The sequence below is a fragment of the Streptococcus infantis genome (assembly GCF_047460405.1).
Taxonomy (GTDB): domain Bacteria; phylum Bacillota; class Bacilli; order Lactobacillales; family Streptococcaceae; genus Streptococcus; species Streptococcus infantis_Q.
In genome coordinates this window covers 57,672-161,432 of sequence record NZ_JASHGH010000002.1, presented here as the reverse complement: position 1 = coordinate 161,432, position 103,761 = coordinate 57,672, and the positions used below count along the sequence as shown (strand labels likewise).

Here is a 103,761-nt window from a genome sequence, read left to right as displayed (position 1 = left end):
GATAGGGAATATCCCTTTTTATTTTTCTCAAATACAGATTTTTGAATGGAATATCAGATGATGAGACAAACCATTTTTGAAAAGAGAAAAAGACAAACGCCAAAAATGACGTTTGTCTTCGTTCTGAGACTTGAGAGATATTCTCAAGTCCTTTTTTGTATTTACATAAATTGGGCGATAAAGACCACGATAATGATAATTGGAATGATGAAACGAAGAAGGAAAAGCCAGACTTGGAAAAGTCCTTGTTTCCAAGGTGTTTCATCAAGATGAAGTTCCTCCATTGCCAGTGTTTTCTTAAAAATATAGCCTGTAAAAAGGGACAAGCAGAGAGCACCGAAAGGCATGAGGAGGTTGGAAACCAAGAAATCCATAGCATCAAAGAAGGTTTTCCCCAAGATTTGAACATCCGCCATGACACCGTAAGATAGGGCTGAAGGGATACCAAAGATAAAGGTCAAGATACCTAAAATAAGACTCCATTTATTACGTTTTTCGTTATCTTGGTCAGTGATATTTCCAACATTAATTTCCAGCATAACGACAGAAGAAGTGACCGTCGCAAAGAGGAAAAGCAAGAGAAAGAGAATATAGAAAATAGTACCAAAAGGCATATTATCAAAGAGTTGCGGCAAGACAATAAAGAGGAGACTTGGTCCACCTTCAGATTGGATATTAAAGGCTGACATCGCAGGGAAAATCGCAAGTCCCGCCATGATAGAAACTGAGATGTTCAAGGCTACAATGGACATTCCTGATTGGACCAGCTTGGTCTTCTTGTCTAGGTAGGAAGCGTAGGTCAGCATGGCTGTAACTCCAAGGGATAGGGCAAAGAAAGATTGACCCAGTGCATAGAGAAGTCCAGCACTTGTTAGTTTTGAAAACTCAGGTTTGAGGAAGTAAACGACGCCTTCCATGGCATTTGGCAAACTGAGAGAACGCCCGATAATAACAATAAAGATGATAAAAAGTAGGGGCATCATAACCTTAGATGCTCTTTCAATCCCTTTTTGAACGCCGTGTGAAACAATGAAAATGTTCAAGAAGATAAAGGCTGCTTGAGCTCCTAAAGCAATAACTGGATTAGAAATGATGGAAGAGAATTGCTGGGCATAATCTCCATTTCCGATTAGGTGGAATAATCTTCCAATCTCGATACCAAGGTATACCAGAATCCAACCCCCAATGACACTATAAAAGGAGAGAAGGATGAAAAGAGCAAAGGCACCAATCCAACCAATAAAGTTGTACTTTTGATTGTTTCCAAGCTTGCCAAAGGTTTTGATTGCTGACACGCCAGCGCTTCGACCAAGGGCAAACTCAGCCAGTAGAAGAGGGAAACCAATTAAAATTGTCGAGATAAGAAAGACCAGTAAGAAACCTCCCCCACCATTGGCAGCGGTCATATAAGGGAACTTCCAAACGGCCCCAAGACCAATAGCAGAACCTGCAGATGCAAGGATAAAGCCCAGTTTTGAGCCCCATTGCGATTTTTCAGACATTGTTAAACTCCAATCTATTTCTAAATAATAAAAGGCTACTTGAGTTGTCAAATAGCCTTCTCTCAATTGCTCTTTTGAGCTTATTCTTTGATTGATAGACTTGATTATCCTATCATGATTTTTCAAGTCTGTCAAGAAAGCGATTTTCATGTTTTTATAAAAAATATGATAAAATACTTGACTCTCCTCAAAGGGGAGGGTATATACTATTTATGTGAGGAGGAAATCATGTACCATATCAAAGAAGCTGCGCAACTTTCAGGTGTCTCCGTCAAGACCCTCTACCATTATGACAAGATTGGACTTTTGGTTCCATTAAAGTCAGAAAACGGCTATCGAACCTACAGTCAAGAAGATTTAGAACGACTTCAGGTTATCCTTTATTACAAGTATCTAGGCTTTTCTTTAGAAAAAATAGCAGAGCTATTGAAGGAAGAAAAGACGGACTTGTTACCACATTTGACGAGACAGTTGGATTACCTGACTCGAGAAAGACAACATCTGGATACCTTAATTTCAACCTTACAAAAAACCATTCAAGAACAAAAAGGAGAAATAAAAATGACCATTCAAGAAAAATTCACTGGATTTAGCTATCAAGACAATCAAAAATACCACCAAGAGGCAGTAGAGAAATATGGCCAGGAAGTCATGGACCAGGCTCTAGAGCGTCAAAAAGGACGAGAGGATGAGGCTACAACAGCCTTTAATCAAATCTTTCAAGCCTTGGCACAAAATCTACAATCTGGTCTGCTGATAACAGCATCTGAAAACCAAGAGGAAGCAGCCAAGCTCTTGCAAGCTATTCGTACTTATGGATTTGACTGTTCTATGGAAGTCTTCGGTCATATCGGAAAAGGCTATGTCTATAATCCAGAGTTTAAGGAAAATATTGACAAATTTGGCCCAGGGACAGCTCAGTACACATCAGATGTCATTGCTCACTATGTTAGAGCTCAGACAAAATAAAAATCGGCGGAGTGACCTCTGCCGATTTACTGTTATTTGAGTTGGTAAGACCAGTCTTCTCCATCCTTATAGTAAAAGAATTCACTGAGGTCCTCTTCTAGAAAAACACGAAGCATGTCAGACATATCCTCAGTAGCTAATTTTAGATGAGGTAGATTTTCAAAATCCTCCCACCAGACATTTCCTTCGTCTGAAGATTGGAGCTCACCAGTAAAGTGTTCTGTTTTGTAAAAGTGGACAACATAACGATAGTCCTCGTCATCATACCAATCTTTGATACCACAGAGTTGAGGCTTAGAAATGGTCAGACCAGTTTCTTCCTTCACTTCGCGAATGACAGCATCGACAAAGGATTCGCCACGTTCAACATGGCCACCAGGAAAAGTAATGCCAGGCCAGTTAGGACTAACTCGGTCTTGAACTAGGACCTTGTCCCCATTTTTAATCAAGCACATGTTGACAAATTCGACTGATTCTCTTCTGCTCATATTATTTTTCCTATTTTGTTAGTAATTTTTCTACCACGTTTAACTTTCGCATGGTCAGATCAACGCCGAACAGCTTTTCAAGATAGTTGGTATTAAGTTTTTTTCGTTTTGCAGTTCTAGGGAGATAGAGGTAAAGACAATGGTTGCCGATACAAATCTCTTCTTCACCATAGTCACTATCCAATTTTTCTAATGGTAGACTTTGGATATCATTTTGAAAAAGGATCACATGTATTCGGTCAAAAAGATAGTGTTTTCCAAATGGGTTTTCTTGGACAATTTTTGCAAAATCATTTTTGTTCTTGATTACCATTTTTAAATCAGCACCAATTTTTTCCTTTATTAGAGTGTGAACCTGTTCTCGTATTTCTTCCAGAGATAAGTTACTTTCAAGAATGATATTCCCACTTTGAATATAGGTTCGAACTTGTTGAAAATCAGCCTCTATCAAGATATCTACTAGATAAGACATTTTAGGGATAGCATTTTTTCCATTAGGAGTAACTCCCCTTAGTAAGATAATATGTTCCAAAGTAGTTCCTTTCTTATCTAACATCCTTAGATACTAAATCATTTATAGATTAAGTTTGAGCCTGCCACCCAGCCAGTGCAGAGGGCAGAAGTGATGTTAAAGCCACCCGTATGGGCGTTGATATCTAGGACCTCTCCTGCAAAGTGAAGGCCAGGAACCAGTTTGCTTTCCAGCGTTTTAGGATTGATTTCCTTGAGACTAACACCTCCTTTGGTAACAAAGGATTTAGCCAAGGACATTTTTCCTGTCACAGGGATTTTGAGTGCCTTGATAGACTGGAGAAGTTGATCGCGTTCTCTTTCAGTTAGTTGTTTGACTTTTTCAGGATATCCTTGGACAAAAAATTCTGCCAAGCGTTCAGGGAGTAAAGCTTTTAAGGCATTTTTCAAGGATTTTTCACGGTTCTCTTCTAAAAAGTCAACTAAGTCACCTTCTGAAAGTTGTGGCAAGACATCTAGAGAGAGAATTTCCCCACCCTTGACAAAGCTAGACATGCGTAGCGCAGCAGGACCTGATAAACCAAAGTGGGTAAAGAGCAGGTCATGAGTGATGACATGCTTGCCATAGCTTAGGGTCACATCGTCTAGGGAAATTCCCTGCAAGGCCTTATGCGGGAAATCAGTCAACAATGGACTTTCAGCAGCCTCAAGCTCGGTAATGGTGTGTTTGAAATGGCGAGCAATCTCATGACCAAAACCAGTAGAGCCAGTAGAAGGATAGGATTTTCCACCAGTTGTGACGATGAGTTTATCACAAGTAAAGGTCTGGTCTGGTGATTTCAGGATAAACTGGTCGTCTATCTTTTTAACTGAAACAATTTCTGTTTGAGTAGCAATTTGCCCACCAAGTTCAATAATTTTCTTTTCCAAAGCTTCAATTATGGTCCGAGATTTGTCACTGGCTGGAAAGACGCGGCCATGGTCTTCGACCTTGAGTTTTACGCCATTTTCAGTAAAAAAGTTGATGATATCATGGTTGTCAAACTGGGAAAAGACACTGTATAGAAAGCGGCCATTTCCAGGGATGCCAGCTAATAGGTCATCTAGAGATCCATTGTTGGTCACGTTGCAGCGCCCACCACCAGTACCAGCTAATTTTTTTCCGAGTTTTCGATTTTTTTCGATGAGAAGGGTTTTCTGCCCATAAAAGCTACTTGAAATCGTAGCCATCATACCAGCCGGGCCTCCCCCGATTACAATAGTATCAAAATGTTTCATAAGAGTATTGTACCATAAAAAAGACGGAGGGACAGAAATCGGTAGATCAAGTTTTGCATGATAGTACCTAGTCCCGTGAATCTTTATCAAACCGGTGGCTTCTTCAAACTTATGTATTGACAAGATGAAATTGTCAGTACAAAAGTCTACTCAGCTACAGTAGAAAAGATAATTGCTGATAAAAATTGAGGTCGGGACATTGAATCCCGACCTCTGTCTTATATAAATTAGTCAATTTCATATCCCATGAGGAGTCCACCCTCTTCTGCATAAAAACTGCAGAGTCCAGAGGTTGGGATAATCTTGATTTCAGCTTGTGGAAATTTTTCACGTAAGAGCTCTGAGAGCTGTTGGCAGAATTTATCATTACTGCGGTGAGCCATGACGATACGTCCACCAGCATAGCCAGCTTTGATTAACTCTTCATAGGCAGCTTGAAGAGATTTTTTAGCACCACGAGCCTTTTGGAGGAGTTCCAAGGTTCCAGTTTCACTTGCTTCCCCAACCATACGAATATTGAGGAGCCCAACAACTGTACCGATCAGTTTACTCAAGCGACCATTCTTAACCAAATTATCCACCTTAGCAAGAACAAAAAGAAGTTTGGTTTTTACTTGATAAGCAGTGATAGCTTCCACAACTTCCTCGAATGATAGACCTTGATCGATCAGTTCGTTGATTTTTTCAACAAAAAGGTCAACTTGACCACCAGCAGATAGGCTATCAATGATATGGATGTTGGTGTCAGGATGTTCTTCTAGGTAAATATTTTTTGCCAGACGTGCACTATTATAACTACCAGAAAGAGTCCCCGTAATGGTTACTACAAAAATATTTTTAGCACCTTCGAAAGAACGAATATAGTCGTCCGGACTAGGACAAGCTGATTTAGAAGCGTGTGGACAAGCGTACATCGCTTCCATCATCTGGTCAATATCAAGGCTAGCATCATCGATAAAGACTTGATCTTCAATCTGGATAGTTAAAGGAACACTTACAAATTCAGTGTCAATCGCAGGAGTAGGTAATTGACGATAATCACAACCAGAGTCAGCTACAATCTTCCAAGTCATAGAAATTCTCCATCTTTATCACTTATACATTGACAAAGGTTCTGTCTTTTTCTACAATTATATCATGAAAGTGCTTAAAACAAAAGTCTCATTGCTCTGTCGTCACAAGTAGAAAGGAAGTGTTATGGCCGAACGAAGAATTTCTGAAAATTCACTTGAAAATCTCAGAAAATCCAATCAAGAATCCAATTTACTGACCAGAGAAGCTATCGAAACAGCTCTCTTGCAACTCTTGGAGAAAAAGGAATTGACAAAGATTAGCATTTCTGAGTTGGTCAAACGTGCTGGTGTTTCCCGTGCAGCCTTTTATCGAAACTATGACTCCAAAGAAGAGATCTTAGAAAGTGTCTTTAAACGAAGCGTCCATAACATTATGGAGCAATTGAGCCATTACGATGTTAAAACGGACCTCTATCTGGTTTGGGTTCGCCTCTTTAGAGAAGCCAAGAAAGAGGCTAAGGTTATTCAGCTTGCCTTGGACTACCACTTGGAAAAAATCTTTGTGCAAGCCATGCAAGAGTTTTTAGAAAAATACTATGGAAAATCAAAAGGAGTCAGCTCTTACCTGCATTCTTTTTGGAGTTCTGCCATCGTATCAGTTTTGCTTAAATGGATCAAGGATGGAATGAAGGTTCCTGCTGAAAAAATCGCAGATTTACGCCTACCATTTTTCAAAAAATAGATCAGGAGGAGAGAAGTTATGACAGAAAAAAGACTGGCTTGGGATGAGTATTTTGCTGCTCAAGCCCTATTGATTGCCAATCGTTCAACCTGTAAACGCGCCAAGGTAGGAGCTGTTTTAGTCAAGGATAATAAGGTTATTTCAACAGGTTATAATGGCTCTGTATCAGGAACGGAGCACTGTATTGACCATGACTGTTTGGTGATTGAGGGCCACTGTGTCCGCACTCTTCATGCTGAGGTTAATGCTATTTTACAAGGGGCAGAGCGTGGCGTTCCAAAAGGATTTACAGCTTACGTTACTCATTTTCCTTGTCTCAACTGCACCAAGCAATTGCTTCAGGTAGGATGTGAGCGTGTCGTTTATATTAACCAGTACCGTATGGACGACTACGCCCAGTATCTCTATCGTGAAAAAGGGACTGAGTTGACCCACTTACCGCTTGAGACAGTACAAGCAGCTCTTCAAGAAGCTAACTTGATTTAAAAATTAAAAAAAAAGATGGTTTAGAAGGATTTTTAAACCATTTTTTGATATAATAAGAAGAATAAATTGAAAGAAGGAATTCAGAAAATGGGAAAACTTGAAGTCATTAATCATCCACTCATTCAACACAAATTGTCAATCTTGCGTCGTACAGACACTTCTACAAAAGCTTTTCGTGAGTTAGTAGATGAAATTGCTATGTTGATGGGATATGAAGTACTTCGTGATCTTCCGCTTGAAGACGTTGAAATCGAAACACCTATCACAAAAACAGTCCAAAAACAATTGGCTGGTAAAAAATTGGCAATTGTTCCAATCTTGCGTGCAGGTATCGGGATGGTCGATGGGCTATTGAGCTTGGTTCCAGCAGCCAAAGTTGGACATATTGGTATGTACCGTGACGAAGAAACTCTTCAACCAGTAGAATACTTGGTAAAATTACCTGAAGATATCGACCAACGTCAAATTTTTGTGGTTGACCCTATGCTTGCAACAGGTGGTTCTGCAATCTTGGCTGTTGATTCCCTCAAAAAACGTGGAGCATCAAACATCAAATTTGTCTGCCTTGTATCTGCTCCAGAAGGTGTAAAAGCTCTTCAAGAAGCTCACCCAGATGTAGAAATCTTTACAGCAGCTTTGGATGAACGTTTGAACGAACATGGCTATATCGTTCCAGGTCTTGGTGACGCAGGAGACCGCTTGTTCGGTACTAAATAAGAATAAAGAATAGAGAAATTTGACATGGGAATCGATTGGGAAGAGATTTTAGGTGTAGAAGAGAATATCGCCGAGTCTTACGATGATTTAGTTAATGAAGCCATGGATGATTATCTAGATGAATCAGATGAATGGCAACGTAGTAATAATGGCCATTATGTCGTTGGTGTTTGGAATGGGAAGAAAGTTCGTTTTAAACATAAATGGTGTAATCATGAATTTTCTGAACAAGAAATAGATGATTTATTAAGTGGCAAAGAAATCCGCTTTCGATGTACTGTGACTAAAAATGAGCAGGATGTTATTGGGAAATTGGAGCATTTAGAATACAAGGGAACTAAGTATGTAGGTTTTTCTCCTTCTAATTGGAAAAAGTAATTTTCATCACTTAATTTAAAAGTATATATGAAAATATATCAAAAATTTGACCTTTTTTGACCAAGGTATTATAATAGTCATAACTTCAGTCATGTGACTAACAAAAATAAAAGTTAAAAGGAGAAATCAATGATTCCTGTAGTAATTGAACAAACAAGTCGTGGGGAACGTTCCTACGATATCTACTCTCGTCTTTTGAAAGACCGCATCATCATGCTGACAGGTCCAGTTGAAGACAATATGGCAAACTCAGTTATTGCTCAGTTGCTCTTCTTGGATGCTCAAGACAGCACTAAAGATATCTACCTCTATGTTAATACACCAGGTGGATCAGTTTCAGCTGGTTTGGCAATTGTAGATACTATGAATTTCATCAAAGCAGACGTACAAACGATTGTTATGGGTATGGCTGCCTCAATGGGAACTATTATCGCATCAAGTGGTGCTAAGGGCAAACGCTTCATGCTTCCAAATGCAGAGTACATGATTCACCAACCGATGGGTGGTACTGGTGGTGGTACGCAACAGACAGATATGGCTATTGCGGCTGAGCACTTGCTTAAAACTCGTAAGTCTTTGGAGCAAATTCTTGCAGATAATTCTGGTAAATCAGTTGAGCAAATCCATGCAGATGCTGAACGTGATTACTGGATGAGCGCTCAAGAAACACTTGAATATGGTTTCATTGATGAAATCATGGCTAATAATTCTTTGAATTAATCTTTTGAAGCAAACTCGACTGAGTTTGCTTTTTTTGATATAATAGTAAGAAGATTGTTAGAAGGAAGTTGTAATATGTTTCAAAAAGAGAATCGGTCTGGTCTGATTATCTACCTATACTATAATCGTGATGCAAAAAAACTCGATAATTATGGTGATATTTGTTACCACTCTAAAAAACACCGTTATCTGCAACTTTATGTTCCAACAGAAGAAGTGGAAGAACTGGTTAGCCGTTTAGGAAAAGAGAAATTTGTCAAAAAAGTGAGACAATGTCATATCCAAGAATTGGAAACTCCCTTTGTTGGTAGTCTCTACAGAAATAACGAAAACGTTATCATGTAAAATTTTAGATAAATGTGTTGACAATTTTCTGATAATTCGGTATATTCTTAACATGCTATTTATTTAAGAAATAAGGAGACAAAAAGATGAAGAAAAAATTTGCCCTATCGTTTGTGGCGCTTGCAAGTGTAGCACTTCTTGCAGCCTGCGGAGAAGTGAAGTCTGGAGCGTCAAACGCTGCTGGTAACGAAATCGACAAAGAACTAAAAATCGGTTTTAATTTTGAAAAAACTGGTGAAGTAGCAGCCTACGGTAGCGCTGAACAAAAAGGTGCTCAATTGGCCGTTGATGAAATCAACGCAGCTGGTGGTATCGATGGAAAACAAATCGAAGTTGTAGACAAAGATAACAAATCTGAGACAGCTGAAGCGGCTACCGTTACAACAAACCTTGTTACCCAATCAAAAGTGAACGCTCTTGTAGGACCTGCAACTTCAGGTGCCACTGCCGCAGCGGTTGCCAATGCTGGTAAAGCAGGTGTACCATTGGTAACCCCATCAGCAACTCAAGATGATTTGACAAAAGGTCAAGATTACCTTTTCCGTGCAACCTTCATCGATAGCTTCCAAGGACAAATCATTGCTAAATACACAACTGATAACTTGAAAGCGAAGAAAGTCGTTCTATACTACGATAACTCATCTGACTATGCTAAAGGGATTGCTGAAGCCTTCAAGAAATCTTATAAAGGTGAAATTGTAGCGACAGAAACGTTCCAATCTAAGGATACAGATTTCCAAGCCGCACTTACAAAAATCAAAGATAAAGACTTCGATGCCATTGTCCTTCCAGGGTACTACACTGAAACTGGTAAAATTGTAAACCAAGCACGTGGTATGGGAATCAAACAACCAATCATCGGTGGTGATGGATTTAGTGATGCTAAATTCGTTGAACAAGCAACACCTGCTGCAGCTACAGACATCTACTACGTAACTGGATTCTCTACTGAAGGTGAAATGACTGATAAAGCCAAGAAATTCGTAGAAGCTTATAAAGCGAAATACAACGAAGAACCTTCAATGTTTGCAGCCTTGGCATATGATTCAGTTTACATGATTTCGGAAGCATCTAAAGGTGCTAAGAACTCTGTCGAATTGAAAGACAACCTTGCGAAGTTGAAAGACTTGGAAGGTGTTACTGGTACAATGTCTATTGACAAAGACCATAATCCGGTTAAATCTGCACTTATGATTGGCTTAAAAGATGGTAAAGTTGAGTCAGTTGAGTCGGTTAAACCTTAATCTAGTAGATATCGTAAATGGGGAATGAGCTTCTACTCACTCCCTGTTTCGGTGTTTATGAAAGGATTATTTTTTTATAAAATTCTAAAAATATAAATTAGAAAGAGTGAACCATATGCTTCAACAACTTGTAAATGGTTTAATCTTGGGTAGTGTCTATGCGCTGCTAGCCCTAGGTTATACTATGGTTTATGGAATTATCAAGCTGATTAACTTTGCCCACGGTGATATCTATATGATAGGTGCTTTCATGGGTTATTTTTTGATTAATTCCTTGCAATTAAATTTCTTTGTTGCCTTGATTTTATCAATGGCAGGCACAGCAATTCTTGGTGTTATCATTGAGTTTCTAGCTTACCGCCCATTACGTCATTCAACTCGTATCTCCGTATTGATTACAGCGATTGGGGTTTCCTTCTTACTTGAGTATGGGATGGTTTATCTAGTCGGAGCCAACACACGTGCCTTTCCTCAAGCAATCCAAACAGTGCGTTATGACTTAGGTCCAATCAGTCTGACCAATATTCAATTGTTGATTTTGACTGTCTCACTTGTTTTGATGGTTCTTCTACAACTTATTGTACAAAAAACAAAAATGGGGAAAGCCATGCGTGCTGTATCTGTAGATAGTGATGCTGCTCAGTTGATGGGAATCAATGTAAACCGTACTATCAGCTTTACATTCGCTTTGGGTTCAGCCCTAGCTGGTGCAGCGGGTGTCTTGATTGCACTTTACTATAACTCTCTTGAACCATTGATGGGGATGACTCCAGGTATTAAATCATTCGTGGCTGCCGTTCTAGGTGGCATCGGAATCATCCCTGGTGCGGCTCTGGGTGGCTTTGTTATTGGTCTTTTAGAAACATTTGCTACCGCCTTCGGAATGTCAGATTTCCGTGATGCTATCGTGTATGGAATCTTGCTCTTAATCTTGATTGTACGTCCAGCTGGTATCCTCGGTAAGAATGTGAAAGAGAAGGTGTAAACAATGAAAGAAAATTTAAAAGTTAATATTTTATGGTTGCTCCTTTTATTAGCAGGCTATGGCTTAATCAGCGTACTTGTTTCAGCTGGAGTGCTCAATCTCTTTTATATTCAAATTTTAGAGCAAATTGGGATTAACATCATACTTGCAGTTGGTCTTAACCTTATCGTAGGTTTTTCTGGACAATTTTCTCTAGGGCACGCAGGATTTATGGCTATTGGTGCCTATGCGGCTGCAATTATTGGTTCTAAATCTCCAACCTATGGAGCCTTCTTTGGAGCTATGCTTCTTGGAGCACTTATCTCAGGATTAGTGGCTTTAGTCGTTGGGATTCCAACTCTTCGTTTGAAAGGGGACTATCTTGCAGTAGCAACCCTCGGTGTTGCTGAAATTATTCGTATCTTTATTGTCAACGGTGGAGATATTACTAATGGTGCAGCAGGTATTCTAGGTATTCCGAGCTTTACTAACTGGCAAATGGTATACTTCTTTGCCGTGATTACAACGATTGCTACTCTCAATTTCCTTCGTAGTCCTATCGGGCGATTAACTTTATCTGTTCGTGAAGATGAGATTGCTGCTGAGTCAGTAGGGGTAAATACTACAAAAATTAAAATCATCGCTTTTGTTTTTGGTGCTGTTACTGCAAGTATCGCTGGTACTCTTCAGTCAGGATTTATCGGATCAGTCGTACCAAAAGATTATACGTTTATCAACTCTATCAATGTCTTGATTATCGTTGTATTTGGTGGTTTAGGTTCCATTACAGGGGCAATTGTTGCTGCCATCGTGCTTGGAATCTTGAACATGCTCCTTCAAGACGTGGCTAGCGTTCGTATGATTATCTATGCTTTGGCCTTAGTACTCGTTATGATCTTCAGACCAGGTGGTCTTCTTGGGACATGGGAATTGAGCCTATCACGTCTCTTTAAAAAAGGTAAGAAGGAGGGACAAAACTAATGGCATTACTTGAAGTAAAAAATTTAACCAAACATTTTGGTGGTCTGACAGCTGTTGGGGACGTCACTCTCGAATTGAACGAAGGTGAACTTGTTGGTTTGATTGGACCGAATGGTGCTGGGAAAACAACTCTCTTCAACTTGTTGACAGGTGTTTATGAACCAAGCGAAGGGACAGTAACCTTGGATGGTCACTTGTTAAATGGCAAGCAACCCTATAAAATCGCATCTCTTGGTTTAGGGCGTACTTTCCAAAATATCCGCCTTTTTAAAGACTTGACAGTTTTGGATAACGTTCTGATTGCATTTAGTAATCATCATAAACAACATGTTTTTGCAAGTTTCTTGCGCTTACCAGCTTTTTATAAGAATGAAAAAGAATTGAAAGCTAAAGCCTTAGAATTACTAAAAATCTTTGATTTGGATGGAGATGCTGAAACTCTCGCTAAAAATTTAGCCTATGGTCAACAACGTCGCTTAGAGATTGTGCGTGCCCTTGCTACAGAACCTAAAATCCTTTTCTTGGATGAGCCTGCAGCGGGTATGAATCCACAAGAAACTGCAGAATTGACTGAGTTGATTCGTCGCATCAAGGATGAATTCAAGATTACTATTATGCTGATTGAACATGATATGAACTTGGTTATGGAAGTTACGGAGCGTATCTATGTTCTTGAGTACGGTCGTTTGATTGCTCACGGGACACCAGATGAAATCAAGAGTAATAAACGTGTTATCGAAGCTTATCTTGGAGGTGAAGCCTAATGTCTATGTTAAAAGTTGAAAACCTCTCAGTACACTATGGTATGATTCAAGCTGTACGTGATGTGAGCTTTGAAGTAAATGAAGGAGAAGTTGTTTCCCTTATCGGTGCAAACGGTGCTGGTAAAACAACCATCCTTCGTACCTTATCAGGCCTTGTTCGTCCAAGTTCTGGTCGGATTGAATTTTTAGGACAAGAAATCCAAAAGATGCCCGCACAAAAAATTGTGGCATCAGGACTTTCTCAAGTACCAGAAGGACGTCACGTCTTCCCTGGTTTGACAGTTATGGAAAACTTGGAAATGGGAGCCTTCCTTAAGAAAAATCGTGAAGAAAATCAAGCAAATCTGAAAAAAGTATTTTCACGTTTCCCGCGTTTGGAAGAACGTAAAAACCAAGATGCAGCTACCCTTTCTGGTGGTGAGCAACAGATGCTTGCTATGGGACGTGCGCTTATGTCAACGCCTAAACTTCTTCTCTTAGATGAACCATCAATGGGGCTTGCACCAATTTTCATCCAAGAAATTTTTGATATCATCCAAGATATTCAAAAACAAGGTACAACTGTTCTTTTGATCGAGCAAAATGCCAATAAAGCACTAGCCATCGCAGATCGAGGCTATGTTCTTGAAACAGGTAAAATCGTTCTTTCAGGAACAGGTAAAGAACTCGCAGCATCAGACGAAGTCAGAAAAGCATATCTAGGTGGCTAAAAAGGTCTGGGGGACCTTTTTAGTCGGCGGATAAGGATTACGTAGTAATCTTCGCATAGTCTGGGAGACTAGTTTAGGTTGCGAATAAGGATTGCGCCAGCAATCCACATTAGTCCGTGGGACCTTTTTAGTCGGCGGATAGAGATTGCTTGGCAATCATCAGAACCAGTGGATTGTGTTAGTGCGCGGGAAAGATTACCAAACAAATTACATAATCATAAGATTGAGGGCTCTAATCTAGGGCTCTTTTTATAGTATTTCAGAGTTTTCAGAATCTTGAAAAAGAGATGAAAGCGTTTGATTGATTTTCGTAAAAAGTGTATAATAAAGCTATAAACATAAAGGAGAGTTCCTATGGCAGTTAAAGATTTTATGACACGAAAGGTCGTATATATTAGCCCAGATACGACTGTAGCACATGCAGCAGATTTGATGCGCGAACAAGGTTTGCATCGTCTTCCTGTTATTGAAAATGATAAATTAGTTGGTCTAGTAACAGAAGGAACAATTGCTGAAGCCAGTCCATCAAAAGCAACGAGTCTTTCAATCTTCGAGATGAATTACTTGCTCAATAAAACAAAAGTCAAAGACGTCATGATTCGTGATGTTGTAACTGTCTCAGGTTATGCAAGTTTGGAAGATGCAACCTACCTTATGCTGAAAAATAAGATTGGCATCTTGCCAGTTATTGATAATGGGCAAGTCTATGGTGTCATTACTGACCGTGATGTATTCAGAGCATTTCTTGAAATTTCTGGTTATGGCGAAGAGGGAATCCGTGTTCGTTTTATCACAGAAAATGAAGTTGGGGTACTTGGTAAGATTGTTTCTTTAATCGTTGAGGAAAATCTAAATATTTCTCATACTGTTAATATTCCACGTAAAGATGGTAAGATTGTTATCGAAGTTCAAATTGAGGGAACGGTTGATCTAGCTACCTTTAAACAGAAATTTGAATCTGAGAATATTCAGGTTGAAGAAATTACACAAACTTTAGCAAAAAAACTGTAAAAAATAAAATAGAAGCAGTTTTTACTTGCTAAAAAAATTTTTTTCTAGTATAATAATTTACTGTGAGCAAACCTCACTTACCCCTTGCAATGTCTTGGGGTCATTAGACCAAAAGGAGGAACATATCAATGGCTAAATACGAAATTCTTTATATCATTCGTCCAAACATTGAAGAAGAAGCGAAAAACGCTTTGGTAGCACGTTTTGACTCTATCTTGACTGACAACGGTGCAACTGTTGTTGAATCAAAAACATGGGAAAAACGTCGTCTTGCATACGAAATCCAAGATTTCCGCGAAGGACTTTACCACATCGTTAACGTTGAAGCAAACGATGATGCAGCTCTTAAAGAGTTTGACCGTCTTTCAAAAATCAACGCTGACATTCTTCGTCACATGATCGTCAAAACTGACGCGTAAGAAGGTAGATTATGATTAACAATGTTGTACTTGTAGGGCGTATGACTCGTGACGCTGAGTTGCGTTATACCCCATCAAATGTAGCAGTTGCGACTTTTACTCTTGCAGTAAACCGTACATTTAAGAGTCAAAATGGCGAACGTGAGGCTGATTTTATCAATGTCGTTATGTGGCGCCAACAGGCTGAGAATCTTGCTAATTGGGCTAAAAAAGGCTCACTTATCGGGGTGACAGGTCGTATTCAGACTCGTAGTTACGATAACCAGCAAGGACAACGTGTCTACGTGACGGAAGTCGTGGCTGAGAATTTCCAAATGTTGGAAAGCCGTAGTGTGCGTGAAGGACATACTGGTGGAGCTTATTCAGCACCAAGTTCAAATTATTCAGCACCTACTCAATCAGTACCTGACTTTTCACGTGATGAAAATCCATTCGGAACAACGAATCCTTTGGATATTTCAGATGATGATTTACCATTCTAATGGACAATTAATACTATAAAGGAGAAAAAAACATGGCTCAACAACGTCGTGGCGGATTCAAACGCCGTAAAAAAGTTGATTACATCGCAGCAAACAAAATTGAATATGTTGATTACAAAGATACTGAGCTTCTTAGCCGTTTCGTTTCAGAACGTGGGAAAATCCTTCCTCGTCGTGTAACAGGAACTTCAGCTAAAAACCAACGTAAAGTAACAACAGCTATCAAACGCGCTCGCGTAATGGCTTTGATGCCTTTCGTAAACGAAGATTAAAAAAGAGGTCCGGGTGGACCTCTTTTTCAGACCCCGAGTGGTCCTCTTTTTCACGAGTTTTGAAATGAAAGAACGAGTTTGGGTCCAGTGGATCTCTTTTTCACGAGATAGTTTTTTTCTGATCTTGGCGTGCTATAATGGTAATAGAAAGAGTAAAGGTGGGTAAGTCAAAGATGAATTGTACGATTAGAAATATGATTAAGTCTGATATTGAATCCTTATCTCATGGATTTATGAATCAAGGTTGGCCTGGAAGAGAGGAAATTTTGGCTAGATATTTTCTGGAACAGGAAAGTGGGGAGAGAGAAGTCTTAGTTGCAGAGATTGATGGTGCTGTAGCGGGCTACATTGCCATTTTGCCCTCTGCTAAACATGGTCCTTTTGCAGAAGTCTATCCAGAATTATCAGATTTTAATGTGTTTGAGCCTTTTCGAAATCAAGGGATTGGGAATCAACTGCTAGAAGAAGCAGAAAAACGAGTCAAGTTTGTTTCGAATAAGGTCACTCTTGGTGTAGGTTTGCACTTAGGCTATGGCCCTGACCAGAGATTGTATATCAGACGGGGCTACATTCCAGATGGGACAGGTGTCTGGTATCGAAATCAACCCTTGGAAATGAATGCAACTAGCCAAAATAATGATGATTTGGTTTTGTATCTAGTAAAGGAATTCGGATAAGAGACAAGGATTTTATTGGGGATGTGGGATTTCTCTACTTTATGGTATAATGGAAAGAGTGAATTGAAGGAGGTAATGAGATGGATGCGAAATTAAGATATAAGGCAAAAAAGATAAAGATTATTTTTTTTGATATTGATGATACTTTGCGAAACTCAAAGACTGGTTTTATCCCAACCTCAATTCCAACAGTATTTCAACAATTACGTGAAAAAGGTATTTTGACTGGGATTGCGACTGGTCGTGGGATTTTCGGTGTCGTGCCAGAAATTCGCGAACTTAAACCTGACTTTTTTGTTACTCTGAATGGTGCCTATATTGAGGATAAAAAAGGCAATGTGATTGATAGTAACAAAATCTCTAAAGATAAGGTTGAAACCTATATTGCTTGGACCAAGGAAGTTGGGATTGACTATGGTTTAGTTGCTAGTCATACTGCTAAACTCTCTACTAGAACTGAGTTGATTAGTGAGGCCATTGATCCAATTTATCCTGACTTGGATGTTGATCCTGATTTTTATGAAAAAGAAGACATCTATCAGATGTGGACTTTTGAGGATCAGGGAGATGACCTGACTTTGCCTGAAAGTTTAGCATCGACTTTGCGTATGGTACGTTGGCATGAACATTCGTCAGATATTGTGCCGATTTCAGGTTCAAAAGCAGCTGGTGTAGCAAAAGTTGTAGAACATTTAGGTCTTAAACCTGAGAACGTAATGGTCTTTGGAGATGGTCTTAACGATTTAGAACTCTTTGATTATGCAGGTATTAGCATTGCTATGGGCATTTCTCATGACAAAATCAAAGAAAAAGCAGATTATATTACAAAAACATTAGAAGAAGATGGCATTTTCGATGCCTTAGAAGGATTTGGTATGGTAGAAAAAGAATTACATTTTCCGCAAGTAGACATTGAAGCAGTAGAAGGTCCGATTGCGACTATTAAAACAAATCATGGAGATATGCGTATTAAGCTTTTTCCTGAACATGCACCAAAAACAGTAGCCAACTTTATCGCTCTGTCAAAAGATGGTTACTATGATGGGGTCATTTTCCACCGTATTATCAAAGACTTTATGATTCAAGGTGGAGATCCAACTGGTACTGGTATGGGTGGCGAATCTATCTATGGTGAGTCATTTGAAGACGAATTTTCAGAGGAACTTTACAATATCCGCGGAGCCCTTTCTATGGCTAATGCTGGACCAAATACAAACGGTAGCCAGTTCTTTATCGTGCAAAACCAACACTTGCCATACTCTAAGAAAGAAATTGCTCGTGGTGGTTGGCCAGAACCAATTGCGGAAATTTATGCGGAACAAGGTGGAACTCCTCACCTTGATCGTCGTCACACAGTTTTTGGACAGATTGCAGATGAAGCTTCTTATGAAGTTCTGGATGCAATTGCAGGTGTAGAAACAGGTGCGATGGACAAGCCAGTTGAAGATGTCGTCATCGAAACGATTGAAATCGAGGACTAAGATGAAAATAGGTGATAAGCTAACAGGGCGAATTACAGGGATTCAGTCTTATGGAGTCTTTGTGGAGCTAGAGACTGGTATCACAGGTTTGATTCATATTTCTGAAATTCGTACAGGATTTATTGAGAATATCTATGATGTACTGAAAATCGGTGAAGAAGTTCAAGTTCAGGTTGTCGATTTGGACGAATATACAGGTAAAGCAAGTCTTTCTATTCGGACTTTGGAAGAAGAGAAACATCAGTTACCGAGACGGAGACGTTTTTCAAGTGACCGTATCAAATACGGCTTTGCTCCTTTGGCGCGCATGATGCCTATCTGGACCAAGGAAGCTATTTCTAATCTAAGTAAGAAAAAGTCTTAATTGATTTTTTCTCTCTTGAAATGTTAATATAGTTTGTTATAATAGAAGTATGGTAGAAGAATTATTAAAATCAGGAGAGAGAATCAATCAGCTCTTTTCTACAGATATCAAGATTATTCAAAATAGAGAGGTTTTCAGCTATTCGGTGGATAGTGTACTTTTGTCACGCTTTCCTCGTTTTCCAAAAAATGGTTTAATTGTGGATTTTTGTGCTGGGAATGGAGCTGTTGGACTTTTTGCCAGTAGCAGGACTAAGGCGAAAATTCTATCTGTTGAAATCCAGGAACGCCTGGCAGATATGGCTGAACGATCAGTCCGATTAAATGGGTTAGAAGAACAGATGCAGGTTATCTGTGATGATTTGAAAAATATGCCTGCTTACATTCAGGGGAGTAAGGTTGATTTGATTTTGTGCAATCCTCCCTATTTTAAGGTGGACCCAAATTCTAATCTGAACGAGAGTGAGCACTACTTGTTGGCTCGGCACGAAATTACGACCAATCTCAAGGAAATCTGCCGTAGTGCCCAAAGTATTCTCAAATCCAATGGGCGTTTAGCCATGGTCCATCGTCCTGATCGATTGTTAGATATTTTAGACACGCTTCAACAACACAATTTGGCTCCAAAGCGTCTGCAATTTGTCTACCCTAAACGGGAGAAGGAAGCCAATATGCTTTTAATCGAGGCTATTAAGGACGGCTCCACTAGTGGTTTTAAGGTTCTGCCACCACTCATTGTTCATAATGATGATGGTTCCTATACTCCAGAAATTCAAGAAATCTATTATGGATCATAAAGCTTATATGTATGTAGTTGAGTGTCGGGATGGTTCCTACTATACTGGTTATACAACGGATGTCAAAAAAAGAATAGCCGTTCACAATAGTGGTAAGGGAGCAAAGTACACACGAGCTCGGTTGCCAGTAAAACTCATCTATGCTCAAGGTTTTGATAGTAAGGAAGAAGCCATGTCGGCTGAGGCCCTTCTCAAACGTAAGAAGAGAGAGCAAAAGGAAAGATTTTTATCTGAAAACCAAGAAAAAAATTTACTCGGTCATTTTGCAGAGTAGTGGGGAGCCCTTTGACTCCTCTTACTTTTGTCAAAAATTGAAAAAAATGCTACAATAAAGAGAATAAAGAAACGAGGTATTATCATGTCTAAGATTCTAGTATTTGGTCACCAAAATCCAGACTCAGATGCCATCGGGTCATCTGTAGCCTTTGCCTACCTTGCAAAAGAAGCTTACGGTTTGGATACGGAAGCTGTTGCCCTTGGAACTCCAAATGAAGAAACAGCCTTTGTCTTGAACTATTTTGGTGTGGAAGCACCGCGTGTTATCACTTCTGCTAAAGCAGAGGGCGCAGAGCAAGTTATCTTGACTGACCACAATGAATTCCAACAATCAGTTTCAGATATCGCTGAAGTAGAAGTTTACGGTGTTGTGGATCACCACCGTGTAGCTAACTTTGAAACTGCAAGCCCACTTTACATGCGTTTGGAGCCAGTTGGATCAGCATCTTCTATCGTATACCGTATGTTCAAAGAACACGGTGTAACTGTTCCAAAAGAAATTGCAGGTTTGATGCTTTCAGGTTTGATTTCAGATACCCTTCTTTTGAAATCTCCAACAACTCACCCATCTGATAAGGTGATTGCGCCTGAATTGGCTGAATTGGCTGGAGTTAACTTGGAAGAATACGGTCTTGCAATGCTCAAAGCTGGTACCAACTTGGCAAGCAAATCAGCAGAAGAATTGATCGACATCGATGCGAAAACTTTTGAACTCAACGGAAATAACGTTCGTGTGGCTCAAGTCAATACAGTTGATATTGCGGAAGTTTTGGAACGCCAAGCTGAAATCGAAGCAGCTATCCAAGCCGCAAATGCAGCCAACGGATACTCTGACTTTGTTTTGATGATTACAGATATCGTCAACTCAAACTCAGAAATTCTTGCCCTTGGTGCCAACATGGACAAAGTAGAAACAGCTTTCAACTTCAAACTTGAAAACAATCATGCCTTCCTTCCAGGTGCTGTTTCACGTAAGAAACAAGTGGTGCCTCAATTGACAGAAAGCTTTAATGCTTAATGATTGATGGGGAAAACCATTATTAAAAAGGAGTTTCGACTCCTTTTTTGCTAGGAGGAGATCATGTTAGAAAATGGTGATTTAATCTTTGTGAAAGATGAATCGGATATAGGACAAGCCATCCAGGAATCTACTGGCAACTATAGCCATGTGGCTATTTTTTTAGACGGCTTCATCTATCATGCAACTACGGAAGGCGGAGTCATTGCCCAGTCCCCTGAAGATTTCTTTGAAGCTGAGAAAGTATATGACCTTTATCGCTATCCGAAAATGGATCTCAAAGAGGTTAAAAAACTGGCAGAGAGACTTTTAGGGTCTCCCTACAATTTCTCTTTTTATCCCGACGGAGATGGTTATTACTGTTCCCAGTTTGTAGCAGAAATTCTCCCTATTTTTGAGACCATTCCCATGAAATTTGGAGATGGTGTAGAGGAAATCAGTGATTTCTGGAGAGAATATTATAGAGAACTAGGACTAGCTGTACCTTTGAATCAGCCTGGCACTAATCCGAGTCAATTAGCAGCATCACCACTTTTAGTTTGTAAAGAAAGGAATCTTCATGATTCAGATTTTTAATCCATCTCGCTTGACGCGTCAACCATTCTTTAGAGATTTGGTAAACTATCTTGATAAGCATGATGATGTTATACTCCGCGAAATCAAGGCTCAGTTTCCAGAGGTTCCAGTTGATAAGCATTTGGAGGAATACATTAAAGCGGGTTTAATTTTGAGAGAAAACAAACGGTATTATCTCAATCTCCCCATTCTAGAATCTACAGAATCTCTTGAACTAGATCTAGAAGTCTTTGTGAGAGATGATAGTCCAATCTATCAAGAAATCCTGGAGAAAGAATTTCAGACTGAATTGCGCAATCAAACCAATGCAGCAATCCTAGAAGAGTATACGGATTTTGCTAGGGAAAAGATGACCTTGTCTAATTATTTTTATAAGGTTAAGCACCAGTATCCTTTGACAGAAAAACAGCAGGCTCTTTATGCTGTTTTGGGTGATGTCAATCCTGAGTATGCTCTCAAATATATAACAACATTCTTGCTCAAATTTCTCAAAAAAGACCAGCTTATGCAGAAACGTCGAGATATCTTTGTTGATAGTTTAGTCTTATTGGGCTACATCATTCAAAATGAAGAGGGGAAATATGAGCTAGCTGTAGAATTTGATAAAGAAAGATTAATCTTTATAAAAAAATAGAAGAAGGCTAGGAAATTTCCTAGCCTTCTTTAAGTTCTTATAGATAACGTTCTGCGATTGCTGCATCTCCAGGATAGTCTTCCTTCTTACCTTGGATGATTTGATAGCAGTCAGCTCCTTTACCAGCGATAATCACAGCGTCCAGTTCTTGACTTGTAACAGCCATAGCAGCCTTGATGGCTTGTTCACGATCTGCAATTTTTTCAACGGGATGGCTGATATAGCTACTAATCTCATCAGCAATTGATAGAGGATCTTCGTAGTTTGGATCATCAGCTGTTAGAAATACTTGAATTTCGGGGTGTTGATTGAGGAGAAGTCCAAAGTCCTTGCGACGGCTTTCTCCCTTGTTTCCAGTTGAACCAAGTACTAGAGCAATCTTTCCAGTCTGATGTGTTTCAACGACTGAGATCAATTTCTTCAAGCTATCACCATTATGGGCGTAGTCAATGAACACTTTTGCGCCATTTTTCTGAGTGAGAACTTCCATACGGCCAGGGACGCGAGTAGAAGCAATCCCTTTTTTGATGTCTTCCAAACTAGCACCTAAACGAAGGCAGGCAAGTCCAGCAGCGACTGCATTTTCTTGGTTGAAGTGCCCAATCAACTGGATGTCATAATCTCCAGCTAATTTACCTGTAGCTGAGAAGCTAAAGGCTTTGGAGTTTTTAATCTGGTTATTTGATTGGCTACCGTAGAAGTCGTGCTCTTGGTTCTCAACTTGCTCTTTTAAGACAGAGAAGTGGTCCATATCGCTATTAATGACAACTGCTCGGCTATTTTTCATCAAGAGACGCTTGTGGTAGAAGTAGTCTTCAAAGGTTGGATGCTCAATAGGACCAATATGGTCAGGACTAATGTTGAGGAAGACACCGACATCAAAGGTCAGTCCGTAGACTCGTTTAACCAAGTAGGCTTGACTGGATACTTCCATGATAAGGTGAGTTCTTCCATTATCAACAGCCTGGGCCATCATGTCAAAGAGGTCGATACTCTCAGGAGTAGTCAGGGCAGATTTAAAGAAAGTCTTGCCGTCCAAGGTCGTATTCATGGTTGATAACATAGCTGGACGATGTTCTTGACTTAAGATGTTGTAGGCGAAGTAAGCTGCCGTAGTTTTTCCTTTAGTGCCAGTGAAAGCAAGGATTTTAAGTTTCTCCTGAGGGTTGCCATAAAACTCCATGGCAATCAAACTCATAGCTTTCTTAATATCGCTAACGATAATAACGGGAATACCTACTTCATAGTCCTGTTCCGCTACATACCAACCAAGTCCTTGTTCAATTGCCGAAAGTAGAAATTCTTTTTTGAAGGCTGCTCCTTTGACAAAAAAGAGGCTATTTTTTTGTGCTTTTCGGCTATCGTAGCAGATGCTATCAAAAACGACATCGCTGTAGTTGTAGTGGTAATGTCCTTGGTCAATAATCTCACGGAAGAGATCATCTTTCTTTAAAATATCTAATACGTTTTCAATCTTTATCATACTTTCTATTGTAAACCGAAAGTCTGAATTTTACAAGTAACAAGGAAAAGTTTATAATGGAAGATAAGGAACATTTCCTAGTTATTAAAATTGAATGAGGAAGTTATGTCTAACGAAAATAATCATCAGCAGGCCCAGATGTTACGAGGGACTGCCTGGCTAACGGCTAGTAACTTTATCAGTCGCCTGCTCGGGGCCATCTACATCATCCCTTGGTATATCTGGATGGGGACTTATGCAGCTAAGGCTAATGGCCTCTTCACCATGGGCTACAATATCTACGCCTGGTTCTTGTTGATTTCAACAGCAGGTATCCCGGTGGCGGTCGCAAAGCAGGTCGCTAAATACAATACCATGCATGAGGAAGAGCATAGTTTTGCCCTGATTCGGAGTTTCCTAGGCTTTATGACAGGACTTGGTGTGGTCTTTGCTTTAATCTTGTATCTCTTTGCTCCGTGGTTAGCGGATCTTTCGGGTGTCGGTAAGGAACTCACCCCCATTATGCAGAGTCTAGCTTGGGCAGTCTTGATTTTCCCGTCTATGAGTGTTATCCGTGGATTTTTCCAAGGAATGAATAATCTCAAGCCTTATGCCATGAGTCAAATTGCTGAGCAGGTTATCCGTGTCATTTGGATGCTCTTAGCAACCTTTATCATCATGAAGCTCGGTTCAAAGGATTATCTATCAGCTGTTACCCAATCTACCTTTGCAGCTTTTGTGGGAATGGTAGCTAGTTTTGCAGTCTTGCTTTATTTCCTTTATAAGGAAGGATTGCTCCAAAAAGTTTTTGAAACACGAGATAAGATTGACAGTAAGAGTCTTTTGGTTGATACGATTAAGGAAGCAATTCCGTTTATCTTGACTGGTTCGGCTATTCAGCTTTTCCAAATCTTGGACCAAATGACCTTTATCAATAGTATGAAGTGGTTTACCAACTACAGTAATGAAGACTTGGTTGTCATGTTTTCTTATTTCTCCGCCAATCCTAATAAAATCACCATGATTTTGATTTCGGTTGGAGTTTCGATTGGTAGCGTTGGGCTACCTCTCTTGACAGAGAACTATGTCAAGGGTGATTTGCCAGCGGCTTCTCGTCTCGTTCAAGATAGTATCACCATGCTCTTCTTATTCTTACTTCCAGCAACTGTTGGAGTAGTCATGGTTGGTGAACCTCTCTATACAGTCTTTTACGGTAAGCCAGATAGTTTGGCTATGGGCTTGTTTGTCTTTGCAGTCTTGCAGTCAACAATCCTAGGTTTGTACATGGTCTTGTCACCAATGCTTCAGGCTATGTTCCGTAACCGTAAAGCAGTCTTGTATTTTGTTTATGGCTCAATTGCTAAGATTGTTTTACAATTACCATCGATAGCGATTTTCCATAGTTATGGTCCTTTAATTTCAACGACAATTGGTCTCATCATTCCAAATGTCTTGATGTACCGAGATATCTGTGAGGTGACAGGTGCACGTCGAAAGATTATTCTGAAGAGAACAATCTTAGTTACTATTTTGACTCTAGTTATGTTTATCCTTGTAGGATTCTTACAATGGATGATTGGCTTTGTCTTCCAACCATCAGGTCGTTTCTGGAGTTTCCTTTACGTGCTTCTAATCGGAACTATAGGTGGAGGCCTCTACGGTATCATGACTCTTCGAATTCGACTCTTAGATAAGGTCATTGGACAGGCTCAAGCAGATCGTCTACGGGCACGTTTAAAACTATCATAAAGATTTATAAATAAAATGAATAATTTGAACTTTTCTATCCGAAAAAGTTTAAATTGTTCATTTTTTTATTTAAAAAATAGGATAAAATATAAAATTAGTAGAAAAAAATCTATAATTTGGTAAAAAATAGATAAAATTGCTTGACTAAAAAAAACAATAGCTGTATAATGATACAAATATTTGAATTTGGAGGTTCTGAATATGAAAAAGTCTAAGGCAAAATACCTGACGCTAGCAGGCGTCGTCTTAACTGCTGGTTTGCTCTTGGGAGCTTGTGGTAACTCAACTAGCTCTTCTAAAGTCTACAACTATGTATACCCAAGCGATCCGTCTAGTTTGAACTATCTTGCAGAAAACCGTGCAACAACCAATGACATCGTTACCAATTTGGTAGATGGGTTGATGGAAAATGACCAATACGGTAACTACGTTCCATCCTTAGCAGAGGATTGGAGTGTTTCTCAGGACGGTTTGACATACACTTATAAACTTCGTAAAGATGCTAAGTGGTATACCTCTGAAGGTGAAGAATATGCTCCAGTAACTGCCCAAGATTTTGTAACTGGTTTGAAATATGCTGCTGATAAAAAATCCGAAGCTTTGTACCTGGTTCAAGATTCTGTAGCAGGTTTGGATGACTATATCAACGGGAAAACAACTGACTTTTCAACTGTCGGTGTTAAGGCGATTGACGACCAAACAGTTCAGTACACTTTGACACGACCAGAATCTTATTGGAATTCTAAAACAACATCAACCATTCTCTTCCCAGTCAATGCAGATTTCCTGAAATCAAAAGGGGATGATTTTGGTAAGGTGGATCCTTCTAGTATTTTGTACAATGGACCTTTTTTGATGAAATCCTTTGTTTCAAAATCTGTTATCGAATTCAAGAAAAATCCCAACTACTGGGATGAAAAAAATGTCTTTGTAGATGATGTGAAATTGGCCTATTATGATGGTAGTGACCAAGATGCACTAGCTCGTAACTTTGTAGAAGGAGTCTACAGCTACGCACGTCTCTATCCAAATAGCTCAAGCTTTGAAGGAATTAAAGAGAAGAACAAAGATAACATCATTTATAGTATGCAAACCGCAACTTCTTATTACTTGAACTTCAACTTGGACAGAAAATCTTATAACTTCACGTCTAAATCCTCAGATATCGAAAAGAAATCAACTCAAGAAGCAGTTCTGAATAAAAACTTCCGTCAAGCCTTCAACTATGCTTATAACCGTACAGCATATGGAGCTCAATCTCAAGGGGAAGACGGAGCAACGAAGATTATTCGTAACCTGGTTGTACCTCCTACATTTGTAAGTATCAACGGGAAAGACTTTGGAGATGTTGTTTCAGAAAAGATGGTCAACTATGGCCAAGAATGGCAAGGAATCAACTTTGCAGATGCGCAAGACCCATACTACAATCCTGACAAGGCTAAGGCTAAGTTTGCAGAAGCTAAGAAAGAATTGGAAGCTAAGGGTGTGCAGTTCCCAATCCACTTGGATGTATCAGTTGACCAATCAGCTAAAAAAGGTGTACTTGAAGCAAGTTCTTTGAAACAATCCATCGAATCTGTCTTAGGGGCTGAGAATGTGGTTATCGATATCCAACAATTATCAACAGACGACTTTGATAACTCTAGCTACCTCGCTCAAACCGCAGCTCAAAAAGACTTTGACATCTATAATAGTGGTTGGAGTGCTGACTACTTGGATCCATCAAGTTATCTTGATATCTTAAATGTCAATAACGGTGGTATGTTGCAAAACATTGGTCTAGAACCAGGTGAGGTCAATGACAAGGCTAAGGCAGTTGGACTCGATACTTACACTCAAATGTTAGAAGAAGCGAACAAGGAGCAAGAACCAGCGAAACGTTATGAAAAATATGCTGAAGTTCAAGCTTGGCTCGTTGATAGCGCCCTTGCAATTCCAAACGTTTCCCTTGGTGGAACACCGACCTTGAGAAAGACAGTTCCATTCTCATCACCATTCTCACAAGCAGGAAATAAGGGTGTCGAATCATACAAATATCTCAAGTTGCAAGATAAGACTGTAACGGCTGATGAGTATGAAAAAGCTAAAGAAAAATGGCTAAAAGAAAAAGAAGAATCTAACAAAAAAGCCCAAGAAGAATTAGCTAAACACGTTAAATAATCAGTCAGTGCAACAGGAAAAACGATAGTTTCTCAGGAAGCTATCGTTTTTGTATAGTTTGAAACTATAACTAGCTCTTGAAAACAAGAAAACGAAGGATACAAAATAAGTGGTACAATAGTTACTATAGATTTGGAGGTATTGTATGAGTAAATCATTTCACATCAACACAATTTTAGCACAAGCAGGGATCAAGTCTGATGAAGCAACAGGTGCTTTGGTTACACCTATTCACTTTTCAACGACTTATCAGCACCCAGAATTTGGTCAATCAACGGGATTTGACTATACCCGTACCAAAAACCCAACTCGTAGCAAGGCAGAGGAAGTCTTGGCAGCTATTGAATCAGCCCACTATGCTCTAGCAACTAGTTCAGGTATGTCTGCGATTGTGTTGGCCTTTAGCATTTTTCCAGTAGGAAGTAAGGTTTTGGCTGTCCGTGACCTTTACGGTGGTTCTTTCCGTTGGTTCAATCAAGTGGAACAAGAAGGACGTTTCCACTTTACCTATGCCAACACAGAAGAAGAGCTAATTGCAGAGCTAGAAAAGGATGTGGATGTACTCTATATCGAAACGCCAACCAATCCTTTGATGTTGGAATTTGATATTGAAAAATTGTCAAAATTAGCTCATGCTAAGGGTGCTAAAGTTGTCGTGGACAATACCTTCTATAGCCCGATTTACCAACGTCCAATTGAAGATGGAGCAGATATCGTCCTTCATTCAGCGACAAAATACCTTGCAGGCCATAATGATGTTCTAGCTGGTGTAGTTGTGACAGATAATGCTGATTTGTACGAAAAACTCTTTTACAATCTCAACACGACAGGGGCTGTTTTGTCACCATTTGATAGTTATCAATTGATTCGTGGTCTTAAAACATTGTCACTTCGCATGGAGCGCTCAACAGCTAATGCTCAAGAGATTGTATCCTTTTTGGAACAATCACCTGCTGTCAAAGAAGTCTTGTATACAGGTCGTGGGGGAATGATTTCCTTTAAAGTGGCAGATGAGAAGCGTATCCCTCATATCTTAAACACTTTGAAAGTATTCTCTTTTGCTGAAAGTCTGGGTGGAGTAGAAAGTCTGATTACCTACCCAACCACTCAAACCCATGCAGACATTCCTGCAGAGGTTCGTCATTCTTATGGATTAACAGATGACCTTTTACGCTTGTCTATTGGTATTGAGGATGCTAGGGATTTGATTGAAGATTTGCGTCAAGCCTTGGAAGGATAAAACTATGGGAAAATATGATTTTACGACCTTGCCCAATCGTTTTGGACATCATACCTATAAATGGAAAGAAGCAGAGACTGACCGTCAAGTATTGCCGGCCTGGATTGCTGATATGGATTTTGAGGTTTTACCAGAGATTCGTCAGACAGTCCATGATTATGCAGAGCAATTAGTCTATGGCTATACCTATGCTAGTGATGGATTGATTGAAGCAGTTCAAAACTGGGAAGAAAAACACCATGGTTATCGCTTTGATAAGGATGCACTAGTCTTTATCGAAGGGGTAGTACCAGCCATTTCAACAGCCATTCAAGCCTTTACCAAAGGGGGTGAGGCAGTGCTCATTAACACACCCGTTTATCCACCTTTTGCTCGGAGTATTAAGCTCAACAATCGTAGATTGATCACCAATTCTCTAGTGGAAAAAGATGGACTCTTTGAGATTGATTTTGACCAACTGGAGAAAGACTTTGTCGAAGAGGATGTGAAGCTCTACATTCTATGTAATCCTCATAATCCTGGTGGACGGGTTTGGGAAAAGGAAAACTTGGAAAAAATTGGACAACTATGCCAAAAACATGGAGTTTTGCTAGTATCTGATGAGATTCACCAAGATTTAGCCTTGTTTGGAAATAAGCACCAGTCCTTTAATACTGTGAATCCAGCATTTAAGGAGTTTTCTATCATTTTAAGCAGTGCTACCAAGACCTTTAACATTGCTGGAACGAAAAATTCTTACGCCATTATCGAGAATCCAAAGTTGAGACTTGCTTTCCAAAAACGCCAACTTGCTAATAATCAACATGAAATCTCAGGTTTGGGCTATTTAGCAACAGAAACTGCCTATCGCTATGGGGAGGATTGGTTGACTGAACTCAAAGAACTGATTGAGAAGCATATCAATTATGTAGTGGATTTGTTTGGTAAAGAAACTAAAATCAAGGTCATGAAACCTCAAGGAACCTATCTCATTTGGCTTGATTTTTCAGCCTATGATATTAGCGATGAAGAGCTAAGAAGTCTCTTAAGAGATGAAGCCAAGGTTATCTTGAATAGGGGCTTGGACTTTGGTGAAGAAGGAGCTATACATGCTCGCTTAAATGTAGCCATGCCGACATCTGTATTGGAAGAAGTTTGCCAACGAATCATTATTACTTTCGCTAAATTTTAAGAAGCTAGTCTTCTGGGGGAAAAGTACCCTAGAAGGCTATTTTCATAGGAAGAAATGTGGTATAATTAGGAGATAAAGAAAAGGGGAACATATGGCTAAATTGATTCCAGGGAAGCTTCGAATGGAGGGAGCTCAACTCTATGAAACTGGTCAGATTGAAATTATCAAAGAGCAAGATCATCGCCTCTATGCGCGTGTAGCAGATGAAGAAATTCGCTATAGCCTGGATGATGATTTGGTTTTTTGTGCTTGTGATTTTTTCCAAAAAAGAGGGTTTTGTGTGCATTTGGCAGCACTAGAGCATTACCTGAAAAATGATCCGATTGGCCAGGAACTCTTAGGAAATCTGGAAAATGTGTACGAACAGAAAGAAGAAGTTGAAACTCAGGTTACTTTTGGAGGAAAGTTTTTAGAATCCATTCAAATTCCTAGTCTTTCTGAAATCTATCAGTTGTCTGCTCAGGGGCAGATTGAAGCAGGGACTAATCGCATTATTTGGACTTTGAGAGTCGGTCTTATCCAGACGCAGAAATTTTATGTAATTCGAGATATCCCCCTTTTTCTGAAGGTGTTAGAAACTAGTAAACCCTATATGATTGGAAAGTTATATGAAACTTCCTTGAATATTCGTCAGTTTGATGAAAGTAGCCAATTTGTTCTGAATTTCCTTCAAGGAATTGTAGAAGATGAGGTTGAAAATGCCCTCTTTTTCCAAAATCAAGGTCGTCATCTCTATTTCCCGCTGTCTTTTTTTGAGCAGGGTGTTAGTCTGCTGATGGGCTTAGATGCATTCCAATTTGACCATCAGATTTCAAGCTACCCTCATCTTGTATTTCAAGATTTTGATGGTCAAGCAGGCTTATTTACCTTTAAAATTGAAGAAAAATCCAACTATTATGAGATGGAAATTGTCCAACAGGTAGGACTCAATTCATTTTATAAGGGACAAGTCTTGTTTACAAAAGGTACATTTTATCTTCTGTCTAAAGAACAAGCTAGACTTATAGAAAAATTAAAAAAAGTATCTATCGATAAAAGTGGTAGAAAGATTTTACAATTTGATACTAGTGATCGAGATCTTTTAGCTTCGACCTTGTCGCAGTTTAAAGACATAGGAGAGGTAAAAGCCCCTGATGCGTTTCAAATTCAGTCTTTCCGACCTTCGTTCTACATGGAAGGAGAAGAGGACGGTTCTATTCGTTTGGATATGCAGTTTCAATATGAAACTTGCTTAGTAAGGAATCGCAATGAACTGGAGAGTCTTCCATTTGCTAGTGATATTCAACTAGAGAAAGAGATTTTTCAACTAGCCCTATCAGCTGGATTTGAAGCAGATTTTCGTTCATGGCGTCAAAGTTTGAAATCTGATGCAGTTCATGCCTTCTTTCAGGAAGTATTACCATCCTTTGCAGCGCTTGGAGAATTAAAGATTTCTGAGAGTTTGCAAGACCTTTATCAGGTTCAGAAGCCTCAAGTACACATCTCATCCAAGGGAAGCCTATTAGAAATTCAATTTGATTTTCAAAATATAGATCAAGAAGAAATCGATCGAGCGATGAAAGCGCTAGTTGAGAAGCAGGATTATTACATCAGCTCTTCGAATCAGGTTTACTATTTCGATGATCAGACCAAGCGTATCCGTCAGAATTTAGAAGAATTAGGGATAGAGGACCTACAAGATGGAGCTTTTCGAGTTCGTAAATCCCTAGCTTATACTCTATCTCATCTATTTAAGGACCAGGATCAAATTTCTTTCACCGAAGAATTTCGCAATCTGGCCCATGATTTGACGCATCCAGAAGATTTTCCGATGAAAGTGCTGAATATCCAAGCAGATCTCAGGGATTATCAGAAAAAGGGAATTCAGTGGCTGCAGATGCTCCATCATTATAGCTTTGGCGGTATTTTAGCAGATGATATGGGGCTTGGGAAAACCTTGCAAACCATTGCCTTTTTAAGTAGTCAGGTTCAAGCAGATACTAGTGTCCTAATCCTTGCTCCATCTGGCTTAATCTATAACTGGGCTGATGAATTTCAAAAGTTTGCTCCAGATTTGGATGTCGCGGTCGTGCATGGCTTAAAATCTCATCGAGAGTCAATTTTGGCAGAAAATCATCAGATTTATGTGACAAGCTATGCTACTTTCCGTCAAGATAGTGAAATTTATCGAGACCTATCTTTTGATTTTCTTTTTCTAGATGAAGCTCAAGTGATGAAAAATGCACAAACGAAGATTGCTCAAAGTTTACGACGATTTGTGGTTCCATCTGTCTTTGCACTATCAGGAACACCGATTGAAAACCATCTGGGAGAACTCTGGTCGATTTTTCAGATTGTCTTACCAGGTCTCTTACCTGCTAAGAAAGAATTTATGAAACTATCAACGGAGAGGGTGTCTCAATTTATCAAACCCTTTGTCATGAGACGAAAGAAAGAAGAGGTTTTGACAGAGTTGCCTGACTTGATTGAAGTCGTCTATAAGAATGAACTGGAGGATCAACAAAAAGCTATCTATCTTGCTCAACTGCAACAGATGCAGGAGCGTTTGGGACAGGTAAGTGATTCGGAATTTCAACGGAATCGCGTCGAAATTTTAACAGGTCTCATGCGTCTGCGTCAGATTTGTGATACGCCTGCTCTCTTTATGGAGAATTATCAAGGAGAGAGTGGGAAGTTGGATAGTTTAAGAGATTTGCTGGTTCAGATTGCTGAAGGTGGACATCGTGTACTTATCTTCTCTCAATTTAGAGGCATGCTGGATCGTATTGAGCAAGAGCTACCTGACTTAGGTCTGACATCCTTTAAAATTACTGGTTCAACGCCTTCTCAAGAACGTCAGGAAATGACCAAAGCCTTTAATCAAGGTGAGCGCGATGTATTTTTAATTTCCCTAAAGGCTGGCGGGGTCGGTCTCAATCTCACTGGTGCCGATACAGTCATTTTAGTAGACTTATGGTGGAATCCTGCAGTTGAATCGCAGGCTATCAGTCGCGCCCATCGTATGGGGCAAGAGCAAGCTGTTGAAGTTTATCGCCTTGTGACTCGAGGTACAATTGAAGAAAAGATTCAAGAATTACAAGAGAAAAAGAAAAATCTTGTTTCTGAAATCTTGGATGGAACAGAGTCTCGTGGCAGTCTGAGTCTAGCTGAAATACGAGAAATTTTAGGGATTTCATGAGCCTATACTTGAAAAATCAAGACATTACGCTATAATGGAGTATTGAAAGGAAATAAATATGACACAAAAACGATTTCCAATAGTGGCAGATGATGAAGTCATGTTGACAGAAATGCCAGTTATGAATCTCTACGATGAGTCTGATTTCATCAGTAATATAAAAGGTGATTACCAAGACAAAAACTACTTGGAATGGTCTCCAATCACTGAAGACAAAAAGCAAGAGGAAGTCAAACCTCTTGTAAAACCGATTGAGAAAAAAGAAAAATCCTATGCTGAATTAGCGCGTGAAGAAGCGCGCGCGGATTTGAAAAAGAAGCGCTCGGCTAGATATTTGACTCAGGATGTAAGTCATACGAGACGTCAACCGAAGACAAGCCATGTGCGTCCAGCAAATCAACCGACAGCACCTTTCCAAAAGGAAAATCCAGGAGAATTTGCGAAATATAGTCAGAAGTTAGGTCAGTCTCACTATATTTTGGCAGAAACAGTTTCTCAAGTGGAACATCCAATTTCAGATGGTGAAACAAGTCATTCCAAGAAAAACAATTATGACTTTTTAAAGAAAAGCCAAATTTATAACAAAAAAAGTAAACAAAAAGAACAAGAACGTCAAGTGGCTCAAGAGCTTAACTTGACTAGAATGAGCGAATAGAGGGGAAGAAAATGGCAAAAACCTATCATTTTATCGGAATCAAAGGATCAGGTATGAGTGCCTTGGCTTTGATGTTGCATCAAATGGGGCACAAGGTGCAAGGTTCTGACGTTGAAAAGTACTATTTTACTCAACGTGGACTAGAGCAAGCAGGGATTACAATTTTACCGTTTGATGAAAAAAATCTTCAAGGAGATTTAGAAATTATCGCTGGTAATGCCTTCCGCCCAGATAACAACGTTGAAATTGCATACGCGGACCAAAATGGTATCAGCTACAAACGTTATCATGAGTTTCTTGGTAGCTTTATGCGTGACTTTATCAGCATGGGAGTTGCTGGTGCACACGGTAAGACTTCAACGACTGGGATGCTTTCTCACGTCTTGTCACACATTACTGACACTAGCTACTTGATCGGAGATGGTACAGGTCGTGGTTCTGCAAATGCCAAGTATTTTGTCTTTGAATCAGACGAGTATGAGCGCCATTTCATGCCATATCACCCAGAGTACTCTATCATCACTAACATCGATTTTGACCACCCTGACTATTTCACAAGCTTGGAAGATGTCTTCAACGCCTTCAATGATTATGCCAAACAAATTACCAAAGGCTTGTTCGTTTACGGTGAAGACGCTGAGTTGCGTAAGATTACGGCTAATGCTCCGATTTACTACTATGGTTTTGAAGCAGAAGGTAATGACTTCGTAGCAAGTGACTTGCTTCGTTCTACTACAGGTTCAACCTTTACCGTTCATTTCCGTGGTCAAGAGCTAGGTCAATTCCATATTCCAACCTTTGGCCGTCACAATATCATGAATGCAACTGCGGTTATTGGATTGCTTTACATAGCAGGATTTGACTTGGATTTGGTGCGTGAACACTTGAAGACTTTTGGAGGAGTGAAACGTCGTTTTACAGAAAAGATTGTTAATGATACAGTGATTATCGATGACTTTGCTCACCATCCAACAGAAATTATTGCAACACTAGATGCTGCGCGTCAGAAATATCCAAGCAAGGAAATCGTGGCAATTTTCCAACCACATACCTTTACTCGTACAATTGCCTTGTTGGATGATTTTGCACAAGCATTAAACCAGGCTGATGCCGTTTACCTAGCACAAATCTATGGATCTGCTCGTGAGGTGGACCATGGAGATGTCAAGGTTGAAGATCTTGCAAGTAAGATTAATAAGAAAAATCAAGTAATCACAGTTGAAAATGTTTCTCCACTCCTAGACCATGACAATGCTGTCTATGTCTTTATGGGAGCTGGTGACATCCAAACTTATGAATACTCATTTGAGCGTCTCTTGTCAAACTTGACTAGCAATGTTCAATAAGGAACACCATGGAATTTTCAATCACTATTCGGGAGGTTCAGCCATCAGATTTAGAGTCAATCTGGCTGATAGGAGAAAGCAACTCTGACTCCCAAGATGAAATTAGTATAGAAGTGATAAAAGAGCGTATCCGCAAGCATGCGGGTACGTTTCTGCTAGCCAGCCTTAATGAAGAAATCATTGGTTATATCATTGGTGACGAACTCACTAAGTTCATCCAAAGTGATTCTAGGAAGCAGCTTGAAGCAGCAATTCCTGACACGAGTGACTTTATCACTATTTTAGATCTTGCCGTCCATCCTGATTATCAAGGACAAGGATTTGGAACCTTGTTGTTGGGAGCTATGAAGGAGTATGCTTTTCAGAAAAATAGACCAGGCCTCTATTTGCTGTCCAGGGATGAATTACTGGCTTACTTTGAGATGAATGGATTTCTTGACTATGGTCTAGCAGATATGCCAACTAGTAGTGAAACTTATTTTCATATGTTTTGGGCAAATCCCTATTTTCAGGAGGAAAGATGATTATTAGACAAGCAAGGCTTACAGACCTTGATCGTATCCTAGAGATTGAGTTGGAAAATTTCTCTGCTGAGGAGGCTATTCCTCGATCTGTTTTTGAAGCTCATCTCAAGGAAATTAAGACCAGTTTCTTAGTGGCTGAAAAGGAGGGACGAATCCTTGGTTACGTTGAAGGACCGGTAATGCCTCATCGACATTTACAAGACCAGTCCTTTACAGAAGACATTAAAGATTATAGCCATCAAAAAGGTGGCTATATCTCTGTGACTTGTCTATCCATTGCTAAGAAAGCTCAAGATTTAGGTGTCGGACGAAAATTATTGACCGCCTTAAAAGAGCTCGCTCTTGAGCATGAGCGTGAGGGAATCAATCTAACCTGCCATGACTATCTCATTGGGTATTATGAAAAACATGGTTTTGTAAATGAAGGAAAATCCAAGTCGACTTTTGCTGGTGAAGAATGGTATGATATGGTCTGGGAAAACACGAATTAGGCATTAGAAAGGCATCTATGGTTGCTTTTCTTTAGTTTTTAAGATATAATATTATGGATTATCAAGAAGGAGGTAATACCTTTGAGCGAAAATTCAAGAGAAGAAGAAAAGTTAAGTTTTAAAGAACAAATTTTAAGAGACTTAGAAAGATTGAAAAGAGAAGAAGAGCTTAGCGCTACCGAGAGTGGTAAGGATGTGCTTTTCTCTGATTTTAGTACTCTTTCAAAGACAGATGAACTCGTGAAAGAGCCGTCTGTAGAAGACTTGATGGAAGATTCAGTTTCACTAGTGGATGAACTATTTGCTAATGCTCCAACAGTTCCACCACGTCCATCTTTATCATCAGAAAAACCTGTTGAATCAGCTGTAGTTCCAGAAAAAGTTACGCCTGCAGAACCAGCTGTGGCTCCAGAAAAAGTTACACCTGCAGAACCAGCAGAAGTTACACCTACAGAATCCGCAGTAGCTACAGAACCAGTAGTACCTACTGTAGATCGAGTTGAATCTCATGTACCTGCTCAGCCGGTTCAAGAAGAGAAAGAGTTCAATGCTAATTCGACAAGGATTCCAGTTTCTTATCGTACGAATCAGGCAAAACCAATTCCGGCTAAAAAGACTATTAAGCCGCAACCGAAACCAACGGTTCTTGGAAAAGAAACTCCGAGTCAAGAACCAGCTGCTCCAGTTGAAACTAGAACTGAACTTCCTAGAAGAAGTCGTAAAGAGTCAGTGAAACCAATCAAGAAAAAGAAAAAATCACGCTTAAAAGGATTTTTCGTAACAGTATTTGTTTTATTGATTTTACTAGGTGTGGGTGGATTCTTCGGTTACCGTTATGTCGAATCTGCACTTCAACCAGTTGATGCAAATTCAAAACAGTATGTCACTGTTCAAATTCCAGATGGGGCCAATCTTCAGCAAATTGGTGATACATTAGAAAACTCTGGATTGGTAAAACAGGGTTTTATCTTTAGTCTCTATGCTAAGTATAAAAACTATTCTGATTTAAAATCTGGTTACTATAATTTGCAAAAGAGTATGAGTACAGATGATATCATCAAAGAATTGCAAAAGGGTGGAACGCCTCAACCTCAAGAGGTTGCACTTGCAAATCTTACAATTCCTGAAGGTTATACAATTGATCAAATTGCACAAACAGTTGGTCAGCTTCAGGGAGAGTTTAAAGAACCTTTGACTGCAGATGCCTTCTTGGCAAAAGTTCAAGATGAAACTTTTATTTCTCAATTAGTTGCTAAGTATCCAACCCTTCTTGAAAGTTTACCAACGAAGGAAAGAGGTGTTCGTTACCGTCTAGAAGGATACCTTTTCCCAGCAACATATAGCATCAAAGAAAGTACAACTGTTGAAAGCTTGATTGATGAAATGGTGGCAGCTATGGACCAAAACTTGTCAACGCGTTATACTGCAATCAAAGAAAAGAATTTGACAGTAAATGAACTCCTCACCATTGCATCACTTGTAGAAAAAGAAGGTTTGAAAACTGATGATCGTAAGCTGATCGCTGGAGTTTTCTATAATCGTTTGAACCTTGGTATGCCACTTCAGAGTAATATTGCTATTCTCTATGCAGAAGGTAAGCTAGGACAAAATATTAGCTTGGCAGATGATGCAGCAATTGATACAACAATCAATTCACCTTATAATGTTTATACAAACCTTGGCTTAATGCCTGGCCCAGTAGACAGTCCAAGTCTGGATGCAATTGAAGCAAGTATCAATCAAACTAAGAGTGACAATCTCTACTTTGTAGCTAACGTACAAGATGGCAAGGTTTACTTTGCAACGACACGAGAAGAACATGATCGAAACGTTGCAGAGCATGTTAACAGTAAATTGACACAATCAAGTAGTTCAAACTAACTCTTAGAACAAGATTTGCTATTACATCCGTGAATGTAGAAAAGAATCTCTTATTTTTACGGGAATAGCAAGTCACACCAGTCTTTCCGCTATGATTAGAAACGCCTGAAATTCACAAGTTTTAGGCGTTCGGAAATTACGAAAGTAAAAACCTACCTCTTATTTGAACCTGAGTCTAGCAGTGATAGAATCATTCGGTTTAGGCACAGATTTTAAAAGGTCGCTACTGACCAAAATCATTTAAGGAAAGCTTTAAAAAGACTTTGTCTTCATTGTAAAATTATGTGGTTTACCACATAATTTTGCTTTACTACCTATAAAAATATAATTTAATTAAAAGAAAGTTGAGAAAAATGGCAGAAAAAACATACCCTATGACCCTTGAGGAGAAGGAAAAACTCGAAAAAGAATTAGAGGAGTTGAAACTAGTTCGTCGTCCAGAAGTTGTAGAACGCATCAAGATTGCGCGTTCATACGGTGACTTGTCAGAAAATAGTGAGTATGAAGCAGCTAAGGACGAGCAAGCCTTCGTTGAAGGACAAATCTCTAGCTTGGAAACAAAAATCCGTTATGCTGAGATTGTCAATAGCGATGCAGTTGCTCAAGATGAAGTTGCTATCGGGAAAACAGTCACTATCCAAGAAATTGGTGAAGACGACGAAGAAGTATATATCATCGTGGGATCAGCGGGTGCAGATGCCTTTGCAGGTAAAGTATCAAATGAAAGCCCAATTGGGCAAGCCTTGATTGGTAAGAAAACAGGTGATACTGCTACGATTGAAACACCTGTAGGAAGCTATGATGTTAAAATCTTAAAAGTAGAAAAAACAGTTTAATAGGAATGAAAAGAAGGAGTAGATATAGGGAAAGCGCTTCCCATTACTCCTTTTCTTAATTCTAAAAACTAGAGGAGACTATATGAATTCAGAAAATAAGCACAAAAAGAAAAATAAAATGGAACGTGGGTTAACCAATCGCCATGTTCAGGTTATGGCCATTGCAGGAACAATTGGAACAGGACTGTTTCTAGGAGCTGGCCGTTCAATTAGTTTGACAGGTCCGTCAATCGTCTTGGTCTATATGATTACGGGTGGTTTTATGTATCTTATGATGCGTGCTATCGGGGAAATGTTGTACCAAGATCCGGAGCAACATACCTTTATCAACTTTATTACCCGTTATCTAGGTCAGGGTTGGGGTTACTTCTCAGTCTGGTCTTACTGGCTCTCAGTAGTCTTTATCGGTATGGCTGAGATTACAGCTATTGCTCACTATGTTCAGTTTTGGTTTCCATCCTGGCCATCTTGGTTGATTCAGGTTGTATTTCTGACAATACTCGGCTTGGTGAACTTGATTGCCGTTAAAATCTTTGGTGAAGTAGAATTTTGGTTTGCTATGATTAAAATTGTGGCCATTCTTGCCATGATTGCAACAGGTGTTTTTCTAGTTTTGACTGGCTTTGAAACACCTTATGGTTCAGCAAGCCTTGCCAATATCAGTGATCATTTCTCCCTTTTCCCAAATGGAGCTATGAACTTTGTCATGGCCTTCCAGATGGTTTTCTTTGCATACTTGATGATTGAATTTATCGGTGTTACCACATCTGAAACCAAGGATCCTCGAAAAGTATTGCCTAAGGCTGTTAAGGAAATTCCTTTGCGAATTATCTTTTTCTACGGTGGAGCTCTCTTAGCCATCATGTCTATTATTCCTTGGCGTGAACTTTCTGCAGCAGATTCACCATTTGTGACAGTGTTTGAACTTGTTGGTCTTAAGTGGGCGGCAGCCTTGATTAACTTTGTAGTTTTGACTTCAGCAGCGTCAGCCTTGAATTCAACCCTTTACTCAACAGGTCGTCACTTATACCAAATTGCCCATGATTCACCAAATCGTTTCTTGAAAGCTATTAAGGCAGATACACTCTCACGTCACAACGTTCCTCAGAATGCTATCATTGCTTCTGCAGTATTGATTGGTTTTGCAGCCTTCATCAATGTTCTTCCAGGCGTATCAGATGCCTTTGCTTTGATTACAGCTTCTTCATCAGGTGTTTACATCGCCATCTACATCTTGATCATGGTAGCCCATCTCAAATATCGTAAGTCTAAAGACTTTATGGCAGATGGTTACCTCATACCCCAGTATCGCTTGCTGAATCCCATAACGATCCTCTTTTTTGTCTTTGTATTTGGAACTCTCTTTTTACAAGAATCAACCTTTATGGGAGCAGTTGGCTCAGCTATCTGGATTGTCGTCTTTGGAATCTATAGTCAGTGGAGATTTAAAAAATAAAGAAGTTGCTCATCAACCGAGGTTGGTGAGTTTTTTTAGTTTGACAGTTCTTTAAAATAGGAATATAATCAAGGCATAAGTGTCTTGGAGGAGGTTTTGATGCACATTCGATTGGAGAATACAGAATCTCAGAAAGTAAAAGAAATAGGGGAATTGATTCGCTCTTATAATCGTTCCAAAAGAGAAGCAGCTGAATGTGAGCCACTAAACCTTTATGTCGAAGATGAACATGGTCAACTCCTAGCTGGTTTAGTAGCAGAGACCTTTGGGAATTGGCTAGAAATCGAGTATTTATTTGTGAAAGAGGAGTTGCGAGGACAAGGAATCGGCTCCCAACTATTGCAGCAAGCAGAGAGTGAAGCTAAGAAGAGAAACTGTCGCTTTGCTTTTGTAAATACTTATCAATTTCAAGCGCCAGCCTTTTATCAGAAGTATGGCTACAAGGAAGTTTTTACTATGAAAGACTATCCCTACACTGGACAAAGGCACTATTATCAAAAAGTGTTGTAAACGGAAAATGAACGATCAAATAGATTGGTCCTATAATAATGGAGGTAGGCTAATGGATATCATACTAGATATGGGTAATGTTCTACTGGAATGGAACAAGGATAAGATTTTGAAAGCTGTAGCTAAAACACAAAAAGATTATCTGATCTTAGACAAGGCGATTTTCCAGTCGGGGCTCTGGGAACGATTGGACCTTGGGACCTTGACTCGAGAAGAATTGGTTGATAAGGTTCTTTCTATGATAGGGGATTGCTATCAGAAAAAGGTTGAAGAAGTCATTTGGAATTGGCCTGCCTATATCGATATTTACACGGAAGTCTTTCCGATGCTTGCACGTTTAAAGGAAAAAGGTCATCGTATTTTTGTTCTATCTAATACATCGCCAGTTTTTTATGAATTATTGAAAGACCAACTATCTCCTTTAAATGGAATCTTAGATGGTTTCGTCCTTTCTTGTGATATTAAGGTCATCAAACCTGATCGAAAAATGTTTGAAGAAATTCTCCGTAAATATCAGTTGGATCCAGCAAATTGTGTCTTTCTTGATGATATAGCAGACAACACTAAGATGGCTGAGACATTAGGCATCAAAGCATACCAAGTCAAACAGAGAAGTGACGTTGTAGATATTTTGAAAAGATTTGAATAAGCAGAAAACTCTCTATCATTTAGTTGGTAGAGAATTTTTGTTAAAAAATCGCACAAAATGTTAGATATATATTGCATAATGTAAATTATATGATATAATGAACTTGGAAAGAAGCGCAACTTTTTAAAATCATAAAGGAGGTAAGAAGTGGCTAAGAATTTAAAATTAAAACTAGCTCGAGTGGAGCTTGATATGACACAGGGTGACCTGGCAGAAGCTGTCGGGGTTACGCGACAGACTATCGGCTTGATAGAAGCTGGTAAATATAATCCTAGTCTCTCCCTTTGCCAGTCCATTTGCAGATGTTTAGGGAAAACCCTAGACCAATTATTTTGGGAGGAAGAAGATGAAAAATAGATTTTTTTATTATCAATTACTAGACGAAAGAGAAGAGCAACTGATGAATAAAGCAGGTGCGGAAACTTTTCATATCTCTATCGGATTGTTGTTTCTAGCTTATTTCATAGCAGTGTTAGCACCAAGCCTTTTTAATCCAAGTATGCTTCTCGTTATTATTATCATAGGGACTTTTTACTTTTTCACCCGTGCTCGCAATCTCGGTGTGACCTACTATAGTCGTTTTCATTTTACAATTTTAGGTTGCCTATTATTAACTCTAGTGATTACAGCTACCTTGATGCTACAGAACTACCAGTTCAATATCGAAATTTATCAGCACAACCCTCTACATATTAAGTATATTTATGCATGGATCATTACCTATCTCCTTTATCTTCCTTGGGTCTTTATTGGAAACTTAGGATTAAAAAGTTATGGTGAATGGACTCAGAAAAAGTATGAAAAAGATATGGATAAGCTCGAGAGCATGGAATAGCTTGTTAGCTTTTTATCAATATCGAGAAAATGTGTTATAATAGTACTAATTTATGAGAAAAGAAGAAACATTTTCATCTTTTTACAAATAGGGAAGAAGGACAGTATATGTACCCAGATGACAGTTTAACATTGCACACAGATTTGTATCAAATTAACATGATGCAAGTTTACTTCGACCAAGGGATTCATAACAAGAAAGCGGTTTTTGAAGTTTATTTCCGCCAACAACCTTTTAAAAACGGTTATGCTGTTTTTGCAGGTTTGGAACGAATTGTGAAATACCTTGAAAACTTGCGTTTCTCAGATAGCGATATTGCTTATTTGGAGTCACTTGGTTATCATGGTGCCTTCTTGGAATATCTCCGTAATCTCAAGTTGGAATTGACTGTACGTTCTGCTCAGGAAGGGGACTTGGTATTTGCCAATGAACCAATCGTTCAAGTGGAAGGACCTTTGGCTCAGTGTCAATTGGTTGAAACAGCTCTCTTGAACATCGTCAACTTTCAAACCTTGATTGCGACCAAGGCAGCTCGTATTCGTTCGGTCATCGATGATGAACCGTTGATGGAGTTTGGTACACGTCGTGCTCAAGAAATGGATGCGGCTATCTGGGGGACTCGTGCGGCTGTTATTGGTGGTGCCAATGGAACTAGCAATGTACGTGCAGGTAAGCTCTTTGGTATTCCGGTTTTAGGAACTCATGCCCATGCTTTAGTTCAAGTTTATGGAAATGACTATCAGGCTTTCAAGGCTTATGCCTTAACGCACAAAAACTGTGTCTTTCTAGTAGATACCTATGATACTCTTCGCATCGGTGTTCCAGCAGCGATTCAGGTTGCGCGTGAACTTGGTGATAAGATTAATTTCCTTGGTGTCCGCATTGACTCTGGAGATATTGCCTATATCTCTAAAAAAGTTCGTCAACAACTGGATGAAGCAGGATTTACGGATGCTAAGATTTATGCATCAAATGACCTAGATGAAAATACCATCCTTAACCTCAAAATGCAAAAAGCTAAGATTGATGTCTGGGGTGTAGGAACTAAGCTCATCACTGCTTATGACCAACCAGCACTTGGAGCAGTCTACAAGGTTGTTGCCATTGAAGACGAGAATGGTCACATGCGCAATACCATTAAACTTTCTAACAATGCAGAGAAGGTTTCAACGCCAGGTAAGAAACAAGTTTGGCGCATCACCAGTCGTGAAAAAGGCAAGTCCGAAGGTGACTACATTACCTATGATGGTGTCGATGTTGCTAGCATGACTGAAATCAAAATGTTCCATCCAACCTATACTTACATCAAGAAAACTGTTCGTAATTTTGATGCTGTTCCTCTCTTGGTAGACATTTTCAAGGAAGGTAAGCTAGTCTATGATTTACCAAGTTTACCTGAAATTCAAGCCTATGCTCGTAAGGAATTTGACAAGCTCTGGGACGAATACAAACGCGTTCTTAACCCACAACATTACCCTGTCGACTTGGCTCGTGATGTATGGCAAGACAAGATGGACTTGATTGATAAAATGCGTAAGGAAGCTCTAGGTGAAGGAGAAGAAGAATGAGTTTGCAAGAGACCATTATCCAAGAACTGGGGGTTAAACCAGTGATTGATTCCCAGGAAGAAATTCGTCGTTCGATTGACTTTTTGAAAAGATACTTGAAAAAACATCCTTTTTTAAAGACATTTGTCTTAGGAATTTCTGGGGGACAGGACTCGACCTTGGCAGGACGCTTGGCTCAACTAGCTATGGAAGAAATGCGAGCAGAAACAGGTGATGACAGCTATAAATTTATCGCTGTTCGTTTGCCTTATGGAGTGCAAGCAGATGAGGCGGATGCCCAAAAAGCCCTAGCTTTTATCCAACCAGATGTGAGCTTGGTCGTTAATATCAAGGAGTCTGCTGATGCCATGACAGCAGCAGTGGAAGCAACAGGGAGTGCAGTTTCCGATTTTAACAAAGGAAATATCAAGGCTCGTAGTCGTATGATTGCCCAATATGCCCTTGCGGGTGCCCATAGCGGAGCTGTTATCGGGACAGACCATGCTGCGGAAAATATCACAGGTTTCTTTACCAAGTTTGGTGACGGTGGTGCAGATATTCTCCCACTCTATCGCCTCAATAAACGCCAAGGAAAACAGCTTTTGAAGGAACTTGGAGCTGATCAAGCCCTCTATGAAAAAATCCCAACAGCAGATTTAGAAGAAGAAAAACCAGGTATTGCAGACGAAGTAGCTTTAGGAGTTACTTACAATGAAATTGATGAATACCTCGAAGGTAAACAAGTCAGCCTAGAAGCCCAAGCAACCATTGAAAAATGGTGGTACAAAGGCCAACACAAACGCCACTTACCAATTACCGTATTTGATAAGTTTTGGGAGTAAAAACCTCCAGTGGAGGTTTTTACCCTGAGCATAGAAATGAGAAAGCGAAGAAGGTCCTGTGAACCTTTTTACTCCGAGCCTGAAAATAGAAAAGCGAGGAAGGTCCGGGGGACTTTTTTACCCCGAGTCTAGAAATAGGGAAACGAGGCAGGTCGGTAACTCGAAGAGTTCGATTTCCTTGTCTCACCCCCGCAAGGCTGACTAGGCATGAAAAAACTTGCTAAAGTGCATTTTAAGTCAGACAGCGACTGCGTCATGAAATTAGAGGAAACTGTTGTTTTCTCAATGTTTATGAGTATAGTGTTTTTACCCTGAGCCTAGAAATAAGAAAGCTAAGAAGGTCCAGTGGATCCTCTTAGCTTGGACATTCAAATAGAAAGCGAGTTACGATTATGAAAGCACTAGGTACACAAATTATAGAAACTGAACGATTGATTTTGAGGAGATTTGTGGAAGGTGATGCTCGAGCCATGTTTGATAATTGGGCTTCACGCTCAGAAAATCTAACTTATGTGACTTGGAATCCACACCTGAATGTCGAACAGACTCGAAATTCTATTGGCAATTGGGTAAAATCCTATGACAATCCAAATTACTACAAATGGGCCATTAGTCTCAAAGAAAATCCAGACTATGTCATTGGAGATATTAGTCTGGTCAGTGTGGATGAAGAAAACTCTAGCTGTGAGATCGGATATATCTTAGGAATGGACTACTGGGGACGAGGACGCATGACAGAAGCCTTGAAAGCAGTTTTATCATACTGTCTGGATGAGATTGAATTTAAAGAGGTTAATGCCTGCTATGCAAGTTTAAACCCAGCATCTGGTCGTGTGATGGAAAAGGCTGGTATGACTTTTTGGAAGACGATTCCAAATGCAGTTGAACGAAAAGGTTATATCGCTGATAAAATTTATTATCAAATCAAAAAATAAGATGGAAAGTTAAGCTTTTCCATCTTATTTTTTGTAATATACTTTTTAATCAAAATAAAGCAAATCTTTGCTGGTACTTGTAAAGAGGTCGAAGCCATCCTTCGTAACAACACCGCAGTCTTCGATACGGACACCGACTTTACTAGGAATATAGATACCAGGTTCAACAGAGAAGCACATGCCTTCTTCGATAACCATGTCGTTTCCTTCCATGATAGATGGGAATTCGTGGACATCCATACCGATGCCATGACCGAGACGGTGATTGAAGTACTCACCGTAGCCAGCTTTTTCGATCACTTCACGAGCCGCACGGTCAACCTCATGGGCAGTTACACCAGGTTTGATAAAGTCAAGGGCAGCTTGTTGAGCTTCTAGAGTCAAGTTGTAAATATCTTTCTTGAATTGGTCAGGTTTACCAACAGCGACTGTACGAGTCATATCTGATGCATAACCATTCACCATCACACCGAGGTCAAAGAGGAGAAGGGCATTGTTTTCAACCTTGTTAGCTCCAGGAATACCATGTGGATTCGCAGCATTATCACCAGTCAAGACCATGGTATCAAAGCTCATTTCATAGCCTTCACGTTTCATAGCGAAATCGATTTGCGCAATGATATCAGTTTCCGTATTATCAAGAGAGATATTGTCAAAACCAACTTTAACAGACTTGTCGGCGTAAACACCTGCAACCATCATCTTTTGCACTTCGTCTGCTGATTTGATCAAGCGCATGCGTTGGATCAATGGAGTCAAGTTCTCAAATTCAGCAGTTTCAAAGACAGTTTTCAAACCGTGATATTTAGTCAAGATGAGATTGTCAAACTCAACTGCTACACGTTTGAAATCAAGCTGTGGCAAGGCGTTTTGGATTTTCTTCCAAGGGTTTTCAGAGTCCACGTAGCCAACTACTGGGAAAGAGACAGTGCTAGTCGCACGTTCAACCTCAAGTGCTGGAACGAAGAGAAGCGGTTCCTGATCTGCAAGGACAAAGAGGAACATCTGGCGTTCGTGGGGATCACTGTAAAAGCCAGTGAGGTAATTAATTGTGACGGGGTCAGACACGACAGCGACGTCTAGCTTTTCTGATTCAAGATAAGTTAAGATTTGTTGTAATTTAGACATATGCTACCTTCTTTCTACCCCTCTATTTTTGCAAAAATTAGTAGAAAATGCAAGGGAGAAGGGGAAATGAAGGTAAAAAAATTCCAACAGCCGAAGCAAGTTGGAATCTAAATATTAGTTAAAATCTGCTTTGCTCTTAACATCGCCATATTCTTCAGCAATTTCTTGGCTGAGAATGTCTTCGTAAGCTGGAAGGACAAGATCCTGACCGTATTTCTTTTTGAGGGCAAGAGTTACTAGGCGATAAGCGAGATTGGCATTTCGGGAGAGGATAGGTCCGTGGAAGTAGGAACCAAAGACATTTTTATAGTGAACACCTTCACCGACCTTCTCTTCATTGTTTCCATTTCCATAAACAACTTGGCCAAGCGGTTTTTGGTCATCTGAGAGGAAGGTGCGGCCTTGGTGATTTTCAAATCCATAGTAGGTTTCATCGAATTCTTCATTGTGAATCTTAATATCACCGATGAATCGGTTATTGGTTTGGTTGAGTGTGTAATGTCCCATGACACCTAGACCTTCGATGCGTCTTCCGGAAGCTTCAATATAGTATTGGCCTAATAGCTGGAAGCCACCACAGATAGCAAGAACAACCCCATCATTTTGGATAAAGTTGTCAATGCTCTCTTTTTTATCTGGCAAATCACCAGCAATGATGCTCTGTTCAAAGTCCTGGCCGCCACCGAAAAAGGCGATGTCGTAGTGATTTTCATCGAAATCATCATGAAGTGAAACGATGTCAACTGTCACATGAGCCCCAAGCTTTTCAGCGACGTACTTGAGCATGAGGATATTCCCATTATCTCCGTAGGTGTTCATGAGGTTGCCATAGAGGTGAGCGATATTCAGCTGGTATGGATAGTTGCCGTCTTTTGAGGAAAGTGAAGTATAAACCATTAGTTCATCTCCTTTCTAACAAGTTGACGATTGGCCAGTAGTTCTCTGAATTCTAGCATAGCCGTATATGTCGCAAGGATATAGGCATGCTTGCAGTCTTGAGCTTCAATCGTTTTAAGAACTTGTTCCAAGCTGTTTGTTTCGGTGATTTTATCGGCTGGATAGCCAGTAACACGTAGACGACGAGCAATTTCAGAATGACGAACTCCACCCGCATTGATTTCAGGAATGTCCATATCAGTAATTTGCTCAAAGTCAGCATCCCAAATCCAGCTGGTATCAATCCCGTCTGCATAGTTGGCATTGAGGAGAACAGATAGACTAAATGGGTAAGGAGCTAGTTTGATCATTTCGATGGCCTGGGTAGCACCAACAGGATTTTTAATAAGAACCAGTGTGCATTCTTTGTCACCGATATGGAAGGTTTCTTGTCGTCCAAAAACTGCGCGACTCTTGTCAAATCCTTGCTTGATTAGTTGTGGCTCAGCTCCGAGGAAGCGGGCAATAGCGACAGCAGCCAGAGCATTATAGATGTTGTAGAGTCCACCGATTTGAATACCGTATTCCTGTCCGTCAATAACAAAGCGAGAACGATTGTTAGTCAATTCAACCAGTTCAGTCAGACGATAATCCAGCTCAGGACGCTTGCATCCACAATTATCACAGATATAAGCTCCTAAGTTGGCATAAGTATTGAGTTCATATTTCAGAATACTTTGACATTCAGGGCAGAGGATACCTTCAGTATTGTAGTGAGCAAGCTTTGCTGGACCTTTTTCCAAATCAAAACCATAATACTGAACAGGATTTGGAATTGTAGGTTTGTAGAAAAGAGGACTATCACCGTTTAGCAGAACAGTAGCAGTAGGAACTTTCCGAATAGCATCCAAAATCATATTGTAAGTCGTATAGATTTCCCCGTAGCGGTCCATTTGGTCACGGAAGATATTGGTGATGACGAAAAGGCTAGGCTGGATGTAGTCACAGATACGGGAAAGACTGGCCTCGTCGATTTCTAAAACTGCAATGTTTTTACTTGTTTTAGAGGATTTGGCTGTTAAGAAAGTAGTCGTAATCCCTGTGATCATGTTGGCACCGCTTGGGTTGGTCAGAACTTGACCATAAACCTCTTTTAAAATGCCGACAGTCAGGGCAGTTGTCAAGGTTTTTCCGTTGGTTCCAGTGACTACGACAATCTCGTAGTTCTTAGCTAGGTTTTGTAAAATATCTTTATCAAATTGAAGGGCGACTTTTCCTGGGAGCGTACTTCCACGGCCAAGACGGCTTAAAACGAAGTGGGAAGAACGCCCAGCAAGAAGGCCCAAAGTAGTTTTTAATTTCATGTTTCTATTATATCATAAAAGAGGGAAAAGACAGATTTGAGGTTCCGTAGAAGTAAAAACAGCCCAAAGAGGGCTGTTCGATATGATTAAATCTCAACTTAAATCGCAAACAAGTCATTCAAGTTCTCAGCCAAGGTTGGATGAGTGAAGATTTGTTTTGTGAAGTAAGTGTAAGGAATCTTGTTGTCCATAGCAACAGTGATGATGTTGATGATTTCTTGAGAACCTTCTGAGAAGATGCTTGCTCCAAGAATTTCTTTTGTTTCAGTATTCACAACAGCTTTAAAAGCTCCACGAAGGTCTCCGTTTACGTGACCACGAGGCATTGCTGCAACAGGGATTTCCTTCACTGCGTATGGAAGTTTCAAATCAGCAGCTTGGCTTTCAGTCAAACCGACTTGTGAAAGGGCAGGTGTGATGAACATAGTATTTGGTACATTGAGACGGTCTTCAAGTGTGTAGCTGCCATCTCCAGCAAGGTAGCTGTAGACAACACGGAAGTCATCAAGTGAAATATAGGTAAATTGAGGTCCACCGTTGACATCTCCAACTGCAAAGACACCAGGAACGTTTGTTTGACAATGTTTGTCTACTTTAATAGCACCACGTTCAGTTAGTTCAATATCTGTATTTTCAAGTTGAAGTGGTTCTACATTTGGTTTGCGTCCAGTTGCGTAGAGAAGGGCATCGAAACGGTAGGTTTCATTCTCTGTCACGACAAGAACTTGGTCACCATCGTTTTTGATTTCAGTAGTATGGATATTTTGAAGGAGTTCAATGCCGTCTTCTTCCATGTATTGTTTAGCAAGAGCAGCAATAGAAGGTTCTGCGCGAGGTAGGAAAGTATCTAGAGCATCTAGGACTGTTACCTTGCTTCCAAGTTTATTGTAGAGACCAGCAAATTCAAGACCGATATTTCCACCACCAAGGATTCCGAGTTTTTCTGGTAATTGTTCCAAGTTTTGGATACCAGTTGAATCAAAGACATTCTTGCTAGTAGATAGTCCTGGAATAGGCAAAACGTTTGAAACAGCACCAGTGTTGATGACGATTGTTTCAGCAGTTAGTTCTTGTTTTTCATCACCAGCTTGAATTTCGATGACTTTATTAGACACAAAGTGGGCTTCAGCATCAATGATATCAACTCCAGGACCAGCAATCGTAGCATAGTTTTTACCATTGAGGCGTGTAGTAACAGTGTTTTTAGTAGCCATGGCCTCGTCAAATGACAAGCCCTTCTCTGCGGCAACTAACAAGGTTTTAGTTGGAATACAACCGATGTTGATACAAGTTCCACCGTACATTGCTTTGTTGCGTTCGATAAGGGCAACTTTTTTACCAGCTGAAGCTAGTTTCCCAGCAAGAGTTTTACCTGCCTTACCAAATCCAATAACAATTAAATCGTATGTTAACATTTTTAAATCCTCCTGTTTGATTTCATTCTAGCATAAGAAAAAAATAATTTCACAAATCTGCTACGGAAAATTAAAGAGACTTCCGCCTTGAGAGCAAGTCATTTATGAATGTTATTGATTAATCAAATTGAAGATACTACGAATACTTAAGCTAAAAAATCGTTTACATGATTTAATCAGAGGGTCTGACTATCTTTTAACCATTTCTTGTGTTATACTAGATAAGTTGCAAAGAAAGCAGTACTTTTCTTTTGTGGAAAAGAAGCAACACGATCTTTCATAGAAGATATGAAAATACGTCATGAAAAGAAAAGTATAAACTAAGCGCTATAGGGTGGCTTCGCACCACCTTTAGAAAGAAGAAAAACGTGAAATTTAATGAATTTAACTTGTCTGCTGACCTTTTAGCAGAAGTTGATAAAGCAGGATTTGTAGAAGCAAGTCCTATCCAAGAGCAAACCATTCCTTTGGCTCTTGAGGGAAAAGATGTTATCGGTCAAGCACAGACTGGTACAGGGAAAACAGCGGCCTTTGGCTTGCCTACCCTTGAAAAGATTCGTACAGAAGAAGCAACTATCCAAGCCTTGGTCATTGCACCAACTCGTGAACTTGCAGTTCAAAGCCAAGAAGAGCTTTTCCGCTTTGGTAGAAGCAAGGGTGTAAAAGTTCGTTCAGTCTATGGTGGTTCAAGTATTGAAAAACAAATCAAGGCTCTTAAATCAGGAGCTCATATCGTAGTTGGAACGCCTGGTCGTCTCCTAGACTTGATTAAACGCAAGGCCTTGAAATTGCAAGACATTGAAACTCTCATCCTTGACGAAGCAGATGAGATGCTCAACATGGGATTCCTTGAAGACATCGAAGCCATCATCTCTCGTGTCCCAGAAAATCGTCAAACCTTGCTCTTTTCAGCGACTATGCCAGATGCTATCAAACGTATTGGTGTTCAGTTTATGAAAGAACCTGAGCATGTGAAGATTGCTGCCAAAGAATTAACTACAGAACTAGTTGACCAGTACTATATACGTGTTAAGGAACAAGAAAAATTCGACACCATGACTCGTCTTATGGATGTTGATCAACCTGAGTTGTCAATCGTCTTCGGTCGTACTAAACGTCGTGTGGATGAGTTGACTCGTGGGCTTAAAATCCGTGGTTTCCGTGCAGAAGGGATTCATGGAGATTTGGACCAAAACAAACGTCTTCGTGTCCTTCGTGATTTCAAAAATGGCAACCTTGATGTCTTAGTTGCGACGGACGTTGCAGCGCGTGGATTGGATATCTCAGGTGTAACTCATGTTTACAACTATGATATCCCACAAGATCCTGAGAGTTATGTTCACCGTATCGGTCGTACAGGTCGTGCAGGTAAGTCAGGTCAGTCTATTACCTTCGTTTCACCTAATGAAATGGGTTACCTCCAAATCATTGAGAACTTGACTAAGAAACGTATGAAAGGTCTCAAACCTGCAAGTGCAGAAGAAGCCTTCCAAGCTAAGAAGCAAGTAGCTCTTAAGAAAATTGAACGTGATTTTGCGAATGAGGAGATTCGTAGTAACTTTGAGAAGTTTGGCAAGGATGCTCGTCAATTAGCCTCAGAATTCAGCCCGGAAGAATTGGCTATGTATATCCTCAGCTTAACTGTTCAAGACCCAGATAGTCTTCCTGAGGTTGAGATTGCACGTGAAAAACCGCTACCATTTAAACCATCTGGTGGTGGCTTTGGTGGCAAAGGTAAGGGAGGTCGTCGTGGAGATGACCGTCGCGATCGAGATCGCCGTCGCGACAATCGACGTGGTGAACGTCGAGATGACTTCAAAAAAGGCAGTCGCAAAAACGACCGCTTTGAGAAGGAAAAACGTTACCGTAAGGATAATAAAAAACCACGCAATACTTCAAGCGAGAAGAAAACTGGTTTTGTAATCCGTAACAAGGGTGATAAATAATAAAAAAGCGGTTCACTGAGGTGGATCGCTTTTATATATAAGGAGACCGAGAGTCAAGAAGAGTTTCATACGAGAAAATAGATTTATATATTTGTTATCTTGTAATATTATATTATCAAAAATTCAGGAACCTGTCAACAAGAAAATTAGAAAAAACTAGTAAAAATTTTCGAACAGTCATGAATTGCAATTCAATAAACAATTTTCAGATAATTATTGAAATAATGATCAATTTATGATATAATGGAAGCGATTAAATACGAGGTGAAAAATGGCACATTTATTAGAAAAAACGAGAAAAATTACATCTATCCTGAAGCGTGCGGAGGAGAAATTACAAGATGATCTTCCATATAATGCCATCACACGCCAATTAGCGGATATTATTGATTGCAACGCTTGTATTGTTAACAGTAAGGGGCGCCTCCTTGGCTATTTTATGCGTTACAAAACCAATACAGATCGTGTAGAGCAATTTTTCCAATCAAAAATTTTTCCTGAGGACTATATTCAAGGTGCAAATATGATTTACGATACAGAAGCAAATCTGACTGTAGATCACGAATTAAGCATCTTTCCAGTTGAGAGTCGTGCAGATTTCTCAGAAGGTTTGACAACCATTGCTCCAATCCATGTTTCTGGGATTCGTTTGGGATCTTTGATTATCTGGCGTAATGATAAGAAATTCGAAGATGAGGATTTGATTCTTGTTGAGATTGCTAGTACGGTGGTTGGTATCCAGCTTTTGAACTTCCAACGTGAAGAAGATGAGAAAAATATCCGCCGTCGCACAGCAGTGACTATGGCGGTCAATACGCTATCATATTCTGAATTGCGTGCAGTCTCTGCGATTTTAGCAGAACTAGATGGCAAAGAAGGACAATTGACAGCTTCAGTTATCGCAGATCGCATCGGTATTACTCGTTCAGTGATTGTCAATGCTCTTCGGAAGCTCGAATCAGCAGGGATTATTGAAAGTCGTTCATTGGGTATGAAAGGAACTTATCTAAAAGTTTTAATCCCAGATATTTTTGAAGAAGTGAAAAAGAGGGACTATTAATGGCTAAGGCTTTAATTTCGATTGACTATACAGAAGATTTTGTAGCGGATCATGGAAAATTGACAGCTGGAGCTCCTGCTCAAGCAATATCAGAAGCAATCAATCAGGTAACTAGATTAGCATTTGACCGTGGAGATTATATTTTCTTTACCATTGATGCTCATGAGGAAAATGATGTCTTTCATCCAGAAAGTAAACTATTTCCCCCTCATAATCTGATTGGGACTAGCGGGCGTAATCTATATGGTAAGTTAGCTGAATTTTATCAGGAACAGTCCCAGGATAGTCGTGTTTTCTGGATGGACAAACGTCACTATTCAGCTTTTTCTGGCACAGATTTGGATATCCGTCTGAGAGAGCGTCGCGTGGATACAGTCATCTTAACAGGTGTTCTTACAGATATCTGTGTATTGCATACGGCTATTGATGCCTATAATCTTGGCTATCAGATAGAAGTTGTCAAGCCAGCAGTCGCATCTATTTGGCCTGAAAACCATCAGTTTGCACTTGGACATTTTAAGAATACATTAGGAGCGAAACTCCTTGATGAAAATCTAGTTGAAATCAAAGAATAATGTATTCAAAAAAACTGAAAAAAATCTGAAAAAAGTGTTGACAAAGTTTTTGAAAGTTGATATACTAGTAAAGTAATCGACGCGGGGATGGCGGAATTGGCAGACGCGCAGGACTAAGGATCCTGTGACCGCTTTAGGTCGTGAGGGTTCAAGTCCCTCTCTCCGCATAGGAAAAGAGTTAGCTTAGCTAGCTCTTTATTTTTTTATAAAAACAAGAGCATATTTTTGCTCTTTTTTTGTGATTTCATAAACATTTCATATTTGGATATTATAATGGTTTTACAAATATGGAGGTGCTATATGAATCCCACTCAAAGAGCTTGGGCTTACGTCAGCAGAAAACGACTGAGAAGTCTCATTTTATTCTTGATTCTATTTGTCTTATTGGCTGGAATATCGGCTTGTCTGACGCTTATGAAGTCCAACAAAACAGTAGAAAATAATCTCTATCGCTCACTGAATACATCTTTTTCTATTAAAAGAATAGAAGCAGATCAGACCTTTCAACTGTCTCAACTAGATGACCTTAAAAAAATACAGGGGCTTGAGGAGATTTCTCCAGAGCTTGAAACAATAGCTAAGTTGACTGACAAAGAAGTCGTTACTGGAGAACAAAGTATCCAAAGGGATGATTTGACAGAGGCTGAAAAAAATCTTATCAGTTTGATTGCATTAGAAGATTCTTCCAAGGATGTTTCTTTTACAAGTTCCGCCTTTACCCTTAAAGAAGGAAGACATCTCGAAAAAGGGGACAGTAAAAAAATCTTAATCCACGAAGATTTAGCCAAGAAAAACAATCTAAAGCTAGGAGATAAGATTAGCTTAAATCCTAGTCAAGTTGAAGGAAATAGTGGACAAAGGCTAGACTATGAAATCGTGGGTATTTTCTCAGGTAAGAAGCAAGAAAAATTCACTGGTCTTAGCTCAGACTTTAGTGAAAATACGGTCTATACAGACTATGAAAGCAGTCAAACTCTTCTTGGTAATAGGGAAGATCAAGTCACTGCCGCTCGTTTCTATCTCGAAAATCCAAAAGATATGGATAGTATCATTCAAGAAGTTGAAAAGTTATCCCTGGAAACTAAAGGTTACCAAGTTGAAAAGGAAAATAAGGCCTTTGAACAAATCAAGGATTCAGTCTCGACCTTCCAAACCTTCCTCCAAATTTTCCTTTATGGCATTATGGTTGCTGGTGTGGGAGCGCTGATTTTGGTCTTGTCACTTTGGTTACGAGAGCGAGTCTACGAGGTTGGTATTTTATTGGCACTAGGAAAAGGAAAAGCTGCTATCTTTAGCCAATTCTGTCTAGAAGTCATTCTGGTTTCATTGGCAGCAATTCTACCAGCATTTCTTGCAGGAAATGCTATTACTTCCTATCTCTTGAAGATTGTACTAGCAAGTGGAGATCAGGCTGCACTACAAGATACGCTAGCAAAAGCAACTAATCTTTCAACAAGTTTTCTATCATTTGGAGAATCTTATGTCTTTCTACTTGTGATTAGCTGCTTGTCAGTTGCACTTTGTTTTATCTTTTTATTTAGAAAATCGCCGAAAGAAATTTTATCATCCATCAGTTAAAAAGGAGAAATCATGACTTTACTACAATTACAAGATCTTACTTATCGTTACAAGAACACTGCAGAAGCAGTATTATATAAAATCAATTATAATTTTGAACCTGGTAAGTTTTATAGTATTATCGGAGAATCAGGAGCTGGGAAGTCAACACTCTTATCTCTATTAGCAGGACTTGATAGCCCAGTCGAAGGTGCTATCCTATTCGAAGGCAAGGATATTCGAGAACAAGGTTATTCCTATCACCGTATGCACCATATCTCTCTGGTTTTCCAAAACTATAACTTGATTGATTATCTTTCTCCATTGGAAAATATCCGCTTGGTTAATAGAAAAGCTAGCAAGGATACCCTTCTTGAACTTGGTTTAGATGAAAGTCAAATCAAGCGGAATGTTCTCCAATTATCAGGTGGACAACAACAACGTGTTGCCATTGCTCGTAGCCTTGTATCGGAAGCACCAGTGATTTTAGCAGATGAACCAACAGGAAACTTGGATCCTAAGACTGCTGGGGATATCATCGATTTGCTCAAATCTCTCGCTGAGAAAACAGGCAAGTGTGTGATCGTTGTGACCCACAGCAAGGAAGTGGCACAGGCGTCAGATATTACACTTGAATTGAAGGATAAGAAACTGACTGAAATAAGAACAAACAGTAACTAAAACTTTTAAACATGTTAAAAACGGAAGTAAATCTAGAAAGGAATCTTATGTTACACAACGCATTTGCCTATGTCACAAGAAAATTTTTTAAGTCGATTGTGATCTTTCTTATCATTCTCTTGATGGCTAGTTTGAGTTTGGTCGGCTTGTCTATTAAGGGAGCGACAGCCAAGGCTTCTCAAGAAACCTTTAAAAATATCACCAATAGTTTCTCCATGCAAATCAACCGTAGGGTCAACCAAGGTACTCCACGTGGTGCTGGGAATATCAAGGGTGAAGATATCAAAAAAATTACCGAGAATAAGGCCATTGAATCCTACATCAAACGGATTAATGCTATCGGTGATTTGACAGGCTATGAACTAATTGAAACGCCTGAAACCAAGAAAAATTTAACTGCAGATCGAGCTCAACGTTTTGGAAGTAGCTTGATGATAACAGGAGTTAATGATTCGGCTAAAGAAGACAAGTTTGTGTCAGGCTCTTACAAACTGGTCGAAGGTGAGCATTTAACAAACGATGACAAATACCAAATTCTCATGCACAAAGACTTGGCTGCTAAACACGGTTGGAAAGTAGGAGACAAGGTCAAACTCAACTCCAATATCTACGATGCAGATAATGAAAAAGGAGCCAAGGAAACAGTAGAAGTCACGATCAAAGGACTTTTTGATGGACATAATAAATCTGCTGTGACCTACTCACAAGAACTATATGAGAATACAGCTATCACAGATATTCACACAGCTGCCCAGCTCTATGGTTATACAGAAGATACCGCTATTTATGGAGATGCGACCTTCTTTGTAGCTGGAGATAAGAATCTAGATAGTGTCATGCAAGAATTAGGGTCTATCAACGGCATCAACTGGAAGATGTATAGCTTGATTAAGAGTTCATCTAACTATCCTGCCCTTGAACAATCTATCTCAGGCATGTACAAGATGGCTAATCTTCTCTTCTGGGGTAGCTTGAGCTTCTCTGTTCTTCTACTCGCTCTCTTACTGACACTATGGATTAACGCCCGTCGTAAAGAGGTTGGAATTCTCCTTTCAATTGGTCTTAAACAAGCAAGTATTCTAGGACAATTTATCACAGAAGCAGTTATGATTGCAATTCCAGCACTTATTTCAGCTTACTTCCTAGCCAACTATACTGCTCGTACCATTGGAAATACAGTTCTTGCAAATGTCACATCAGATGTGGCTAAACAGGCAAGTAAGGCAGCCCAAGCCTCTAATCTTGGTGGTGGTGCAGAAGTTGACGGCTTTAGTAAGACTCTTTCAAGTTTGGATATATCCATTCAACCCACAGACTTTGCTATCATCTTTGTACTTGGCTTAGTTCTTGTAGTATTAGTTATGGCACTTGCTTCAAGCAATCTCCTCTTTAAACAACCAAAAGAACTCTTGTTGGATAGTGAATAAAAAACCTGCTACCTATTCTCACTCAAATGAGATATAATATAGGTAGCATTTTTGATAGAAAAGGATTTATATGAAAATTCTAATTGTAGAAGATGAAGACATGATCCGCGAGGGAATTAGTGACTATTTGACGGATTGTGGCTATGAAACCATTCAGGCAGCAGATGGCCTTGAGGCCTTAGAACAATTTTCGAATCACCAAGTTGCCTTGGTTCTCTTAGATATTCAAATGCCGAAACTCAATGGTTTAGAGGTTTTATCAGAAATCCGTAAAAACAGCCAAGTTCCAGTCTTGATGTTGACAGCCTTTCAGGACGAAGAATATAAGATGAGTGCCTTTGCTGCATTAGCAGATGGTTATTTGGAAAAGCCTTTTTCTCTATCTTTGTTAAAGGTACGAGTGGATGCTATTTTCAAACGTTATTATGATGTAAGTCGTATCTTTATCTATAGAGACACCGAGGTAGACTTTGACAGTTATAGCGCTAAAGTAGCTGGTCAAGAAGTTGCAGTGAATGCAAAAGAACTGGAAATTTTAGACTATCTCGCAAAAAATGAAGGCCGAGCCTTAACACGGTCTCAGATTATCGATGCTGTATGGAAGGTGACAGATGAGGTTCCATTTGACCGAGTGATTGATGTCTATATCAAGGAACTACGGAAAAAACTAGATTTAGACTGTATTCTTACTGTGCGCAATGTCGGCTATAAATTGGAGAGAAAATGAGACGTTCAGGTTTATTTAAAAAAATTTTTCTCTATACCTTCTCGGTATTTTCTACCTTGGTCATTTGTTTGCATTTGGCCATCTATTTCCTCTTTCCATCAACCTATCTCAGTCACCGTCAGGAGAGCATAGGGCTCAAGGCTACAGAAATTGCCCAGTCCCTCCAAGGAAAGGACAGTCAAGCTATTCAGGAAGTCCTTGAACTTTATTCAAAAAGCAGTGATATTAAGGGAGCTGTTAAGGGAGAGATGACTCAGGATAAGTTGGAAGTCAATGATAATCTTCCCATTGATAAACAACGACAGACGGCTTCCTTGGTAATTGAGGAAAGAGAAGTTCAAACTAAGGATGGTCAGACCATGACCTTACAGTTTTTAGCTTCTATGGATTTGCAGAAAGAAGCAGAAAACATCAGTCTTCAATTTCTGCCTTATACTTTATTAGCGTCTTTCATCATTTCGCTCCTCATCGCCTTTATCTATGCTAGAACCATTGTTGCCCCTATTTTGGAAATCAAACGAGTGACTCGACGGATGATGGATTTGGATGCAGAAGTGAGGTTGCGCGTGGATTCTAAGGATGAAATTGGCGATCTCAAAGAACAAATCAATAGCCTTTATCAGCATCTCTTGACTGTGATTGCAGATTTGCATGAGAAAAACGAGGCCATTCTCCAGCTGGAAAAGATGAAGGTTGAGTTTTTACGAGGAGCTTCCCACGAACTGAAAACCCCTCTAGCTAGTCTAAAGATTCTTCTGGAGAATATGAAAGCCAATATTGGACGCTATAAAGATCGTGATCATTATCTGGGAGTTTCTTTGGGGATTGTGGATGATTTGAGTCACCATGTCCAGCAAATCTTATCCCTTTCTTCAGTGCAGGAATTGCGAGATAAGAAGGAAGTAATCAACCTTTTTGATATGACCAATCTCCTATTGAAGGACTATGACTTGTTAGCCAAAGAGAGAAAAATCACTGTAGAAAATCAACTCACTGACCAACAAACTTATCTAAATCCTTCGGTACTCAAGCTGATTCTTTCCAATCTTATCAGTAATGCGGTGAAACATTCTGTTCAAGGTGGTTATTTAAAAATTGGTGAAAAGAATTGTTGGATGTTTATTGAAAACACCTGTACATCTGAGGAACAAGATAAATTTGACCAATCCTTTACGGCTTCTAGTCGACAAAGTAAGGGATCTGGCTTGGGACTTTTTGTAGTTAAAAGTTTATTAGAAAACGAAGAAATCGACTATCGTTTTGAAAGATATAACGACCACTTGGTATTTTACATGAACCTGCCTCAGGACAAGGAGTAGATCAAGTGGGAAAAGGTTTACATATCTAAAAATAGAAGAAATTCAATCGAAACTACGGGAAAAACTAGATTTTTTTGTCAAAAAGTGATAAAATGAACAATGTAAATGGGATGTCCCATAAAAATATACAGGAGGCCTGATAAAATGGCAATCGTTTCAGCAGAAAAATTTGTCCAAGCAGCTCGTGACAACGGTTATGCAGTTGGTGGATTTAACACAAACAACCTTGAGTGGACTCAAGCTATCTTGCGCGCAGCAGAAGCTAAAAAAGCTCCAGTTTTGATCCAAACTTCAATGGGTGCTGCTAAATACATGGGTGGTTACAAAGTTGCTCGCAACTTGATCGCTAACCTTGTTGAATCAATGGGTATCACTGTACCAGTAGCTATCCACCTTGACCACGGTCACTACGAAGATGCACTTGAGTGTATCGAAGTTGGTTACACTTCAATCATGTTTGACGGTTCACACCTTCCAGTTGAAGAAAACCTTAAATTGGCTAAAGACGTTGTTGAAAAAGCACACGCTAAAGGTATCTCAGTAGAAGCTGAAGTTGGTACTATCGGTGGTGAAGAAGACGGAATCATCGGTAAAGGTGAATTGGCTCCAATCGAAGACGCTAAAGCAATGGTTGCAACTGGTATTGACTTCTTGGCAGCTGGTATCGGTAACATCCACGGTCCTTACCCTGCAAACTGGGAAGGTCTTGACCTTGACCACTTGCAAAAATTGACAGAAGCTCTTCCAGGCTTCCCAATCGTATTGCACGGTGGATCAGGTATTCCTGATGAGCAAATCCAAGCAGCTATCAAACTTGGTGTTGCTAAAGTTAACGTTAACACTGAATGCCAAATCGCATTCGCTAACGCAACTCGTAAATTTGCTCGTGACTACGAAGCAAACGAAGCAGAATACGACAAGAAGAAACTCTTCGACCCACGTAAATTCTTGGCTGACGGTGTAAAAGCTATCCAAGCATCAGTTGAAGAACGTATCGACGTATTCGGTTCAGAAGGTAAAGCTTAATCTAGCTTAACCATATAAAACAGAAACCTACCCATTGGGTGGGTTTTTTTCAATTTAATGTTTTATAGAGTTGTGAGAATAAATGTAAATCAAAGATGTTGATAAACAAGTCTTTAAAATTAGAAAAACGCATATTATCAGGTGGTAAGAACCTTGATAATATGCGTTTCATTTTGGGAATATTCACTAACTTATATGGTAGATTTAATTTTTTATCTAAGATACTTCATATGACTAACAAAGTCAACTTGAAGAACTGCCTTAAATTTTATATAAAACTGATAAAGTCAGTAACCTAGTTACATCAAGGATGCATCGACCTAATTTGAATCATATTTTTATCAGATATATAGTGTAATGAAATAAAATCTGAACAAATTGACTAGGAAAATCAAATCAATTTCTAGTAATATTTTAGAAGCCAGACTGTACTATTGTTTATTCAACACACTATAAAATTGAAGTGTCAATAGAAAAATGCTAGATAAAAAAGTCTAGCATTTTATTCTTCTAAAGTTTCTAAGATGAGGTTAATAGCATCAAGTAGTTTTTTTCGTTTTGAAATGGGTAGTTCAGAAATCAGTTCAAATGTTTTTGTCGTCTCAAAATCAGTTTCTTGATTAAAAAAGTTAAAAAATTCAGCTTCAGTGACTTCCAAAGCAATGATAATTTTCTCTAACGTTTCTAATTTTATATTTAAATTTTTATTTTCAATATTATAGATATAATTAATACCTAGATTGGCTTTCTCACTCAACTCCCACTGTGTCATTTTTTTCTGCTTTCTTAAATGTCGGATTCGAAGAGAGATATGTTTTTGTAATGTGTATTTGTTCATATAATCCCCTAATTTCTCTATTGTAACTCTTAAATTATCACCATAAATCCCCTTTATATAGTTAAAATTATGCTTAAATCACTTTACAAAATAGGTATTTTGTATTAAACTAATGGAAGAACGACTTATAAGGAGTGAAATATGGATAAACGCACAAAATGGAGTTTAGCAGCAGCTGCACTTGTTACAGCTAGCCTAGCAAAGGTTGAAGATGTCAATGCTAAGGAATTAACTGAACAGGGACTTTCTTCTCAAGTAGTCACTGAGCAAACGTCAACCAAAACCGTAGAGATTACAAAAGAACAAGTTAATCAAGCAGAACAAAACGTAAAACATGCCGAACAAACCGTTGAAAATGCACGTACAGAAAATGAAACTGTAAATAAAACAGTAAAAGAACTTGAGCAACAAGTATCAGTAGCCAAACAAAATGTACAAGATGCAGAAGAAACTCAACATGCATCTGATACATCAATCGCTAAAGCGGAGACTGAACTGACAAATGCTACTGACCATGTTACAAATGCAACAATGCAACATTCTGTATCAGCAGATCAAGTAACCCATGCTAAGCAAACAGTTGACGAACAAACAACAAAACTAAAACAAGCAACTGAACAAGTAAACGAACAAGAACATATCGTTCAATCAGCACAAGATCGTGTTCAAGAAATTGAAGAATCTATTCATCATACAAATGAACGTGAACTAACTGATGCACTTACTCAAGCAACAACAGTTGTTGAGCAATCAAAAGAAGCTGTTACAGTAGCTGAGCATCAAGTAGAAATTGCAAAAGAAGCTGATGAAAAACGTAATGAAACAATCAATATCTTAGATGAAAAAGTTACCCAAGCAACAACCAATAATGTTATTGCAAATAATACAGTAACAAACAAAGAAGCAGAGGTTAAGGTAGCAGAACAACGAGTTCAAGATGCGCAACAAACACTTACTAATGCTACTACAACGCTAAAAACATTAACAAATCAAGTTGTAAATACATTAACTCTTAGTGAAGAATATATTAAAGCACTAAAAGAAGATGATGAAGTAACCTTGAAACGTATTAATGAAATTGTTGGTGATAAAAACGAATATAAGTCAAACGAAGTTGATAAAACTCGAAACATTGATATTCGAAATTTAACATATGATCAACAATTAGAGTTGACACAATTTGCAGCTGATTTGATTAATCAAGTACGTAAACAATATGGCTCACCACTGGTTACAATCACAAAAGACTCTCTTAAATTTGCAAATACTATTGCACGTAGAGATGAAGCTAATGGATATCAAATGGATGATGGACATGATGTTAAGGTCATTAATGAGGTTGCACATGAGTTTGGCCTAAAAACCGGTAAAAATCTTCAATTTTATGAAAACCTATTTTCATATGGATTTAATGACGATGATTATGAAAATGAATACAAACACTTAGGTGTAAATGCTGATCAGTTCTATACTAAAACAATGGATGAAGCTAAAGCTACCATTTATAAATCATTAGAAGCATTCTTATTCAATGGATATGAATGGGAACACGCACGAAGTGTTGTAGGTTATACAAATGAACCAGCATATTTTGGCCTTGCTATTGGACATGGATTAGCCGTTGGTAAGACACATTTCGAATATGTAGAACCACGTTATATTAAAGACCCATCCAAATTCGATATTACTGAAATTAAAGTTGAGTCACCTGTTAAACGTATTGAACAAGCACAAGCTGAAGTATCTAATCTTGAACTTAAACTTTCTAAGGTTAAGAATGAATTAGAAGATAAACAAGCAGAATTAACAACGGTAAAAGAACAAGCTCAAGAAACAGGTATCATTCTTACACAAGCAAAAGAAGCACTTAACAAAGCGAAGGAATCTAAAGAACAGACTCCTGATGCAGTAACAAAACTAGAATTAGCTAAAGATAACCTTCGTAAAGCTGAATTTGAAAAAGAAACGGCAGAAGAAAAACTTAAATCGATTTCTAAAACAAAAGAAGAAAAAGAAAAAGATCTACTTGCAGCTAAAGAAAAGTTGAGTCAAGATAATAACGAATTAAAATCTCGTAAAGATAACCTTTCAGCTATTGAACAACGTTATAATGAAGCAGTTAAGCAATTGACAGATGCTAAAGAAAACTTTAATATCACATTAAACGTATTAACTGAAGCAAAACAAGAACTTAAAACTGCACAAGATAAAGTTACTGCTTTGAAAAATGGACCTAAACTATTAGAAGCTGCAAAACATACACTTAATCAACTCACACACGAGTATGAAAAAGCTCTAGACTTACAACATACAAGTGAACTAGAATTGAAAAAGGCAATTTCTGAGCTTACTAACGCAACTCATGAATATCAAGTAATTAAAGCTCAATATGACGCATATCAAGCAACGCTAAAACCATCAACCGATGTAAAAGATAGTAAAGATCAAAATCTGAAAGGGAAAAAAGAGACTCAAAGTGCGAATCAGGTTGTTAGCTATAGCCGTGTAGCTAGAAATAAAGAATTGCCAAAAACTGGTAGTGCAAGCTCTGTTTTAACCTTGATTGGCCTAGGTGCACTTGGCTTACTTGGAGTAACACCTTCAAAACGCAAAAAAGAGGATAGATAATGAAAAGAGTCAGTATATTTGTTTCATTGATATTCTTATTAGTTTTGTTAACAGGTTGTAGTAAGAATCTTAACGGTATTTATGAAGGGAAAAATGGGATAGTTTCATATCGCTTGGAGATCAAAGATAAAGTAGCATCTTTGAGAATGAATGCCTTGGTTTTTGAGGATAATGTGGATCTATCTGTTGATTCTAAAAATAAGGAGTTAACTGGAACATATAGGGATGACGAAGTAAGATTATCTTATGAAATGAAGGAGGAGGCTCTTACTTTAACACCGAAAAATTCAGGGGCTTTAAAGATTACCTCAGATTCAGTTGTAATGAAAAAAATAACCGGAAATGGTCAAAAAGAATCAGAAAAACAATCTTCTTCAACTCAGAGTGAAGATGCTGGAACATCAACAAAATCATCAACTAATAAAAGCTCACAAAACACTAGTTCTAAAGAAGAAGGGTCCTCGACACCTTTGGATGTGACTGCTATCCAGTCAGGAGAGTTTTCTAGTCTAGTTGGAACCTGGCAGAATGCTAACGGAAAAGTATTGAAATTTGATCGACAAGGTCTTGTCGAACCACAAGATACGCGATTGAATACAAATCGATCCACTCTTGAAGGAGGGATTTTAAAGGCTAGTTTACAGCATGGATTTACTGGTTCAATGATTTACTTGGCGCCCAGTGGAACAGTTTTTCCAGATGGAGTAGATGGAAAACATGATGCTTCTGATAGTTCAAAAGATAGAATCTGGACTGGACAACAAGGTATATTTTCAGATGCAAATGATTTTTACTACAAGATGAGCACGGAGCTTTTAGATACGACAGGAACTACTGTGAAACGTAGTGGAGAAGATGCACGTAAACGGCGTAATACTGGTGTTTGGTTAAGTGGTGGACAGTCCTCCGTTGATTATGCAAACGAAAAGCTAGGTTTTAAAGAGCGTGAAGTATTTGCAGGAAACTACGGTATGACAGATGAAATCCCCTATAATGCAGTTCATAGTACAGATGGTTCTGTAGTTTGGGTCTATCAAAACGGGGTAATCTTACAAGAAGACGGACAAATTCTTTATGAACCGTGAGTGGGAGTTAGTATAAAGAAAAGGAAATGGAAATGACGAGAGAGGAAATTTTACAATACTTACAAGATAAACGTGAGTTGACAGCTCCAGTAGCAGTAACTTTGAAAAATTTACAAGAAAAACAAGCTAAGTTAACGAAAGCTAAGCAGTTCTTAGGAAAAACTATCATTGCAATGTTTGTACTTACTTTACTAATTTTGATTACTGATAGTGGTAGAGGTTTGGAACGTTTTGTATTTCTGATGATAGGAATTGTATTATTTGGTGGTCGTCAGTTATTTTTGATACAACCAGCAGAAGCGGAACTGGAACAGGCTCAGAAATTACATAATACAGAAATTAGTCAACCAGGGTACATTAATGGGAAAAAGAATTTTCCAGAGAAATTTTATAATTATAGTGATACTTACCGTCTTTATAAACTGGTTGAAGAAGGACGTGCTTTGACATTGCAGGAGGCGTATAATCTTTTAGAAACACAACAATTTCAAGAAAATCAACTTTCTATTCAAGAAGAAACTCGCGCTTTGCAGCATGATATTGCTAGTTCAGCACGTGTTGCAGCTGTCGGCTCTGTTATTTCAGCTTTTAATACTAGAAAGTAATAAACGATTTCTCTTAGTGTATCAGAAGGAAATGAAAGAAAATATTCTTAATTCCAGATTGTCAAAATTATTTCAGAAAATGACTGCTTATTAAGGCATAGAAACTTTGTAGCCTAGTCAATTAAAATCAATGTCATATATGTCTACAAAATCTTTTAATGTTTTGTAAATAAATTGATGAATTATAAAAATCAATAAGTGGTAAATGTCTCCCAGAATCCATGTTTTTGGGGTAAATATACAAATGAGGTCAGTACAAAATTACGACCTCATTTTTAATAAATGAGATTTTTCTTAGAATTTTAGTTTCTATATCCACAACATTCAATAAACCAGTAAGTTTTTGAAACCTATAGGAGTTAGGATTACGAGAGCGCTACATGATCAATAGTTTTTGCATAACCACTTTTTTTGATGGCTAATCTTTAAACAATGTAATAGTGGTATTTCGTTTTCAGAAAACATTTATACTCTTCGAAAATCTCTTCAAACCTCGTCAACGTCGCCTTGCCGTATATATGTGATTGACTTCATCAGTTTCATCTGCAACCTCAAAACAGTGTTTTGAGCTGACTTCGTCAGTTCTATCTACAACCTCAAAGCAGTACTTTGAGCAACCTGCGGCTAGTTTCTTAGTTTGCTCTTTGATTTTCATTGAGTATTAATTGACAAGTAATGCAAATTGATGTACAATTACAGTACAAATCTTAAGTGAGGTGATAAGAATGGGAAAAACAGCTACAATTAGTGTTCGAGTTGATGAATTAGATAAACAATCAGCTGAACAGGTTTTGAAGCAGCTTGGGATGCCGATGTCAACATTAGTTACACTATTATTGAAACAAGTATCATTAACGAAGAAAATCCCTTTTGATATTGCATTGCCAGACGCCCCTTTATCAGTGAATGTAGAGGAAATGACAACTGATCGATTTGGACAAATGATGGTTGAAGCTTATCATGAAGCAGAAAACGGTCAGGTTCGATCGGTCAATGAGTTCTTTAAAGAATTTAAGGAACGGAATGCATGACTAAAATAACCATTAATATTTTAAAAAGAGCTGAAAGTGATATGGAAGCCATTTATCATTATATTGCAGATGAGCTTCAATCACCGAAAACTGCCATGAATCACTTTGAAGCTATTGCAGAAGGGATTCAAACCTTAGAAATATTTCCTGAAAGATGCGCTATTGTAGAAGAATTACTCAGTTTAGATATTAAAGTTAGACGACTACTAGTAAAAAATTATTCAGTGTTTTATCGTTTTGATAAGGATACGGTTACCATCTTGAGAGTGTTACATCAATCAAGTAGCTTGGACAGATTACTGTTTGAAATCGGGAACAAATCCGATTGACATATACGTATTTAGTCAGATTATATTCTAATTTATGTCACTTTATATAAAATCGTAGTTAAAGGTTTTCAAAAACATGTGACACTGCTCAGTAGGCTCAAGAAGGTAAAGCTTAATCTAGCTGAACAATACAAATCAGAACCTGCCCATTGGGTGGTTTTTTTGGTGTTTTAAGGAAACTATTAAACCAGAATTTTTGATGATAGCATTATTTTAAGAGAGAAATCTCTAATTTTATAATCCATAAGCAAACGCTTGCATTCCATTTTTTATTAGACTATAATAGGTTGGTATAAAGCCTTTTGTAATAATAAAATGTAGAAGGTTTAGAAAGTAAGGATTTAGAATATTTGTAGTCAATAATACAATATTGCTCTTCCTTACCATAGGGAGATAGATATGGCAATGATAGAAGTGGAACATCTTCAGAAAAATTTTGTGAAGACGGTCAAGGAGCCAGGTTTGAAGGGGGCTTTGCGCTCCTTTATTCATCCTGAAAAGCAGACCTTTGAAGCGGTCAAGGATTTGACCTTTGAGGTTCCAAAAGGACAAATTTTAGGCTTTATTGGGGCAAATGGTGCTGGAAAGTCGACAACCATCAAAATGCTGACCGGGATTTTAAAGCCGACATCTGGTTTTTGCCGGATTAACGGCAAAATTCCGCAAGACAATCGCCAAGATTATGTCAAGGATATTGGGGTTGTTTTTGGACAACGGACCCAGCTATGGTGGGATTTGGCTCTGCAAGAGACCTACACGGTCTTGAAAGAGATTTACGATGTGCCAGATTCGCTCTTTCATAAGCGAATGGACTTTTTGAATGAAGTCTTAGACTTGAAGGACTTTATCAAGGATCCCGTGCGGACTCTTTCACTAGGTCAACGGATGCGGGCGGATATTGCGGCCTCCTTGCTTCACAATCCCAAGGTTCTCTTTCTAGATGAGCCGACCATTGGTTTGGATGTTTCGGTCAAGGACAACATTCGTCGGGCTATTACTCAAATCAATCAGGAAGAAGAAACTACTATTCTCTTGACCACTCACGATCTGAGTGATATTGAGCAACTCTGTGATCGGATTTTTATGATTGACAAGGGTCAGGAGATTTTTGATGGAACGGTGAGCCAGCTCAAGGAAACCTTTGGCAAGATGAAGACTCTCTCCTTCGATCTGACGCCAGGGCAAAGTCATCTCGCTTCTCACTATGAAGGCCTGCCTGATATGACCGTTGATAGACAAGGAAATAGCCTTAATATTGAATTTGATAGTTCACGCTACCAGTCAGCTGATATTATCAAGCAAACCTTATCTGATTTTGAAATCCGCGATTTGAAGATGGTGGATACGGATATTGAGGATATTATCCGTCGCTTCTACCGAAAGGAGCTCTAAGATGGCCAAATTGTGGAGACGTTATAAACCCTTTATCAATGCAGGGATTCAGGAGTTGATTACCTATCGAGTCAACTTTCTTCTTTATAGGATTGGCGATGTCATGGGGGCTTTTGTGGCCTTTTATCTCTGGAAGGCAGTCTTTGATTCCTCGCAGGAGTCCTTGATTCAGGGCTTCAGTATGGCAGATATCACCCTCTACATCATCATGAGTTTTGTGACCAATCTCTTGTCCAAGTCAGATTCTTCTTTCATGATTGGGGAAGAGGTTAAGGATGGTTCTATTATCATGCGTTTGTTGCGACCTGTTCATTTTGCGGCCTCTTATCTCTTTACCGAGCTTGGGTCTAAGTGGTTGATTTTTATCTCTGTTGGACTTCCATTTTTAAGTGTCATTGTGCTGATGAAAATCTTATCTGGACAAGGAATCGTAGAAATGTTGGGCTTAACTGTTCTTTATCTTTTTAGCTTAACGCTGGCTTATCTGATTAACTTTTTCTTTAATATCTGCTTTGGATTTTCAGCCTTTGTATTTAAAAATCTTTGGGGTTCCAATTTACTCAAGACTTCCTTGGTAGCCTTTATGTCTGGAAGTTTGATTCCCTTGGCTTTCTTTCCAAAGGTTGTTGCAGATATTCTATCCTTCCTGCCTTTCTCATCTTTGATCTACACGCCAGTCATGATTATTGTTGGGAAATACGATGCCAGTCAGATTCTTCAGGCACTCGCTTTGCAATTCTTCTGGCTCTTAGTGATGATGGGCTTGTCTCAGTTGATTTGGAAACGAGTCCAGTCCTTTATTACCATTCAGGGAGGTTAGTATGAAAAAATATCAACGTATGCATCTGATTTTTATCAGACAATACATCAAGCAAATCATGGAATACAAGGTAGATTTTGTGGTTGGTGTGTTGGGAGTCTTTCTGACTCAAGGCTTGAACCTCTTGTTTCTTAATGTACTCTTTCAACACATCCCCTCGCTAGAAGGTTGGACCTTTCAAGAGATTGCCTTTATCTATGGATTTTCCTTAATTCCAAAGGGATTAGATCATCTCTTTTTTGACAATCTCTGGGCTTTAGGTCAACGTCTAGTTCGAAAAGGGGAGTTTGACAAGTATCTGACTCGTCCTATCAATCCTCTCTTTCACATCCTCGTTGAGACCTTTCAGATTGATGCCTTGGGTGAACTTTTGATCGGTGGCATTCTATTGGGAACAACGGTGACTAGCATTGCTTGGACTCTTCCCAAATTCCTGCTTTTCCTAGTCTGCATTCCTTTTGCGACCTTGATTTATACTTCCTTAAAAATCGCAACAGCCAGTATCGCTTTTTGGACCAAGCAGTCAGGTGCCATGATTTACATTTTTTATATGTTCAATGATTTCGCCAAATACCCGATTTCTATATACAATTCACTTCTTCGTTGGTTGATCAGTTTTATCGTGCCTTTTGCCTTTACGGCTTACTATCCTGCCAGCTATTTCTTGCAGGATAAGGATGGACTTTTTAACATCGGAGGATTGGTTCTGATTTCCCTCGTCTTTTTTGCTATTTCTTTAAAACTTTGGGACAGGGGCTTGGATGCCTACGAAAGTGCGGGTTCTTAAAAGGAAGAATCTCAAAGCCTTGTCTCAGGACAGGCTTTTTTAATTGTGATGAAAATTTCTTGACATCCTTCCTTATAGTGCTATACTAAAAGGGTAATCGCCGATTTAGCTCAGTTGGTAGAGCAACGCACTCGTAACGCGTAGGTCACAGGTTCGATCCCTGCAATCGGCATTTTTACTAATGTAAAGAAAGACAAAGAAAATTCAAAATGTTTATTTGAAGGCAATTATCACAAGTTGATTTTTAAAAATAATTTAGTATTTTATTTGAAAAAAACAGTAAAAAAGCGCAAAAAATCACTTCCTGTGCTACACTGTAATTGAAAATTTTTTATTTTGGGCGTTAGAACTGTTTCCTCAGTCCTAGCGCCTTTTCTTTTTGATAAGTCTATTTGGTGGAGAAATGATTCTGATACTCAATGAAAATCAAAGAGCAAAGTAGGAAACTAGGAAACTAGCCGCAGGTTGCTCAAATCACTGCTTTGAGGTTGTAGATAGAACTGACGAAGTCAGCTCAAAACACTGTTTTGAGGTTGCAGATGAAACTGACGAAGTCAGTAACATATATACGGCAAGGTGACGTTGACGCAGTTTGAAGAGATTTTCGAAGAGTATGAGAATCTTATGGGCGCAAGCAATGATGGCTCTCGTCTTGCTTCCTCTTTGGGAAATTCGATTGTAAAAAGAAGAAAAAGCTGGATCCTTAGAATTTGCTGCAATCAATCCCGACATAGTCAAAGCTTGCTTGATAGATCGATTTCCTTGCGTGATGTGTGAGGATATTTTAATGCCAGCACTTTCATAAGACTGTTGAGCATAGTCGCAGAATAACCCTTTTAGAAGCGCCCTATTCCAACACATTGTAGGACTGTCCCACGCTTGATTTCAGTATGGATAGTTTGAGGAGTTTTTCCAAGTAGAGAGGCAATTTCTCTATTTGATTTCCCTTTTTTTCCATCGTTCGATTAACCGACGGCTATCGATTGTCAAATGTTTGACTTTTGTAGTATAATAGTTTTGAATCTCTGTGCCTTTCTTGTGTTTGTGGTTGAACAACAAGTATAACACAGAGCTGTTTTCTTATGCCTATAAGAGCTTTTATGTGACAAGAGAACCCCTTGAAGCTGTTTTGTCAGCTAAAGCAAGGCTAGTCTTAGCCTTGGATACCAGCCTAACATCATCAAGCCGCTTATCAAATGAAATCGAGTACTAGCTATAAGCTAGTTGAAGAATCTAATTTTTAGGAGGGCTGGATGGCTAACTTCATTATAGAACTTTCAGTAAAGCAAAAATCATAAAAAGTATAATAAAATTTTCTGAAAATAATTGACAAGAGCTGAATTTTCTTGTAAAATAAATAAAAATTAAATACAACACCGAATGAAGTTTAATAGAAGTGGAAAATCGTTTGATTTTTCATGACTGTAAATGGACGGAACTCTGGAGAGACCGTAAAGGCACCGAAGGGGCAAGGCAGGCAACTGCTCAAACTCTCAGGTAAAAGGACAGAGCAATGATAGAGCGCTTTTTGGCATTTATCGATGCATTCCAGAGTACATGTTTCTAGCATGTACTCTTTCTTTTGGGGTTGAATAGATAGGAGAATGGTATGTTAAATTTGCTAAAAGAGCTGGATGCTCTGGTATGGGGACCACCCCTTTTGATCTTATTGGTTGGTACAGGGATTTACTTGACTTTTCGTTTAGGACTCTTACAAATTTTGCGTCTCCCTAAGGCCTTTCAGCTTATTTTTACCAAGGATAAGGGGCATGGGGATGTATCGAGTTTCGCGGCTTTGTGTACAGCCCTCGCAGCAACTGTTGGTACAGGAAATATTATCGGGGTTGCAACGGCTATCAAGGTTGGTGGACCAGGTGCTCTTTTTTGGATGTGGGTGGCTGCTTTCTTTGGAATGGCAACCAAGTATGCAGAAGGACTACTTGCTATCAAATATCGAACCAAGGATGATCATGGTGCAGTAGCAGGAGGACCGATGCATTATATCCTTCTAGGGATGGGCGAAAAATGGTGCCCTCTTGCAATCTTCTTTGCTGTAGCTGGAGTCTTGGTTGCACTTTTGGGGATTGGTACTTTTACCCAGGTAAATTCCATTACAGAATCCGTTCAAAATACGGCTAGTATTGATCCGACAATTACTGCACTTGTTTTATCTATTTTCGTGGGGATTGCGGTCTTTGGTGGACTCAAGTCTATTTCGAAAGTTTCTACTACAGTAGTTCCTTTTATGGCTATTGTCTACATCTTGGGAACTTTGACAGTCATTTTTGTTAATATTGAGAAAATCCCTGCAACTTTGGCCTTGGTCTTTACATCAGCTTTTAGTCCAGTTGCTGCACTAGGAGGATTTGCAGGAGCTAGTGTTCGGATGGCTATTCAAAATGGTGTAGCGCGTGGGGTCTTCTCAAATGAGTCTGGATTGGGTTCAGCTCCCATTGCGGCTGCGGCTGCCAAGACAAATAAGCCGGTGGAGCAAGGTTTGATTTCCATGACAGGGACCTTTATTGATACTCTAATCATCTGTACCCTGACTGGCTTGACCATCTTGGTGACTGGTGTTTGGAACGGTGATTTGAATGGAGTTGCTTTGACTCAATCAGCCTTCTCAACAGTCTTTTCATATTTGGGTCCAGCTCTTTTAACAGTTTTCTTGGTGCTTTTTGCCTTTACCACGATTTTGGGATGGAACTATTATGGAGAGCGTTGCTTTGAGTTTCTCTTTGGTGTTCGCTTTATCTGGCTTTATCGTGTGGTCTTTGTTGCCATGGTCTTACTAGGTGGTTTCATTGAGTTGGATATGGTCTGGATTATCGCTGATATTGTCAATGCTCTCATGGCTCTACCAAACTTGATTGCCCTCTTGGCTTTATCACCAGTTGTTATTGCTGAGACGAAGAAATATTTTGATAAATAATGTAAGATTGATCTTTCCATTTAATGAAAATGCTAGCATCTGTTTGTGAGATGCTAGTTTTTTCACTACTAGGGCTAGTCTTTTGTTTTATACTCAATGAAAATCAAAGAGCAAACTAGGAAACTAGCCGCAGGTTGCTCAAAGCACTGCTTTGAGGTTGTAGATAGAACTGACGAAGTCAGCTCAAAACACTGTTTTGAGGTTGCAGATGAAACTGATGAAGTCAGTCACATATATACGGCAAGGCGACGTTGACGCGGTTTGAAGAGATTTTCGAAGAGTATTCTGTCATAAGATGAATGAAATTCAATAGTACCTCTTTAATGATATCCTTTATTTGCACTTTTATTTATTGTATAATAGTCAACATAAATGTGTTTTTGGTCTGATATGTCTTGTTTCATCTAAGTGCGAAATAAAAATAAACTGGAGGTGTTTATGTCAAAAGATATTCGAAAATTAGTGATTTCACAGGGACTAGCGAATCTAGCAGATGTCTTTTTTAGAGTCATTGTGATTGCAAATGTGTTTGTCTTATCTGGTTCGGTCATTTCAACCTCCCTAGTGCCAATTCTGATAGGTCTATCCTCCTTTTTAGCTAGTTTCTTAGTTCCATTAGTAACGAAGAGATTCGCTTTAAATCGTGTTCTTTTCTTGACTCAATTGGGTAAGACGACTCTGCTAGCGATTTTGTTTTTTCTACTCAAGCAATCTGAAACTATTTCCCTCCCTCTTTTATATGCTATTGTTACCTTAATCTCCGTTTTGGATGGTTTTGCAGCGCCTGTTTCCTATGCGATTGTTCCACGATATGCAAGTGATTTAGCTAAAGCGAATGCAGCCATTTCTATGAGTGGTGAAAGTGTACAACTAGTTGGTTGGGGCTTAGGAGGCTTCTTATTTGCGAGTCTGGGAATGAATCCTAGTCTGCTCATTGTGTTAGTTTTGTTTACAATTTCGACGATTTTGATGTTCGGTTTGCCACTAGTCGAAAAAGAAGAGTTATCCTCTGAAACAAGTCTTGAGACGTTAACAAAAGGTTGGCGATTGGTGGCTAAAGAATCAAGATTACTTTTTATTGTCCAAGCCAATCTTTTAGAAATTTTAGCCAATGCTATCTGGGTATCTTCAGTTTTACTTGTGTTTGTGACTGAGATTTTACATCGGTCAGAAAGCTATTGGGGCTACGTCAATACAGCCTATTCCTTGGGGATTATCTTGGGAGGAGCTATTATCTTCCGTCTAGCAGAGAAAGTTGTTACCTATAAATATCAGACTATGACCTTTTCTTTGTTAGCGACAGCACTAGTAACTCTGTTGATAGTGTTATTTCCAAATCCACCTGTTTTTCTATTCCTATCTCTAGTAATTGGTTTTCTATCTCAGATTAAGGAAGTCCCTGAGAGTGTATTTTTACAGGAATCGGTTGATGAGAAGGAACTTGTGAATGTTTACTCCGTTATTGAAGTTGTCTCTACATTGGCTTTTTCTGCTTCTGTTTTTCTAATGAGTTCTATCACAGAATATTTTGGAGTATTTACTGGTTTTGACTTGGCTATTTTCTGCTTGTTAGTAGAGTCCATCTTAGTTTTAAGAAACAAGCATCAGATAAATTAACAGTATGATCACACATCTGGTGTGATTTTTTTGTTTTCATAAAAATTTTTTATCAGTGCAATTTAAAATATATATTATGCAAGGTATAGATTCTGTGTTAGACTTATTGTCAACGAAAAGCTAATGAGTCATCAATCAATGCAAGGATTTGTTCAATAGGCTGATGAGATTTCGTAAGATTTTCGCAGAAACTATTTAATTACAAAACGAAAAGAGGTTCCCTTATGACAACATTTACTATCCACACAGTAGAATCAGCGCCAGCAGAAGTGAAAGAAGTTCTTGAAACGGTACAAAAGGACAACAATGGTTATATCCCAAATCTTATCGGTCTTTTGGCCAATGCCCCTACAGCCCTAGAGGCTTATCGCACTGTTGGAGCTATTAACCGTCGCAATAGTCTAACACCTGTAGAACGAGAAGTGGTACAAATCACTGCAGCTGTAACCAACGGTTGTGCATTTTGCGTCGCTGGTCACACAGCCTTTTCTATCAAGCAAATCCAGATGAACGATGACCTACTTCAAGCCCTTCGCAATCGTACTCCAATCGAAAGCGATCCTAAGCTGGATACCCTAGCTAAGTTTACCTTGGCAGTTATCAATACCAAAGGGCGCGTAGGAGATGAAGCTCTTGGAGAATTTCTTGAAGCAGGCTATACACAAGAAAATGCCTTGGATGTTGTTCTCGGTGTCAGTCTAGCAAGTCTGTGTAACTATGCCAACAACCTAGCTAACACACCGATTAATCCAGAATTACAACCTTATGCATAAGAGGAGGGCAGAGTATGGGATTTTTTTCAGAAGAATTTTTAAGCTGGTTAGACCAGCATGCTGATGAAATTGACAAAAAATCATGTCAAGCTGGAGAAAAGCTGATTGAGAAAATTGCTGCAGAAGGTGCCTTTCGTGTAGGAGTACCAAAAGTTCTTGGAGGGCTAGGTGGAAGTGATCAAGATGTTATCGATATCCTTTCAGAACTCGCTCAACATTCCTTAACAGCTTCCTTTATCTCATGGGGGCAACGAACTTTAATAGACAATATTCTTCATACTGATAATGCTTATTTCAAAGAAGTTTACTTGGAAAAACTCTTATCAGGAGAATATGCAGGTGCTACGGCTTTGTCTAATGCGGTCAAGTATCTATCTGACTTAGAGGAACTAAATGTTCGTATCCTTGAAGAAAAGGGAAATTATTATCTTAAAGGACGACTTCCTTGGGTAACCAATGCTCGTAGGGATCGCTTCCTCACTATTTTTGTAGCAGGATTTGCAGATGATCCGAGTACAAGTTATGTAGTAGCCGTACCATCGGACGCAGAAAACTTTAGTCGTTCCGAAGATTTGGAATTTGTCTCTCTCCAAGGAGGAAATACGGCAGCTCTGACTTTCAACAAGGTTCCTTTAAAGGAAGAGTGGATTCTATCCAAGGATGCTCATCAATTTTTAGCGCAAAATCGTCCAGCTTTTTTAGGCTACCAATTTGGCCTAGCTTTTGGTTTGGCTGAACGTTCACTCTCAGAAGTCGAAAAAGAATTGGGGAAACGAGGTGTCTTGAAGGAAGAGTGGCAACATCAGGTCGAACAGTTAGATGATATTCGGCATTCTCTCTATCAAGGACTATCTGAAGAGTCCTATTTCGTTAAAAATCCGCGTGAGCTATTCCAGTTACGGATTGATATTGTTGATGTTGTTGCCCAAAGTCTCTTATTAGAACTACAAGCTGGTGGCGGTAGAGGATACTTTAGTAAATCGACATCCGGTTTCATACGTCGTTGGAATGAAGGCGCATTTTTGCCAATTGTTTCTCCTAGTGCTGTGCAATTGCGACATATTTTAGCGACAAACTAAAAATAAAGAAAATAAAAACGAGGTTTATCTTTTTAAACTTCGTTTTTTAATACTTCATTTAAGCGCTTTTATGCTATACTGATAATAACATGACTATTGGAGGTTCATATGAAAAAACTCCCCTTGGCCTTTTCAGGGTGTTTATTGGGATTGGCTGGAGCAGGCAATCTCATCCTGGATATTTTTCCACTATTATCGCACATCTTTAGTTTGTCAGGCTTGATTTTATGGTTTTATTTTTTATACAGTCATCTTAGTGATTGGCAAGAAATCCAGCAAGAACTTAAGAAAGCTCCTCTATTATCGGGAATGGCGACTTTTCCCATGGCAGGGATGATTTTATCAACCTACTTACTGCGAATCTTACCTGCGAGTATGAGTATCATAGTGCAAGCTCTTTGGTGGTTTGCCTTTCTACTGGATGTAGGTTTAATCATCTACTTCACTAAAAATTATGTGCAGACTAAACCAAGAACGAGCGCAACGCCAAGTTGGACAGTTCTTTATGTGGGAATAGCAGTAGCAAGCTTGACCTACCCAGTGGTGGGCATAGTCGAGATTGCCTATGGTGCTTGGATTTTTGGCTTTACCTTAACCCTTTTCCTTTATCCTCTGATTTATCAAGATTTGAAAAGTAATCCATTGCCACGGGCTTTACTGGGGCAAGAAGGAATCTATTGTGCTCCCTTTTCTCTACTGTTAGCAGCACTCGTTCGGATCGGAGGTTCAGCTCTTCATGTCTGGATTTTGCTAGTCATGATTCTTGCTTCACAAACTTTCTTTTTCTTTGTCCTCAGTCGCTTGCCAAATATTTTAAAACAGGGATTTCAACCAGCTTTTTCAGCCCTAACCTTCCCAACTATCATCACAGCAACTTCATTGAAAATGGCCCAAGGCATTCTGCAGTTTCCAGTCCTTAACCTCCTCGTTTGGCTGGAAACGATCATTTGTTTAACAATCCTTGTCTATGTATTAGTAGAATATATGCGGTATTTAAGGAACTAAAAAAGCCCCTAGCACTGAGAAGTGTTAGGGGGTTATATATATCTAGTTTAAAAAGCGTTTGGAACCATTCGAAACAACACAGCTCTAAAACTAAAATATAACATCCTTACTGATTTTAACAAATTTTTACTAATAAATCATTATTTTTGTTGAAATCTTTAAAATTAGTAGTATAATTATAGTTATATTTTAAGGGGTATCTAATAAAGATATTTTTAAAGATTACAAGATGAGTTTAGATGATAATAAATCAATTTTGTAGTTAAAAAATAATTTTTAATTTTGTAAATATAATAAAAATTTTTTATAGGAGGATTATCAATATATGAATTCAAAAAATTACTCTATCGGACTTGATATTGGAACTAACAGCGTCGGATTTGCCGTCATTACGGATGACTATAAGGTTCCATCGAAAAAGATGAAAGTTCTGGGCAATACCGATAAACGATTTATCAAGAAAAATCTAATTGGAGCTTTATTATTTGATGAGGGAACTACTGCTGAGGCTAGACGTCTTAAACGAACTGCACGTCGTCGCTATACTCGTCGTAAAAATCGCCTTCGCTATCTTCAAGAAATCTTTTCTGAGGAAATGAGCAAGGTGGATAGTAGTTTCTTTCATCGCTTAGACGACTCCTTTTTAGTTCCTGAGGATAAAAGAGAAAGTAAATATCCTATTTTTGCTACCTTAGCAGAAGAAAAAGAATATCACAAGCAATTTCCAACTATTTATCATTTGAGAAAACAGTTAGCAGATTCAAAGGAAAAAGCTGATTTACGCTTGATTTATCTGGCATTAGCTCATATGATTAAATATCGCGGGCATTTTTTATACGAAGATACATTTGATATTAAAAACAATGATATCCAAAAAATTTTTAACGAATTTATAAGCATTTACGATAACATCTTTGAAGAAAGTTCACTTAGTGAGCAAAATGTACAAGTAGAAGCAATTCTTACAGATAAAATTAGTAAATCTGCAAAGAGAGAACGCGTTCTAAAACTATTTCCTGACGAAAAGTCTACTGGTTTGTTTTCAGAATTTCTCAAGCTGATTGTAGGGAATCAAGCTGATTTCAAAAAACATTTTGAACTAGAAGAAAAATCTCCACTACAATTCTCTAAAGATACCTATGATGAGGATTTAGAAAATTTGCTCGGACAAATTGATGATGATTTTGCAGATCTCTTTGTAGTTGCAAAAAAACTCTATGATGCCATTCTTTTATCAGGAATCTTAACTGTTACAGATCCTTCAACCAAGGCTCCACTATCGGCGTCTATGATTGAACGCTATGAAAATCACCAAAAAGATTTGGCAGCTTTAAAACAATTCGTCAAAAACAATCTTCAAGAAAAATATGATGAAGTTTTTTCTGATGATTCTAAAGATGGCTATGCTGGATATATCGATGGCAAGACCACACAAGAAGCATTTTACAAATATATCAAAAATCTTCTCTCTAAATTCGAAGGAGCAGACTATTTCCTTGATAAAATTGAACGCGAAGATTTTTTGATAAAACAACGAACCTTTGATAATGGTTCTATTCCTCATCAAATTTATCTTCAAGAGATGAATGCTATTCTTCGTCGTCAAGGAGAACACTACCCATTTCTAAAGGAAAACAGAGAAAAGATTGAGAAAATCTTGACATTCCGTATTCCTTATTACGTCGGTCCATTGGCTAGTGGAAATAGTGATTTCGCTTGGCTTACTCGAAATTCTAAAGAAGCAATAAGACCTTGGAATTTTGAAGAAATTGTTGATAAAGCAAGCTCTGCAGAAGCCTTCATCAATAAGATGACTAACTATGACTTATATCTGCCAGAGGAAAAAGTTTTGCCTAAGCACAGTCTCTTGTATGAAACATTTGCTGTCTATAATGAATTAACAAAAGTAAAATTTATTGCAGAAGGTTTAACAAGGTATCAGTTTTTAGACAAAAAGCAAAAGAAAGATATTTTTTATACTCTTTTTAAGGCCGAGGATAAAAGAAAAGTAACTGAAAAAGATATCATTCATTATCTACACAATGTTGATGGCTACGATGGAATCGAACTAAAAGGAATTGAAAAACAATTTAACGCTAGTCTTTCTACTTACCATGATTTACTCAAAATTATCAAGGATAAAGAGTTTATGGATGATGCTAAAAATGAAGCAATTCTTGAAAATATCGTCCACACGCTAACTATCTTTGAAGATCGTGAGATGATTAAGCAACGTCTTGCTCAGTATGACTCTCTCTTTGATGAAAAAGTAATCAAGGCACTAACTCGTCGACATTATACTGGTTGGGGAAAACTCTCTGCTAAGTTGATTAACGGTATCTGCGATAAAGAAACTGGCAAAACGATTCTTGATTATCTGATCGATGACGATTACAACAATCGTAACTTTATGCAGTTAATCAATGATGACAGACTTTCTTTCAAAGAAATTATTCAAAAAGCGCAAGTAGTTGGCAAGACAGACGATGTGAAGCAAGTTGTCCAAGAACTTCCAGGAAGCCCAGCTATTAAAAAGGGGATTTTACAAAGTATCAAGATTGTTGATGAACTTGTAAATGTCATGGGTCATGATCCAGAGTCCATTGTGATTGAGATGGCACGAGAAAATCAGACAACTGCCAGAGGGAAAAAGAATTCCCGACAAAGATATAAACGTATTGAAGATTCATTGAAAATCTTAGCAACTGGACTTAACTCCAAAATTCTAAAACAACATCCGACAGATAACACTGCCTTACGTGATGATAAACTCTTCCTTTATTATCTCCAAAATGGTCGAGACATGTATCTTGATGAAGAGCTGGACATTGATAGACTTGAGGATTATGACATTGATCATATCATCCCTCAAGCCTTTATAAAGGATGACTCTCTTGATAACCGTGTCTTAACTAGTTCAAAGGAGAATCGTGGTAAAACTGACAACGTTCCAAGTTTAGAAGTTGTTCAAAAAAGAAAAGCTTTTTGGCAACAATTATTGGATTCTAAATTGATCTCAGAACGTAAGTTTAATAATTTAACCAAGGCTGAACGCGGTGGGCTGGATGAACGTGATAAAGTTACCTTCATCAAACGCCAACTAGTTGAAACACGACAAATCACAAAACATGTTGCACAGATTTTGGATGCCCGCTTCAATACAAAAGTGAATGAGAAGAACCAGAAAATCCGTACTGTCAAAATTATCACTTTGAAATCCAATCTAGTTTCTAACTTCCGTAAAGAATTCCGACTATATAAGGTAAGGGAAATCAATGACTACCACCATGCGCATGATGCCTATTTAAATGCAGTAGTAGCTAAGGCTATCCTTAAGAAATATCCTAAACTAGAGCCTGAATTTGTCTATGGTGACTATCAAAAACATGATCTTAAGAGATACATCTCAAGAAGTAAAGATCCTAAAGAAATTGAAAAAGCAACAGAAAAGTATTTCTTCTACTCAAATTTGTTAAACTTCTTCAAAGAAGAAGTGCATTACGCAGACGGAACTATCGTAAAAAGGGAGAATATCGAGTACTCCAAGGATACGGGAGAAATCGCTTGGAATAAAGAAAAAGATTTCGCAATAGTGAAAAAAGTGCTTTCTCTTCCACAAGTTAATATTGTGAAGAAAACAGAAGTTCAGACACATGGTTTAGACAGAGGTAAACCTAAGGGGCTGTTTAATTCGAATCCATCTCCTAAACCATCAGAAGATAGTAAAGAAAATCTAGTTCCCATTAAACAAGGGCTTGATCCACGAAAATATGGTGGATATGCTGGTATTTCTAATTCATACGCAGTATTGGTTAAAGCGATTATTGAGAAAGGAGCGAAAAAACAACAGAAGACAATTCTTGAGTTTCAAGGTATCTCTATTTTAGATAAAATAAATTTTGAAAAGAACAAAGAAATTTATCTTCTTAAAAAAGGATACACAGAAATTCTATTAACTATTACTTTACCTAAATATAGTTTATTTGAGTTTCCTGATGGTACAAGGCGAAGACTAGCAAGTATTCTATCGACAAATAATAAACGAGGAGAAATTCATAAAGGAAATGAACTAGTCCTACCTGCAAAGTATACAACTCTTTTGTATCATGCTAAGAATATTAATAAAACACTCGAACCAGAGCACCTAGAGTATGTTGAGAAACATAGGGATGAGTTTGCTAAACTTTTAGAATATGTACTCGATTTTAACGAAAAGTACGTTGGGGCGCTGAAAAATGGAGAGAAAATCCGTCAAGCATTTACAGATTGGGAAACAGTTGATATCAAACAATTGTGTTTCAGTTTCATCGGTCCAGAAAATAGTAAGAATTCTGGATTATTCGAGTTGACATCGCAAGGGAGTGCTTCTGACTTTGAGTTCTTAGGAGTAAAAATTCCACGATACAGAGACTATACACCTTCATCACTCCTCAACGCCACCCTCATCCACCAATCCATCACTGGTCTCTACGAGACTCGGATTGACTTAAGAAAACTAGGAGAAGACTAATGGGATGGAGAACCGTTGTTGTCAATACGCACTCTAAACTATCCTACAAGAATAACCACTTGATTTTTAAAGATGCCTCTCGGACAGAGTTGATTCACCTGTCCGAGGTGGACATCCTACTTTTGGAGACGACAGACATCGTTCTCTCCACTATGCTAATTAAACGCTTGGTGGATGAAAATATTCTGGTCATCTTTTGTGATGATAAACGCTTGCCAACTGCATACTTAATGCCCTACTACGGTCGGCATGACTCCAGTTTGCAACTCTCCCGACAAATCGCTTGGGATGAGGATACTAAGGCACAAGTTTGGACCACCATTATTGCACAAAAAATTCTCAATCAGGCTTTTTATTTGGGGAGTTGTGGTTTTCTGGAGAAGAGCCAGTCCGTCATTGATCTATATCATGGTTTAGATCTATTTGACCCAAGCAATCGTGAGGGACACGCAGCACGGATTTATTTCAACACCTTGTTTGGGAATGATTTTAGTCGTGAGCAAGACAATGATGTCAATGCTGCCTTGGACTACGGCTACACCTTGATTTTGAGTATGTTTGCGCGTGAGATTGTATTGTCTGGCTGCATGACCCAATTTGGATTGAAACATGCCAATCAGTTCAATCAATTCAACCTAGCTAGCGATATTATGGAACCTTTCCGTCCCATTATTGACAGGATTGTCTATGAAAATCGAAGCAGTTCTTTTGTCAAAATCAAGCGAGAACTTTTTACTATTTTCTCAGATACCTTTCACTACAATGGTAAAGATATGTACCTGTCTAATATCGTCAGCGACTATACTAAGAAAGTCATTCAAGCGCTCAATCAACCGGAGAAAGGAGTTCCTGAGTTTAGGATATGAGTTATCGATATATGCGTATGATTTTAATGTTTGATATGCCCGTTGATACAGCCGAGGAACGCAAGGCCTATCGGAAATTTAGGAAGTTCCTCATAGATGAAGGATTTATCATGCACCAATTCTCCATCTATAGCAAGCTCTTGCTCAACAACTCTGCTAATAACGCTATGATTGAGCGACTCAAGATTCATAACCCTAAAAAAGGGAACATCACTCTCTTAACCGTCACAGAAAAGCAGTTTTCTCGCATGATTTACTTAAATGGTGAGCGAAATACTAGCGTAGCAAACTCCGACGCTCGTTTGGTCTTTCTGGGAGAGGAGCCTAGTGATGAAGATTAACTTTCCGCTATTGGATGAACCATTAGCTATTGAAAATGCGGCCTTTTTAGTGCTGGAAGACCAGTTTACCTTTTCAACTATCGTCAAGCAGTTCTACCAATATACTGATGATGGGGAGTTGAAGTTGTTTGATAGAAATCTAAAAGCGCTGAAAGAGTCCGAGTTACTAGTGATAACGGATGTCTTAGGATACAATCTCAACTCACCTGCTATGATTAAACTGATACATGCAGATCTTGAAAATCAGCTCAATGACAAACCAGAAGTCAAATCCATGATTGAAAAGCTAGTAGCTACGATTACAGAATTGTTAGCATTTGAGTGCTTGGAAAATGAACTAGACCTGGAGTACGATGAAATCACCATTCTAGAGTTGATTGATGCGTTAGGAGTCAAAGTTGAAACTCTGAGCGATACTCCTTTTGAAAAGATGCTAGAAATTATCCAGGTTTTTAAGTATCTTTCCAAAAAGAAACTCCTTGTTTTCATCAATGCGACAGCCTATCTATCAAAGGATGAGTTAGCAAATCTGATAGAGTATATCCAACTCAATCAACTAAGGGTTTTATTTGTGGAACCTCGAAAAGTCTATGATTTTCCGCAGTATGTGCTGGATCAAGACTATTTCTTGAACCCTGAAAATATGCTATAATAAGAGTAATAATTGGAACCTGACGATCTGGAGTCTGGCTGGGACGAATAGCGCGATTACGAAATTTCGTGAGAAAAATTTTTCTACGAGGTTTTAGAGCTGTGTTGTTTCGAATGGTTCCAAAACTAAAGTTCCTTTCTAAATCTCGTTATGATTGTTTTAGAGCTGTGTTGTTTCGAATGGTTCCAAAACCCCTATTGGCTTTTACCATTTCGCTTGGTTGTTTTAGAGCTGTGTTGTTTCGAATGGTTCCAAAACATTGGTAGTATCCGAGGCAATTTCTAATAAGTTTTAGAGCTGTGTTGTTTCGAATGGTTCCAAAACCTTGCGCCTTGTCGCTTATTTAGAGAATGTGTTTTAGAGCTGTGTTGTTTCGAATGGTTCCAAAACAGACGTCAGCGAACAACCAGCAAACGCAGTGTTTTAGAGCTGTGTTGTTTCGAATGGTTCCAAAACCCACCAAGTGCGCCCCCAAAGTTTCCAGTTGTTTTAGAGCTGTGTTGTTTCGAATGGTTCCAAAACTTTTCAAAAAGTGAAAGGCTTGTCATGTAGGTTTTAGAGCTGTGTTGTTTCGAATGGTTCCAAAACACTAGTCAATGAAGTAGTGCATTGGGATAAGTTTTAGAGCTGTGTTGTTTCGAATGGTTCCAAAACTCTATAATATCGTTGTAAACTATTTCACATGTTTTAGAGCTGTGTTGTTTCGAATGGTTCCAAAACTCGATTTGATGGGAAACTAACTCACATCACGTTTTAGAGCTGTGTTGTTTCGAATGGTTCCAAAACAGGAGACACGGGAGACAGACGGCTTGGAAAGTTTTAGAGCTGTGTTGTTTCGAATGGTTCCAAAACTGAAATCTGACTATCAGTGTCTTCGATTGCGTTTTAGAGCTGTGTTGTTTCGAATGGTTCCAAAACAGGAGTATCTTTTAACAGTTTCTGAAATCAGTTTTAGAGCTGTGTTGTTTCGAATGGTTCCAAAACGCAGTATCTTGAACTAGGGAGAACACTTTTGTTTTAGAGCTGTGTTGTTTCGAATGGTTCCAAAACTTTAGGTTTAGAGAGTGAAATTTACTACTTGTTTTAGAGCTGTGTTGTTTCGAATGGTTCCAAAACAACTTATTCCCTTGCTTATTCGCCGATACAGTTTTAGAGCTGTGTTGTTTCGAATGGTTCCAAAACCTTAATCACTTCTGGCTTATGTTTTAGCAAGTTTTAGAGCTGTGTTGTTTCGAATGGTTCCAAAACTAAACTTACTCAAAACTTTTCAAACTACAAGTTTTAGAGCTGTGTTGTTTCGAATGGTTCCAAAACATCACCAAAACGTAAAAAACAGTCTAAATAGTTTTAGAGCTGTGTTGTTTCGAATGGTTCCAAAACTCGAGGATTCGGAAGTGTGGACGTTATCTGGTTTTAGAGCTGTGTTGTTTCGAATGGTTCCAAAACTCTACAACGGTACGAATGGGTATGTGCGCGGTTTTAGAGCTGTGTTGTTTCGAATGGTTCCAAAACAGATGAAATTCCAGATTTTGACGAAGTAACGTTTTAGAGCTGTGTTGTTTCGAATGGTTCCAAAACTCTTACTAATCAGGGTGACATTTCAAATATGTTTTAGAGCTGTGTTGTTTCGAATGGTTCCAAAACTTTGAATCTCGAGGAAGAATCTTTTTATCAGTTTTAGAGCTGTGTTGTTTCGAATGGTTCCAAAACCAAACCGTCGCCTTGGTCGGTCGCTTATCAGTTTTAGAGCTGTGTTGTTTCGAATGGTTCCAAAACGTGTTTCTTCTTCCATAACTACTTCTGAGAGTTTTAGAGCTGTGTTGTTTCGAATGGTTCCAAAACAGGAGACCTTGCTGATGCAGTGGACGACGCGTTTTAGAGCTGTGTTGTTTCGAATGGTTCCAAAACTTAACTCAATTTCATATCTGTACCAATCACGTTTTAGAGCTGTGTTGTTTCGAATGGTTCCAAAACAAAGTACCTTTTCAAAAGGTTCATTGATAAGTTTTAGAGCTGTGTTGTTTCGAATGGTTCCAAAACCATAAGTAGGAGATACACCAACAGCCCCAGGTTTTAGAGCTGTGTTGTTTCGAATGGTTCCAAAACATAAATGACTTGATAGAGCTGTCATCGTTGGTTTTAGAGCTGTGTTGTTTCGAATGGTTCCAAAACCGTATCTGACATTAGTGGTCAATTTCTGTAGTTTTAGAGCTGTGTTGTTTCGAATGGTTCCAAAACATCCGACATTAAAGTTCCTGGAAGGCTTCAGTTTTAGAGCTGTGTTGTTTCGAATGGTTCCAAAACCATGTCTCGTAATGAGATTGCTAATCGTCAGTTTTAGAGCTGTGTTGTTTCGAATGGTTCCAAAACAACAACCATTTCTGTTATTGCTGGAGCAAAGTTTTAGAGCTGTGTTGTTTCGAATGGTTCCAAAACCTTTACCCTCTGTAGGCATATCAACAAATTGTTTTAGAGCTGTGTTGTTTCGAAAGATAGTAGAAGAGGGTTAGAGCTATTTTTAGGGCTTAAAAGAACTTTTTTGTAATATTTGAAATTTGCTTCTCATTTTACTTGATAATCTTTGTAAAATATAGTACAATTAATTCGTTGGAACTATTCGAAACAACACAGCAAAGTTAAAATAAGGCTTTGTCCGTATACAAACTTGAAAAAGTGAGCACCGATTCGGTTGCTAGAAAGTCATCTGTAAAGATGGCTTTTTTGTTTTGTAAAAGAAATGGGGTAAACTGTCTTTAAAATCATAAAAACGCATAATATCAGGAATTCAAAAAACTTGATGTTATGCGTTTTATCATGAAAACATTTACTGGGATTTTGCAATAAAGTGAGGTTTTTGCCAATCAGCTTATAAACTGTAATCCAAGCTTTCTCCTACTGTTCTTCATGTTCGGATAAAAAATAATAAGTCATAGTACCGAAGATTGTTCCTACTCCGAGTCCTACTAATAGGAAAAATGCGATCATTTTGAGTTCTAGAAACTGCAAGAAGAAATCTGTAATGGAGTGATTTTCAAGAAGTACTTTTTTGGAAAATAGGATAAATAAGTAGAGAGTTGGGATGCTAGTTCCAACTAACCAACTTCTTAACTTGATTTGACGCTTGCTGTAAGTGATTTGTGGAATCTCGGATTGATCATCATCTTCTAAGTGAAGCCCTCTAGTAGAATATCTTGCCTTGAGACTGAGGGTAAAAATCATCAAGAAGTAGAGATAGGGCATAGCCATTCGAACCATCTCTATAAAGCGTCCAAACAAAAGATAGAACAGGAAGAGAAAGAAGGAAGAGTAAAAGATTTGGACCATGGAACGGGCGCAAGCCTTATAGATGACCTCTTGACGGCATTCGTCAAAAGGCCCTTGTATATGAAAGAAATTTCGAACTAAGCGAGTGGTTAAGTCTTCTTTTTTCATGGTAGTGACCTCTTAATAACCTTGTTTTTGATTAGCTTCTTTAAAGAGTTGATAGAGAGTATAGAAGTAGACTAGACTAAAAACGATACAGATGGTTAGAAATAGGAGATATCTCCAATCCATAGAATTCGTTAACAGTTGTGGGAAAGATACGAGGATAAAGCAGAGAGATGCGTTTAAGAGGCGTATTTTTTTTGATGTGATTTTCTGAAATCTTTGTCCTTTGTTCAAGACAGGAAGGGCTAAGAGGAAGATGATTAGAAAAGGACGCGTAATTTGGCCATAAACTAGGAAAACTGTCATAAAGATACTGATCAAAATATGGCTGAGAATTAAAGTTTGTAGTGATTTCATAAGTTTCCTCCTAATCGTCGTCTTGATCTTCTCTAGCTTTTTGAATACGAAGAGTGATGACAATATGCACTGTTAATCCGAAAAAGAAGGCTGCAACGATGGTTGACAAGATACTTCTTGTATTCAAGAGAGCGGTAAGATAGTTTTTGCTATCATCCATTAGGATATTGAGAAGTGGCATTCCAAACAACATGGCTATTCCATAGCCAAGACCAGCTTTAAGACCAGGATTACGTAACTGTTTCTTTTCTTTCTGGTTCAACACGTCAGGATCAATAGAAGCAATACCAGTTTTTGTAGTTTGACTAGTGACATAGATAGCACAAACCATGGAAATTAGAAAGATAATGATTGGATATCCAAAAGCGACTACTTGGGGATATCTAAAAGCAAGGACAAAGGGAATAAGATTGCCTAAAGTCATGAGGTAAAAGAGAATCATAAAGATTTTATTTCCGATGTGCTCAGCTTCGCGCCGTTTGTGTTCATCAAGTGGCCCTGAAATGCCATAGATACGTTTGATTAGTTTTTCATAGAGGGGTTCTTTTTTCATGGGTAATTTCTCCTAAATGAACGATGTTATTTTGTTTCTTTTACGAATTGATAGAGATAATAAAGATAAGTAATAGAAGAAAGGATAGCGATAGTTAGCAATAGATAATATTTCCAATCGTTTGAAATAACCGTCAGTTGTGGTAAGGATAGAAAGGATAGAATCATAAAGAATAGTGCTAAGTTGAGTATGCGCGTTTTTTGGGAATCTATCTTTAGATAAGTCAGTCCTTTGTTGAGTGCTGGAACAAAGACAAGAACAAGGACTGTATCGTAGATGGGCAAGTTCCCTGAAACGATGATGAAGATGAGCAGTGAAGCAAACAAAAGATGATAGGTAAGTAAAGTTACTAGTGATTTCATAAGCTTTCTCCTAATCCTTATCTTGCTCTTTTTTAGCTCTTGCAATGCGAAGTGAGTCGACAATATGTATCATAACTCCGAAAAAGAAAGCTCCCAGTATAGTTTTAAAAATATGTTTTGTATTTAGAAGAGAACTGATAAAATTTGAATTTTCACTTGTTAGGGTATCAATGAGTGGAATTATAAAAAATATCACTGTTCCATAAATCGAACCTGCTTTTAGACCAGGATAACGTAACTGCTTCTTTTCTTTTTTCATGAGTTTCCTCCTAATCCTTATCCTGGTCTTCCTTGGCTTTTGCAATGCGACGGGAGATGATAATCTGTATGACCACTCCAAAGAAGACAGACTGGAGGATACTTGAAAAAATATTTTTAAAAGCGAGAAGAGACTGAAGATAGTCCTGACTCTCACCTAGCAGTATAAGGAGAAGAGGGGTTGAAAAAAAACTCATTAATCCATAGACTATCCCAGCTTTCAGACCAGGGTAATGTAGTTGCTTACTTTCTTTCTCAGTCAGCATATCTGGTTCGATAGTTGTAATCCCAGTTTTTTGCATTTGGTAGGTGACATAGCCAGCAGCGATGAGGGCAATCACTAAAATCAGAGGAGGATAGACTAGAGCCACTAGTTGAGGAAATTGATAGGCCAGAACAAGCGGAATAAGATTGCCGAAAATCATCAGATAAAAGAGAATCATAAAGACTTTATTTCCAATGCGGTCAGCCTCACGTCGTTTGTATTCGTCAAGCGGATCAGAAATTCCGTAAGTGCGTTTGATTAGTTTTTCCGTGAAGGTTTCTTTTTTCATTTTTCTTCTCCTTTTTTAAAAATCGTCCTCCCAAAAGAGACTGTTTAAGTCAGTTTGGAGGCTGTGGGCGAGATTGAGACAAAGTTCCAGGGTGGGATTGTACTTGTCGTTCTCAATCATGTTGATGGTCTGTCTCGAGACACCGATATCCTTGGCGAGCTCGAGTTGGGAAATGCCCAGTTCCTTGCGGAATTCTTTTACACGATTCATGCTTCCTCCTTTTTATTTATGTCACATATATTTGACTATAGTATATTCTTTTAAGAACATAATGTCAACTATTTTTGACATATTTTTAAAAGAATCTTGGTGATAATATTTCTATGTGAAATTCTTCTAGCGATTTTATGCTATAATGAAGAAAAATAAGAGTGATTTGGATACCCTGAATGCTATCCAATAAAGAAAGAGTAGAAAATGAACCATAAGATTGCAATTTTATCAGACATTCATGGCAACACGACCGCCTTAGCTGGAGTGCTTGAGGATGCTAAAAATTTGGGAGCGACTGAATATTGGCTTTTGGGAGATATTTTTCTTCCTGGGCCTGGAGCAAATGACTTGGTGGATCTTTTGAAAGACCTTCCCATTACAGTATCCGTTCGAGGAAACTGGGATGATTGTGTGTTGGAGGTTTTAGATGGGCAATATGATCTAGAAGATCCCCAAGAAATCCAGCTTATGCGATTGACCCAGTATCTGATGGAGTGTCTAAACCCAGAGCATATTGATTGGTTGAGAAAGCTACCTATGATAGCCAAGAAAGAAATCGAAGGCTTGCGATTCTCACTTTCTCATAATTTGCCTGAGAAAAACTATGGTAGGGATTTACTGGTTGAAAATAATACCGATAAATTTGACCAGCTACTTGATGAAACTACTGATGTAGCCGTCTATGGACATGTTCATAAACAGCTTTTGCGTTATGGTAGTCAAGGGCAACAAATTATCAATCCAGGTTCGATTGGTATGCCTTATTTTGACTGGGAAGGGCTGAAAAATCACCGAGCCCAGTATGCCTTGCTTGAGGTTGAAAATGGTGAATTGGTCAATATCCAATTTCGTAAGGTTGCCTATGATTATGAAGCAGAGCTAGAATCAGCCAAGGAAAAAGGACTTCCTTTTATAGAAATGTATGAAGAGTTGCGACGAGAAGACAATTACCAAGGCCATAATAGGGAATTACTTGCTAGCCTAATTGAAAAGCATGGCTATGTGGAGGATGTGAAAAATTATTTTGATTTTTTGTAAGAGTTGCTTTAATGAACAGATACTAAATAAACGATTGGACGAGCCAATCGTTTTTAATATATCTTATTGTAATTGAGACTGATCTGGTAGGTAAGAACCACCGAGATAGGTTTTGCTGAGTTTTTCAAGGGTTCCATCTTGGTAGAGTTCTTTGAGGACCTTGTCAAATTGCTCTTTAAATTCTTTTTGGTCACTTGAGAAGATGATGTAGTTGTTTGGATTGTCATTGCTTTCCAAGTCAACCACGTTCAAGTCTAAACCTCGGTCTTGGATAATCTTTTGCACAGAGATTTTATCAAAGATTAGGAAATCAAATTCACCATTGGCGAGATCAGTCAGACGTTTAGCGACATCCTCACCAGAGTATTGGATAGTTGCAGGGTTGTCGGAGTGGCTTTGATTCCAGTCGGTAACAACCTTGGCAGTAGAAGTTCCAGTATCATCCTGGGTTGTTTTACCAGCGATGTCTTGAATAGAGGTAAGAGCCTTGTCTTTTCTGCTCACGAGAACCAAAGGATTTTTAGCGATTGGGAGTGAGTAGAGGTATTTGTCTGCTCTTTCTTTGGTGTAGCTCAAGTTGTTGGCAGCAGCTTGGTAACGGCCAGCATCCACTCCAGGGAAGATACTTTCCCAAGCTGTTTTTTGAAATTCAATCTTGTATTGATCCAGTTTTTCATCGACTGCTTTTAAAACCTCAACATCATATCCGGTCAAATTACCATCTTTTTCAAAATCAAAAGGAGGGATGTCTCCAGCAGTTGCTACGACAATGGTTTTAGGACTAGCAGTGGCAGTAGATGTACTATCTTGTTTGGCTTGTCCACAGGCGACTAACAAGGGACTGATGGCTAATAATAAGAATAATTTTTTCATAAGATAATGGTATCTAGTTTACCAGACAATCAATCAGATATCTAATATATATTTTTTATGGAGATGATAGAGAAACATTATAAATTTTAAAATGGAGCCTAGAACTGAAAGTGGAATTTGAAAAAAGATAATTTGTTTCACTAATGAAAAATCTCTGCAAGCTCTTTCAAAATATGGTAAAATGGAAGCAGTAGAATTAGAAAAGGAAATCAATTATGAAATTTCTTGAGTTAAATAAAAAACGTCATGCGACCAAGCATTTTATTGATAAACCGGTTGATCCGAAGGATGTTCGTACAGCTATAGAAATCGCAACCTTGGCACCGAGTGCTCACAACAGTCAGCCTTGGAAGTTTGTTGTGGTTCGCGAGAAAAATGCTGAACTAGCAAAATTGGCTTACGGTTCAAACTTTGAGCAAGTAGCATCTGCCCCTGTAACCATTGCCTTGTTTACAGATACTGACCTAGCTAAACGAGCTCGCAAGATTGCCCGTGTTGGTGGAGCAAAGAATTTCTCAGAAGAACAACTTCAGTACTTTATGAAAAATCTTCCAGCAGAATTTGCACGTTATAACGAACAGCAAGTCAGTGACTACTTGGCTCTTAATGCTGGGCTTGTAGCTATGAACTTGGTCCTTGCATTGACTGACCAAGGAATCGGATCAAATATTATCCTTGGTTTTGACAAATCAAAAGTCAACGAAGTCTTGGAAATCGAAGAACGCTTCCGTCCAGAGCTCTTGATCACAGTAGGATACACAGACGAGAAGTTAGAACCAAGTTACCGCTTGCCAGTAGATGAAATTATCGAAAAAAGATAGGAAGAAAAAATGACAGTTATTAATTTTACAGCAGAAGTAGAAAAACGTAAAGAAGACCTCTTGGCTGACTTGTTTAGCCTTTTGGAAATCAACTCAGAACGCGATGACAGCAAGGCAGATGCGCAACATCCTTTTGGACCTGGTCCAGTAAAAGCTTTGGAGAAATTCCTTGAAATCGCAGACCGTGATGGTTACCCAACAAAAAATGTTGACAACTATGCAGGACATTTTGAGTTTGGTGAAGGGGAAGAAGTTCTCGGTATCTTTGCCCACATGGACGTAGTGCCAGCAGGTAGCGGATGGGACACTGATCCTTATACTCCAACCATCAAGGATGGTCGTCTCTATGCGCGTGGTGCTTCAGATGACAAGGGCCCTACAACGGCTTGTTACTATGGTTTGAAGATCATTAAAGAGCTTGGTCTTCCAACTTCTAAAAAAGTTCGTTTTATCGTCGGAACTGATGAAGAATCAGGCTGGGCAGATATGGACTACTATTTTGAACATGTAGGACTTGCGAAGCCAGACTTTGGTTTCTCTCCAGATGCTGAATTCCCTATTATTAATGGTGAAAAAGGAAATATCACAGAATACCTCCACTTTGCTGGTGAAAACAAGGGTGAAGCTCGTCTTCACAGCTTCACAGGTGGTTTGCGTGAAAATATGGTGCCAGAATCAGCAACAGCAGTTGTTTCAGGGGACTTGGCTGATTTGCAAGCGAAACTAGATGACTTCGTTGCAGAACACAAGCTTAGAGGAGACATTCAAGAAGAGAATGGTAAGTACAAGGTTACGATTATCGGTAAATCAGCTCATGGTGCTATGCCTGCTTCAGGTGTCAATGGTGCAACTTACCTTGCTCTTTTCCTCAGCCAATTTGCTTTTGAAGGACCTGCAAAAGACTTCCTTGACATTGCTGGAAAGATTCTCTTAAATGACCATGAAGGCAAAAACTTGAAAGTGGCTCATGTTGATGAAAAGATGGGTGCCCTTTCTATGAATGCTGGAGTCTTCCGCTTTGATGAAACAAGTGCTGACAATACCATTGCCCTTAACTTCCGTTATCCAAAAGGAACAAGCCCTGAGCAAATCAAATCAGTTCTTGAAAACTTACCAGTTGTTTCAGTTAGCTTGTCTGAACACGGACATACACCTCATTATGTTCCAATGGAAGATCCACTTGTACAAACCTTGTTGAGCGTGTATGAAAAACAAACAGGCCTTCAAGGCCACGAGCAAGTTATCGGTGGTGGAACATTTGGACGTCTCTTAGAACGTGGTGTAGCTTACGGTGCTATGTTCCCAGACTCTATCGACACTATGCACCAAGCCAATGAATTTATCGCCTTGGATGATCTCTTCCGTGCAGCAGCCATCTACGCTGAAGCTATCTATGAATTGATCAAATAATGCTATAGAAGTCTGAGATTTTATGCTTAGACTTCTTTTTGGAGGGAAAATAGATGTCTCAGATCGAAAGAATCAAGCAAGCCATCATGGCTGATCCACAAAATCAACATTATACTGATCAAGGTATCGAGCCTCTTTTTGCAGTACCAAAAACGGCTCGTATCAATATCATTGGTCAAGCGCCTGGTCTCAAAACCCAAGAAGCTGGGCTTTACTGGAAGGATAAAAGCGGAGATCGCTTGCGAGAGTGGTTGGGCGTGGATGAAGATACTTTTTACAAGTCAGGTTATTTTGCAGTCATGCCCATGGATTTCTATTTTCCAGGACATGGCAAGTCGGGTGACCTGCCCCCTCGTCCAGGTTTTGCAGAAAAATGGCATCCAGAACTCTTGAAGGAATTACCAGATATTCAATTAACCCTCTTGATTGGTCAGTATGCCCAAGCCTACTATCTACATGAGAAAGTTAGTGGCAAGGTGACAGACCGTGTGCATCGGTTCAAGGATTATTTGCCTGATTATTTCCCTCTGGTACATCCTTCACCCCGTAATCAAATCTGGATGAAAAAAAATCCTTGGTTTGAGGCAGAAGTGGTTCCAGAATTACAAGCATTGGTACAAAAGATTATTCATCAATAAAGGAGAAAAAGGATGGATGCCTATCAACAAGTAGCTAATAAGTTACAAGAGTTGGGGATTACCTATGATGTGGTGGATCATCCACCTGCATTCTCGACAGAGCAGGCAGATAGCTATATTGAAGGCCTGGAAGGGGTTCGGACCAAGTCTATGTTTTTGACCAACAAAAAGAAAACCCAGTACCATTTGCTCATCATGGATGACAAGAAACCATTGGATATGGATGACTTTAAAGTTCAAGTGGGAGCTAATCGGATCCGCATGGCCTCATTGGATTCCTTGGCTGAGAAAATGAACCTACCAGCAGGAACAGTATCACCTTTTGGTTTGTTAAATAATGAAGAAAAAGACATTCATGTTTATTTTGATAAGGATATTGTATCAGAGGATGTCATGACCTTCCACCCTAATACAAATGAAAAAACGATTTTTATTAAAACCCAAGACTTATTTCGATTTTTAGAGTCGATTGGATTTACCTATGAGATAGTAATCTTACCTTAATGCCATTATAAAGGAGAAATGATGAACGAAATTAAATTTAACGATTTTTACCAGCTTTATCAGAAAGAGTCACTTTCTGTGCTGGATGTGAGAGAAGTAGAGGAATTTGAGGCTCTTCATTTAGAAGATGCTCGTAATTTCCCTCTCAGTAAACTGACTGACACTTTTGAAAAACTAGATAAAGATAATCTTTACTACGTGATTTGTAAATCTGGAATGCGTTCAGCACGCGCCTGCCAATTTTTAGCAGAACAAGGCTATGAGGTTGTCAATGTCAAAGGTGGCATGGATGCCTTAGAATAAGAAAAATTTCCTTCGAAACCTTTTAAAAATGAGAAAGGACTCGAAGGATTTTTTTGCATTAAAATTCGGAAAATTGAAAACATTTTAGAATTATTTCGTGACAGCCTTTTCTAGCCTTTAATCATGTTATACTAAGAAAGTATTTTATTTTTAATAAGGAGAGTTTATGGCTAAAAAAGGTGCTTTAACAGGATTACTCCTGTTTGGAATATTTTTTGGAGCAGGTAACTTGATTTTCCCTCCAACTCTGGGCGCACAGTCTGGAGAAAACTTCCTTCCTGCCATTGCAGGATTTGTATTTTCGGGTGTTGGGATTGCCGTCCTAACCTTGATCATTGGTACCCTTAATCCGAAGGGTTATATCTATGAAATTTCTAAGAAAATTTCTCCATGGTTTGCGACGATTTATCTTGCAGTTTTGTACTTGTCGATTGGCCCATTCTTTGCCATCCCTCGTACAGCAACGACATCGTTTGAAGTTGGTATTAGTCCACTCTTGGATCAAGCAAATAAAGGTTTAGGTTTGATTGTCTTCACCATTCTTTACTTTGTAGCTGCCTACCTAATCTCGTTGAATCCTTCAAAAATCTTGGATCGTATCGGTCGAATCTTGACTCCAGTTTTTGCCATCTTAATTGTTATTCTGGTTATCCTTGGAGCTTTCAAGTATGGTGGGAATGCACCACAAGCAGCTTCAGGAGCTTATCAAGCTTCCGCCTTTGGTGCAGGTTTCCTTGAAGGATACAATACACTTGATGCGCTTGCATCGGTTGCCTTCAGTGTTATTGCAGTACAAACCTTGAAACAACTTGGTTTTTCAAGTAAGAAAGAGTATATTTCAACCATTTGGGTGGTTGGAATCGTTGTAGCACTCGGATTTAGTGCTCTTTACATCGGTCTAGGTTTCTTGGGCAATCATTTCCCAGTAACAGAAGAAGCAATGAAGAGTGGAACTCCTGGAGTTTATATCTTGTCTCAAGCGACTCAAGAAATCTTTGGTTCTACTGCTCAGCTTTTCCTTGCGGCTATGGTAACCGTTACTTGCTTTACAACGACTGTAGGGTTGATTGTATCAACTGCCGAGTTCTTTAACGGACGTTTCCCACAAGTCAGCTACAAGGTTTATGCGACTGTCTTTACCTTGATTGGTTTTGCGATTGCAAATCTTGGTTTGAGTGCTATTATTAAGTACTCTGTACCAGTTCTCGTTATTTTGTACCCAATTACGATTGCCATTGTCATGATTGTGATTGTGAACAAGTTTGTTGCTCTTTCAAAACCAGGAATGCAATTAACGGTTGGTATTGTCACAGCCATTGCTATTGCAAGTGTTTTAGGATCTACTTTTAAAGTTGAGGTCCTTGCAAATATCGTGAACGCTCTACCATTTGCGGAGGCTTCTCTGCCATGGTTGGTACCAGCTATTATCGGTATTCTACTTTCTCTTGTTCTTCCAAATAAACAAGAAAGTGAAGCTTTTGAAATGGAATAATCACTAAAATCACTTTTGTAGCTAAGTCTACAGGAGTGATTTTCTTTTTTTATCCGATGATAAATGTGTTATAATAGGTAGCAAAAGAGGTGAAGAAATGAATCAAACTGTAGAATATATCAAAGAACTAACTGCTATTGCGTCACCAACAGGTTTTACGCGTGAAATTACGAATTATTTAGTTGAGACGCTTGAAAAACTAGGCTATCAACCTATCCGTACTGCTAAAGGTGGAGTGAATGTTACCATTGAAGGTAAAAATAATGAGCAGCAACGCTATGTAACTGCCCATGTGGATACCTTGGGAGCTATCGTTCGCGCTGTTAAACCAGATGGTCGTCTCAAAATGGACCGTATCGGTGGTTATCCTTGGAATATGATTGAGGGTGAAAACTGTACGGTCCATGTAGCTAATACAGGGAAAACTATTTCAGGTACGATTTTGATCCACCAAACTTCTTGTCACGTATATAAAGATGCTGGAACTGCTGAACGCACACAGGACAATATGGAAGTTCGTTTGGATGAAAAAGTAACCAATGAAAAAGAAACACGCGCACTCGGTATCGAGGTTGGTGACTTTATCAGCTTTGACCCTCGAACTGTCGTGACTGAGACAGGCTTTATCAAGTCTCGTCATTTGGATGATAAGGTCAGCGCAGCTATTCTCCTTAATCTCCTCAAAGTATACAAAGAAAAAGGGATTGAACTTCCTGTTACTACGCATTTTGCTTTTTCAGTCTTTGAAGAAGTGGGGCACGGTGCTAACTCAAGCATCCCTAGTCAAGTTGTTGAGTATCTTGCTGTGGATATGGGAGCAATGGGAGATGATCAGCAGACAGACGAGTACACAGTATCTATCTGTGTTAAAGATGCTTCTGGTCCTTACCACTATGAATTCCGTCAACACTTGGTAGCTCTCGCAAAAGAGCAAGACATTCCATTCAAACTAGATATCTATCCATTTTATGGTTCTGATGCTTCTGCAGCGATGTCAGCTGGAGCAGAGGTTAAGCACGCTCTTCTAGGAGCAGGTATTGAGTCAAGTCACTCTTACGAGCGTACTCATATTGACTCTGTAGTGGCTACTGATCGTATGGTGGATGCTTATCTCAAGAGTGACTTGGTGGACTAAGATGTGCTTGATTTGTGATCGAATTGAACTCATCAAGACTGGTGACAATCCCTACTTTGTAAAAGAACTGGAAACAGGATATGTTGTCATTGGTGACCACCAGTATTTTGAAGGTTACACTCTGTTTTTAGCAAAGGAACATGTCACAGAACTACATCATCTAGATCCAAGTGTTAAACTTCGTTTTTTAGAGGAAATGAGTATGGTTCAGGAAGCTGTATCTAAAGCCTTCTCTGCTCAAAAGATGAATGTAGAGTTGTTAGGAAATGGGGATGCCCATGCCCACTGGCATATTTTTCCTAGACGAGCTGGTGATATGAAGGGACACGGTCTTAATGGGCGTGGTCCAGTCTGGTGGGTTCCATGGGAAGAAATGGCAGCAGAAGATTGTCAAGCGCAACCGAAACAATTAGAAAACTTAATTCAAACTTTATCTGTTGCATTGGATAAAGTTATCATATGAAAGGATAAATCATGAAAAAAAGATACCTTATCTTGTCTGGACTACTAGCCCTAACATTGGCGGCTTGTTCGCAAGAAAAACCAGCAACTTCTGACGCAAAAGCTTCTTCAGAGCAGAAGACTGTACAAGAAGGAACCGCGGGAAGTAAGTCTCAGGAAGCGAGTCAGAAAAAGGCAGAAGTGGTCAATAAGGGAGATTACTATAGCATTCAAGGCAAGTACGATGAAATTGTTATCGCTAATAAACACTATCCCTTATCTAAAGATTATAATCCAGGAGAAAATCCTACCGCTAAGGCAGAACTGTTGAAACTTATTGCAGCTATGCAGCAAGCAGGTTTCCCAATCAGCGACCACTATAGTGGATTTAGAAGTTATGAGACTCAGGTTAAATTGTATCAAGATTATGTCAATCAAGACGGAAAGGCAGAGGCTGACCGCTATTCTGCACGACCTGGATATAGTGAACACCAAACTGGTCTTGCTTTCGACCTTATCGGCACAGATGGAGACTTAGTGACAGAAGAAAAAGCAGCTCAATGGCTCTTGGATCATGCTGCTGACTATGGCTTTGTCGTTCGTTATCTTAAAGGTAAGGAAAAAGAAACAGGATATATGGCTGAAGAATGGCACCTTCGCTATGTTGGCAAAGAAGCCAAAGAAATTGCAGCAAGTGGCCTCAGTTTGGAAGAGTATTACGGTTTTGAAGGTGGAGACTATGTTGATTAGTCGCAAAACATCTTGCAAGATTACTTAAAATTTGATAAAATGAATAATAATTAAATAGGAATCTGCAAGACTAGTAACTCAAGGGAAGTATATCAGGGAGGAGAGCCGTGACTGCAAGCTCTTTATATGAAAGCTGGGTGAATTCACTTGCGCATGGATTTAGAAATGAAGGTCTGACTTGTCAGATGAAAACGGATGGTACCGCGTGTCAACGCTCCGAGTGGAGTTTTTGGCATGTGGTTTTCTTTTTATCTACGAGCGACTGATGGAGGAATTATGTCAACTATTGAAGAACAATTAAAAGCGCTTCGTGAAGAAACGCTGGCTAGCTTGAAGCAGATTACTGCTGAAAATGAAAAAGAGATGCAAGATTTGCGTGTCTCTGTCCTTGGTAAAAAGGGTTCGCTCACTGAAATCCTCAAAGGGATGAAAGATGTCTCTGCAGAGATGCGTCCAATCATAGGGAAACACGTCAATGAAGCTCGTGATGTCTTGACAGCTGCCTTTGAAGAAACAGCTAAGCTCTTGGAAGAAAAGAAAGTCGCGGCTCAGCTGGCTAGCGAGAGTATCGATGTGACACTTCCAGGTCGTCCAGTTGCGACTGGTCACCGTCACGTTTTGACACAAACCAGTGAAGAAATCGAAGATATTTTCATTGGAATGGGTTACCAAGTCGTGGATGGTTTTGAAGTGGAGCAAGACTACTATAACTTTGAACGTATGAATCTTCCCAAAGACCACCCAGCCCGTGATATGCAGGACACTTTCTATATTACAGAAGAAATCTTGCTCCGTACGCACACGTCTCCTGTGCAGGCACGTGCCATGGATGCCCATGATTTCTCTAAAGGTCCTTTGAAAATGATCTCACCAGGGCGTGTCTTCCGTCGTGATACGGACGATGCGACCCACAGTCACCAATTCCACCAAATCGAAGGTTTGGTTGTTGGGAAAAATATCTCTATGGCAGACCTTCAAGGAACGCTTCAGTTGATTGTGCAAAAAATGTTCGGTGAAGAGCGTCAGATCCGTCTGCGCCCCTCTTACTTCCCATTCACAGAGCCATCTGTTGAGGTGGATGTTTCTTGTTTCAAGTGTGGTGGAGAAGGCTGTAACGTATGTAAGAAAACTGGTTGGATCGAAATTATGGGTGCCGGTATGGTTCACCCACGTGTCCTTGAAATGAGTGGTATCGATGCGACTGTTTACTCTGGATTTGCCTTTGGTCTTGGACAAGAGCGTGTAGCTATGCTCCGTTACGGGATCAACGATATCCGTGGATTCTACCAAGGAGATGTCCGCTTCTCAGAACAGTTTAAATAATGATTAGAAAAGTAGAAATGGCAGATGTTGAGGTGTTGTCCAAAATTGCCAAACAAACCTTTCGTGAAACATTTGCTCATGATAATACGGAAGAGCAGTTACAGGAATACTTTGAAGAGGCCTATAGTCTGAGAGTTTTGTCAGCTGAGTTGGAAAATCCTGAATCAGCGACCTATTTCATTATACATGAAGAGGAGATAGCTGGTTTTCTCAAAGTCAACTGGGGAAATGCTCAAACTGAGAAAGAATTAGAGAACGCTTTTGAAATTCAACGCCTCTATGTGCTACAAGCATATCAAGGATTTGGACTTGGTAAGCAACTATTTGAATTCGCTTTGGAGCTTGCCGAAAACAATGGTTTTTCCTGGGCTTGGCTAGGTGTTTGGGAGCATAATACAAAAGCTCAAGCATTTTATAATCGATATGGTTTTGAAAAATTTAGCCAACATAGTTTTCTGGTTGGGCAAAAGGTAGATACGGATTGGTTACTGAAAAAGAAATTAAGGTAAGAAGATGATTCTTCTATATGAAATGATAGGAAAGGAAAAAAACTAGAGTGGCAACGGTCATTCTGGGAAACTAAATTATGTTAGTATCATATAAATGGTTAAAAGAATTGGTGGACATTGATGTGCCATCACAAGAGTTGGCTGAAAAAATGTCAACTACAGGGATTGAGGTAGAAGGTGTCGAATCTCCTGCTGCTGGTCTCTCAAAAATTGTTGTCGGTGAGGTCTTGTCTTGTGAAGATGTTCCAGAAACTCACCTCCATGTTTGTCAGGTTAACGTTGGCGAAGAAGAAGCCCGTCAAATCGTCTGTGGCGCACCGAATGTGCGTGCAGGCATCAAAGTTATGGTGGCACTTCCGGGAGCTCGTATCGCTGACAATTACAAAATCAAAAAAGGGAAAATCCGTGGTTTAGAATCTCTCGGAATGATCTGTTCACTTGGTGAATTGGGTATTTCTGACTCAGTTGTACCTAAGGAATTCGCAGATGGCATCCAAATCTTGCCTCAAGATGCTGTTCCTGGGGATGAAGTCTTCTCTTATCTAGACTTGGATGATGAAATCATCGAACTTTCTATCACTCCAAACCGTGCAGATGCTCTTTCTATGCGTGGAGTAGCGCATGAAGTGGCAGCCATCTATGACAAGGCAGTCAACTTTAAAGAATTCAGTTTAACAGAAACCAATGAATCTGCAGCAGACGCTCTTTCTGTCAGCATTGACACAGACAAGGCGCCATACTATGCAGCTCGTATCTTGGACAATGTGACGATTGCACCAAGTCCACAATGGTTGCAAAATCTTCTCATGAATGAAGGCATCCGTCCCATTAACAATGTAGTTGACGTAACCAACTATATCTTGCTTTACTTTGGTCAGCCTATGCATGCCTTTGACTTGGATACCTTTGAAGGAAGCGAGATCCGTGTGCGTGAGGCTCGTGCTGGTGAGAAATTGGTGACCTTGGATGGCGAAGAGCGTGAGTTGGAAACGAATGACCTCGTGATTACGGTCGCTGACAAACCAGTAGCCCTTGCAGGTGTTATGGGTGGTCAGGCTACAGAAATCTCTGAGAACTCTACTCGTGTCGTCCTTGAAGCTGCTGTCTTCAATGGCAAATCTATCCGTAAGACTAGTGGTCGCCTCAACCTTCGTTCAGAATCTTCTTCTCGCTTTGAAAAAGGCATCAACGTGGCAACTGTTAATGAAGCCCTTGATGCAGCAGCAAGTATGATTGCTGAATTGGCTGGTGCGACCGTGCGTAAAGGTATCGTTTCAGCAGGTAAGTTGGATACATCTGATGTGGAAGTTTCTTCAACTCTTGCTGACGTCAACCGTGTCCTCGGTACAGAGCTTTCATTTGCTGATGTTGAAGATGTCTTCCGTCGTCTTGGCTTCGGTCTTTCTGGAAATGCAGAAGCCTTCACTGTTAGTGTTCCCCGTCGTCGTTGGGATATCACTATCGAAGCTGACCTCTTTGAAGAAATCGCTCGTATCTATGGCTATGATCGCTTGCCAACCAGTCTTCCAAAAGACGATGGGACAGCTGGTGAATTGACTGCGACACAAAAACTTCGTCGTCAGGTTCGTACCATTGCTGAAGGTGCTGGATTGACAGAAATCATCACTTATGCTCTTACAACTCCTGAAAAAGCGGTTGAATTTACGATTCAGCCAAGTCATTTGACAGAATTGATGTGGCCAATGACTGTGGACCGTTCAGTTCTCCGTCAAAATATGGTTTCAGGTATTTTGGATACAGTTGCCTACAACGTAGCACGTAAGAATAAAAACTTGGCTCTTTATGAGATTGGAAAAGTTTTCGAGCAAACTGGTAATCCAAAAGAAGAATTGCCAAATGAAATTAACAGCTTTGCCTTTGCCTTGACTGGCTTAGTCGCTGAGAAAGACTTCCAAACAGCGGCAGTTCCTGTTGACTTCTTCTATGCTAAGGGAATTTTGGAAGCTCTCTTTGCTCGCTTGGGTCTTGAAGTGACTTATACAGCAACTTCTGAAATTGCTAGTCTTCACCCAGGACGTACAGCCTTGATCTCACTCGGTGACCAAGTCCTTGGTTTCCTCGGTCAAGTACATCCTGTTACAGCCAAGGCTTACGATATTCCAGAAACTTATGTAGCAGAGCTCAACCTTTCAGCTATTGAGACAGCTCTTCAACCAGCCGCTCCATTTGTGGAAATCACTAAATTCCCAGCGGTGAGCCGTGATATCGCCCTTCTCCTCAAGGCAGAAGTCACTCACCAAGAAGTTGTAGATGCTATCCAGGCTGCAGGCGTGAAACGATTGACAGATATCAAACTCTTTGACGTTTTCTCAGGCGAAAAATTGGGACTAGGTATGAAGTCAATGGCTTATAGCTTGACCTTCCAAAATCCAGAAGATAGCTTGACTGACGAAGAAGTCGCACGCTACATGGAAAAAATCCAAGCATCACTCGAAGAAAAAGTGAATGCAGAAGTGCGTTAAAAATTTTCAATCCATCCCTAGGGATGGATTTTTTAGTAGAAAAAATCATCAAGTTTTAGCCTGATGATTGAATCAAATTGACGGAGAAATAACTCTTTTTTAATAGTGTTACAAGATGATCAGACATCGATGTTTTTTGCCATCCAATCAGCTAAGAAGTGGTAAGTATCTTGTCGATTGATTTCGTTTAGAATTTCGTGACGAGCCTCTTCAACTAATCGAAGGCTTACTTTCGAATGTGAAGCCTTTAGGAGTTTTACAAATCTCTCTATACCTTTGCCATTTTCACCTAGAGGGTCTTCTTGTCCCGAAATCACGAGAATTGGGAGTTGGGTTGGAATCTCATCTATCACTTGTTTACTAGCTACTTGATTTGAGAAGTAAAAAATAGATCTGTACATGGGAATCGTAGGTATGAATTGACAGAAAGGATCCTTCAGATAAGCTAGGTTGGATTCTTCATTTTTTGAGAGCCAATCGACAGATGTTTTAGGATTCTTAATACTACGGTTAAAACTATCAGTTGATAGATAGGTCAGGAGTTTACTACGGTGTTTATTCCCTTTTATAAGTCGGATGCATTCTGTTAGGATGAGAGCAAATCGAGTTAGAAACTGAGGTTGTTGACCAGTCGCCATGATAATTAAGGCATTGATAGGTGGTTTTCGTTTAGCTACAT

General features: G+C 39.1%; 102 protein-coding genes, 2 tRNA genes, 1 pseudogene, 1 CRISPR repeat array and 1 riboswitch (1 of these 107 cut by a window edge). Of the genes and pseudogenes, 84 read left to right on the top strand and 21 right to left on the bottom strand.

All coding sequences use genetic code 11. From position 1 onward, the window contains the following. Positions 1-161: 161 nt before the first annotated feature. Complete coding sequence (locus tag QM928_RS01765) at positions 162-1,502, bottom strand: sodium-dependent transporter (RefSeq protein WP_414294259.1); 1,341 nt, start codon at positions 1,500-1,502, stop codon at positions 162-164. A gap of 228 nt (positions 1,503-1,730) precedes the next feature. On the opposite strand from QM928_RS01765, the gene QM928_RS01760 reads away from it, so the two are divergent. Then, a complete protein-coding gene (locus QM928_RS01760) occupies positions 1,731-2,471 on the top strand; it encodes a MerR family transcriptional regulator (RefSeq protein ID WP_414294260.1) in 741 nt (246 codons plus the stop codon). A gap of 32 nt (positions 2,472-2,503) precedes the next feature. Here QM928_RS01760 and QM928_RS01755 read toward each other — a convergent pair whose 3' ends face one another. The 4 genes from QM928_RS01755 to QM928_RS01740 form a co-directional block, all read right to left on the bottom strand. After that, the gene (locus QM928_RS01755) at positions 2,504-2,959 is read right to left on the bottom strand and encodes an 8-oxo-dGTP diphosphatase (RefSeq protein WP_075232212.1); all 456 of its coding nucleotides are present in this window, start codon (positions 2,957-2,959) and stop codon (positions 2,504-2,506) included. Positions 2,960-2,969: 10 nt separating this feature from the next. Further along, positions 2,970-3,491 (bottom strand): DUF1697 domain-containing protein, encoded by a 522-nt coding sequence (locus QM928_RS01750; RefSeq protein WP_075232230.1) that lies wholly within the window; start codon positions 3,489-3,491, stop codon positions 2,970-2,972. Positions 3,492-3,529: 38 nt separating this feature from the next. Then, entirely contained in the window at positions 3,530-4,708 is a 1,179-nt protein-coding gene (locus QM928_RS01745; RefSeq protein WP_075232211.1) for an NAD(P)/FAD-dependent oxidoreductase, read from the bottom strand. A gap of 227 nt (positions 4,709-4,935) precedes the next feature. Then, the gene (locus tag QM928_RS01740; protein ID WP_075232210.1) at positions 4,936-5,781 is read right to left on the bottom strand and encodes a DegV family protein; all 846 of its coding nucleotides are present in this window, start codon (positions 5,779-5,781) and stop codon (positions 4,936-4,938) included. A 124-nt stretch (positions 5,782-5,905) separates the two neighbouring features. Here QM928_RS01740 and QM928_RS01735 point away from each other — a divergent pair, with 124 nt between their 5' ends. The 23 genes from QM928_RS01735 (at position 5,906) to QM928_RS01625 (ending at position 21,778) form a co-directional block, all read left to right on the top strand. Continuing rightward, complete coding sequence (locus QM928_RS01735; protein ID WP_000840875.1) at positions 5,906-6,463, top strand: TetR/AcrR family transcriptional regulator; 558 nt, start codon at positions 5,906-5,908, stop codon at positions 6,461-6,463. An 18-nt stretch (positions 6,464-6,481) separates the two neighbouring features. Next, positions 6,482-6,949: a deoxycytidylate deaminase gene (locus tag QM928_RS01730; RefSeq protein WP_000136981.1), complete on the top strand. Its 468-nt coding sequence runs from the start codon at positions 6,482-6,484 to the stop codon at positions 6,947-6,949. 87 nt (positions 6,950-7,036) lie between these two features. Continuing rightward, entirely contained in the window at positions 7,037-7,666 is a 630-nt protein-coding gene (gene upp / locus QM928_RS01725) for a uracil phosphoribosyltransferase (RefSeq protein ID WP_000517029.1), read from the top strand. A 24-nt stretch (positions 7,667-7,690) separates the two neighbouring features. Then, positions 7,691-8,044, top strand: coding sequence for a DNA topoisomerase I (locus QM928_RS01720; protein ID WP_075232209.1), 354 nt, complete (start codon positions 7,691-7,693; stop codon positions 8,042-8,044). Positions 8,045-8,173: 129 nt separating this feature from the next. Further along, positions 8,174-8,764, top strand: coding sequence for an ATP-dependent Clp protease proteolytic subunit ClpP (gene clpP, locus QM928_RS01715; protein ID WP_075232208.1), 591 nt, complete (start codon positions 8,174-8,176; stop codon positions 8,762-8,764). 75 nt (positions 8,765-8,839) lie between these two features. Then, positions 8,840-9,109 carry a YlbG family protein gene (locus QM928_RS01710; protein WP_049549362.1) on the top strand — a complete coding sequence of 90 codons (270 nt, stop codon included), beginning with the start codon at positions 8,840-8,842 and terminating at the stop codon, positions 9,107-9,109. A gap of 86 nt (positions 9,110-9,195) precedes the next feature. After that, on the top strand, positions 9,196-10,353 hold the full coding sequence (locus tag QM928_RS01705) for an ABC transporter substrate-binding protein (protein WP_075232207.1): 1,158 nt from the start codon (positions 9,196-9,198) through the stop codon (positions 10,351-10,353). Positions 10,354-10,468: 115 nt separating this feature from the next. Next, positions 10,469-11,338, top strand: a complete 870-nt coding sequence (locus QM928_RS01700) for a branched-chain amino acid ABC transporter permease (RefSeq protein ID WP_075232206.1) — start codon at positions 10,469-10,471, stop codon at positions 11,336-11,338. A 3-nt stretch (positions 11,339-11,341) separates the two neighbouring features. Then, on the top strand, positions 11,342-12,298 hold the full coding sequence (locus tag QM928_RS01695) for a branched-chain amino acid ABC transporter permease (RefSeq protein ID WP_414294261.1): 957 nt from the start codon (positions 11,342-11,344) through the stop codon (positions 12,296-12,298). Beyond that, the gene (locus QM928_RS01690) at positions 12,298-13,062 is read left to right on the top strand and encodes an ABC transporter ATP-binding protein (protein WP_001185990.1); all 765 of its coding nucleotides are present in this window, start codon (positions 12,298-12,300) and stop codon (positions 13,060-13,062) included. The genes QM928_RS01695 and QM928_RS01690 overlap by 1 nt, the downstream gene beginning before the upstream one ends. Continuing rightward, positions 13,062-13,772 (top strand): ABC transporter ATP-binding protein, encoded by a 711-nt coding sequence (locus QM928_RS01685; protein WP_000062228.1) that lies wholly within the window; start codon positions 13,062-13,064, stop codon positions 13,770-13,772. The genes QM928_RS01690 and QM928_RS01685 overlap by 1 nt, the downstream gene beginning before the upstream one ends. 354 nt (positions 13,773-14,126) lie before the next feature. After that, a complete protein-coding gene (locus QM928_RS01680; protein WP_000268637.1) occupies positions 14,127-14,783 on the top strand; it encodes a CBS domain-containing protein in 657 nt (218 codons plus the stop codon). A gap of 128 nt (positions 14,784-14,911) precedes the next feature. After that, positions 14,912-15,202 (top strand): 30S ribosomal protein S6, encoded by a 291-nt coding sequence (gene rpsF / locus QM928_RS01675; protein WP_001151786.1) that lies wholly within the window; start codon positions 14,912-14,914, stop codon positions 15,200-15,202. Positions 15,203-15,213: 11 nt separating this feature from the next. Then, on the top strand, positions 15,214-15,684 hold the full coding sequence (gene ssbA, locus QM928_RS01670) for a single-stranded DNA-binding protein SsbA (RefSeq protein WP_000609604.1): 471 nt from the start codon (positions 15,214-15,216) through the stop codon (positions 15,682-15,684). Between the two features lie 32 nt (positions 15,685-15,716). After that, positions 15,717-15,956, top strand: coding sequence for a 30S ribosomal protein S18 (gene rpsR / locus QM928_RS01665; RefSeq protein ID WP_000068664.1), 240 nt, complete (start codon positions 15,717-15,719; stop codon positions 15,954-15,956). A gap of 173 nt (positions 15,957-16,129) precedes the next feature. Then, the gene (locus QM928_RS01660) at positions 16,130-16,633 is read left to right on the top strand and encodes a GNAT family N-acetyltransferase (RefSeq protein WP_248034770.1); all 504 of its coding nucleotides are present in this window, start codon (positions 16,130-16,132) and stop codon (positions 16,631-16,633) included. An 80-nt stretch (positions 16,634-16,713) separates the two neighbouring features. Further along, positions 16,714-18,114, top strand: coding sequence for a bifunctional Cof-type HAD-IIB family hydrolase/peptidylprolyl isomerase (locus QM928_RS01655; protein WP_414294262.1), 1,401 nt, complete (start codon positions 16,714-16,716; stop codon positions 18,112-18,114). Position 18,115: 1 nt separating this feature from the next. Continuing rightward, positions 18,116-18,478, top strand: a complete 363-nt coding sequence (locus QM928_RS01650) for a S1 RNA-binding domain-containing protein (RefSeq protein WP_414294263.1) — start codon at positions 18,116-18,118, stop codon at positions 18,476-18,478. 49 nt (positions 18,479-18,527) lie between these two features. Then, the gene (locus tag QM928_RS01645; RefSeq protein WP_371561507.1) at positions 18,528-19,274 is read left to right on the top strand and encodes a tRNA1(Val) (adenine(37)-N6)-methyltransferase; all 747 of its coding nucleotides are present in this window, start codon (positions 18,528-18,530) and stop codon (positions 19,272-19,274) included. Then, on the top strand, positions 19,264-19,548 hold the full coding sequence (locus tag QM928_RS01640) for a GIY-YIG nuclease family protein (RefSeq protein ID WP_414294264.1): 285 nt from the start codon (positions 19,264-19,266) through the stop codon (positions 19,546-19,548). The genes QM928_RS01645 and QM928_RS01640 overlap by 11 nt, the downstream gene beginning before the upstream one ends. Before the next feature lie 84 nt (positions 19,549-19,632). Further along, a complete protein-coding gene (locus QM928_RS01635; RefSeq protein ID WP_414294265.1) occupies positions 19,633-20,568 on the top strand; it encodes a manganese-dependent inorganic pyrophosphatase in 936 nt (311 codons plus the stop codon). A 63-nt stretch (positions 20,569-20,631) separates the two neighbouring features. Then, on the top strand, positions 20,632-21,144 hold the full coding sequence (locus tag QM928_RS01630; protein ID WP_414294266.1) for a YiiX/YebB-like N1pC/P60 family cysteine hydrolase: 513 nt from the start codon (positions 20,632-20,634) through the stop codon (positions 21,142-21,144). Then, positions 21,128-21,778 carry a DUF1803 domain-containing protein gene (locus tag QM928_RS01625; RefSeq protein ID WP_414294267.1) on the top strand — a complete coding sequence of 217 codons (651 nt, stop codon included), beginning with the start codon at positions 21,128-21,130 and terminating at the stop codon, positions 21,776-21,778. Before QM928_RS01630 ends, QM928_RS01625 begins: the two co-directional genes overlap by 17 nt. Positions 21,779-21,815: 37 nt before the next feature. Here QM928_RS01625 and QM928_RS01620 read toward each other — a convergent pair whose 3' ends face one another. Then, positions 21,816-23,261: a UDP-N-acetylmuramoyl-L-alanyl-D-glutamate--L-lysine ligase gene (locus tag QM928_RS01620; RefSeq protein WP_414294268.1), complete on the bottom strand. Its 1,446-nt coding sequence runs from the start codon at positions 23,259-23,261 to the stop codon at positions 21,816-21,818. Positions 23,262-23,366: 105 nt separating this feature from the next. On the opposite strand from QM928_RS01620, the gene QM928_RS01615 reads away from it, so the two are divergent. The 19 genes from QM928_RS01615 (at position 23,367) to QM928_RS01525 (ending at position 45,245) form a co-directional block, all read left to right on the top strand. Beyond that, positions 23,367-24,989, top strand: a complete 1,623-nt coding sequence (locus QM928_RS01615) for a putative polysaccharide biosynthesis protein (RefSeq protein WP_414294269.1) — start codon at positions 23,367-23,369, stop codon at positions 24,987-24,989. Between the two features lie 201 nt (positions 24,990-25,190). After that, positions 25,191-27,149, top strand: coding sequence for a peptide ABC transporter substrate-binding protein (locus QM928_RS01610; RefSeq protein ID WP_414294270.1), 1,959 nt, complete (start codon positions 25,191-25,193; stop codon positions 27,147-27,149). 145 nt (positions 27,150-27,294) lie between these two features. Next, entirely contained in the window at positions 27,295-28,389 is a 1,095-nt protein-coding gene (locus QM928_RS01605; protein WP_414294271.1) for a cystathionine gamma-synthase, read from the top strand. Positions 28,390-28,393: 4 nt separating this feature from the next. Next, complete coding sequence (locus QM928_RS01600) at positions 28,394-29,560, top strand: MalY/PatB family protein (protein ID WP_414294272.1); 1,167 nt, start codon at positions 28,394-28,396, stop codon at positions 29,558-29,560. A gap of 91 nt (positions 29,561-29,651) precedes the next feature. Next, positions 29,652-32,738 carry a DEAD/DEAH box helicase gene (locus QM928_RS01595; protein WP_414294273.1) on the top strand — a complete coding sequence of 1,029 codons (3,087 nt, stop codon included), beginning with the start codon at positions 29,652-29,654 and terminating at the stop codon, positions 32,736-32,738. A 58-nt stretch (positions 32,739-32,796) separates the two neighbouring features. Continuing rightward, positions 32,797-33,393, top strand: a complete 597-nt coding sequence (locus QM928_RS01590; RefSeq protein WP_414273163.1) for a cystathionine gamma-synthase — start codon at positions 32,797-32,799, stop codon at positions 33,391-33,393. A gap of 11 nt (positions 33,394-33,404) precedes the next feature. After that, positions 33,405-34,739: a UDP-N-acetylmuramate--L-alanine ligase gene (gene murC / locus QM928_RS01585; RefSeq protein WP_414294274.1), complete on the top strand. Its 1,335-nt coding sequence runs from the start codon at positions 33,405-33,407 to the stop codon at positions 34,737-34,739. 8 nt (positions 34,740-34,747) lie between these two features. After that, positions 34,748-35,263, top strand: coding sequence for a GNAT family N-acetyltransferase (locus tag QM928_RS01580; RefSeq protein WP_075232187.1), 516 nt, complete (start codon positions 34,748-34,750; stop codon positions 35,261-35,263). Next, the gene (locus QM928_RS01575) at positions 35,260-35,754 is read left to right on the top strand and encodes a GNAT family N-acetyltransferase (RefSeq protein WP_075232186.1); all 495 of its coding nucleotides are present in this window, start codon (positions 35,260-35,262) and stop codon (positions 35,752-35,754) included. The genes QM928_RS01580 and QM928_RS01575 overlap by 4 nt, the downstream gene beginning before the upstream one ends. 75 nt (positions 35,755-35,829) lie before the next feature. After that, complete coding sequence (mltG, locus tag QM928_RS01570) at positions 35,830-37,635, top strand: endolytic transglycosylase MltG (protein ID WP_398577617.1); 1,806 nt, start codon at positions 35,830-35,832, stop codon at positions 37,633-37,635. Between the two features lie 353 nt (positions 37,636-37,988). Beyond that, complete coding sequence (gene greA, locus QM928_RS01565; RefSeq protein ID WP_000818756.1) at positions 37,989-38,471, top strand: transcription elongation factor GreA; 483 nt, start codon at positions 37,989-37,991, stop codon at positions 38,469-38,471. An 82-nt stretch (positions 38,472-38,553) separates the two neighbouring features. After that, positions 38,554-39,927, top strand: a complete 1,374-nt coding sequence (locus tag QM928_RS01560) for an amino acid permease (protein WP_414294275.1) — start codon at positions 38,554-38,556, stop codon at positions 39,925-39,927. A 99-nt stretch (positions 39,928-40,026) separates the two neighbouring features. Beyond that, positions 40,027-40,437 carry a GNAT family N-acetyltransferase gene (locus QM928_RS01555; protein WP_414294276.1) on the top strand — a complete coding sequence of 137 codons (411 nt, stop codon included), beginning with the start codon at positions 40,027-40,029 and terminating at the stop codon, positions 40,435-40,437. Between the two features lie 52 nt (positions 40,438-40,489). Then, entirely contained in the window at positions 40,490-41,086 is a 597-nt protein-coding gene (locus QM928_RS01550) for an HAD family hydrolase (RefSeq protein WP_414294277.1), read from the top strand. A 147-nt stretch (positions 41,087-41,233) separates the two neighbouring features. Beyond that, positions 41,234-41,443 carry a helix-turn-helix transcriptional regulator gene (locus QM928_RS01545; RefSeq protein WP_001107501.1) on the top strand — a complete coding sequence of 70 codons (210 nt, stop codon included), beginning with the start codon at positions 41,234-41,236 and terminating at the stop codon, positions 41,441-41,443. Next, a complete protein-coding gene (locus QM928_RS01540; protein WP_414294278.1) occupies positions 41,433-41,921 on the top strand; it encodes a DUF6773 family protein in 489 nt (162 codons plus the stop codon). Before QM928_RS01545 ends, QM928_RS01540 begins: the two co-directional genes overlap by 11 nt. Before the next feature lie 107 nt (positions 41,922-42,028). Then, positions 42,029-43,489, top strand: coding sequence for a nicotinate phosphoribosyltransferase (locus tag QM928_RS01535; protein ID WP_414294279.1), 1,461 nt, complete (start codon positions 42,029-42,031; stop codon positions 43,487-43,489). Then, the gene (gene nadE / locus QM928_RS01530; protein ID WP_414294280.1) at positions 43,486-44,310 is read left to right on the top strand and encodes an ammonia-dependent NAD(+) synthetase; all 825 of its coding nucleotides are present in this window, start codon (positions 43,486-43,488) and stop codon (positions 44,308-44,310) included. Before QM928_RS01535 ends, nadE begins: the two co-directional genes overlap by 4 nt. A gap of 392 nt (positions 44,311-44,702) precedes the next feature. Then, positions 44,703-45,245 carry a GNAT family N-acetyltransferase gene (locus QM928_RS01525; RefSeq protein ID WP_075229214.1) on the top strand — a complete coding sequence of 181 codons (543 nt, stop codon included), beginning with the start codon at positions 44,703-44,705 and terminating at the stop codon, positions 45,243-45,245. Between the two features lie 45 nt (positions 45,246-45,290). Here QM928_RS01525 and QM928_RS01520 read toward each other — a convergent pair whose 3' ends face one another. The 4 genes from QM928_RS01520 to QM928_RS01505 form a co-directional block, all read right to left on the bottom strand. Continuing rightward, positions 45,291-46,373, bottom strand: coding sequence for a M24 family metallopeptidase (locus tag QM928_RS01520; protein ID WP_075229213.1), 1,083 nt, complete (start codon positions 46,371-46,373; stop codon positions 45,291-45,293). 114 nt (positions 46,374-46,487) lie between these two features. Then, positions 46,488-47,270: a lipid II isoglutaminyl synthase subunit GatD gene (gatD, locus tag QM928_RS01515; RefSeq protein WP_414294281.1), complete on the bottom strand. Its 783-nt coding sequence runs from the start codon at positions 47,268-47,270 to the stop codon at positions 46,488-46,490. Next, entirely contained in the window at positions 47,270-48,613 is a 1,344-nt protein-coding gene (gene murT / locus QM928_RS01510) for a lipid II isoglutaminyl synthase subunit MurT (RefSeq protein ID WP_414294282.1), read from the bottom strand. The genes gatD and murT overlap by 1 nt, the downstream gene beginning before the upstream one ends. A 98-nt stretch (positions 48,614-48,711) precedes the next feature. Continuing rightward, a complete protein-coding gene (locus tag QM928_RS01505) occupies positions 48,712-50,028 on the bottom strand; it encodes an FAD-containing oxidoreductase (protein WP_414294283.1) in 1,317 nt (438 codons plus the stop codon). 368 nt (positions 50,029-50,396) lie between these two features. Between QM928_RS01505 and QM928_RS01500 the strand changes: the two genes are divergently transcribed. From QM928_RS01500 to QM928_RS01455, 10 genes are all read left to right on the top strand, one after another. Next, positions 50,397-51,974 carry a DEAD/DEAH box helicase gene (locus QM928_RS01500; protein WP_075227154.1) on the top strand — a complete coding sequence of 526 codons (1,578 nt, stop codon included), beginning with the start codon at positions 50,397-50,399 and terminating at the stop codon, positions 51,972-51,974. Between the two features lie 271 nt (positions 51,975-52,245). Next, positions 52,246-53,034, top strand: a complete 789-nt coding sequence (gene codY, locus QM928_RS01495; protein ID WP_414294284.1) for a GTP-sensing pleiotropic transcriptional regulator CodY — start codon at positions 52,246-52,248, stop codon at positions 53,032-53,034. Continuing rightward, the gene (locus QM928_RS01490; protein WP_414294285.1) at positions 53,034-53,609 is read left to right on the top strand and encodes a cysteine hydrolase family protein; all 576 of its coding nucleotides are present in this window, start codon (positions 53,034-53,036) and stop codon (positions 53,607-53,609) included. The genes codY and QM928_RS01490 overlap by 1 nt, the downstream gene beginning before the upstream one ends. An 81-nt stretch (positions 53,610-53,690) precedes the next feature. Continuing rightward, positions 53,691-53,776: transfer RNA gene (locus QM928_RS01485), tRNA-Leu, on the top strand. Positions 53,777-53,909: 133 nt separating this feature from the next. Further along, a complete protein-coding gene (locus tag QM928_RS01480; RefSeq protein WP_414294286.1) occupies positions 53,910-55,187 on the top strand; it encodes an ABC transporter permease in 1,278 nt (425 codons plus the stop codon). Between the two features lie 12 nt (positions 55,188-55,199). After that, a complete protein-coding gene (gene vex2, locus QM928_RS01475; RefSeq protein ID WP_414294287.1) occupies positions 55,200-55,847 on the top strand; it encodes an ABC transporter ATP-binding subunit Vex2 in 648 nt (215 codons plus the stop codon). Between the two features lie 47 nt (positions 55,848-55,894). Continuing rightward, on the top strand, positions 55,895-57,274 hold the full coding sequence (gene vex3, locus QM928_RS01470; RefSeq protein ID WP_414294288.1) for an ABC transporter permease subunit Vex3: 1,380 nt from the start codon (positions 55,895-55,897) through the stop codon (positions 57,272-57,274). 70 nt (positions 57,275-57,344) lie between these two features. Further along, positions 57,345-58,001, top strand: a complete 657-nt coding sequence (locus QM928_RS01465) for a response regulator transcription factor (RefSeq protein ID WP_414294289.1) — start codon at positions 57,345-57,347, stop codon at positions 57,999-58,001. Next, positions 57,998-59,320, top strand: a complete 1,323-nt coding sequence (gene vncS / locus QM928_RS01460; protein ID WP_414294290.1) for a sensor histidine kinase VncS — start codon at positions 57,998-58,000, stop codon at positions 59,318-59,320. The genes QM928_RS01465 and vncS overlap by 4 nt, the downstream gene beginning before the upstream one ends. Before the next feature lie 144 nt (positions 59,321-59,464). Further along, the gene (locus QM928_RS01455; protein ID WP_033688381.1) at positions 59,465-60,346 is read left to right on the top strand and encodes a class II fructose-bisphosphate aldolase; all 882 of its coding nucleotides are present in this window, start codon (positions 59,465-59,467) and stop codon (positions 60,344-60,346) included. 502 nt (positions 60,347-60,848) lie between these two features. Here the strand turns inward: QM928_RS01455 and QM928_RS01450 are convergent. Beyond that, positions 60,849-61,184 carry a helix-turn-helix domain-containing protein gene (locus QM928_RS01450; RefSeq protein ID WP_075232165.1) on the bottom strand — a complete coding sequence of 112 codons (336 nt, stop codon included), beginning with the start codon at positions 61,182-61,184 and terminating at the stop codon, positions 60,849-60,851. Positions 61,185-61,325: 141 nt separating this feature from the next. On the opposite strand from QM928_RS01450, the gene QM928_RS01445 reads away from it, so the two are divergent. From QM928_RS01445 to QM928_RS01405, 9 genes are all read left to right on the top strand, one after another. Beyond that, the gene (locus QM928_RS01445; protein ID WP_414321984.1) at positions 61,326-63,812 is read left to right on the top strand and encodes an SEC10/PgrA surface exclusion domain-containing protein; all 2,487 of its coding nucleotides are present in this window, start codon (positions 61,326-61,328) and stop codon (positions 63,810-63,812) included. Next, positions 63,812-64,897: a DUF6287 domain-containing protein gene (locus tag QM928_RS01440; protein WP_414294291.1), complete on the top strand. Its 1,086-nt coding sequence runs from the start codon at positions 63,812-63,814 to the stop codon at positions 64,895-64,897. The genes QM928_RS01445 and QM928_RS01440 overlap by 1 nt, the downstream gene beginning before the upstream one ends. Before the next feature lie 32 nt (positions 64,898-64,929). Next, positions 64,930-65,502: a hypothetical protein gene (locus tag QM928_RS01435; RefSeq protein WP_414294292.1), complete on the top strand. Its 573-nt coding sequence runs from the start codon at positions 64,930-64,932 to the stop codon at positions 65,500-65,502. 725 nt (positions 65,503-66,227) lie between these two features. Continuing rightward, a complete protein-coding gene (locus QM928_RS01430) occupies positions 66,228-66,533 on the top strand; it encodes a type II toxin-antitoxin system RelB/DinJ family antitoxin (RefSeq protein ID WP_414294293.1) in 306 nt (101 codons plus the stop codon). Beyond that, positions 66,530-66,862 carry a type II toxin-antitoxin system RelE/ParE family toxin gene (locus QM928_RS01425; RefSeq protein ID WP_414294294.1) on the top strand — a complete coding sequence of 111 codons (333 nt, stop codon included), beginning with the start codon at positions 66,530-66,532 and terminating at the stop codon, positions 66,860-66,862. Before QM928_RS01430 ends, QM928_RS01425 begins: the two co-directional genes overlap by 4 nt. Before the next feature lie 399 nt (positions 66,863-67,261). Then, entirely contained in the window at positions 67,262-68,254 is a 993-nt protein-coding gene (locus QM928_RS01420; protein WP_414294295.1) for an ABC transporter ATP-binding protein, read from the top strand. A 1-nt stretch (position 68,255) separates the two neighbouring features. Beyond that, positions 68,256-69,074, top strand: a complete 819-nt coding sequence (locus tag QM928_RS01415) for an ABC transporter permease (protein ID WP_414294296.1) — start codon at positions 68,256-68,258, stop codon at positions 69,072-69,074. 1 nt (position 69,075) lies between these two features. Continuing rightward, positions 69,076-69,861, top strand: coding sequence for an ABC transporter permease (locus tag QM928_RS01410; protein WP_414294297.1), 786 nt, complete (start codon positions 69,076-69,078; stop codon positions 69,859-69,861). Between the two features lie 99 nt (positions 69,862-69,960). After that, positions 69,961-70,033, top strand: a tRNA-Thr gene (locus QM928_RS01405). A 626-nt stretch (positions 70,034-70,659) separates the two neighbouring features. Here the strand turns inward: QM928_RS01405 and QM928_RS01400 are convergent. Next, a pseudogene (locus QM928_RS01400) lies at positions 70,660-70,884 on the bottom strand (helix-turn-helix domain-containing protein); the annotation flags it as partial. A gap of 407 nt (positions 70,885-71,291) precedes the next feature. After that, positions 71,292-71,380: riboswitch (glycine riboswitch) on the top strand. Between the two features lie 90 nt (positions 71,381-71,470). Between QM928_RS01400 and QM928_RS01395 the strand changes: the two are divergent. The 9 genes from QM928_RS01395 to csn2 all read left to right on the top strand — a co-directional run bounded on the left by QM928_RS01395 (position 71,471) and on the right by csn2 (position 83,636). Further along, positions 71,471-72,793, top strand: coding sequence for an alanine/glycine:cation symporter family protein (locus QM928_RS01395; protein WP_414294298.1), 1,323 nt, complete (start codon positions 71,471-71,473; stop codon positions 72,791-72,793). Between the two features lie 438 nt (positions 72,794-73,231). After that, positions 73,232-74,410 (top strand): ryptide export MFS transporter, encoded by a 1,179-nt coding sequence (locus tag QM928_RS01390; RefSeq protein WP_414294299.1) that lies wholly within the window; start codon positions 73,232-73,234, stop codon positions 74,408-74,410. Positions 74,411-74,634: 224 nt separating this feature from the next. Further along, a complete protein-coding gene (locus tag QM928_RS01385; protein ID WP_045763587.1) occupies positions 74,635-75,183 on the top strand; it encodes a carboxymuconolactone decarboxylase family protein in 549 nt (182 codons plus the stop codon). Between the two features lie 14 nt (positions 75,184-75,197). Beyond that, positions 75,198-76,262, top strand: coding sequence for an acyl-CoA dehydrogenase family protein (locus QM928_RS01380; RefSeq protein WP_414273191.1), 1,065 nt, complete (start codon positions 75,198-75,200; stop codon positions 76,260-76,262). Between the two features lie 108 nt (positions 76,263-76,370). After that, on the top strand, positions 76,371-77,267 hold the full coding sequence (locus QM928_RS01375; RefSeq protein WP_075232154.1) for a TDT family transporter: 897 nt from the start codon (positions 76,371-76,373) through the stop codon (positions 77,265-77,267). A gap of 325 nt (positions 77,268-77,592) precedes the next feature. Continuing rightward, positions 77,593-81,777 carry a type II CRISPR RNA-guided endonuclease Cas9 gene (gene cas9 / locus QM928_RS01370; protein ID WP_414294300.1) on the top strand — a complete coding sequence of 1,395 codons (4,185 nt, stop codon included), beginning with the start codon at positions 77,593-77,595 and terminating at the stop codon, positions 81,775-81,777. Beyond that, positions 81,777-82,643, top strand: coding sequence for a type II CRISPR-associated endonuclease Cas1 (cas1, locus tag QM928_RS01365; RefSeq protein WP_281334739.1), 867 nt, complete (start codon positions 81,777-81,779; stop codon positions 82,641-82,643). The genes cas9 and cas1 overlap by 1 nt, the downstream gene beginning before the upstream one ends. Further along, positions 82,640-82,984 (top strand): CRISPR-associated endonuclease Cas2, encoded by a 345-nt coding sequence (gene cas2 / locus QM928_RS01360; protein ID WP_281334738.1) that lies wholly within the window; start codon positions 82,640-82,642, stop codon positions 82,982-82,984. The genes cas1 and cas2 overlap by 4 nt, the downstream gene beginning before the upstream one ends. Next, positions 82,974-83,636 (top strand): type II-A CRISPR-associated protein Csn2, encoded by a 663-nt coding sequence (csn2, locus tag QM928_RS01355; RefSeq protein ID WP_281334737.1) that lies wholly within the window; start codon positions 82,974-82,976, stop codon positions 83,634-83,636. The genes cas2 and csn2 overlap by 11 nt, the downstream gene beginning before the upstream one ends. Positions 83,637-83,726: 90 nt before the next feature. Beyond that, positions 83,727-86,138: a CRISPR direct-repeat array (repeat unit 36 nt; unit sequence GTTTTAGAGCTGTGTTGTTTCGAATGGTTCCAAAAC). Positions 86,139-86,528: 390 nt separating this feature from the next. Here the strand turns inward: csn2 and QM928_RS01350 are convergent. The 7 genes from QM928_RS01350 to QM928_RS01320 are packed head-to-tail and all read right to left on the bottom strand — an operon-like array spanning position 86,529 to position 89,359. Beyond that, on the bottom strand, positions 86,529-87,068 hold the full coding sequence (locus QM928_RS01350; protein ID WP_414273193.1) for a DUF3278 domain-containing protein: 540 nt from the start codon (positions 87,066-87,068) through the stop codon (positions 86,529-86,531). Positions 87,069-87,080: 12 nt separating this feature from the next. After that, positions 87,081-87,422 carry a hypothetical protein gene (locus QM928_RS01345; RefSeq protein WP_049508169.1) on the bottom strand — a complete coding sequence of 114 codons (342 nt, stop codon included), beginning with the start codon at positions 87,420-87,422 and terminating at the stop codon, positions 87,081-87,083. Positions 87,423-87,432: 10 nt separating this feature from the next. Beyond that, positions 87,433-87,975: a DUF3278 domain-containing protein gene (locus QM928_RS01340; RefSeq protein ID WP_248035638.1), complete on the bottom strand. Its 543-nt coding sequence runs from the start codon at positions 87,973-87,975 to the stop codon at positions 87,433-87,435. A gap of 26 nt (positions 87,976-88,001) precedes the next feature. After that, positions 88,002-88,337, bottom strand: coding sequence for a hypothetical protein (locus QM928_RS01335; protein WP_248035642.1), 336 nt, complete (start codon positions 88,335-88,337; stop codon positions 88,002-88,004). Positions 88,338-88,347: 10 nt separating this feature from the next. Further along, positions 88,348-88,596 carry a hypothetical protein gene (locus tag QM928_RS01330; protein ID WP_248035645.1) on the bottom strand — a complete coding sequence of 83 codons (249 nt, stop codon included), beginning with the start codon at positions 88,594-88,596 and terminating at the stop codon, positions 88,348-88,350. A 10-nt stretch (positions 88,597-88,606) separates the two neighbouring features. Beyond that, entirely contained in the window at positions 88,607-89,149 is a 543-nt protein-coding gene (locus QM928_RS01325) for a DUF3278 domain-containing protein (RefSeq protein ID WP_414273194.1), read from the bottom strand. 15 nt (positions 89,150-89,164) lie between these two features. Continuing rightward, on the bottom strand, positions 89,165-89,359 hold the full coding sequence (locus QM928_RS01320) for a helix-turn-helix transcriptional regulator (RefSeq protein ID WP_070567830.1): 195 nt from the start codon (positions 89,357-89,359) through the stop codon (positions 89,165-89,167). Positions 89,360-89,566: 207 nt separating this feature from the next. Here QM928_RS01320 and QM928_RS01315 point away from each other — a divergent pair, with 207 nt between their 5' ends. Beyond that, the gene (locus QM928_RS01315; RefSeq protein WP_414294301.1) at positions 89,567-90,400 is read left to right on the top strand and encodes a metallophosphoesterase family protein; all 834 of its coding nucleotides are present in this window, start codon (positions 89,567-89,569) and stop codon (positions 90,398-90,400) included. Positions 90,401-90,463: 63 nt separating this feature from the next. On the opposite strand, the gene QM928_RS01310 is transcribed toward QM928_RS01315, so the two are convergent. Further along, positions 90,464-91,273, bottom strand: a complete 810-nt coding sequence (locus QM928_RS01310; protein WP_414294302.1) for an amino acid ABC transporter substrate-binding protein — start codon at positions 91,271-91,273, stop codon at positions 90,464-90,466. 215 nt (positions 91,274-91,488) lie between these two features. On the opposite strand from QM928_RS01310, the gene QM928_RS01305 reads away from it, so the two are divergent. The 12 genes from QM928_RS01305 (at position 91,489) to pheT (ending at position 103,082) form a co-directional block, all read left to right on the top strand. Beyond that, positions 91,489-92,094, top strand: coding sequence for a nitroreductase family protein (locus tag QM928_RS01305; protein WP_371620470.1), 606 nt, complete (start codon positions 91,489-91,491; stop codon positions 92,092-92,094). 9 nt (positions 92,095-92,103) lie between these two features. After that, the gene (gene pepV, locus QM928_RS01300) at positions 92,104-93,504 is read left to right on the top strand and encodes a dipeptidase PepV (protein ID WP_414294303.1); all 1,401 of its coding nucleotides are present in this window, start codon (positions 92,104-92,106) and stop codon (positions 93,502-93,504) included. Positions 93,505-93,557: 53 nt separating this feature from the next. Continuing rightward, positions 93,558-94,142 (top strand): uracil-DNA glycosylase family protein, encoded by a 585-nt coding sequence (locus QM928_RS01295; protein WP_414294304.1) that lies wholly within the window; start codon positions 93,558-93,560, stop codon positions 94,140-94,142. Positions 94,143-94,154: 12 nt separating this feature from the next. Next, on the top strand, positions 94,155-94,646 hold the full coding sequence (locus QM928_RS01290) for a prolyl-tRNA synthetase associated domain-containing protein (protein ID WP_414294305.1): 492 nt from the start codon (positions 94,155-94,157) through the stop codon (positions 94,644-94,646). Positions 94,647-94,667: 21 nt separating this feature from the next. After that, complete coding sequence (locus tag QM928_RS01285) at positions 94,668-94,949, top strand: rhodanese-like domain-containing protein (protein ID WP_414294306.1); 282 nt, start codon at positions 94,668-94,670, stop codon at positions 94,947-94,949. Positions 94,950-95,115: 166 nt separating this feature from the next. Further along, complete coding sequence (gene brnQ, locus QM928_RS01280; protein ID WP_414294307.1) at positions 95,116-96,441, top strand: branched-chain amino acid transport system II carrier protein; 1,326 nt, start codon at positions 95,116-95,118, stop codon at positions 96,439-96,441. 97 nt (positions 96,442-96,538) lie between these two features. Then, on the top strand, positions 96,539-97,576 hold the full coding sequence (locus QM928_RS01275; protein WP_414294308.1) for a M42 family metallopeptidase: 1,038 nt from the start codon (positions 96,539-96,541) through the stop codon (positions 97,574-97,576). Between the two features lies 1 nt (position 97,577). After that, positions 97,578-98,039, top strand: a complete 462-nt coding sequence (locus tag QM928_RS01270) for an HIT family protein (protein WP_414294345.1) — start codon at positions 97,578-97,580, stop codon at positions 98,037-98,039. An 11-nt stretch (positions 98,040-98,050) separates the two neighbouring features. After that, positions 98,051-98,767 carry an LD-carboxypeptidase LdcB/DacB gene (ldcB, locus tag QM928_RS01265; RefSeq protein ID WP_315639506.1) on the top strand — a complete coding sequence of 239 codons (717 nt, stop codon included), beginning with the start codon at positions 98,051-98,053 and terminating at the stop codon, positions 98,765-98,767. Positions 98,768-99,043: 276 nt separating this feature from the next. Then, positions 99,044-100,090: a phenylalanine--tRNA ligase subunit alpha gene (gene pheS, locus QM928_RS01260; RefSeq protein WP_000103743.1), complete on the top strand. Its 1,047-nt coding sequence runs from the start codon at positions 99,044-99,046 to the stop codon at positions 100,088-100,090. Continuing rightward, positions 100,090-100,599 (top strand): N-acetyltransferase family protein, encoded by a 510-nt coding sequence (locus QM928_RS01255; RefSeq protein WP_414294309.1) that lies wholly within the window; start codon positions 100,090-100,092, stop codon positions 100,597-100,599. The genes pheS and QM928_RS01255 overlap by 1 nt, the downstream gene beginning before the upstream one ends. Before the next feature lie 77 nt (positions 100,600-100,676). After that, positions 100,677-103,082 carry a phenylalanine--tRNA ligase subunit beta gene (pheT, locus tag QM928_RS01250; protein WP_414294310.1) on the top strand — a complete coding sequence of 802 codons (2,406 nt, stop codon included), beginning with the start codon at positions 100,677-100,679 and terminating at the stop codon, positions 103,080-103,082. A 119-nt stretch (positions 103,083-103,201) separates the two neighbouring features. Here pheT and QM928_RS01245 read toward each other — a convergent pair whose 3' ends face one another. Continuing rightward, a protein-coding gene (locus QM928_RS01245; RefSeq protein ID WP_414294311.1) for an alpha/beta fold hydrolase crosses the window boundary here: on the bottom strand, positions 103,202-103,761 show its 3' portion. The gene runs 346 nt beyond the window's last position; only the last 560 of its 906 coding nucleotides appear in the window; the start codon falls outside the window, past its right edge; it ends in the stop codon at positions 103,202-103,204.

Coding starts and splice junctions, on each gene's coding strand:
- vex3 (WP_414294288.1), top strand. CDS start 55,895: ATGTTACACAACGCATTTGCCTATGTCACAAGAAAATTTTTTAAGTCG.
- QM928_RS01555 (WP_414294276.1), top strand. CDS start 40,027: ATGCACATTCGATTGGAGAATACAGAATCTCAGAAAGTAAAAGAAATA.
- QM928_RS01330 (WP_248035645.1), bottom strand. CDS start 88,596: ATGAAAAAAGAAAAGAAGCAGTTACGTTATCCTGGTCTAAAAGCAGGT.
- QM928_RS01635 (WP_414294265.1), top strand. CDS start 19,633: ATGTCTAAGATTCTAGTATTTGGTCACCAAAATCCAGACTCAGATGCC.
- QM928_RS01415 (WP_414294296.1), top strand. CDS start 68,256: ATGGCCAAATTGTGGAGACGTTATAAACCCTTTATCAATGCAGGGATT.
- QM928_RS01420 (WP_414294295.1), top strand. CDS start 67,262: ATGGCAATGATAGAAGTGGAACATCTTCAGAAAAATTTTGTGAAGACG.
- rpsR (WP_000068664.1), top strand. CDS start 15,717: ATGGCTCAACAACGTCGTGGCGGATTCAAACGCCGTAAAAAAGTTGAT.
- QM928_RS01625 (WP_414294267.1), top strand. CDS start 21,128: ATGATTCAGATTTTTAATCCATCTCGCTTGACGCGTCAACCATTCTTT.
- cas9 (WP_414294300.1), top strand. CDS start 77,593: ATGAATTCAAAAAATTACTCTATCGGACTTGATATTGGAACTAACAGC.
- QM928_RS01310 (WP_414294302.1), bottom strand. CDS start 91,273: ATGAAAAAATTATTCTTATTATTAGCCATCAGTCCCTTGTTAGTCGCC.
- QM928_RS01440 (WP_414294291.1), top strand. CDS start 63,812: ATGAAAAGAGTCAGTATATTTGTTTCATTGATATTCTTATTAGTTTTG.
- QM928_RS01645 (WP_371561507.1), top strand. CDS start 18,528: ATGGTAGAAGAATTATTAAAATCAGGAGAGAGAATCAATCAGCTCTTT.
- QM928_RS01390 (WP_414294299.1), top strand. CDS start 73,232: ATGTCAAAAGATATTCGAAAATTAGTGATTTCACAGGGACTAGCGAAT.
- QM928_RS01385 (WP_045763587.1), top strand. CDS start 74,635: ATGACAACATTTACTATCCACACAGTAGAATCAGCGCCAGCAGAAGTG.
- QM928_RS01490 (WP_414294285.1), top strand. CDS start 53,034: ATGGCTAAGGCTTTAATTTCGATTGACTATACAGAAGATTTTGTAGCG.
- QM928_RS01560 (WP_414294275.1), top strand. CDS start 38,554: ATGAATTCAGAAAATAAGCACAAAAAGAAAAATAAAATGGAACGTGGG.
- vncS (WP_414294290.1), top strand. CDS start 57,998: ATGAGACGTTCAGGTTTATTTAAAAAAATTTTTCTCTATACCTTCTCG.
- QM928_RS01685 (WP_000062228.1), top strand. CDS start 13,062: ATGTCTATGTTAAAAGTTGAAAACCTCTCAGTACACTATGGTATGATT.
- QM928_RS01735 (WP_000840875.1), top strand. CDS start 5,906: ATGGCCGAACGAAGAATTTCTGAAAATTCACTTGAAAATCTCAGAAAA.
- QM928_RS01605 (WP_414294271.1), top strand. CDS start 27,295: ATGAGTAAATCATTTCACATCAACACAATTTTAGCACAAGCAGGGATC.
- QM928_RS01700 (WP_075232206.1), top strand. CDS start 10,469: ATGCTTCAACAACTTGTAAATGGTTTAATCTTGGGTAGTGTCTATGCG.
- QM928_RS01315 (WP_414294301.1), top strand. CDS start 89,567: ATGAACCATAAGATTGCAATTTTATCAGACATTCATGGCAACACGACC.
- QM928_RS01410 (WP_414294297.1), top strand. CDS start 69,076: ATGAAAAAATATCAACGTATGCATCTGATTTTTATCAGACAATACATC.
- QM928_RS01710 (WP_049549362.1), top strand. CDS start 8,840: ATGTTTCAAAAAGAGAATCGGTCTGGTCTGATTATCTACCTATACTAT.
- QM928_RS01325 (WP_414273194.1), bottom strand. CDS start 89,149: ATGAAAAAAGAAACCTTCACGGAAAAACTAATCAAACGCACTTACGGA.
- QM928_RS01580 (WP_075232187.1), top strand. CDS start 34,748: ATGGAATTTTCAATCACTATTCGGGAGGTTCAGCCATCAGATTTAGAG.
- QM928_RS01295 (WP_414294304.1), top strand. CDS start 93,558: ATGTCTCAGATCGAAAGAATCAAGCAAGCCATCATGGCTGATCCACAA.
- QM928_RS01340 (WP_248035638.1), bottom strand. CDS start 87,975: ATGAAAAAAGAACCCCTCTATGAAAAACTAATCAAACGTATCTATGGC.
- QM928_RS01660 (WP_248034770.1), top strand. CDS start 16,130: ATGAATTGTACGATTAGAAATATGATTAAGTCTGATATTGAATCCTTA.
- QM928_RS01765 (WP_414294259.1), bottom strand. CDS start 1,502: ATGTCTGAAAAATCGCAATGGGGCTCAAAACTGGGCTTTATCCTTGCA.
- QM928_RS01550 (WP_414294277.1), top strand. CDS start 40,490: ATGGATATCATACTAGATATGGGTAATGTTCTACTGGAATGGAACAAG.
- cas1 (WP_281334739.1), top strand. CDS start 81,777: ATGGGATGGAGAACCGTTGTTGTCAATACGCACTCTAAACTATCCTAC.
- QM928_RS01610 (WP_414294270.1), top strand. CDS start 25,191: ATGAAAAAGTCTAAGGCAAAATACCTGACGCTAGCAGGCGTCGTCTTA.
- QM928_RS01615 (WP_414294269.1), top strand. CDS start 23,367: ATGTCTAACGAAAATAATCATCAGCAGGCCCAGATGTTACGAGGGACT.
- QM928_RS01430 (WP_414294293.1), top strand. CDS start 66,228: ATGGGAAAAACAGCTACAATTAGTGTTCGAGTTGATGAATTAGATAAA.
- QM928_RS01695 (WP_414294261.1), top strand. CDS start 11,342: ATGAAAGAAAATTTAAAAGTTAATATTTTATGGTTGCTCCTTTTATTA.
- QM928_RS01450 (WP_075232165.1), bottom strand. CDS start 61,184: ATGAACAAATACACATTACAAAAACATATCTCTCTTCGAATCCGACAT.
- QM928_RS01480 (WP_414294286.1), top strand. CDS start 53,910: ATGAATCCCACTCAAAGAGCTTGGGCTTACGTCAGCAGAAAACGACTG.
- QM928_RS01335 (WP_248035642.1), bottom strand. CDS start 88,337: ATGAAATCACTAGTAACTTTACTTACCTATCATCTTTTGTTTGCTTCA.
- QM928_RS01705 (WP_075232207.1), top strand. CDS start 9,196: ATGAAGAAAAAATTTGCCCTATCGTTTGTGGCGCTTGCAAGTGTAGCA.
- QM928_RS01445 (WP_414321984.1), top strand. CDS start 61,326: ATGGATAAACGCACAAAATGGAGTTTAGCAGCAGCTGCACTTGTTACA.
- QM928_RS01350 (WP_414273193.1), bottom strand. CDS start 87,068: ATGAAAAAAGAAGACTTAACCACTCGCTTAGTTCGAAATTTCTTTCAT.
- greA (WP_000818756.1), top strand. CDS start 37,989: ATGGCAGAAAAAACATACCCTATGACCCTTGAGGAGAAGGAAAAACTC.
- QM928_RS01375 (WP_075232154.1), top strand. CDS start 76,371: ATGAAAAAACTCCCCTTGGCCTTTTCAGGGTGTTTATTGGGATTGGCT.
- QM928_RS01575 (WP_075232186.1), top strand. CDS start 35,260: ATGATTATTAGACAAGCAAGGCTTACAGACCTTGATCGTATCCTAGAG.
- QM928_RS01520 (WP_075229213.1), bottom strand. CDS start 46,373: ATGTCTAAATTACAACAAATCTTAACTTATCTTGAATCAGAAAAGCTA.
- QM928_RS01455 (WP_033688381.1), top strand. CDS start 59,465: ATGGCAATCGTTTCAGCAGAAAAATTTGTCCAAGCAGCTCGTGACAAC.
- QM928_RS01465 (WP_414294289.1), top strand. CDS start 57,345: ATGAAAATTCTAATTGTAGAAGATGAAGACATGATCCGCGAGGGAATT.
- QM928_RS01755 (WP_075232212.1), bottom strand. CDS start 2,959: ATGAGCAGAAGAGAATCAGTCGAATTTGTCAACATGTGCTTGATTAAA.
- ssbA (WP_000609604.1), top strand. CDS start 15,214: ATGATTAACAATGTTGTACTTGTAGGGCGTATGACTCGTGACGCTGAG.
- QM928_RS01275 (WP_414294308.1), top strand. CDS start 96,539: ATGAATCAAACTGTAGAATATATCAAAGAACTAACTGCTATTGCGTCA.
- pepV (WP_414294303.1), top strand. CDS start 92,104: ATGACAGTTATTAATTTTACAGCAGAAGTAGAAAAACGTAAAGAAGAC.
- QM928_RS01720 (WP_075232209.1), top strand. CDS start 7,691: ATGGGAATCGATTGGGAAGAGATTTTAGGTGTAGAAGAGAATATCGCC.
- QM928_RS01640 (WP_414294264.1), top strand. CDS start 19,264: ATGGATCATAAAGCTTATATGTATGTAGTTGAGTGTCGGGATGGTTCC.
- QM928_RS01540 (WP_414294278.1), top strand. CDS start 41,433: ATGAAAAATAGATTTTTTTATTATCAATTACTAGACGAAAGAGAAGAG.
- QM928_RS01650 (WP_414294263.1), top strand. CDS start 18,116: ATGAAAATAGGTGATAAGCTAACAGGGCGAATTACAGGGATTCAGTCT.
- QM928_RS01525 (WP_075229214.1), top strand. CDS start 44,703: ATGAAAGCACTAGGTACACAAATTATAGAAACTGAACGATTGATTTTG.
- QM928_RS01600 (WP_414294272.1), top strand. CDS start 28,394: ATGGGAAAATATGATTTTACGACCTTGCCCAATCGTTTTGGACATCAT.
- codY (WP_414294284.1), top strand. CDS start 52,246: ATGGCACATTTATTAGAAAAAACGAGAAAAATTACATCTATCCTGAAG.
- QM928_RS01305 (WP_371620470.1), top strand. CDS start 91,489: ATGAAATTTCTTGAGTTAAATAAAAAACGTCATGCGACCAAGCATTTT.
- QM928_RS01505 (WP_414294283.1), bottom strand. CDS start 50,028: ATGTTAACATACGATTTAATTGTTATTGGATTTGGTAAGGCAGGTAAA.
- QM928_RS01655 (WP_414294262.1), top strand. CDS start 16,714: ATGGATGCGAAATTAAGATATAAGGCAAAAAAGATAAAGATTATTTTT.
- gatD (WP_414294281.1), bottom strand. CDS start 47,270: ATGGTTTATACTTCACTTTCCTCAAAAGACGGCAACTATCCATACCAG.
- QM928_RS01690 (WP_001185990.1), top strand. CDS start 12,298: ATGGCATTACTTGAAGTAAAAAATTTAACCAAACATTTTGGTGGTCTG.
- QM928_RS01320 (WP_070567830.1), bottom strand. CDS start 89,359: ATGAATCGTGTAAAAGAATTCCGCAAGGAACTGGGCATTTCCCAACTC.
- QM928_RS01435 (WP_414294292.1), top strand. CDS start 64,930: ATGACGAGAGAGGAAATTTTACAATACTTACAAGATAAACGTGAGTTG.
- QM928_RS01760 (WP_414294260.1), top strand. CDS start 1,731: ATGTACCATATCAAAGAAGCTGCGCAACTTTCAGGTGTCTCCGTCAAG.
- brnQ (WP_414294307.1), top strand. CDS start 95,116: ATGGCTAAAAAAGGTGCTTTAACAGGATTACTCCTGTTTGGAATATTT.
- pheS (WP_000103743.1), top strand. CDS start 99,044: ATGTCAACTATTGAAGAACAATTAAAAGCGCTTCGTGAAGAAACGCTG.
- murC (WP_414294274.1), top strand. CDS start 33,405: ATGGCAAAAACCTATCATTTTATCGGAATCAAAGGATCAGGTATGAGT.
- QM928_RS01740 (WP_075232210.1), bottom strand. CDS start 5,781: ATGACTTGGAAGATTGTAGCTGACTCTGGTTGTGATTATCGTCAATTA.
- QM928_RS01290 (WP_414294305.1), top strand. CDS start 94,155: ATGGATGCCTATCAACAAGTAGCTAATAAGTTACAAGAGTTGGGGATT.
- QM928_RS01345 (WP_049508169.1), bottom strand. CDS start 87,422: ATGAAATCACTACAAACTTTAATTCTCAGCCATATTTTGATCAGTATC.
- QM928_RS01680 (WP_000268637.1), top strand. CDS start 14,127: ATGGCAGTTAAAGATTTTATGACACGAAAGGTCGTATATATTAGCCCA.
- QM928_RS01620 (WP_414294268.1), bottom strand. CDS start 23,261: ATGATAAAGATTGAAAACGTATTAGATATTTTAAAGAAAGATGATCTC.
- pheT (WP_414294310.1), top strand. CDS start 100,677: ATGTTAGTATCATATAAATGGTTAAAAGAATTGGTGGACATTGATGTG.
- murT (WP_414294282.1), bottom strand. CDS start 48,613: ATGAAATTAAAAACTACTTTGGGCCTTCTTGCTGGGCGTTCTTCCCAC.
- QM928_RS01270 (WP_414294345.1), top strand. CDS start 97,578: ATGTGCTTGATTTGTGATCGAATTGAACTCATCAAGACTGGTGACAAT.
- QM928_RS01285 (WP_414294306.1), top strand. CDS start 94,668: ATGAACGAAATTAAATTTAACGATTTTTACCAGCTTTATCAGAAAGAG.
- csn2 (WP_281334737.1), top strand. CDS start 82,974: ATGAAGATTAACTTTCCGCTATTGGATGAACCATTAGCTATTGAAAAT.
- vex2 (WP_414294287.1), top strand. CDS start 55,200: ATGACTTTACTACAATTACAAGATCTTACTTATCGTTACAAGAACACT.
- QM928_RS01630 (WP_414294266.1), top strand. CDS start 20,632: ATGTTAGAAAATGGTGATTTAATCTTTGTGAAAGATGAATCGGATATA.
- QM928_RS01535 (WP_414294279.1), top strand. CDS start 42,029: ATGTACCCAGATGACAGTTTAACATTGCACACAGATTTGTATCAAATT.
- QM928_RS01590 (WP_414273163.1), top strand. CDS start 32,797: ATGACACAAAAACGATTTCCAATAGTGGCAGATGATGAAGTCATGTTG.
- nadE (WP_414294280.1), top strand. CDS start 43,486: ATGAGTTTGCAAGAGACCATTATCCAAGAACTGGGGGTTAAACCAGTG.
- QM928_RS01745 (WP_075232211.1), bottom strand. CDS start 4,708: ATGAAACATTTTGATACTATTGTAATCGGGGGAGGCCCGGCTGGTATG.
- upp (WP_000517029.1), top strand. CDS start 7,037: ATGGGAAAACTTGAAGTCATTAATCATCCACTCATTCAACACAAATTG.
- cas2 (WP_281334738.1), top strand. CDS start 82,640: ATGAGTTATCGATATATGCGTATGATTTTAATGTTTGATATGCCCGTT.
- QM928_RS01380 (WP_414273191.1), top strand. CDS start 75,198: ATGGGATTTTTTTCAGAAGAATTTTTAAGCTGGTTAGACCAGCATGCT.
- rpsF (WP_001151786.1), top strand. CDS start 14,912: ATGGCTAAATACGAAATTCTTTATATCATTCGTCCAAACATTGAAGAA.
- QM928_RS01395 (WP_414294298.1), top strand. CDS start 71,471: ATGTTAAATTTGCTAAAAGAGCTGGATGCTCTGGTATGGGGACCACCC.
- ldcB (WP_315639506.1), top strand. CDS start 98,051: ATGAAAAAAAGATACCTTATCTTGTCTGGACTACTAGCCCTAACATTG.
- QM928_RS01595 (WP_414294273.1), top strand. CDS start 29,652: ATGGCTAAATTGATTCCAGGGAAGCTTCGAATGGAGGGAGCTCAACTC.
- clpP (WP_075232208.1), top strand. CDS start 8,174: ATGATTCCTGTAGTAATTGAACAAACAAGTCGTGGGGAACGTTCCTAC.
- QM928_RS01730 (WP_000136981.1), top strand. CDS start 6,482: ATGACAGAAAAAAGACTGGCTTGGGATGAGTATTTTGCTGCTCAAGCC.
- QM928_RS01255 (WP_414294309.1), top strand. CDS start 100,090: ATGATTAGAAAAGTAGAAATGGCAGATGTTGAGGTGTTGTCCAAAATT.
- QM928_RS01425 (WP_414294294.1), top strand. CDS start 66,530: ATGACTAAAATAACCATTAATATTTTAAAAAGAGCTGAAAGTGATATG.